103 protein-coding genes and 2 pseudogenes (1 of these 105 running past the window's edge) are annotated in these 115343 nt (G+C 63.0%); 34 read left to right on the forward strand and 71 right to left on the reverse strand.

Annotated elements, in window-relative coordinates:
- Positions 1–256: 256 nt before the first annotated feature.
- From NP503_RS25505 to NP503_RS25515, 3 genes are all read right to left on the reverse strand, one after another.
- Positions 257–1288, reverse strand: a complete 1032-nt coding sequence (locus NP503_RS25505; RefSeq protein ID WP_127267143.1) for an Hsp33 family molecular chaperone — start codon at positions 1286–1288, stop codon at positions 257–259.
- A gap of 110 nt (positions 1289–1398) precedes the next feature.
- A complete protein-coding gene (gene argF / locus NP503_RS25510) occupies positions 1399–2310 on the reverse strand; it encodes an ornithine carbamoyltransferase (RefSeq protein ID WP_127267144.1) in 912 nt (303 codons plus the stop codon).
- 17 nt (positions 2311–2327) lie between these two features.
- The gene (locus NP503_RS25515; protein ID WP_127267145.1) at positions 2328–3527 is read right to left on the reverse strand and encodes an aspartate aminotransferase family protein; all 1200 of its coding nucleotides are present in this window, start codon (positions 3525–3527) and stop codon (positions 2328–2330) included.
- Between the two features lie 358 nt (positions 3528–3885).
- Between NP503_RS25515 and NP503_RS25520 the strand changes: the two genes are divergently transcribed.
- The gene (locus NP503_RS25520) at positions 3886–4404 is read left to right on the forward strand and encodes a GcrA family cell cycle regulator (protein WP_127267146.1); all 519 of its coding nucleotides are present in this window, start codon (positions 3886–3888) and stop codon (positions 4402–4404) included.
- A gap of 166 nt (positions 4405–4570) precedes the next feature.
- On the opposite strand, the gene NP503_RS25525 is transcribed toward NP503_RS25520, so the two are convergent.
- The 3 genes from NP503_RS25525 to NP503_RS25535 form a co-directional block, all read right to left on the reverse strand.
- Positions 4571–5581: a magnesium and cobalt transport protein CorA gene (locus NP503_RS25525; protein WP_127267147.1), complete on the reverse strand. Its 1011-nt coding sequence runs from the start codon at positions 5579–5581 to the stop codon at positions 4571–4573.
- 89 nt (positions 5582–5670) lie between these two features.
- A complete protein-coding gene (gene phoU, locus NP503_RS25530; protein ID WP_013533646.1) occupies positions 5671–6396 on the reverse strand; it encodes a phosphate signaling complex protein PhoU in 726 nt (241 codons plus the stop codon).
- A 113-nt stretch (positions 6397–6509) separates the two neighbouring features.
- Positions 6510–7775, reverse strand: coding sequence for an ATP-binding protein (locus NP503_RS25535; protein WP_127267148.1), 1266 nt, complete (start codon positions 7773–7775; stop codon positions 6510–6512).
- 221 nt (positions 7776–7996) lie between these two features.
- On the opposite strand from NP503_RS25535, the gene ppk2 reads away from it, so the two are divergent.
- A complete protein-coding gene (gene ppk2 / locus NP503_RS25540) occupies positions 7997–8905 on the forward strand; it encodes a polyphosphate kinase 2 (protein WP_127267149.1) in 909 nt (302 codons plus the stop codon).
- 53 nt (positions 8906–8958) lie between these two features.
- On the opposite strand, the gene NP503_RS25545 is transcribed toward ppk2, so the two are convergent.
- From NP503_RS25545 to NP503_RS25555, 3 genes are all read right to left on the reverse strand, one after another.
- Positions 8959–9708 (reverse strand): enoyl-CoA hydratase-related protein, encoded by a 750-nt coding sequence (locus NP503_RS25545; RefSeq protein ID WP_013533649.1) that lies wholly within the window; start codon positions 9706–9708, stop codon positions 8959–8961.
- A 14-nt stretch (positions 9709–9722) separates the two neighbouring features.
- Positions 9723–10361, reverse strand: a complete 639-nt coding sequence (locus NP503_RS25550) for an acyl-homoserine-lactone synthase (RefSeq protein ID WP_013533650.1) — start codon at positions 10359–10361, stop codon at positions 9723–9725.
- 96 nt (positions 10362–10457) lie between these two features.
- Entirely contained in the window at positions 10458–11189 is a 732-nt protein-coding gene (locus NP503_RS25555) for a LuxR family transcriptional regulator (protein ID WP_127267150.1), read from the reverse strand.
- A gap of 248 nt (positions 11190–11437) precedes the next feature.
- Here NP503_RS25555 and NP503_RS25560 point away from each other — a divergent pair, with 248 nt between their 5' ends.
- A complete protein-coding gene (locus NP503_RS25560; protein ID WP_127267151.1) occupies positions 11438–12286 on the forward strand; it encodes a transporter substrate-binding domain-containing protein in 849 nt (282 codons plus the stop codon).
- A 59-nt stretch (positions 12287–12345) separates the two neighbouring features.
- Here the strand turns inward: NP503_RS25560 and NP503_RS25565 are convergent, their stop codons facing one another.
- Entirely contained in the window at positions 12346–12753 is a 408-nt protein-coding gene (locus NP503_RS25565; RefSeq protein WP_256755010.1) for a tellurite resistance TerB family protein, read from the reverse strand.
- A 162-nt stretch (positions 12754–12915) separates the two neighbouring features.
- Between NP503_RS25565 and NP503_RS25570 the strand changes: the two genes are divergently transcribed.
- Positions 12916–14562, forward strand: coding sequence for a lysine--tRNA ligase (locus NP503_RS25570; protein WP_127270068.1), 1647 nt, complete (start codon positions 12916–12918; stop codon positions 14560–14562).
- Here the strand turns inward: NP503_RS25570 and NP503_RS25575 are convergent.
- From NP503_RS25575 to NP503_RS25610, 8 genes are all read right to left on the reverse strand, one after another.
- Positions 14528–15379 carry a thermonuclease family protein gene (locus tag NP503_RS25575; protein WP_348627432.1) on the reverse strand — a complete coding sequence of 284 codons (852 nt, stop codon included), beginning with the start codon at positions 15377–15379 and terminating at the stop codon, positions 14528–14530. The two genes, NP503_RS25570 and NP503_RS25575, sit on opposite strands and share 35 nt — an antisense overlap.
- Before the next feature lie 9 nt (positions 15380–15388).
- Positions 15389–16057: a helix-turn-helix transcriptional regulator gene (locus NP503_RS25580; RefSeq protein WP_127268614.1), complete on the reverse strand. Its 669-nt coding sequence runs from the start codon at positions 16055–16057 to the stop codon at positions 15389–15391.
- 114 nt (positions 16058–16171) lie between these two features.
- The gene (locus NP503_RS25585; RefSeq protein WP_127268615.1) at positions 16172–16726 is read right to left on the reverse strand and encodes a thioesterase family protein; all 555 of its coding nucleotides are present in this window, start codon (positions 16724–16726) and stop codon (positions 16172–16174) included.
- A gap of 65 nt (positions 16727–16791) precedes the next feature.
- A complete protein-coding gene (locus NP503_RS25590) occupies positions 16792–19011 on the reverse strand; it encodes a 3-hydroxyacyl-CoA dehydrogenase NAD-binding domain-containing protein (protein WP_127268616.1) in 2220 nt (739 codons plus the stop codon).
- A 14-nt stretch (positions 19012–19025) separates the two neighbouring features.
- A complete protein-coding gene (locus NP503_RS25595) occupies positions 19026–20234 on the reverse strand; it encodes an acetyl-CoA C-acetyltransferase (RefSeq protein ID WP_127268617.1) in 1209 nt (402 codons plus the stop codon).
- 33 nt (positions 20235–20267) lie between these two features.
- Complete coding sequence (locus NP503_RS25600) at positions 20268–21437, reverse strand: acyl-CoA dehydrogenase family protein (RefSeq protein WP_127270389.1); 1170 nt, start codon at positions 21435–21437, stop codon at positions 20268–20270.
- A gap of 121 nt (positions 21438–21558) precedes the next feature.
- Positions 21559–23349, reverse strand: coding sequence for an acyl-CoA dehydrogenase (locus tag NP503_RS25605; protein ID WP_127270390.1), 1791 nt, complete (start codon positions 23347–23349; stop codon positions 21559–21561).
- Between the two features lie 306 nt (positions 23350–23655).
- A complete protein-coding gene (locus NP503_RS25610; RefSeq protein ID WP_127270399.1) occupies positions 23656–24114 on the reverse strand; it encodes a MerR family DNA-binding transcriptional regulator in 459 nt (152 codons plus the stop codon).
- 455 nt (positions 24115–24569) lie between these two features.
- Between NP503_RS25610 and NP503_RS25615 the strand changes: the two genes are divergently transcribed.
- The 4 genes from NP503_RS25615 (at position 24570) to NP503_RS25630 (ending at position 32010) form a co-directional block, all read left to right on the forward strand.
- Entirely contained in the window at positions 24570–28577 is a 4008-nt protein-coding gene (locus NP503_RS25615) for a peptidoglycan-binding protein (RefSeq protein ID WP_127270391.1), read from the forward strand.
- Positions 28578–28769: 192 nt separating this feature from the next.
- Positions 28770–29693, forward strand: a complete 924-nt coding sequence (locus tag NP503_RS25620; protein ID WP_027039532.1) for a sulfite exporter TauE/SafE family protein — start codon at positions 28770–28772, stop codon at positions 29691–29693.
- A complete protein-coding gene (locus NP503_RS25625) occupies positions 29693–30484 on the forward strand; it encodes a TIGR02186 family protein (RefSeq protein WP_127270392.1) in 792 nt (263 codons plus the stop codon). The genes NP503_RS25620 and NP503_RS25625 overlap by 1 nt, the downstream gene beginning before the upstream one ends.
- A 269-nt stretch (positions 30485–30753) precedes the next feature.
- Complete coding sequence (locus tag NP503_RS25630) at positions 30754–32010, forward strand: Hsp70 family protein (protein ID WP_127267782.1); 1257 nt, start codon at positions 30754–30756, stop codon at positions 32008–32010.
- Between the two features lie 72 nt (positions 32011–32082).
- Here NP503_RS25630 and NP503_RS25635 read toward each other — a convergent pair whose 3' ends face one another.
- Entirely contained in the window at positions 32083–33045 is a 963-nt protein-coding gene (locus NP503_RS25635) for a LysR family transcriptional regulator (RefSeq protein WP_236383353.1), read from the reverse strand.
- A gap of 278 nt (positions 33046–33323) precedes the next feature.
- Here NP503_RS25635 and NP503_RS25640 point away from each other — a divergent pair, with 278 nt between their 5' ends.
- The 3 genes from NP503_RS25640 to NP503_RS25650 are packed head-to-tail and all read left to right on the forward strand — an operon-like array spanning position 33324 to position 37924.
- Complete coding sequence (locus tag NP503_RS25640) at positions 33324–36254, forward strand: molybdopterin oxidoreductase family protein (RefSeq protein ID WP_164749455.1); 2931 nt, start codon at positions 33324–33326, stop codon at positions 36252–36254.
- Positions 36251–36985 (forward strand): 4Fe-4S dicluster domain-containing protein, encoded by a 735-nt coding sequence (locus NP503_RS25645; RefSeq protein WP_127267783.1) that lies wholly within the window; start codon positions 36251–36253, stop codon positions 36983–36985. The genes NP503_RS25640 and NP503_RS25645 overlap by 4 nt, the downstream gene beginning before the upstream one ends.
- A 3-nt stretch (positions 36986–36988) precedes the next feature.
- Positions 36989–37924 (forward strand): dimethyl sulfoxide reductase anchor subunit family protein, encoded by a 936-nt coding sequence (locus NP503_RS25650; RefSeq protein WP_127267784.1) that lies wholly within the window; start codon positions 36989–36991, stop codon positions 37922–37924.
- Positions 37925–37930: 6 nt separating this feature from the next.
- Here the strand turns inward: NP503_RS25650 and pdeM are convergent, their stop codons facing one another.
- From pdeM to NP503_RS25675, 5 genes are all read right to left on the reverse strand, one after another.
- Positions 37931–38647 carry a ligase-associated DNA damage response endonuclease PdeM gene (gene pdeM / locus NP503_RS25655; protein ID WP_127267785.1) on the reverse strand — a complete coding sequence of 239 codons (717 nt, stop codon included), beginning with the start codon at positions 38645–38647 and terminating at the stop codon, positions 37931–37933.
- A complete protein-coding gene (locus NP503_RS25660; protein WP_127270393.1) occupies positions 38644–41193 on the reverse strand; it encodes a ligase-associated DNA damage response DEXH box helicase in 2550 nt (849 codons plus the stop codon). The genes pdeM and NP503_RS25660 overlap by 4 nt, the downstream gene beginning before the upstream one ends.
- A 201-nt stretch (positions 41194–41394) precedes the next feature.
- Entirely contained in the window at positions 41395–42255 is an 861-nt protein-coding gene (locus NP503_RS25665; RefSeq protein ID WP_164748718.1) for a C40 family peptidase, read from the reverse strand.
- 29 nt (positions 42256–42284) lie between these two features.
- On the reverse strand, positions 42285–42635 hold the full coding sequence (locus tag NP503_RS25670) for a MarR family winged helix-turn-helix transcriptional regulator (protein ID WP_013533675.1): 351 nt from the start codon (positions 42633–42635) through the stop codon (positions 42285–42287).
- A gap of 73 nt (positions 42636–42708) precedes the next feature.
- Complete coding sequence (locus NP503_RS25675; protein ID WP_127269471.1) at positions 42709–44073, reverse strand: M17 family metallopeptidase; 1365 nt, start codon at positions 44071–44073, stop codon at positions 42709–42711.
- Between the two features lie 116 nt (positions 44074–44189).
- On the opposite strand from NP503_RS25675, the gene NP503_RS25680 reads away from it, so the two are divergent.
- Positions 44190–45011, forward strand: a complete 822-nt coding sequence (locus NP503_RS25680) for a tetratricopeptide repeat protein (RefSeq protein WP_127269472.1) — start codon at positions 44190–44192, stop codon at positions 45009–45011.
- 84 nt (positions 45012–45095) lie between these two features.
- Here the strand turns inward: NP503_RS25680 and NP503_RS25685 are convergent, their stop codons facing one another.
- From NP503_RS25685 to NP503_RS25725, 9 genes are all read right to left on the reverse strand, one after another.
- A complete protein-coding gene (locus tag NP503_RS25685) occupies positions 45096–46118 on the reverse strand; it encodes a type II secretion system F family protein (protein ID WP_127270238.1) in 1023 nt (340 codons plus the stop codon).
- A 9-nt stretch (positions 46119–46127) separates the two neighbouring features.
- Positions 46128–47141, reverse strand: coding sequence for a type II secretion system F family protein (locus NP503_RS25690; protein WP_127270235.1), 1014 nt, complete (start codon positions 47139–47141; stop codon positions 46128–46130).
- A gap of 29 nt (positions 47142–47170) precedes the next feature.
- Entirely contained in the window at positions 47171–48673 is a 1503-nt protein-coding gene (locus tag NP503_RS25695; protein WP_127270234.1) for a CpaF family protein, read from the reverse strand.
- Between the two features lie 29 nt (positions 48674–48702).
- Positions 48703–49986 (reverse strand): CpaE family protein, encoded by a 1284-nt coding sequence (locus NP503_RS25700; RefSeq protein ID WP_127270395.1) that lies wholly within the window; start codon positions 49984–49986, stop codon positions 48703–48705.
- Positions 49987–50011: 25 nt separating this feature from the next.
- A complete protein-coding gene (locus NP503_RS25705) occupies positions 50012–50746 on the reverse strand; it encodes a CpaD family pilus assembly protein (RefSeq protein ID WP_127271264.1) in 735 nt (244 codons plus the stop codon).
- Between the two features lie 14 nt (positions 50747–50760).
- On the reverse strand, positions 50761–52281 hold the full coding sequence (locus NP503_RS25710) for a type II and III secretion system protein family protein (RefSeq protein WP_127270396.1): 1521 nt from the start codon (positions 52279–52281) through the stop codon (positions 50761–50763).
- Positions 52278–53090, reverse strand: coding sequence for a Flp pilus assembly protein CpaB (gene cpaB, locus NP503_RS25715; RefSeq protein ID WP_127268813.1), 813 nt, complete (start codon positions 53088–53090; stop codon positions 52278–52280). Before cpaB ends, NP503_RS25710 begins: the two co-directional genes overlap by 4 nt.
- 214 nt (positions 53091–53304) lie before the next feature.
- On the reverse strand, positions 53305–53823 hold the full coding sequence (locus NP503_RS25720; RefSeq protein WP_127268812.1) for a prepilin peptidase: 519 nt from the start codon (positions 53821–53823) through the stop codon (positions 53305–53307).
- 170 nt (positions 53824–53993) lie between these two features.
- A complete protein-coding gene (locus NP503_RS25725) occupies positions 53994–54176 on the reverse strand; it encodes a Flp family type IVb pilin (RefSeq protein WP_127268811.1) in 183 nt (60 codons plus the stop codon).
- Positions 54177–54508: 332 nt separating this feature from the next.
- On the opposite strand from NP503_RS25725, the gene NP503_RS25730 reads away from it, so the two are divergent.
- The 3 genes from NP503_RS25730 (at position 54509) to NP503_RS25740 (ending at position 56306) form a co-directional block, all read left to right on the forward strand.
- Entirely contained in the window at positions 54509–54931 is a 423-nt protein-coding gene (locus NP503_RS25730) for a pilus assembly protein N-terminal domain-containing protein (protein WP_013533687.1), read from the forward strand.
- 137 nt (positions 54932–55068) lie between these two features.
- Positions 55069–55650 (forward strand): TadE/TadG family type IV pilus assembly protein, encoded by a 582-nt coding sequence (locus NP503_RS25735; RefSeq protein WP_127268810.1) that lies wholly within the window; start codon positions 55069–55071, stop codon positions 55648–55650.
- Between the two features lie 38 nt (positions 55651–55688).
- Complete coding sequence (locus NP503_RS25740; protein ID WP_127268815.1) at positions 55689–56306, forward strand: TadE/TadG family type IV pilus assembly protein; 618 nt, start codon at positions 55689–55691, stop codon at positions 56304–56306.
- 36 nt (positions 56307–56342) lie between these two features.
- On the opposite strand, the gene NP503_RS25745 is transcribed toward NP503_RS25740, so the two are convergent.
- Positions 56343–57263, reverse strand: coding sequence for a phosphate/phosphite/phosphonate ABC transporter substrate-binding protein (locus NP503_RS25745; protein ID WP_164748717.1), 921 nt, complete (start codon positions 57261–57263; stop codon positions 56343–56345).
- A 143-nt stretch (positions 57264–57406) separates the two neighbouring features.
- Here NP503_RS25745 and NP503_RS25750 point away from each other — a divergent pair, with 143 nt between their 5' ends.
- From NP503_RS25750 to NP503_RS25790, 9 genes are all read left to right on the forward strand, one after another.
- Positions 57407–58648, forward strand: coding sequence for a phosphopentomutase (locus NP503_RS25750; RefSeq protein WP_127270398.1), 1242 nt, complete (start codon positions 57407–57409; stop codon positions 58646–58648).
- Complete coding sequence (gene mutM / locus NP503_RS25755) at positions 58641–59531, forward strand: bifunctional DNA-formamidopyrimidine glycosylase/DNA-(apurinic or apyrimidinic site) lyase (RefSeq protein WP_127268053.1); 891 nt, start codon at positions 58641–58643, stop codon at positions 59529–59531. Before NP503_RS25750 ends, mutM begins: the two co-directional genes overlap by 8 nt.
- A gap of 132 nt (positions 59532–59663) precedes the next feature.
- Positions 59664–60437, forward strand: a complete 774-nt coding sequence (locus NP503_RS25760) for an enoyl-CoA hydratase (protein WP_127268054.1) — start codon at positions 59664–59666, stop codon at positions 60435–60437.
- 182 nt (positions 60438–60619) lie between these two features.
- Complete coding sequence (rpsT, locus tag NP503_RS25765; RefSeq protein WP_013533694.1) at positions 60620–60886, forward strand: 30S ribosomal protein S20; 267 nt, start codon at positions 60620–60622, stop codon at positions 60884–60886.
- 925 nt (positions 60887–61811) lie between these two features.
- A complete protein-coding gene (gene dnaA / locus NP503_RS25770) occupies positions 61812–63287 on the forward strand; it encodes a chromosomal replication initiator protein DnaA (protein ID WP_236383352.1) in 1476 nt (491 codons plus the stop codon).
- Between the two features lie 304 nt (positions 63288–63591).
- Positions 63592–64710 (forward strand): DNA polymerase III subunit beta, encoded by a 1119-nt coding sequence (gene dnaN / locus NP503_RS25775; protein ID WP_127268056.1) that lies wholly within the window; start codon positions 63592–63594, stop codon positions 64708–64710.
- Positions 64711–64915: 205 nt separating this feature from the next.
- On the forward strand, positions 64916–66055 hold the full coding sequence (gene recF / locus NP503_RS25780; protein WP_127268057.1) for a DNA replication/repair protein RecF: 1140 nt from the start codon (positions 64916–64918) through the stop codon (positions 66053–66055).
- 83 nt (positions 66056–66138) lie between these two features.
- On the forward strand, positions 66139–66894 hold the full coding sequence (locus tag NP503_RS25785; RefSeq protein ID WP_127268058.1) for a molybdopterin-synthase adenylyltransferase MoeB: 756 nt from the start codon (positions 66139–66141) through the stop codon (positions 66892–66894).
- Positions 66895–66898: 4 nt separating this feature from the next.
- A complete protein-coding gene (locus NP503_RS25790; RefSeq protein WP_127273412.1) occupies positions 66899–67387 on the forward strand; it encodes a GNAT family N-acetyltransferase in 489 nt (162 codons plus the stop codon).
- A 33-nt stretch (positions 67388–67420) separates the two neighbouring features.
- Here NP503_RS25790 and NP503_RS25795 read toward each other — a convergent pair whose 3' ends face one another.
- On the reverse strand, positions 67421–68422 hold the full coding sequence (locus NP503_RS25795) for a D-glycerate dehydrogenase (RefSeq protein WP_023811391.1): 1002 nt from the start codon (positions 68420–68422) through the stop codon (positions 67421–67423).
- A 219-nt stretch (positions 68423–68641) separates the two neighbouring features.
- Between NP503_RS25795 and NP503_RS25800 the strand changes: the two genes are divergently transcribed.
- Complete coding sequence (locus NP503_RS25800) at positions 68642–69202, forward strand: SH3 domain-containing protein (RefSeq protein WP_127267923.1); 561 nt, start codon at positions 68642–68644, stop codon at positions 69200–69202.
- Positions 69203–69270: 68 nt separating this feature from the next.
- On the opposite strand, the gene NP503_RS25805 is transcribed toward NP503_RS25800, so the two are convergent.
- Together NP503_RS25805 and irrA are read right to left on the reverse strand one after the other, a co-directional pair.
- Positions 69271–69435 carry a DUF4260 family protein gene (locus NP503_RS25805; RefSeq protein WP_372337958.1) on the reverse strand — a complete coding sequence of 55 codons (165 nt, stop codon included), beginning with the start codon at positions 69433–69435 and terminating at the stop codon, positions 69271–69273.
- Positions 69436–69454: 19 nt separating this feature from the next.
- Complete coding sequence (gene irrA, locus NP503_RS25810) at positions 69455–69886, reverse strand: iron response transcriptional regulator IrrA (RefSeq protein WP_024503471.1); 432 nt, start codon at positions 69884–69886, stop codon at positions 69455–69457.
- A gap of 243 nt (positions 69887–70129) precedes the next feature.
- On the opposite strand from irrA, the gene fabA reads away from it, so the two are divergent.
- The 4 genes from fabA (at position 70130) to NP503_RS25830 (ending at position 74492) form a co-directional block, all read left to right on the forward strand.
- Positions 70130–70645: a 3-hydroxyacyl-[acyl-carrier-protein] dehydratase FabA gene (gene fabA / locus NP503_RS25815; RefSeq protein WP_013527885.1), complete on the forward strand. Its 516-nt coding sequence runs from the start codon at positions 70130–70132 to the stop codon at positions 70643–70645.
- 50 nt (positions 70646–70695) lie between these two features.
- On the forward strand, positions 70696–71916 hold the full coding sequence (fabB, locus tag NP503_RS25820; RefSeq protein WP_127267922.1) for a beta-ketoacyl-ACP synthase I: 1221 nt from the start codon (positions 70696–70698) through the stop codon (positions 71914–71916).
- Positions 71917–71929: 13 nt separating this feature from the next.
- Positions 71930–72742, forward strand: coding sequence for an enoyl-ACP reductase FabI (gene fabI / locus NP503_RS25825; RefSeq protein WP_127267921.1), 813 nt, complete (start codon positions 71930–71932; stop codon positions 72740–72742).
- 205 nt (positions 72743–72947) lie between these two features.
- A complete protein-coding gene (locus tag NP503_RS25830) occupies positions 72948–74492 on the forward strand; it encodes a bifunctional diguanylate cyclase/phosphodiesterase (protein ID WP_127267920.1) in 1545 nt (514 codons plus the stop codon).
- 15 nt (positions 74493–74507) lie between these two features.
- Here NP503_RS25830 and NP503_RS25835 read toward each other — a convergent pair whose 3' ends face one another.
- The 11 genes and pseudogenes from NP503_RS25835 to rimP all read right to left on the reverse strand — a co-directional run bounded on the left by NP503_RS25835 (position 74508) and on the right by rimP (position 86775).
- Positions 74508–75527, reverse strand: a complete 1020-nt coding sequence (locus tag NP503_RS25835) for a class I SAM-dependent methyltransferase (protein WP_127267919.1) — start codon at positions 75525–75527, stop codon at positions 74508–74510.
- A 106-nt stretch (positions 75528–75633) separates the two neighbouring features.
- Positions 75634–77781, reverse strand: a complete 2148-nt coding sequence (pnp, locus tag NP503_RS25840) for a polyribonucleotide nucleotidyltransferase (protein WP_127270698.1) — start codon at positions 77779–77781, stop codon at positions 75634–75636.
- A gap of 278 nt (positions 77782–78059) precedes the next feature.
- On the reverse strand, positions 78060–78371 hold the full coding sequence (gene rpsO / locus NP503_RS25845) for a 30S ribosomal protein S15 (RefSeq protein ID WP_269470859.1): 312 nt from the start codon (positions 78369–78371) through the stop codon (positions 78060–78062).
- A 140-nt stretch (positions 78372–78511) separates the two neighbouring features.
- On the reverse strand, positions 78512–79606 hold the full coding sequence (gene corA, locus NP503_RS25850) for a magnesium/cobalt transporter CorA (RefSeq protein ID WP_127270701.1): 1095 nt from the start codon (positions 79604–79606) through the stop codon (positions 78512–78514).
- 44 nt (positions 79607–79650) lie between these two features.
- Positions 79651–79890: pseudogene (gene truB / locus NP503_RS33430) on the reverse strand (tRNA pseudouridine(55) synthase TruB); the annotation flags it as partial.
- 101 nt (positions 79891–79991) lie between these two features.
- Positions 79992–80661, reverse strand: a pseudogene (gene truB / locus NP503_RS33435) (tRNA pseudouridine(55) synthase TruB); the annotation flags it as partial.
- Positions 80661–81101 (reverse strand): 30S ribosome-binding factor RbfA, encoded by a 441-nt coding sequence (rbfA, locus tag NP503_RS25860; RefSeq protein WP_127270705.1) that lies wholly within the window; start codon positions 81099–81101, stop codon positions 80661–80663. The gene rbfA and the pseudogene truB (NP503_RS33435), both read right to left, overlap by 1 nt.
- Positions 81102–81226: 125 nt before the next feature.
- Positions 81227–83800, reverse strand: coding sequence for a translation initiation factor IF-2 (infB, locus tag NP503_RS25865; RefSeq protein ID WP_127270707.1), 2574 nt, complete (start codon positions 83798–83800; stop codon positions 81227–81229).
- Complete coding sequence (locus NP503_RS25870; RefSeq protein WP_127270709.1) at positions 83797–84447, reverse strand: RNA-binding protein; 651 nt, start codon at positions 84445–84447, stop codon at positions 83797–83799. The genes infB and NP503_RS25870 overlap by 4 nt, the downstream gene beginning before the upstream one ends.
- A 38-nt stretch (positions 84448–84485) precedes the next feature.
- Positions 84486–86081 carry a transcription termination factor NusA gene (nusA, locus tag NP503_RS25875; RefSeq protein WP_013527896.1) on the reverse strand — a complete coding sequence of 532 codons (1596 nt, stop codon included), beginning with the start codon at positions 86079–86081 and terminating at the stop codon, positions 84486–84488.
- A 49-nt stretch (positions 86082–86130) separates the two neighbouring features.
- A complete protein-coding gene (gene rimP, locus NP503_RS25880; RefSeq protein WP_127270712.1) occupies positions 86131–86775 on the reverse strand; it encodes a ribosome maturation factor RimP in 645 nt (214 codons plus the stop codon).
- Between the two features lie 299 nt (positions 86776–87074).
- Here rimP and NP503_RS25885 point away from each other — a divergent pair, with 299 nt between their 5' ends.
- On the forward strand, positions 87075–87242 hold the full coding sequence (locus NP503_RS25885; protein WP_013527898.1) for a hypothetical protein: 168 nt from the start codon (positions 87075–87077) through the stop codon (positions 87240–87242).
- 66 nt (positions 87243–87308) lie between these two features.
- On the opposite strand, the gene NP503_RS25890 is transcribed toward NP503_RS25885, so the two are convergent.
- From NP503_RS25890 to NP503_RS25975, 18 genes are all read right to left on the reverse strand, one after another.
- A complete protein-coding gene (locus NP503_RS25890) occupies positions 87309–88010 on the reverse strand; it encodes a tRNA (guanosine(46)-N(7))-methyltransferase TrmB (RefSeq protein WP_127266943.1) in 702 nt (233 codons plus the stop codon).
- A 23-nt stretch (positions 88011–88033) separates the two neighbouring features.
- Positions 88034–89299, reverse strand: a complete 1266-nt coding sequence (gene metK / locus NP503_RS25895) for a methionine adenosyltransferase (RefSeq protein ID WP_127266944.1) — start codon at positions 89297–89299, stop codon at positions 88034–88036.
- A gap of 169 nt (positions 89300–89468) precedes the next feature.
- Positions 89469–89888 carry a helix-turn-helix domain-containing protein gene (locus NP503_RS25900; RefSeq protein ID WP_013527901.1) on the reverse strand — a complete coding sequence of 140 codons (420 nt, stop codon included), beginning with the start codon at positions 89886–89888 and terminating at the stop codon, positions 89469–89471.
- 140 nt (positions 89889–90028) lie between these two features.
- Complete coding sequence (lnt, locus tag NP503_RS25905) at positions 90029–91621, reverse strand: apolipoprotein N-acyltransferase (protein WP_127266945.1); 1593 nt, start codon at positions 91619–91621, stop codon at positions 90029–90031.
- Between the two features lie 102 nt (positions 91622–91723).
- Complete coding sequence (locus tag NP503_RS25910; RefSeq protein ID WP_245456875.1) at positions 91724–92152, reverse strand: VOC family protein; 429 nt, start codon at positions 92150–92152, stop codon at positions 91724–91726.
- A gap of 80 nt (positions 92153–92232) precedes the next feature.
- Positions 92233–93372: a hemolysin family protein gene (locus NP503_RS25915; RefSeq protein ID WP_127266946.1), complete on the reverse strand. Its 1140-nt coding sequence runs from the start codon at positions 93370–93372 to the stop codon at positions 92233–92235.
- Between the two features lie 28 nt (positions 93373–93400).
- Positions 93401–93901, reverse strand: a complete 501-nt coding sequence (gene ybeY / locus NP503_RS25920) for an rRNA maturation RNase YbeY (protein WP_127266947.1) — start codon at positions 93899–93901, stop codon at positions 93401–93403.
- An 18-nt stretch (positions 93902–93919) separates the two neighbouring features.
- A complete protein-coding gene (locus NP503_RS25925) occupies positions 93920–94912 on the reverse strand; it encodes a PhoH family protein (RefSeq protein WP_023758127.1) in 993 nt (330 codons plus the stop codon).
- A gap of 83 nt (positions 94913–94995) precedes the next feature.
- On the reverse strand, positions 94996–96405 hold the full coding sequence (gene miaB / locus NP503_RS25930; RefSeq protein ID WP_127266948.1) for a tRNA (N6-isopentenyl adenosine(37)-C2)-methylthiotransferase MiaB: 1410 nt from the start codon (positions 96403–96405) through the stop codon (positions 94996–94998).
- 74 nt (positions 96406–96479) lie between these two features.
- Positions 96480–97280 carry a 1-acyl-sn-glycerol-3-phosphate acyltransferase gene (locus NP503_RS25935; protein ID WP_127266949.1) on the reverse strand — a complete coding sequence of 267 codons (801 nt, stop codon included), beginning with the start codon at positions 97278–97280 and terminating at the stop codon, positions 96480–96482.
- Between the two features lie 21 nt (positions 97281–97301).
- Positions 97302–97796: a ribosomal protein S18-alanine N-acetyltransferase gene (gene rimI / locus NP503_RS25940; protein WP_127266950.1), complete on the reverse strand. Its 495-nt coding sequence runs from the start codon at positions 97794–97796 to the stop codon at positions 97302–97304.
- Entirely contained in the window at positions 97797–98474 is a 678-nt protein-coding gene (tsaB, locus tag NP503_RS25945) for a tRNA (adenosine(37)-N6)-threonylcarbamoyltransferase complex dimerization subunit type 1 TsaB (RefSeq protein WP_127266951.1), read from the reverse strand.
- A 95-nt stretch (positions 98475–98569) separates the two neighbouring features.
- Positions 98570–99676, reverse strand: a complete 1107-nt coding sequence (locus NP503_RS25950; protein ID WP_127266952.1) for a DUF1513 domain-containing protein — start codon at positions 99674–99676, stop codon at positions 98570–98572.
- A 65-nt stretch (positions 99677–99741) separates the two neighbouring features.
- The gene (locus NP503_RS25955; RefSeq protein ID WP_127266953.1) at positions 99742–100821 is read right to left on the reverse strand and encodes an imelysin family protein; all 1080 of its coding nucleotides are present in this window, start codon (positions 100819–100821) and stop codon (positions 99742–99744) included.
- Positions 100821–102422, reverse strand: coding sequence for a di-heme oxidoredictase family protein (locus NP503_RS25960; protein ID WP_127266954.1), 1602 nt, complete (start codon positions 102420–102422; stop codon positions 100821–100823). Before NP503_RS25960 ends, NP503_RS25955 begins: the two co-directional genes overlap by 1 nt.
- Positions 102423–102434: 12 nt before the next feature.
- Positions 102435–102920 carry a bacterioferritin gene (bfr, locus tag NP503_RS25965; protein WP_013527914.1) on the reverse strand — a complete coding sequence of 162 codons (486 nt, stop codon included), beginning with the start codon at positions 102918–102920 and terminating at the stop codon, positions 102435–102437.
- A complete protein-coding gene (locus NP503_RS25970) occupies positions 102886–103197 on the reverse strand; it encodes a (2Fe-2S)-binding protein (protein ID WP_023811421.1) in 312 nt (103 codons plus the stop codon). Before NP503_RS25970 ends, bfr begins: the two co-directional genes overlap by 35 nt.
- A gap of 110 nt (positions 103198–103307) precedes the next feature.
- Positions 103308–104597, reverse strand: a complete 1290-nt coding sequence (locus NP503_RS25975; RefSeq protein ID WP_127270714.1) for an imelysin family protein — start codon at positions 104595–104597, stop codon at positions 103308–103310.
- Positions 104598–105030: 433 nt separating this feature from the next.
- Here NP503_RS25975 and NP503_RS25980 point away from each other — a divergent pair, with 433 nt between their 5' ends.
- Complete coding sequence (locus NP503_RS25980; protein WP_127270716.1) at positions 105031–106284, forward strand: NAD(P)/FAD-dependent oxidoreductase; 1254 nt, start codon at positions 105031–105033, stop codon at positions 106282–106284.
- Positions 106285–106402: 118 nt separating this feature from the next.
- Here NP503_RS25980 and NP503_RS25985 read toward each other — a convergent pair whose 3' ends face one another.
- Complete coding sequence (locus NP503_RS25985) at positions 106403–107680, reverse strand: 4-aminobutyrate--2-oxoglutarate transaminase (protein WP_023811424.1); 1278 nt, start codon at positions 107678–107680, stop codon at positions 106403–106405.
- A 247-nt stretch (positions 107681–107927) separates the two neighbouring features.
- Here NP503_RS25985 and NP503_RS25990 point away from each other — a divergent pair, with 247 nt between their 5' ends.
- The 3 genes from NP503_RS25990 to NP503_RS26000 are packed head-to-tail and all read left to right on the forward strand — an operon-like array spanning position 107928 to position 113235.
- On the forward strand, positions 107928–109067 hold the full coding sequence (locus NP503_RS25990) for an efflux RND transporter periplasmic adaptor subunit (protein WP_127272390.1): 1140 nt from the start codon (positions 107928–107930) through the stop codon (positions 109065–109067).
- On the forward strand, positions 109064–110143 hold the full coding sequence (locus NP503_RS25995) for an efflux RND transporter periplasmic adaptor subunit (RefSeq protein ID WP_127270819.1): 1080 nt from the start codon (positions 109064–109066) through the stop codon (positions 110141–110143). Before NP503_RS25990 ends, NP503_RS25995 begins: the two co-directional genes overlap by 4 nt.
- Positions 110140–113235: an efflux RND transporter permease subunit gene (locus NP503_RS26000; RefSeq protein WP_127272389.1), complete on the forward strand. Its 3096-nt coding sequence runs from the start codon at positions 110140–110142 to the stop codon at positions 113233–113235. The genes NP503_RS25995 and NP503_RS26000 overlap by 4 nt, the downstream gene beginning before the upstream one ends.
- A 12-nt stretch (positions 113236–113247) precedes the next feature.
- Here the strand turns inward: NP503_RS26000 and NP503_RS26005 are convergent, their stop codons facing one another.
- The 4 genes in view from NP503_RS26005 to nikC are tightly spaced (at most 46 nt apart) and all read right to left on the reverse strand, a layout consistent with a single transcriptional unit that may run on beyond the window.
- Positions 113248–113586, reverse strand: a complete 339-nt coding sequence (locus NP503_RS26005) for a hypothetical protein (protein ID WP_127267901.1) — start codon at positions 113584–113586, stop codon at positions 113248–113250.
- 46 nt (positions 113587–113632) lie between these two features.
- The gene (locus NP503_RS26010; RefSeq protein WP_127267902.1) at positions 113633–114382 is read right to left on the reverse strand and encodes an ABC transporter ATP-binding protein; all 750 of its coding nucleotides are present in this window, start codon (positions 114380–114382) and stop codon (positions 113633–113635) included.
- Complete coding sequence (locus tag NP503_RS26015; RefSeq protein ID WP_127267903.1) at positions 114379–115224, reverse strand: ABC transporter ATP-binding protein; 846 nt, start codon at positions 115222–115224, stop codon at positions 114379–114381. Before NP503_RS26015 ends, NP503_RS26010 begins: the two co-directional genes overlap by 4 nt.
- Positions 115221–115343, reverse strand: the 3' end of a protein-coding gene (gene nikC / locus NP503_RS26020) for a nickel transporter permease (RefSeq protein ID WP_127267904.1). Its footprint extends 798 nt past the window's final position; the window shows 123 of its 921 coding nt (coding positions 799–921); the start codon falls outside the window, past its right edge — the gene reads right to left on this strand; the stop codon is at positions 115221–115223. Before nikC ends, NP503_RS26015 begins: the two co-directional genes overlap by 4 nt.

Here is a 115343-nt window from a genome sequence, read left to right on the forward strand (position 1 = left end):
TGACGGTTGTAGCCGGAGGGGCAGCGGGCGACTTCGCCAAGCCTCGGGCCGGATGGCCATCCGGCCCGAGGCTCAATCGCTTCCATCGCACATAATCATCTCGTGCAGATACAAGGGGCGGCGCCGGACTCTCGGATATATTGCGTGCACAACGGCGTACGATTGAGTACGTGCGGCCAGTCGCCGCCGTCTGCGCTGCCCCTCATCCGCCCTTCGGGCACCTTCTCCCCGTAAACGGGGAGAAGGAAAAACCCTGCTACTGCGCCGCGAATTCCGCCGGGTCGAAGTCATATTGCTTCGAGCAGAATTCGCAGGCGACGTGGATGCCACCATCCTCGGTGCTGTCCTTGATCTCCTGCGCGGAAAAACCCTCGAGGATGCCGCGGATCTTGTCCTTGGAGCACGAGCACTGGTCGGCGACCGGGACGCCGCCGAAGACGCGCACGCCATGCTCGTGGAACAGCCTGTAAAGCAGCCGCTCGGCACCGATTGTCGGGTCGATCAGTTCGGTCGGCTCGATCGTGCCGAGCAGCGCCAGCAACTCCTGCCAGGAATTGTCGACCGGGTCGTGGATCTCCTCGCGCGGATCGCCATCGCCACCCGGCAGATCCGGCACGCGCATGCGCTCGGGCGACTGCGGCAGGAACTGCGCCAGGATACCACCGGCGCGCCACTGCTCGCGGGCACCGCCAGGACCGGGCGTCAAAAGCTTGGCCACCGACAGCCTGAGATCGGTCGGGATCTGTTCCGACTGGCGAAAATAGGTGCGTGCCGCATCTTCCAGCGTCTCGCCGTCGAGCTGGACGATACCCTGATAGCGCTGCGTGTGAGCACCCTGGTCGATGGTCAGCGCCAGCACGCCGCTGCCGAGCAGGGTCTGCTGCGAGGTTTCGCCGGCCGCGACCAGCGCTTCCAGCCGGTCGGCGTCAAAACGCGCATAGGCGCGCAATGCCGAGGGCGTGGAAAAATCCGCGACCAGCATGTCGACAGGCCCGTCGGTGCGGGTCTGCAGGATGAACTTGCCCTCGAACTTCAGCGAGGTGCCGAGCAGCACGGTCAGCACACAGGCCTCCGCCAGCAGGCGGGCGACCGGCTCGGGATAATCGTGGCGGCTGAGGATGGCGTCGAGCATCGGCCCGAGTTGGACGGTGCGGCCCCGCACATCGAGCGGGCCGACCTCGAACGGCACGACATGATCGTCGCCGGCATAGCCAAATTCGCCGAGTTTGGGGTGATGTTCAGTCACTTGATAGGTTTCCAACATGACAAAGCTCCAGGGCGCGGCCATGCCGCCCTCCGGGGCGCATGCGTCGAAACGCGCTTGATTTGCGTGATGCGGCGCAAATAGGCATCACACCCCCGCAGATCAAGCTCCCGGGGATCAAGCGCCGAGACACTTCAAGCGCCGAGACACCAGGCAAGCACGGCCTTCTGGGCATGGAGCCGGTTCTCGGCCTCGTCGAAGACCACCGAATGCGGCCCGTCGATGACCTCGTCCGTCACTTCCTCGCCACGATGCGCCGGCAGGCAATGCATGAACAGCGCGTCCGGCTTGGCCTTGGCCATCAGCTTGGCGTTGACCTGATAGGGCGAGAACACGTTGTGGCCGCGGGCGCGATGCTCCTGACCCATCGAGACCCAACAATCCGTGACGATGCAGTCGGCCTGATCGACGGCTTCCTCGGGCGAGCGGGTGAAGTGCAGCTTGCCGCCATGTGCCCGCGACCAGTCGATATGCTTCTGCGCCGGTTCGCTGCCCTCAGGCACGGCGACGTTGAGGTTGAAGCGGAACCGGGCCGAGGCCTCAAGCAAGGAATGCAGCACATTGTTGCCGTCGCCGGTCCAGGCGATGGTCTTGCCGGCGACCGGACCGCGATGTTCCTCGAAGGTCATGATATCGGCCATCAGCTGGCAGGGATGGGTGTCGTCGGTCAATCCGTTGATCACCGGCACGGTGGCGTTCTCGGTCAATTCCAGCAGGCGCTCATGCGAGGTGGTGCGGATCATGATCGCATCGACATAGCGCGACAGCACCTTGGCCGTGTCGGCAATGGTCTCGGAGCGGCCGAGTTGCATCTCGGTGCCGGTCAGCATGATGGTCTCGCCGCCGAGCTGCCGCATGCCGACGTCGAAGGAGACGCGCGTGCGCGTCGACGGCTTGTCGAAGATCATTGCCAGCACCTTGCCTTCAAGCGGTTTGGTGCGCTCGCCGGCCTTGAGGCGCGCCTTTCGCACCACCGCATCGTCCAGCATCAAGCGCAGATCGCCTTCGGAAACGGTGGAAAGATCGGTGAAATGGCGAACTGACATCAGCAATGGTTCCGGGATTACTTCGCCGCGGCGGAAGCGATCGCCTCCGCCAGGCCCTTGGCGCCGGCGCGGATGCGGTTGAGCGCCTCATGGATCTCGGCGTCGGTGACGGTGAGCGGCGGCAACAGGCGAATGACGTTGTCGCCGGCCGGAACCGCCAGCAGGTTCTGGTCGCGCAAGGCCATGTTCACCTTGGTGTTGGGCATGGCGCATTTGAGGCCGAGCATCAGCCCGGCACCCCTGATGTCCTCGATGATTTCGGGAAACTCGTCGGCGACCGACGCCAGCCCCTGCTTCATCAGCAGCGCCTTGCGTTGGACATCTTCGAGGAAGCCGTCTTCCAGCACGACATCGAGCACGGCGTTGCCGACCGCCATGGCCAGCGGGTTGCCGCCGAACGTGGTGCCATGCACGCCAGCGGTCATGCCCACGGCCGCTTCATCCGTGGCGAGGCAGGCGCCCATCGGGAAACCGCCGCCAATACCCTTGGCGATCGCCATGATGTCTGGCGTAACCCCTGACCATTCATGCGCGAACAGCTTGCCGGTACGGCCGATGCCGCACTGGACCTCGTCGAAGATCAACAGCAGGCCGTGCTGTTCGCACAATTGCCTGAGCCGCTTCAGCGATTGCGTCGGCACCGGGCGGATACCGCCCTCGCCCTGCACCGGCTCGATCAGGATGGCGGCCGTCTCCGGCGTGATCGCCTTTTCGGCGGCGTCGATGTCGTCGAAACCGACCTGATCGAAACCTTCGACCTTGGGGCCGAAGCCCTCGAGATATTTGTACTGGCCGCCGGCCGCGATGGTCGCCAGCGTGCGGCCATGGAAGGCGCCTTCGAAGGTGATGACGCGGAAGCGCTCGGGGTGTCCGTTGACGAACTGGTAGCGGCGCGCCGTCTTGATCGCGCATTCCAGCGCCTCGGCGCCGGAATTGGTGAAGAACACCTTGTCGGCGAAGGTGGCGTCGGCCAGCCGCTCGCCAAGCCGGTTCTGCCCGGGGATCTCGTATAGGTTGGAGACATGCCACAGCTTGGCGGCCTGCTCGGTGAGTGCGGCGACCAGATGCGGATGACTGTGGCCCAGCGAATTGACGGCGATGCCGCCGGCAAAGTCGAGATATCGCTCGCCCTTGTCGGTAATCAGCCATGTGCCTTCCCCGTGGTCGAAGGCCAAGGGTGCGCGAGCAAAGGTCTCGTAAAGCGCCGAACCGCTCATTATATGCGTCTCCGGTACCGGAAAATCAAAAAAGCCGCCAAAGCGGCGGCCTGTGCGGCTTATCCTGTTTTTCGGCCATGAAGTCAACGAAAACGTCGCGTAGTGGCGCGCGGCAAGCCTCCCGACGGGACGCCGGCTCATCAGCGACCGGGCAAGTTGGGGAAAACCGAAAAAACCGATTCGTGTTGCACTTGGGACTCTTGTCACCGAGTCAGCGCATAGAGTAGTTGTAGTCGAGAAATAACTAGATTTCGTGCGGCGGACCTAATCACCAGATATATGTGGTGTCTGCCCCGGCAAATGTTGCCGGGTCGGGAGAAGGATTCCGATTGCCGCACGCTTAGAGGAGCGCGGTCTCATGAACTGGACTGACGAGCGGGTAGAACTCTTGAGAAAACTGTGGTCGGAGGGTCTGAGCGCAAGCCAGATTGCTGCGCAGCTTGGAGGGGTCAGCCGCAACGCGGTCATCGGGAAGGTGCATCGGCTGAAACTGTCGGGCCGCGGACGCTCGACCGCCACACCGGCACGCCAGAAGAAGGCAGCGCAAGGATCGACCGTCCAGAAATCGGTATCACGCGCTGCAACCACGGCACGCCATGTCACGACATCGATCGGCGCGACCGCCTTGCAGACGCAGTTCGACGCCGAACCCGTGGCACGCCATTACATCCGTCCGGTTGAGAATGTCGTGCTGCCGATCTCGCGGCATCTGCAGCTGGTCGAACTGACCGAGCGCACCTGCAAATGGCCGAACGGTGACCCGCTTTCAGAGGACTTCCATTTCTGCGGCAACGAAGCCGCCGAAACCGGACCCTACTGCAAATACCACGCCCGCGTGGCGTTCCAGCCGGCATCGGAGCGGCGGCGGAGTCGCTGAGCGAATAGCGAATAGCGAATAGCGAATAGCGAATAGCGAATAGCGAATAGCGAATAGCGAATAGCGAATAGCGAATAGCGAATAGAAACGGCTTGCCTTCCGTCACAGGAAGCAAGCCGTTTTTGTGTTCGCTATTCGCTACTCCCTATTCGCTATTCGCTCTCTTTCACAGCCAACCGTTCTTCCTGAACCGCCAGTAGAGGAACGTGCAGATCACCGCGATCGCGGTCAGCACCACCGGGTAGCCGTACTCCATCTTCAGTTCCGGCATACTGTCGAAGTTCATGCCGTAGATGCCTGCGAGCGCCGTCGGCACCGCCAGGATGGCGGCCCATGAGGCGAGTTTCTTGGTGTTCGCCGTTTCCTGACTCTGGCCGACTAGGAGGCTGGCCTCGAAAGCGAACGCCAGCACTTCGCGCAGGCTGTCGATCTTCTCCTGGACGGTGCGGATGTGGTCGGTCACGTCGCGGAACAGCGGGTGCATGGCGGTATGTATCTGCGGCAGCTCGGCGCTGGTCAGCCGTCGGCAGACTTCGACCAGCGGAAGCGCGGCATTGCGCAGGCGCAGGAGATCGCGGCGCAGCATATAGAGCCGTTCGATGTCGGGAGCGGTCATCGGCTTCAGCAGAACCTTGTCCTCGATCGCCTCGACTTCGTCCTCGATCTGCTCGAGCACCGGCATGTAATTGTCGACGATGAAATCGAGAATGGCATAGAGGACGAAATCCTCACCCTTGGCCAGCGAGTGCGGGCAGCTTTCCCAGTGCTGACGAACGGCGGCATAGGACGTCGAGGGACCGTGCCTGACGCTGACGATGTAGCCTGAGCCGACGAACAAATGGGTCTCGCCGAAAGTGACCCGACCGTCGATCAACTGCGCCGTGCGGGCGACGATGAACAAGGCGTCGCCATATTGCTCGATCTTCGGCCGCTGGTGCGGGTGCTCGGCATCCTCGATCGCCAACTCATGCAGGTGAAACTGCGCCTGGACGCGCAGCAACAGGTTACGGTCGGGCTCCAAAAGGCCGATCCAGACGACATGACCGGATTTCTTTGCCCATTCGCCGGCTTCCTCGATGGGAATGTCGGCGATGCGGCGCCCCGCCGTGTAGACGCCGCAAGCGATAATGCCGGATATCGGCCCAGGCGCCGGGGTCAGGTTCCGAGCATTTTCCATCACGACCTCCCGGAGCAAATCCACGGGCGAGGATAGAGGCAAAGCCCAGAAAGCTTAGCGTAAATCGGGTGACGGTTCGAGAGGCGCGTTCACTTCACCGGCTGCGTCTCGGAAAGACTGATTTTGTCGGTCTTGTCACCCTTGGGCCGCTCAGCCGGCAACTGATCGCCGGTGACGATGTAATAGATGGTCTCAGCGATGTTGGTGGCGTGATCACCGATACGCTCGATGTTCTTGGCGCAAAACAGCAGATGCGTACAGGGCGTGATGTTGCGCGGATCTTCCATCATGTAGGTCAGCAATTCGCGAAACAGCGATGTGTACATGGCGTCGATCTGGTCGTCACGATCGCGCACGAAGCCGATTTTCTCCACCGAGCGAGACGCGTAGACGTCGAGCACTTCCTTGAGCTGGGTCAACGCCAGGTTGGACAGGGCCTCGAGGCCGCGGAACAGGCTGGTCGGCTGGCGTCCGTCGGTGACGGCGACCACCCGCTTGGCAACGTTCTTGGCGAGATCGCCAACCCGTTCGAGGTCGGCGGAGATGCGAATGGTCCCGACGATCTCGCGCAAATCCGCCGCCATCGGCTGACGCTTGGCAATGATGATGATGGCCTTGTCGTCGATTTCGCGCTGGCCCTCGTCCAGTACGGTATCGTCGCGGATGACCTTCTGGGCAAGGCCTGGGTCGGCATTGACGAGAGCGGTGACCGCCTGTTCGACCATGCGCTCGGCATGACCTCCCATCGCGGCGATGCGCTTCGACAGATATTTCAACTCCTCGTCATAAGCGCTGACGATGTGCACGGACTGCATGGCAAAATGCCTTCCCACGGGGTGTTTTGATTTTGAGTCGTTTCCTCGAATCCCCGCTGATACGCTAGCCGGATGACAGAAAAAAGAAACAGTCCCTTTGAATTAGGGCGATATCAGTGAGTCGGCAAATGAACCGAGAATGCCGCGCCGTTGCCGACTTCGGACTTGATCGAAAGCCGGGCGTTGTGGCGCGTCAGTATATGCTTGACGATCGACAGGCCGAGGCCGGTACCCTTCTGGGTCCGGCTGGTCTCGACGTCGACGCGGTAGAAGCGCTCGGTAATGCGCGGAATGTGCTCCTCGGGAATGCCAGGGCCAAAGTCCCTGATCGTCACGTCGATGCCCGGCTCTGATCCGGCATCGCTATGGGCTATGGATACAACCACCCGCCCACCCGACTGCCCGTATTTGCAGGCGTTTTCCAGGAGGTTCTCGAAAACCTGGAAAAGCTCATCGCGATCGCCAGGCACATGAAGCGGCCCATCGGCGTAGTGCCGCTCGATGGCGACGGCGTTTTCGCTGGCCAGCGGTCCGAGCGAGTCGATAACGCTGTCGACTGTCTGCCGCAGATCCACCTCGGTTCCCGGCTTCAGATAGGGTTTCATCTCGAGCCGCGACAGCGACAACAAATCGTCGATCAGACGCGCCATGCGACCGGTCTGGCTCTGCATGATCTGCAGAAACTGGTCGCGCGCCGCCGCGTCGTTGCGGGCTGGCCCGCGCAGCGTTTCGATAAAGCCGGCGATTGAGGCGAGCGGCGTGCGCAGTTCATGGCTGGCATTGGCAATGAAATCGGCGCGCATGCGGTCGATCCGGCGTGCTTCGCTCTGGTCCTTGAACACCAGCACATAGAGATCGGTGGCGTGACCGACCGAGGACACACTCACCCGGTAGGCCCGTTCGACCGGCAGTTTCTCCATGTAGTCGACGACATCGGAGGCGATATCACCAGATAGTACTCCATCCAGCAGGGTTTGCATCTCCGGCGCCCGGAATTTCAACGACAGCGACATGCCTGGCGCGATGCCGCCGAAGGCGGCGAAGGCGGCGGCGTTGGCATGGACGATGGTGGCGGTCCGGTCGAAGATGATCAGCGGATCGGCGACGGCGGCGGCCAGATATTCACCCGAGAGCCGCTGCAGGCCGATGGCCTCGATGGCAGCGCCGCTGCCGGTGGATTGGCGCGCGCCGGCGGTCGGCAGTATTGCCGCTGCAAGCAGCAACAGCAGCGCCGCGGGGACGACATAGGCTGAAATCCCGGCCAAGGCATAAACAGCGAGAACCGCAACGACGCCGGCCGCAAGCAGCCAGCGGCTATTCCACAGCCGTGCGGCCATGGTTTGCGTCATGCCTCTCTGCTCTGTGTCCAGGTCAGCCATTCGCTCGTGGACCTGCCCCCATGTCTTCGCACCCGGTCGCACGGTGGCGGAAAACTTCCACTAGACCGCTTGCCGCATGACCCGAAAATCGGGATCGATTTTCGGAAAGGATCATGCGCAAATTAAAAGTGCTACAGCGTCCTTTGCGCATCCAAACGGACGCGCGGCGCTATAGTGGCTCCCCATAGCATGAGTCCGGAAGCTGGAAAGGGTTCGTCTCGATGAAAAAAGCCAAAGAAAGTCCCGCCGCGCCAACTGCGGGGCCGCTGAAGATCAGGATCGGCGGCAAGGAGAGGGAGTTCGACATCGAAAATCCCGTGCTTCCCGACTGGGTCGAGGACAACAAGCTGACCGCTGGCGGCTATCCCTACGACAAGAAGATGAAAAGCGACGAGTATGACGAGATGCTCGAGAAGCTGCAGATCGAGCTGGTCAAGGCGCAGGCCTGGCTGCAGTCGACCGGCAAACGGGTGATGGCGCTGTTCGAAGGTCGCGATGCTGCAGGCAAGGGCGGCACGATCTTCGTGGTGCGCCAGTACCTCAATCCGCGCACGGCACGCAACGTGGCGCTGACCAAGCCGACCCCGACCGAGCTTGGGCAATGGTACTACCAGCGCTATGTCGACCACTTCCCGACTTCAGGCGAATTCGTCACCTTCGACCGTTCCTGGTACAACCGCGCCGGTGTCGAGCCGGTGATGGGTTTCTGCACCCCGCAGCAGCACGAGCAGTTTCTTGAGGAGACGCCGCATTTCGAGCGGATGATCTCCAACGAGGGCATCCACTTCTTCAAATTCTGGCTGAACATCGGCCGGGAAACGCAGCTCGAGCGCTTCCATGACCGTCGCTACAGCCCGCTGAAGAGCTGGAAATTTTCGCCCATCGACGTTGCAGGCATCACCAAGTGGGACGACTACACCAAGGTGCGCGACACCATGTTCGAGCGCACCCACAAGGAATTCGCGCCGTGGATCATCGTACGGGCCAATGACAAGCGGCGCGCGCGGCTGGCGATCATGCGGCGCATCCTGTCGTCTCTGCCCTATGAGGGGCGCGATCTCGAAATCATCGGCAAGGAAGACAAGAAGATCATCGGCGAAGGGCCGTCATTCCTCGGCAAGCAGGATTGACGCTTCCGCGCCGCGCGGCCTTGGCCGCGCGGCGCGTTCCTTGAGGCTTTCGCTCAGGCCGCGAGCCGGGCGATGCGTTGCAATCGCCGCAGCGTGGTGTCGTCCTGCAGCGCCTGCTGGAAAAGCGAAATCTCCTGATCGATGCGGTCGCAGAGGGCCTCGGTGTTCCCTTTCAGCAGGCCGCGCGTCTGCAGCAGGGCTGCGACCGGCTTCTTGACAAGCTGTCTCGCCCGGCCGAGCGCCGCTTCCTCGACGGTGCCGCCCGGCACGATCTCGGCGACGAGGCCGAGCGCCCTGGCGTCCTCGGCGCGAAGCGTGTCGCCGAGGCAGAAGAAGCGGAAGGCACCGGCATAGCCGAGCTTCTGCGGCGCCAGGATGCTGGTCGCCGCGTCCGGCACCAGGCCGAAATCGACGAACGGCACCCTGAACGTGCTCTCATCGGACGCGATCACCATGTCGCAATGGAACAGGATGGTGCAGCCGACACCGACGGCATCGCCGTCAACGCAGGCAAGGATGGGCTTGGGAAACGTCGCCAGCGTGCGGAACAGGTCGGTGACGGCGGCAATCAGTTTCTGGTGCTTGGTGGCGTCGAGGAATTCGGAGAAGTCGCCGCCCAGACAGAAACAGCCTGCCAGGCCGCGCAGCACGACGACGCGAACCTCCTCATTGTCGGCGGCTTCATGGAAGGTCCTTGCCAGGCTTTCATAGGCTCTCCTGTCCAGCACCGGCCGGCCGTCACTCGACGACACGGTGACGACCAGCGTGTGGTTGCGAAGTTCAGGTTGCGGGTGTGTGCTCATGGCTGTCTCCGATCTCATGACGCACGCCTTTGCCCGAGCATGTCGGGATATCCCCTGGCCAGCACGGGAGCAAAATGATTGCGGCGCGACCGCACCACATCGAGTGTGTGTTCGTTGAAGGTCAGCAAGGTGGCGACGACCTGCTGGTTGCCATAGGTGCGCTGATAGCCCAGCGGGGTCGCCAGGAAATGCAGCTGCAAGGCGCGCAGCACCCACATCGGCTCGAACTCGATGATCACCTTGTCGACGCCGCGCTTCAGCCCCCACTCGACGAAACCGGCAATCAGTTCGGTGCCGACGGTCGAAACGCCGCGACGGCCGTCACGAAAACCGGGAGCCACCGCGTAGCGGGTCAATTCCCAGATGTTTGGACCCGATGGCGGCGTTCCTTCGGAAAGATCGGTCAAGACCTCGGTCAGCAGATGTGGGCGCGTCGTCGGCAACATCCTCTGATAACCCGCCACTTCACCGCCTCTGATGACGATCTGATGGACCGCCTCGTCGTGATCGAACTGGTCGAGTTCGAGCCCGTCGGGCCGCCTGAGGTCATCCCACCCCATCTCTTCGACGAATATCTTGTAGCGCAAACGATGGACGGCCTCCCAAAGGTCGGGACGTTCCATCAATTCCTGGGTTGTAAGGGAAAAAAGCATTCCGCCGTCTCCTGCGTTCAGAGGAAGATACGGCCGTGCTTTGATGAGAAAATTGCGTGATCGCGTAGGCAAAAATTCCAGGTCGGCACGGCCGACCTAACTAATGTAGCCGCGCCGTATCGCTTCCGCGACGGCCTGCACCCTGTTGACGGCACCTAGTTTGCTTTTGGCGTTAAGAAGATGTTTCTCCGACGTGTGTTCGGAAATGCCGAGGATTTGCGAAATCTCCCATTCGGACTTGCCGACGGCGGCCCATTGCAGGCATTCGCGCTCGCGCGGCGTCAGCACGATATGATCGATGGTGTTGCTCGCCATGGTGTGGAGTTGCATGGCGCGGCCAACCGCATAGGTCGAGACCAGCGACACCTGGCCAAATTCGGCGGCGGACAATTCCACAGCCTCGCCGCCGAGCGACACCATGACGATCTGGCCGTCAAGCGTGATCAACGGAAAGGCCAATCCATCACGCAGTTTGAAGGCGCCGGCATCGCCCATCACCTCGCCGCTGCTCTTGTCTATGCGGATGCCCTGCGACGCCTCGTGCCACTGGAAGGGCGCCTGCAACTGTTTCATATGGCTGACGACCGGGTCATGATCGACATAGTTGCGCGCGACATAGCGCTCCAGCCATTCGCCCGGCCAATCGCAGAGAAGCACATGCTGCTTTTGCTGGCCGGCCGGCGTGCCTGGCTGCGGTACGGTTCCCGCCATCAGCGCGGTGAGGCCGAAATCCGATGTTATGCCCAGCAGCCTTTCACAGACCGCCGCCGCCGTTGCGGCGTGCTGCAGTTGGTCTATGTATTCCAGCGTGCGATCGAACTGACCCATCGCAACATCAACCCCATGTTGCCTCGTGCATTGCGGCCAATGATGCGTGCCTGATTTACACTTCGCCACCGACCACGGATTGCAAATCGCATACTTATTTTGTGGCTTCCCTCACCGAGGCGGCCGAAGCTGATTTGCAAACCGGCTAAATCATATCCTGAAATCGGCGGGTTGAAATCAAAAACCATTGTGCCTGTACCATTTTCGTACCAAAACCGGTGCGAGCACGACTGTGGCGGAGTTTTATCTTGGCGTTCCGGTGGAGGTCCTTCGCCCTTGCGATGCTGATCGGCTTGCTGTCGTTCGCCGACGGCGCGCGCGCCGCGGCGCCTCAGGTTCCGGTGCTGTGGGATGCCAAGGAGCGGCTGCCCAAGCCAGACCTTTCGACGCTGCCCCGGCTGAGGTTCCTGACCACCACGGACTTCCCGCCCTTCAACTTCCTTGACGGCGCGGGAAAGCTGTCCGGCTTCCATATCGATCTGGCACGCGCCATCTGCGCCGAGCTTGGCATTGTCGAAAAATGCCAGATCCAGGCCCTGCCCTGGGCCGAGCTGGAAGGCGCACTGCGGAAAGGCGAAGGCGAGGCGATCATCGCCGGCATCGCCGCAACACCGGAATCGCGCGCGACCTACGCCTTCTCACGCTCCTATCTGCAGTTTCCAGCGCGCTTCATCATGCCGAAAGGCAAGGCGCTGACCGAGCCCATCTTTGACAAATTGCACGGCAAGCGTGTCGGCGTAATATCAGGCTCGGCGCATGAACGCATGCTGCGCGACTATTTCAACACGGTTCAGGTCGTCCCTTTCGACAGGCCGGAGGACCTCTATGCCGATCTCAAGGCCGGCAAGGTCGACGCCGCCTTCGGCGACGGCATGCGCCTGGCCTTCTGGCTGGGCGGCTCGGACGCGGCGGGCTGCTGCCGCTTTGCCGGCGGGCCCTATCTGGCGCCTGAATATCTGGGCTCGGGCATGGCCATTGCCACCAAAGCGGACAATCCGGCGCTGGCCGCCGCGATCGATTACGCGCTGCAGGAGATTTCGATGAAAGGCACGTTCGCCGAATTTTATCTGCGCTATTTCCCGGTCAGCTTTTTCTGATCCGGTTCCGGTCGGCTTTGCCGGCCTGACCTGAACCTCAACAGCGCCCGGCCAAGAACTCAGGTCAGCGTGCGCAGCCGCGCCTTGGCCGCGCGGCCGATGGCAGCAACCGTCAGCGTGTCGAGATCGAGCTGACGCCGGATCAGCTGCAGCACCCGCACCTCTTCCATGCGCATTTCGAGGTCGACGGCGGCAACCTCGAAGGCGGCGGCATAGGCGGTGTCGCGCAGCCGCTCAGGCAAGACCTCGGCGACTTCAGCCAGCACACCCTCCAGCCCGTCCTTTTCGTGCAGGCGCTTCTGGCAGTCCTGGGCAACGCCGACCAGCCTGTCGCGGTTGAAGTCCTCGAACACCGGCCAGGAGCGGACGACCTCGCCGATCCGCGCCAGTTCGACATCGGTCATGTCGCGGTCCGAGGCCGAGGTGATGACCATCAGATAGATCAGGGCTTCATGAGGTGTCGGCAATTTTTTCTCCTTGAACCGGGCCTCGAAGTTAGGAACGCCCGTTCTGCACCGCAAGGAAAAAGCGCCGCACGCGTTGACGCTCCGGCGCTGCACGCCTAGAGACCGGTTGAAAACCTTGCCGCGGCCCGCCTTCGGGCCGGCAAATGATTTGGAAACTGTGACATGGCGGGATCAAACATCATCGATCTCAACCCCGAACTGTTGGCGGCCGCGACCGAAAGCAAGGCGTGGCCCTTCGAAGAGGCCAAAAAGATCATCGAGCGCTACAAAGGCGCCGACTTCCCGCAAACAATCCTGTTCGAGACCGGCTACGGGCCGTCCGGCCTGCCGCATATCGGCACGTTCGGCGAAGTGGCGCGGACGTCGATGGTGCGCCATGCTTTCCGCGTCCTGACGCAGGATAAGGTCGCGACCAAGCTGCTGTGCTTTTCCGACGATATGGACGGCATGCGCAAGATACCCGACAGCGTGCCGGACCGCGCCGCACTCGAGCCTCATCTGCACAAGCCGCTGTCGTCGGTCCCCAACCCCTTCGGCGGCGACTATGCGAGCTTCGCCGACCACAACAACGCGATGCTTTGCCGCTTCCTCGACACGTTCGGCTTCGACTACGAGTTCGCCAGCGCGACGCAATACTACAAGTCCGGCCGTTTCGATGCGATGCTCAAGCGCGCCGCCGAACGCTATGAGCAGATCATGGCGGTGATGCTGCCGACGCTCGGACCCGAGCGGCAGGCGACCTACAGCCCGTTCCTGCCGATCTCGCCGAAGAGCGGCCGGGTGCTTTACGTGCCGATGAAGCATGTCGACGCCGAGGCCGGCACCATCACCTTCGACGACGAGGGCACCGAGACCACGCTTTCGATCACCGGCGGCCGCGTGAAGCTGCAGTGGAAGCCGGATTTCGGCATGCGCTGGGCAGCGCTTGGCGTCGATTTCGAAATGTTCGGCAAGGACCACCAGACCAATGCGGTGGTCTATGACCGTATCTGCAACATTCTGGGCGGACGGGCGCCGGAGCATTTCGTCTACGAACTGTTCCTCGACGAGAACGGCCAGAAGATCTCGAAGTCGAAGGGCAACGGGCTGACCATCGACGATTGGCTGACCTATGCGCCGACCGAAAGCCTCGGGCTCTACATGTACCAGCGGCCGCGGCAGGCCAAGAAGCTGTATTTCGACGTCATCCCGCGGGCCGTGGACGAATACTATACGTTCCTTGCCGCTTATCCCCGGCAGGACTGGAAGGAACGGCTGGGCAATCCGGTCTGGCATATGCATGATGGCAACCCGCCCGCGATCGACATGCCGGTGCCGTTCTCGCTGCTGCTCAATCTGGTCAGCGCCTCCAACGCGCAGAACAAGGATGTGCTGTGGGGGTTCATTTCACGTCATACGCAAGGCGTGACGCCAACGACGCATCCCGAGCTCGACCGGCTGGTCGGCCATGCGATCCGCTATTTCGACGATTTCGTGAAGCCGACGAAAACCTTCCGGCCCGCCGACGAGGTCGAGCGCGAGGCGCTGGCAGCCCTCGACGAAGCGCTTGGGGCGCTGCCGGCGGACGCCAATGGCGAAGCGATCCAGAACGCCTCGCTCAACGTCGCGCGCAGGATCGAGCGCTACCAGGATCATTCCAAGCAGAGCCCGGAAGGCGGCCCCGGCGTATCGGGCGCCTTCTTCCAGATGATCTATCAGGTGCTGATCGGCCAGGAGCGCGGCCCGCGCTTCGGCTCGTTCGCAGCGCTCTACGGCGTGGCCGAGACACGTGCGCTCATTGAGCGGGCGCTGGCTGGTCAGCTGGCTTGAGCACGCCGTCGACCTCTTCCAGGATCGAACCCGGCGCCTGAGGGGCCGGGCGTGGCGCGGCCGGCATCGCCGGCATGCCGGACAGATCGGGCGCCGATCCGAAAATGCCCTTCTTCGCCGTGCGCGCCTTGTCGCCGGCTTCGACATAGGGTCCGCCCTTGGCGGCGCGCGCCCAGCCGTTGTCGACCAGCCATTGGCCGATATCCTGATTGCCGATCCGGCATTCGGCGGCGATCAGGTCGCGGCCGCCCTGCGGCGGCACCGTGCAGACCACCGCGCGGCCGCGCAGGAAGGCGCGGAACGCCGTCCGCGCCCGGACACCGCACGGCCAGGGCTTGCCGTCCTCGCTGCAGGTCTCATCCTGCCTGACGATATCGATGCCGGAAACCGCGACCGAGTAACCCTTCGCCTCGATCAGGCCGGCGGCCGGCGCAACCGGCTGGAACAGCTTGGTGCCGTTCCAATCGTCGGGCATTTTCGGCTTGGGCGGCACAGCCAGCGCGAGTTTGCTCAACGGCTCGCGCGGCTCGACCCGTTCAAGCCCCTCGGCGGGCAGTTCCGGTGGCGCGACAATTTGGGGATCGATCGCCCTCGAATGCAGCGCCGGCTTTGGCGGCTGCGGGGCTGCTATGGCCGATGTGGCCGGCTCCTGCGGCACCGTCCCGGCAGCCTGCTGCGCCATCGTATCGGCGCCCGGATCAAGCTGGTCCACCGTGATGACGCTTTCACTCCCTTTCAACGTGCGACCGCCGGCGACGACCATGGCCGCCATCACCGGGACCATCAGAACCGCCAGGGCATGACGAAGGAGCCGCACCAGCTTGACCTACTGGCTAGCCCAGACAATCCGCGCCACCCATTCGACATCGCGCATGGGAATATCGCGGTCGGGATGATCGGGATTGAGCGAGACCAGCGCAATCGACTTGACGGTCTGGCGCTCGAGCACCTTGGCCATCACCTCGCCTGATGTGGTCTTGACGACGACGCGATCGCCCTTGCGGGTGACGGCGCCCGGTTCGACGATGAGGACGTCGCCATTGCGGTAGAGCGGCAGCATGGAATCGCCTTGCACCTGCAGCGCGTAGGAGCTCTCGGTCGATTGCGCCGGCAGTTCGATCAGATCCCAACCCTGCCCGACTGGAAAGCCGGCATCGTCGAAGAAGCCGCCGGCGCCGGCTTGGGCAAAGCCGAGCAACGGCACGGAGCTTCTGCGGGCGACCGAAGCGGCATGGCTGGTCGAAGCACCATTGCTGATCCCAGGCCGGCCTTCGATCAGACCGGTGAATTCGTCGAGTGAGGCGCCCGTCGCCTCGATGATCTTGGCCAGCGATTCGGTCGAGGGCCAGCGTGGTCGGCCATCCGACGACAAACGCTTCGACTTGTTGAAGGCAGTGGAATCGAGCCCCGCACGCTTGGCCAAACCCGAGGCCGAAAGCGAATAACGCTTGGCAAGAGCATCGATGGCAGCCCAGACTCGGTCGTGCGAGAGCATGCTCGCTCTCCTTCGGTGCAGGAAAAAATACCTTTCCCTTCTAGTCTTGGAATGTCGTTTTGTCCACCGGTCGTGAGTGGTTGCAAACGTTTCCGTCGATCGCGGAAAGTCCGACTACCGGGATCGACCGACACCCTTGGCCAAGCTGCGCAGACCCTGGTGCGATGTCATGAAAATCCGCTCCGTTTGCGTCGGTGGCCGCGGGTTCACGGCACGACCAAGTGCCGCAACGACCTCGCCAATCTCAAGAAAGTTGCGAGCCTTGCGATCGTAGACGCCGGCTGTCGTCAGGATCAACGCGGCCGTCTCGCCATTGTCGAGGACGAAGCGGTGCTTGCCTACAACCTGGGTGCCTTCCCAGGTCTCGATCGAGGACACCACTTCGAAGCGGCGCCACAGCCTGATCTCGCGTGCATAGACCGCTTGCAGTCCGCCCATCATCGGCGCCCAGCCATTCTTCCTTGCCAGCGTGATGAGGCCTGCACGAACAAACAGGTCGATGCGGCCGAGATCGGCCAGCATCATGTAGCGCGCATTGTTGAGATGGATGTTGAAATCGATGTCGGTCGGCAGGCAGCGGAAAGCCAGCCGGCCTTCGCCGCCCATCACATAGGGGCCACGGCTGCGTGCCGTGGCCATCATGCGCACCATGCGCGCCCAGACATACATTACAGCGCCCCATGTCCTCTTGGACGCGCAAAGGTCGCTGCAAGACGCTTGATTTTGCCCATGCGTCAGGCTGCCTGCTTCACGTCGCCTTTCGCATAGGGATCGAAGCGCTGGTAGAAGGTCTCGCCTTTCTCGGCCATGTCGAGCAGCAGCTTGGGTGCCTTGAACTCGGCGCCGTATTTCTTCTGCAGGTTCTTGGCGATCTTCACGAACGCCTTGGCGCCGATGCCGTCGATGTAGGACAGCGCACCGCCGGTGTAGGGCGCGAAGCCGAAAGCGAGGATCGAGCCGACATCGGCCTCGCGCGGGTCGGTGACGATGCCTTCTTCCATCACCCGCGCCGCTTCCAGCGCGATGGTGACCAGCAGCCGCTGCTGCAGTTCCTCATAATCGACCTTCTCGGGTGCAAGCTGCGGATAGAGCTCCCTAAGGCCCGGCCATAACTTCTTCTTGGCGGGCTTTGCCGGGTAATCGTAAAAACCCTTGCCGTTCTTGCGGCCGAAGCGGCCGTGATCGTCGACCATGGCGTTGATCAGCGCCATCTGCTTGGGATCGACCGCCTTGTCGCCCAGATCCCTGATGGTCTGCTTCATGATCTTCTGGGCAAGGTCGATGGCCGTCTCGTCGGTCAGCGCCAGGGGGCCGACCGGCATGCCGGCCGCCTTCGCTGCATTCTCGATCATCGGCGCGGGAACGCCCTCGATCAGCATCTTGTAGGCTTCCGACATGTAGCGCAGCACGCAGCGATTGACGTAGAAGCCGCGCGTGTCGTTGACGACGATCGGCGTCTTCTTGATGGCGCGAACGAAGTCGATGGCGGTGGCCAGCGCCTTGTCTCCGGTCTTCTTGCCCAAAATGATCTCGACCAGCATCATCTTGTCGACCGGCGAGAAGAAATGGATGCCGATAAAGTTTTTCGGCCGCGCCGAATTCTTCGCCAGGCCGGTGATCGGGATGGTGGAGGTGTTCGACGCGAAGATCGCCGATGGCTTCAGCACGGCCTCGGCCTGTTCGGTGGCGCTCTTCTTCACGCTCGAATCCTCGAAAACGGCCTCGACCACCAGATCGCAGCCGGCAAGGTCGGCATAGTCCGCCGTCGGCGTGATCAGCGACAGCAGTTTGTCCTTGTCCTCCGGCTTGGCGCGGCCCTTCTTGACCTGATCCGAGATCAGGCCGTCGGAATGCGCCTTGCCCTTGGCAGCCGACTCCAGATCACGGTCGAGCAGCACCACCGGGATGCCGGCCTTGGCGGTGACATAGGCGATGCCCGCGCCCATGAAGCCGGCGCCGAGAATGCCGATCTTCTTGAATTTGGTTTCGGGCACGCCGGCCGGGCGGCGGGCGCCCTTGTTCAGTTCCTGCAGCGACACGAACAACGAGCGGATCATCGCCGCCGCCTCCCTCGTCTGCATGATCTCGGTGAAATAGCGCTGCTCGATGCGCAAACCGGTGTCGAACGGCACCAGCAGGCCTTCATAGACGCATTTGAGGATCGCGGCGGCGGCCGGATAGTTGCCGTAAGTCTCACGACGCAGGATGGCGATGGCCGGCGGCCACAGATTGAAGCCGGCGGGCGAATAGATCTGGCCGCCGGGCAGCTTGAAACCTTTCTCGTCCCATGGCGCCACCGGCTTCAGGCCATTCCTGATCATCGCCTTGGCGGTCTCGACGAGCCTGGCCGGCTCGGCGATCTCATGGATCAGGCCCATAGACTTGGCCTTCTGCGGCGACAGTGTCTGGCCCGAGGTCAGCATCTGCAGCGCCTGCTGCTGATCGGTCAGCCGCGGCACGCGCTGGGTGCCGCCGGCGCCCGGGAAGATGCCGATCTTCACCTCGGGAAGTGCCATCTTCACCTTGTCGCTATCGGCGGCGACACGGCCGTGGCAGGCGAGCGACAATTCGAAGGCGCCGCCCATGCAGGTGCCGTTGATCGCCGACACCCACGGCTTTCCGCAAGTTTCCAGCTTGCGGAACAGGCCGGTCATCATGCCGGCATTGTCGAACAGCGCCTTGGTCGCCCTTTCGGCGTCCTTGCCCTTTTCCGCGGCGAAGGTCGTCAGCATCTTCTGCAACAGGGTAATGTCGGCACCGCCGGAGAAGGTGTCCTTGCCGGAGGTGATCACGGCGCCCTTGATGGCGGCGTCACCAGCCACCTTGTCGACAATGGCGTTCAATTCTCGCATCGCCTCTTCGGTGAAAACGTTCATCGAGCGGCCAGGCATGTCCCAGGTGACCAGCGCAATGCCGTCGGCGTCGATGTCGAGGGTGAAATTGGTGTAGCTCATCGTTTCTCTCCCCGTCAGACGCGTTCGATGATGGTTGCGGTTCCCATGCCGGCGCCGATGCACAGCGTCACCAGAGCCGTGTTGAGATCGCGGCGCTCGAGTTCGTCCAGCACCGTGCCGAAGATCATCGCGCCGGTGGCGCCGAGCGGATGACCCATGGCGATAGCGCCGCCATTGACGTTGATCCTGTCGTGATCGATGTCGAACGCCTGCATGTAGCGCAGCACCACCGAAGCGAAGGCTTCGTTGAGCTCGAACAGGTCGATGTCCGAGAGCTTCATCTTGGCGCGCTTCAACAGCTTCTCGGTGACGTCGACCGGGCCGGTCAGCATCAGCACCGGCTCGGAGCCGATGTTGGCGAAGGTACGAATGCGCGCGCGCGGCTTCAGCCCCATCGCCTTGCCGGCTTTCTTCGAACCGAGCAGCACGGCGGCGGCGCCGTCGACGATGCCGGACGAATTGCCGGCATGATGGACGTGATTGACCTCTTCCACCTCGGGATGCTTCTGCACGGCGACGGCATCGAAGCCGCCCATTTCGCCTGGCATGACGAAGGACGGGTTGAGCGAGGCCAGCGACTGCATGTCGGTCGACGGGCGCATATGTTCGTCATGGTCGAGGATGGTCAGGCCGTTCTGGTCCTTGATCGGGACGACGGAATTCTTGAAGCGGCCATCGGCCCAGGATTTGGCGGCGCGCTTCTGGCTCTCGACCGCATAGGCGTCGACGTCGTCTCTGCTGAAGCCGTATTTGGTGGCGATCAGGTCGGCCGAGATGCCTTGCGGCACGAACCAGCCGGGCAGGCCGACCGAAGGATCCATGAACCAGGCGCCGCCCGAGGCGCCCATGCCGACACGCGACATCGATTCGACGCCGCCGGCAATGACGATCTCATCGGCGCCCTGGGCGATCTTGGCGGCGCCGAAATTGATGGCGTCGAGCCCGGAAGCGCAGAAGCGTGAGATCTGCATGCCGGGCGCCTTGGTGTCGTAGCCGGCCTCGAAGGCGGCGGCGCGCGGAATGACCGAACCGGCTTCGCCGACCGGATCGACGCAGCCGAAGATGATGTCATCGACAGTGCCGGTGTCGAGCCCATTGCGATCGCGCAGCGCCTCAAGCGTCTTGGCGGCAAGCCGCACCGCCGGCACCTCGTGCAGCGATCCGTCCTTCTTGCCCTTGCCGCGCGGTGTGCGCACGGCGTCATAGACATAAGCTTCAGCCATTTGCTTGCTCCTTAGGTTTGCCTGATGTCGCTCTCAGAGAGAGCGGCCGATCAGCAATTTCATGATCTCGTTGGTGCCGCCGTAGATGCGCTGGACGCGGGCGTCGCGGAACATGCGGGCGATCGGGTATTCATTCATGTAGCCATAGCCGCCATGCAGTTGAAGGCATTCGTCGACGACTTTTCCCTGCAGGTCGCTGAGCCAGTACTTGGCCATCGACGCGGTCACAGGATCGAGGCCGCCGGCGATGTGGCGGGTGACGCAATCATTGTAGAAGACGCGGCCGACGGTGGCCTCGGTCTTGAGTTCGGCCAGCTTGAACTGGGTGTTCTGGAAATCGATGATCGCCTTGCCGAACGCCTTGCGTTCCTTGACATAATCAATGGTCAGCGCCAGCGCCCGCTCGATCATGGCAATGGCGCCGGTGCCGATCTGCAGCCGCTCCTGCGGCAATTGCTGCATCAGCTGGACGAAGCCCTGCCCTTCCTCATGGCCGAGCAGGTTGGAGGTCGGCACGCGCATGTCGTTGAAGAACAGCTCCGACGTGTCGTTGGCCTTGAGCCCGATCTTGTCGAGGTTACGGCCGCGCTGAAAACCTTCGACCTCGTCGGTCTCGACGACGATCAGCGAGGTGCCCTTGGCACCCTTCTCCGGATCGGTCTTGGTGACGACGATGATGAAGTTCGCAAGCTGGCCGTTGGTGATGAAGGTCTTGGAGCCGTTGATCTTGTACTGATTGCCATCCTTCTGCGCCCGCGTCTTGACGCCCTGCAGGTCGGAGCCGGCGCCCGGCTCGGTCATGGCGATGGCGCCGATCAGCTCGCCGGTCGCCAGTTTCGGCAGCCATTTCTTCTTCTGCTCCTCGGAGCCATAGTGGAGGATGTAAGGGGCGACGATCGAATTGTGCAGGCCGATGCCGAAACCGTCGACGCCGACATGGCCGATGGCCTCGATGATGGCGCTCTCATGCGCGAAGGTGCCGCCGGAGCCGCCATATTCCTCCGGCATAGAGGCGCAGAGCAGGCCGGCGGAACCTGCCTTCAGCCAGCTCTCACGATCGACCATCTCGTTCTTCTCGAACTCGTCGTAGCGCGGCGCGATCTCCTCCGACATGAAGCGATGCGCCATGTCGTAGAGCATGCCGACCTCGTCCGCCGCCCAAGCGGGCTTCGGAAGGCCAAGGATTTCAGCTGGGTTGGTCATGCTGGTATGATACTCCTCCCGACATGCATCATCGAAACTGAGGCCGGCGCACTGCCGCAGCGACCCCTCCCGACCCTTCGGGCCACCCTCCCCTCAAGGGGGAGGAGGACGCCGATCATCTTTAGAACGCTTCCGCCGGCAGTGCCATCAATGTGTCGGCGCCGCTCGAAATGCGGGCGAGATGCGCCGACGTCTCCGGCATGATCCGCTCCATGAAGAAGCGCCCCGTCACGACCTTGTTGTCGTAAAAAGATTGCGCGCCATTGGCGTCCGTCTTGCCAAGTGCCACCTTGGCCATCTGCGCCCACATATAGCCCAGAGCGACCAAGCCGAAGAGATGCATGTAGTCGGTCGAGGCGGCACCGGCATTGTCGGGCTTGGCCATGCCGTTCTGCACCAGCCACATGGTGGCGGCCTGCAAATCGTTGAGACCTTTCTTCAGCGCCTTGGTGAATGGCGCCATCTTCTCGTCGGAGCGGTTCTCCTCGCAGAACTCACCGACCTCCTTGAAGAAGGCCTGCACGGCGCGGCCGCCATTCAGGCCGAGTTTACGGCCGACGAGGTCGAGCGCCTGGATGCCGTTGGCGCCTTCATAGATCATGGCGATGCGGGCATCGCGCACGAACTGGCTCATGCCGTGCTCTTCGATATAACCGTGACCGCCGAACACCTGCTGCGCCATGACGGCGTGGTCGAAGCCCTTGTCCGTGAGCACGCCCTTGACCACCGGTGTCATCAGGCCGGTGTAATCGTCGGCGGCCTGGCGGTCCTTGTCGTCGCCGGAGCGGTGGGCAATGTCGGACTTGATCGCCGTCCACAGCGCCAGCGCGCGGCCGGCCTCGTTGAAGGCCTTCATGGTCATCAGGCTGCGGCGGATATCGGGATGGACGATGATCGGGTCGGCCTTCTTGTCCGGCGCCTTCGGCCCCGACAATGAGCGGCCCTGCAAACGGTCCTTGGCGTAGCCGACAGCGTTCTGATAGGCGATCTCCGACAGCGACAGCCCCTGCAGGCCCACACCAAGGCGCGCCTCGTTCATCATCGTGAACATCGCCTTCAGGCCGCCATTGGCCTCGCCGAGCAGCGTGCCCTCAGCCTCGTCATAGTTCATGACGCAGGTCGAATTGCCATGGATGCCCATCTTCTCCTCGATCGAGCCGCAGGAGACGGTGTTCCTGGTGCCCGGATTGCCCGATGCGTCGAGCTTGAGCTTCGGCACGATGAACAGAGAGATGCCCTTGACGCCTTCCGGCGCACCCTCGATGCGGGCCAGTACCAGATGGACGATGTTGTCCGACATGTCGTGTTCGCCGGCCGAGATGAAGATCTTCTGGCCTGAAATTTTATAGGTGCCATCGCCGTTCGGCACCGCCTTGGTCCGCAACAGGCCCAGATCCGTGCCGCAATGCGGCTCGGTCAGGTTCATGGTGCCGGTCCAGGCACCCTCGATCATCCTCGGCAACCATGTTGACTTCTGCTCGTCGGTGCCGTGGGTGATGATCGCGGCGATCGCGCCTTGCGTCAGGCCCGGATACATCATCAAGGACATATTGGCCGAGACCATATATTCGGCGACGGCGGTATGCACGGCATAGGGCAGGCCCTGGCCGCCGAACTCGACTGGTGCGGCCAACCCCATCCAGCCGCCTTCGCGATACTGGTCGAACGCCTCCTTGAAGCCTTTCGGCGTGGTCACCGAGCCATCGTCGTGACGCACACAGCCTTCCATGTCGCCGACACGGTTCAGCGGATGCATGACGTTTTCGGCGAGCTTGGCGCCTTCGGCCAGGATCGCCTCGAGCACATCGGGCGTGGCGTCGGCAAATCCGGGAAGGTTCGAATAACGCTGATAACCCAGAACCTCGTTGAGCACGAACAGCGTATCCTGGACCGGAGCCCTGTATGTCGGCATGCTTTTTCTCCACCCTGCAAACCCGGTCCGAATGCCCCGAAGACAAGCCAGGGGCGGCATGCGGACCCATATTGGGAGCGGGATAGCAAAAATTGACGTTTGCGTAAACGTCAATTTTTTCGATGCGACAAGATTCCCCGCCCACTGGAGCAATGAGCGTAGCGGCGCGACGATGCGCAAGCCAGCGCCGAAAGGCCATGAGAGTGGGCCAGGACAACGAAAAGCCGCGTGGCAGGCCACGCGGCTCGACAGAACTCAGACAATCAGCAGACGACTTGGTCTGCCGCAAATCCGAACGGATTTGTTTTAGCTGGCGGCGCTCGCCTGCGGCGCCGAACGCTCGCTCAGCATCTGGCGCACCGCCGACATCGAGCCGCTCAGCTCGTTGATGGCGTCGTCGATCAGCGCCCTTTGCTTCTGCAGGCGGGCAAGCTGCTTTTCCGACTTGTCCAGCGCGAGCTTGAGCTGCTTGGTGTTTGAACCGGTCGGATCGTAGAGATCCATCATCTGCTTGACGTCACGCAGCGAGAACCCGACCTTGCGGCCAAGCAGGATCAGCTTGAGGCGGGCCTTGTCGCGGCGCGTGTAGAGACGGGTCGACCCGTCACGCTGCGGGTTGAGCAGGCCTTTGTCTTCGTAGAAACGCAGCGTGCGCAGCGTCACTCCATATTTTTTCGCCATCTCGCCGATGCGGACGAGGTCCTCGCCGGTTTCGGCAGATATATTGGTATTGGCCGCGGTCTCGCCGGCCGAGATAAGCTTCATGGTCACTGGCTTTCCCCGTCTGGTGGCGTCGCGGTCTCGGACCATGCGTCGCCTGACTGGAAGCGGGGGCCTGCTTCCAGTCGTGGTTTCAACAAACAAATCGCAAACATGCGCTCAATGCGCCTTTTACGTTTACGTCAATTCTATACCGATTGCCGCATGATGACGCAAGGGCGTTCTGCGCGCCGCCCTTTATGCCGCACCGTCAGGCCGGCAGCCGGCATCCTTTCAATTTCTTAAGTTTGGTTAACGCGTTGTTTACCACGTTGGGGGAAATGTGGGCGCGTCGGCTACCCGTGTTTATCCTGTATCGAATTTTTCACGGTTTTTCGGAGCGCGGGCGAGAGCCCGGGAAGCTCGTCTTCCGCCGCGGCATCGCCGCCGGTCGCCTTCGTTCCGATAGGGACCTGGGGGAACTGGCCGCGAGCCAGCCATTCTGAAAGACGGACGCACCGATGAACAGCAAGCGGTCCTATCTCGACACACTCAATGCCGGCAGGCAGCGCAGGCCGCAGACCACGCTCGAGCAGTTGAACCAGTCGCTGGAGACACTGGAGCAGCGGCTGGAGCGGACGCGCGAGGATCCGGTGGCACGTCCCGAACTCCGCCAACCCGATCCACGCCAATATGGTGCCGATGCGCGCTATCCCGCGGCCCGGCCCGCTGGCCAGCAGCGCTGGTACGAGGACCCGCAGCCCGCGTCGCGACCGAAGAGCCCGATTCAGGGAGCCGCCGCTTTCGAGCAGAACTATCAGGCCATTGCCCGCGACATTGATCGCGTGCGCGGCCAGGAGGACGGCGTTGCCATGGTCGGCAAGATCGCCGGCGAATTGCGCGGCATGCGCGAGGAATTGCGCCACCAGATGACCGCAGGCCTGCAGCGGGAATTCGAAGCGCTGCGCAAGGACATCGAGCGGGCTTTCCAGTCAGGGGCAAGGCCCGGTGCTTCGGCCAAGGGCAGTGCTGAACTCGGCCTTGAGTTCGAGCGGCTTTCGGGCGCCATCCAGACACTGGCCGAGAAGAGCGACGACAGAAGCGTCAACATGCTGCGGCTCGAACTCGAACAGGTCAAAGCCGCACTCGAAACGCTGGCACGCGAAGAGAGCGTGCAGAAGGTCGACCGCCGCTGGGACGATTTCGATCGCCGGTGGACGGCGTTCGAAGACCGCGTCGACGCCGACCAGCGCAAGCGCTCGGACGACCCGGGCCTGTCTGCTCTGACCGCCCGGCTGGAGCAGATCAGCAATGCCGTCAACAATTTGCCGGAATCGTTGTCGCTGCGCTCGTTGGAGGAGAAGGTGCGCACGCTTGCCGGTGCCGTCGACCATTTGGCCAGCCAGCAGGACAATCGCGGCAGCGACACGCTTGGCATGATCGACGAGCGGCTGGACGAGATTTCCCGCGCCATCGTCGCATCCACGGTCGCCGCGCAAGCCAATTCATTCGACCACGAGGCTTTCGAGCGCATCGAGAGGCGGATCGACTCACTTGCCAGCCAGATCGAGGAAGTGGCGCAGGATCGTCCAGGCAACGCGGTCATGGACCGGTTAAGCACGCTGTCGGGCCGGGTTGACGAACTCGCCGGCCGCGCCAATCTGCCGGAGCAGGCGATGGAGCGCCTGGCCAAGCAGATTGCACTCATCGCTGACAAGATCGACCAGGCACCAGCCATGCCTGACGCCGACTACATCTTCCATGGGCTGGAGCAGCGCTTCGACGTGCTGTCGAGCATGATGGAACGCCGCCAGGGTGACGCCATCGAACAGGGCAACATGCTGTTCCGCGATCTCGAACGCAGGCTGGATGAGGTTGCCGACAGGCTGGACCAGCGCATGCCGCAGATCGACAGCGCCGGCATCATGGACGCCATCGATGCCCGCTTTACGGCGCTCGCCAAGCGTATGGAAACGCGTGTACCCGATCCCGCGGGCGAAGCCGCAATCCGCGGCCTGGAGAGCCGGCTCGAAGACATTTCAAGCCGGCTGGATGCGTCGGCCGCGCAGGTGGCCGGCATCGATCCGGCGCTGATCCGCAGCCTGGAAGCACAGGTTGCCGGCCTGTCCGCCCATCTTTCCAGGCCCAGCACCCCGCTGCCGGAATTCGAGGACATCAGCCCGCGTCTCAACGAAATTGAAAAGTCGCTCGCAGGAACCCGCGATTCCATCCTTGGCGCAGCGCGCGAAGCCGCCGAGAACGCGGTGCAATCACTTGCCGGTTCGAGCGCCAATACGACCGCTGTTTCCGGCCTCGCCCAGGATTTGAAGACGCTTGAAACGCTGACGCGGCGCTCCGACGAGCGCAATTCGAGAACGTTCGAGGCCATCCACGACACGTTGCTCAAGATCGTCGACCGGCTGGGTTCGCTCGAACCCGGCGAGCCGGTCGAGGCGATGAGCGAATTGCTGGATGCGGCACCGGTCGAGCCGAGCAACTGGCGCGGCGTGCGGCGACCCAAGATGGCCGTGGACGCGCCATCGATGGATATCGATCAGCCCCTGCCATTGACTGGGGACTTGGCCGATCTCGATGGCCGTGCCGCCGCCATCCTGCGCAACGAGCCGGGTGCTCGTAGCGATCTGGGCGGCCTGGGTATGGGAACGCGCACGCCGGCCGAAGCCGCAGCGGCTGCGGCCATGGCTGCTCTCGGCTCCGACACAATTGTCGAGAAGAACGAACAGGCGGGCGGCCGTAGGTCGATGTTCGGCGGACTGGCCCGCGCCTTTAAGGGCAAGAAGGAGGCGGACATCCCGCCACTGGCCGGCTCTGCGCCGACTGCCCCGATCCCGAGCGTCGATCTCGACGAACCGCTCGATCCGAAAATGGCCAACCGGCCGCTGGAGCCCGGTTCCGGCGCACCTGACCTCAACGCCATCATGAAGCGCGTGCGCGACGAGCGCGGCCAGCCTGCCAAGCCCAGCGACACCGACGCCGCGAAGTCGGATTTCATCGCCGCTGCCCGGCGCGCGGCCCAGGCCGCGGCCGCCGAGGCCGATGCGCTGAAGCGCCAGTCGACGGTGACCGGACCGGTGAAGGCACTGCGGATCGGCGACCTGCTCAAGGCACGGCGCAAACCGATCCTGATGGGGACAACCGCGATCCTGCTGGCACTGGGCGCCCTGCAACTGGGCAAGGCCTTCTTCGCCGATCCGGCCCAGGTGGCGAGCAACGATGTTGCGCCGATCGTCGCCTCGCAGCCGGTGCAGACCGCCTCGCTCGATGCCGCCGGCCAACCTAAGATGGACGCGCAGCCCGCGGCAGTGGAAAGTGCGCCTGACCACACCGTCAGGCAGGCCGAGCCGTCCGCACCGGCAACCAAGGACGACATGGCCGCGCAAAGCATGATTGCCACGCCGCCAGGCGCCGAGCCGCCGATGGATGCCGCGCCGACCGCAGAGCCGGTTCCCGCGCCCGTCGCCTCGATTACATCGGCCGATGCGAACCCGGCGATGTCCGGGACGACAGCCTCGGCTGCGCCGGCCTCGACCGTTCCGGTCGCCGCGGAAGCCGCCGACACCGACGCGCAGCCTATGGCGACTGAGCCGACCGCCGCTAAGGACACCACGGGCGCGGTTCCGCCAGCGGACGCTTCGCCGGCGACGACGGCAAAGTTCGACATTCCCGCTGACGCCGGCCCTGCCGCCTTGCGTGATGCCGCCGCCAGCGGCGACGCCAAGGCGCTGTTCGAGATCGGCTCGCGCTATGCCGAGTCGCGCGGCGTCAAGGAAGACATGGCGGCAGCGGCCAAATGGTACGAGAAATCGGCGGAACTCGGCTTCGCGCCGGCCGAATACCGCATCGGAAACTTCTACGAAAAGGGCATCGGCGTCGCGCGCGACATCAAGAAGGCGAAGACCTGGTACCAGCTTTCCGCAGCACAGGGCAACGCCAGCGGCATGCACAATCTGGCCGTCTTGTTCGCCATGGCGGCAGACGGCGTGACCGACAATGAATCGGCCGCGCACTGGTTCCAGGCGGCCGCCGACGTCGGCGTCAAGGACAGCCAGTTCAATCTCGGCATCCTCGCCGCCAAGGGCGTCGGCATGAAGCAGAACCTCGAGGAATCCTACAAATGGTTCGCGCTCGTCGCCAAGACCGGCGACAAGGATGCCGCTGCCAAGCGTGACGAGATCGCCAATGCGCTGCGGCCAGAGCAGCTCGAACGCGCCCGCGCCGCGACCGAACTGTGGAAGGCCAAGCCGCTGGATGCGGCGGCCAATTCGGCCGACATTCCCGAATCCTGGCAGGACGGCGCGCCGCAGACGACAGCCAGCATCGACATGAAGAAGGCCGTCCAGAACATCCAGCGCATTCTCAACAAGAACGGCTACGACGCCGGCGGCGCCGACGGCAAGATGGGCCAGAAGACGAAGACCGCGATCATGGCTTTCCAGACCGACAACAAGATGCCGGCGACCGGCGAAGTCGATGAAAAACTGGTCAAGGCGCTGCTGGCGCGCAAATAACGGCAGAGGCGTCGTTTCCACGACGCCCTTGCCACACATTCGCCTGTTAACTGATTGAGATGTTTTTTGTTTCGGCGGCGTAGCGCGGTTTGACTTCGCAGCACCTCCGGGGCAAGAACGAATTGGCTTGTCGGGTCAAGATGCCCGCAACGGTTGCATTCGCCGACAGGCAGAACTGATCGAGACTGACGGGTGGGCATCTATCTCCCGATCGCGGAAATTTCCGTCAATATCTTCGTCCTGCTGGCCATGGGCGCGGCGGTGGGTTTCCTGTCGGGCATGTTCGGCGTCGGCGGCGGCTTCCTCATCACGCCGCTGCTGATCTTCTACAACATCCCCCCGGCGATCGCGGTCGCCACGGGCGCCAACCAGGTCATCGCCTCCTCCGTCTCCGGCGTCCTTTCGCACATGAAGCGAGGGACGCTCGACTTCAAGCTCGGCGGGGTATTGCTGGCCGGCGGCATTGTCGGTTCCACCGGCGGCATCTTCGTCTTCGCCTTCCTGCGCCGCCTCGGCCAGCTCGACCTGTTCATCTCGCTGCTCTACGTCGTGCTGCTCGGCACCGTCGGCGGACTGATGCTGGTCGAAAGCGTCAATGCGCTGCGCGCCACGCGCAGCGGTGCGGCGCCGGTGCTGAAGAAATCCGGTCAGCACAACTGGATCCACCGCTTGCCGCTGAAGATGCGCTTCAGGGCCTCAAAACTGTTCGTCAGCGTCATCCCCGTCCTTGGACTTGGCGCCGGCATCGGCTTCCTGTCGTCGATCATGGGCGTCGGCGGCGGCTTCATCATGGTGCCGGCACTGATCTATCTGCTGAAAGTGCCGACCAACGTCGTCATCGGCACCTCGCTGTTCCAGATCATCTTCACCTCCGCCTATACGACGCTGGTCCACGCCACCACCAACCAGACGGTCGACGTCGTGCTGGCCTTCCTGCTGATGGCGGGCGGCGTCGCCGGTGCGCAGTACGGCGCCAAGGCAGGCCAGCGGCTGCGCGGCGAGCAACTCAGGGCCTTGCTGGCGCTGCTGGTGCTGGCGGTGGCGATACGATTGGCGATCGATCTTTTCGTCACCCCGCCCAACCTCTATTCGCTGTCTGCCGCGGGCCTCAACTGATGAAGGCTCGCAACACATTCGCAACCGCCATTCTCCTGACGCTGCTTGCGGCCGCCGTGCCGGCGAAGGCACAGGTTCCGCTGACCGAAGGCATCCAGATCGGTCTCTCCACCGATAATGTCTCGATCACCGCCGGCTTTTCCGGGGCCGACCTGACCATTTTCGGTTCGCTGGAAAACCCGGATCCACTTGTCGCGCGCCAAGGCCGCTACGACGTCATCGTCGTGCTCGAAGGTCCGCCCAAACCGGTGGTGGTGCGCCGCAAGGACAGGGTGCTAGGCGTCTGGGTCAATCTGGATTCCGAGACCTTCGAGAACGTGCCGGTCTCCTATTCGGTGGCGACGACGCGGCCGCTGCAGGACATCACCGAACCCAACAGCTACAAGCAGCTGTCGCTCGGCGCCTCCAACCTCTACATGCAGCCCGCCGATGCCGGCGACAGCCCGGCGACGATCGAGGAATTCACGGCCGCACTGCGGGAGCGCAAGTCGGCGACCGGCCTCTACAGCGAGAATGTCGGCGGCGTGCAATTCCTGTCGCAGAACCTGTTCCGCGCCACAGTGAGGCTGGCGCCAAATGTGCCAGTTGGAACCCATAAAGCCCGCGCGTTCCTGTTCAAGAGCGGCCTGTTCATCAAGGAAAGCTCGGCCCAGCTCGAAATCCGCAAATCCGGTTTTGAACAGTCGATCTTCCGTATCGCCCACAATTATTCGTTCCTCTATGGCGTCTTCGCGATATCGCTGGCCATGCTGACCGGCTGGCTTGGAAGGCTGATCTTCCGGCGGGATTAATGCATGTCGCCCAAAGGTGGCCCCGCTTTTGGGCGAGCGACATGCATCGAATCAAGACCTGAAGTGCGTCGCGTGAATCCACTCAAACGCGACGCACTTCAGAACTTTTCCCGAAAAGTGGTTTCCCTTTACCGGGGCATGCGGTAGACCGCGCTCCCCAGCCAAATGGCAGACACAAACAATTCGGTTCGGCAGCGCAGCCCGTCCCCGGGCAGCGCGCGATTTCTCGGCGCCTGTCGGCTCGCCGACGACAAATACAGGAACTTGTCATGCGACCAGCCTTCGGCGGCATCGACTTCGGCACTTCGAACTCCACCGTTGGCGTGGTCCGCAACGGGCAGCCGCGCCTCGTCGCCCTGGAGGACGGCCAGGTGACACTGCCCAGTGCCGTGTTCTTCAACTTCGAGGACAACCGCACCTGCTTTGGCCGTCACGCCATCGCCAACTACACCGACAGCATCGAAGGCCGGCTGATGCGTTCGCTGAAGAGCGTGCTCGGCAGTTCGCTGGCCCATGAAAAGACCCGCATCAAATCGCGGTCGATCGGCTTCATGGACATCGTCGGCATGTTCCTCGGACATCTCAAGATGAGGCTGGAAGCAGATGCCGGCGATACGGTCGAGACCGTCGTTCTTGGCCGGCCGGTGCAATTCGTCGACGACGATGCCGAGGCCGACGCGAAGGCGCAAAGCGAACTCGAGAACGCCGCCCGTGGCCAGGGCTTCAAGCACATCGCTTTCCAGTTCGAGCCGATCGCGGCGGCGCTCGACTACGAACAAAAGGTGACATGCGAGGAACTGGCGCTGATCATCGATATGGGCGGCGGCACGTCGGACTTCTCGATCGTGCGCGTCTCGCCGCAGCGCTCCCGGTCGCTCGACCGCAAGGACGACATCCTGGCCAGCCGGGGCGTCCATATCGGCGGTACGGATTTCGACCGGCTGCTGAGCATCGCCCATGTCATGCCGCAACTCGGCTATTTGACGCCGACCAAGGACGGCAAGCGCAATCTGCCGGCAAGCTACTTCATCGACCTCGCGACATGGCAGCGCATCAACCTGGTCTACACCGCCAAGGCGATGACGCATCTGCGCCAGATCCGCTACGAGGCCGAGCGCGCCGACCTGGTCGACCGTTTCATCCACATCGTCGAACACCGCTATGGACACGCGCTGGCCGCACTTGTCGAAAAAGCCAAGATAGAGCTGACCGACAGGTCATCCGCGGAGGTCGTGGTGAAGCTGCCGGGTGCGGAGTTCGCGGCCGAAATCACGCGCAACGGGCTGGATGCCACGATCGCCAGGGACATCGAGCGGGTCACGGCGACGGTAGCGCAGACCATCCGGGACGCTGAGGTGAAGCCATCCGACATCACCGCGGTGTTCCTGACCGGCGGATCGACCGCGATCCCGCTGGCAAGGCGAGAAATCCTGTCGCTGGTGCCGCAGGCATCCGTCATCGAAGGCGACATGTTCGGCTCGGTCGGACTTGGCCTGGCGCTGGATGCGCAGCGAAAGTTCGGTTGACCGGGTCCATTGATATTCAGGTGATGCCGGCCTGCAAATGGCTGATACCTGCGCTTCCGGTGCTCACGTACTTTAAGTACGCTCCGCTCCGGTTCTCGGCATCAGCCATTTTCGACTCGGCCTGACCTGAATCTCAGCGAACCCTCGCCGTTGATCCGACGTACCCAGATGCGCCTTGAGCGCAATCTGGGCCAGGCTTGCCTGGCGATCGCGATGGGTGATCATGGCGAAGTCGCGTTTCGGCAGTTGGAGCGGCACCGACCTCAGACTGCCTTCGGCCACGGCGCGTGCCACGACAAGTTCGGAAATGATGGTGGCGCCGGCCCCCGCCTCGACGGCCTGGCGAATAGCTTCATTGCTCGGCAGCACCAGGAATATCTGGAGGTCGGCGAGCGAAATCCCTTCGTGGCGCGCCAGATCCTCCAGCACCTCGCGCGTGCCGGAACCGCCCTCACGGATGATCCAGCGCAGGCCCTTGATGTCAGGGCGGCCGGGCGCGACTTCGGGGATCTCCGGATGCGCGCTGGCAACCACCAGGATCAGCCTGTCGACGTCGACCTTGGTGCGGCGCAATATGTCGGACTCGGTGCGCCCCTCCACCAGGCCGAGATCCGCCGCGCCATCGAGGACATTGGCCTCGACCTGCCTGGTGTTGCCGATGGAGACGCTCAGCCTGACGGCCGGATAGGCTTCGTGGAAGGAAGCCAGCCGGCGCGGCAGCCAGTAGCTGGCGATAGTCTGGCTGGCGGCGATCGAGAGGCTGCCGGTGACGGTCTGCGAGACATGCTCCAGCACATTGCGCGCGGCGGCGGCCCGCTCGAGCACGGCCTTGGCCTCGGGCAGGAACCGGTGGCCGGTCTGGGCAAGCTCGATGTTGCGGCCGACGCGGTTGAACAGATGGACGCCGTGCTGTTCTTCAAGCGCCCGGATGGCGGCCGATGCGGCCGACTGCGAAATGCCCAGCAATTCCGCCGCCTTGGTCATATGGCCGCGCTCGGCGACGGCGACGAAAATGCGCAACTGGTCCAGGGTCATGCCTGTATTAAGAACCAATATCGATCGAATTTACAAGAACAACTGATTAGACGGATCGGTAGCTTTATTCTAAGTTTCCTCGTGAAGTTAGAAAAAATTCGCCGAGAGATCGCAGAGAGCAGAATGATCGGGCGGTTCAGATCCCTGCTTGCGCATTGGACCCGCGGCATAAGACGGCGGCTGGCCGGCGATCGCTACCACCCGGAAGAGCATTACATGCGCGGCCCCGGACCGAAGACGCGGGCCAAATCCATGGGCCGTACAGGCGCCACCGGATCATGATGCAGGGACCGCCGCGCGGCGCGAATTCGGCACCATCGCAACGCCCGCTTGCCGACACGCGGGCGCCTGACGAAGGCGACGGCGTCGACACCTCGCCTGATGTTTCCGACAGCATCGCCAAGACGACCTGCTACATGTGCGCCTGCCGCTGCGGCATCGACGTGCACATCAAGGATGGCAAGGTCCGCTACATCAACGGCAACAAGGACCATCCGGTCAATCGCGGCGTGATCTGCGGCAAGGGCAGCTCCGGCATCATGCAGCACTACGGTCCGGCAAGGCTGAAGAAGCCCTTGCTGCGCAGCGGGCCGCGCGGCTCCGGCGAGTTCCGCGAGATCGAGTGGGAAGAGGCGTTTTCGATCGCGACGGAACGGCTCTCGGCCATCCGCCGGACCGACCCCAGGAAGCTGGCCTTCTTCACCGGCCGCGATCAATCCCAATCCTTGACCGGCTGGTGGGCGAGCCAGTTCGGCACGCCGAACTTTGCCGCCCATGGCGGCTTCTGTTCGGTCAACATGGCGGCCGGTGGTCTCTATACGATCGGCGGTTCGTTCTGGGAGTTCGGTGAGCCCGACTGGGACAACACCCGGTATTTCATGCTGTTCGGGGTCGCCGAGGATCACGATTCCAACCCGATCAAGATCGGCCTCGGCAAACTCAAGGCGCGCGGCGCCAAGGTCGTCTCGATCAACCCGTGCCGCACCGGCTACAATGCCATTGCAGACGACTGGATCGGCATTCGGCCCGGCACCGATGGGCTGTTCGTGTTCGCGCTCATCCACGAATTGCTCAAGGCGGGCCGCGTCGATCTCGATTATCTGCTGCGCTACACCAATGCCCATGTTCTCGTCGTGCAGGAGCCGGGTGCCGCCGATGACGGGCTGTTCGTGCGCGACGCCGACGGAAATCCGCTGGCGTGGGACAGGGTTGCGAAGACGCCTGTCGGCGCCACCGATGCCAGTGCGAAGCCGGCACTGACGGGCAGCTTCACGATCGGCGGGCGCCGCTGCGTCCCGGTGTTCCAGCTCATCGCCGACCGCTACCTCGATGCAAGCTATGCGCCGGACGCGGTCGCCGAGCGCTGCGGCATTGCCGCCGATACGATCCGCAGGATCGCCGCCGAACTTGCGCATGTCGCCTTCGAACAGACGATCGAGTTGCCGATCGCGTGGACCGATTGGGCCGGGCGCCGGCACGAGACGATCAAGGGGCGGCCTGTCTCGATGCACGCCATGCGCGGCATCTCGGCCCATTCGAACGGCTTCCACACCTGCCGCGCCATCCATCTCCTCCAGGTGTTGCTGGGCACTGTGGATGTCCCTGGCGGCTTCCGTTTCAAGCCGCCCTACCCCCGCTCCGCGCCGCCAGGACCGAAGCCGGCCGGCAAGACCGTCAAGCCGATGACGCCGCTTGACGGCATGCCACTCGGTTTCGTCTGTGGGCCGGACGATTTGCTGGTCGATGAGGCCGGCACGCCGCTTCGCCTCGACAAGGCCTATTCCTGGGACGCACCGCTGGCGGCACACGGCCTGATGCACACCGTCATCCGCAATGCCTGGGACGGCGACCCGTACCCGATCGATACACTGATGATGTACATGTCGAACATGGCGTGGAATTCCTCGATGAACACCGTCGAGACCATCGCCATGCTGACCGACAGCGACGAAGCGGGCAACTACAAGATCCCCTTCATCATCTATTCCGATGCCTATTATTCCGAGACCGTGCCGTTCGCCGACCTCGTGCTGCCCGACACCACCTATCTTGAGCGGCATGACTGCATCAGCCTGCTCGACCGGCCGATCAGCCATGCCGACGGACCGGGCGACGCCATCCGCCATCCCGTCGTCGAACCTGACCGCGACGTCCGGCCGTTCCAATCGGTGCTGATCGAACTCGGCGCGCGGCTCGGCCTGCCCGGTTTCGTCAACGACGATGGCTCGGCCAGATATGCCGACTACGCCGACTACATCGTCAACCATGAGCGCACATCAGGCATCGGCCCGCTCGCCGGCTGGCGCGGCAAGGACGGGACGTCGACTGGCAGGGGCGAGGCCAACCCGGACCAGATGCAGCGCTACATCGACAATGGCGGCTTCTGGCACCACGATTTCGCCGACGACCAGCGCTATTACAAGATGGCCAACCGCTCCTATCTCGATTTCGCGGAGCAGATGGGCTTCATCCCCAAGGCGGAACCGATCGTCTTCCAGCTCTATTCCGAGCCGCTGCAGCGTTTTCGCCTGGCCGCACGTGGGCACGGTCACGTCTTGCCGCCAGAGGCCGATCGCCAACGCATCGAGACCTACATGGACCCGCTTCCGTTCTGGTACATGCCCTTCGAGGAAGCGGTCGTCGACCTCGAAAAATTTCCCCTGCATGCGCTGACGCAGCGGCCGATGCACATGTACCATTCCTGGGGATCGCAGAATGCGTGGCTGCGGCAGATCACCAGCCAGAACCGGCTGTTCGTGCATCACCGTACGGCAGCTGGCCTCGGCCTTGTCGACGACGACTGGGTGTGGATCGAAAGCATCAACGGCAGGGTGAAGGGGCAGATCAAGCTGATCGACGGGGTCAACGAAAGCACGGTCTGGACCTGGAACGCCATCGGCAAAAGGCGCGGCAGCTGGGGGCTGAAGGACGACGCGGCCGAGAGCAACCGCGGCTTCCTGCTCAACCATATCATCGGCGACCAGACCTCGGCTGACGCTCAGGGCAAACGCTATTCGAACTCCGATCCTGTGACCGGCCAGGCGGCATGGTTCGATTTACGCGTGCGCATCGTCAAATGCGCGGCCGAAGAAGCCGGCTTCACCGAGCCGCAATTCGAACGTTTCCAGCAGCCACCGCATTTCGAACCCTCGCCCGACAGGCTGACTTTCGGCGCCGAATTCCGCCGGGCAAGAGAGACGACTGAATGACCTGTCTGCCAAGCCAAAGCGACAAGAAACTCGGCCTCGTCATCGACCTCGATACGTGCGTCGGCTGCCAGGCCTGTGTCACCGCCTGCAAGGAATGGAACACCGGCGGCCACATGGCGCCGCTGACCGACATCGACCCCTATGGCGGCCATGTCGACGGCGTTTGGTTCAACCGCGTGCACGCTTACGAGCACACGACCGAGATGGGCGGGCGCACCGTCAACTTCCCGCGCTCCTGCCTGCATTGCGAGACACCGGCCTGCGTTACCGTCTGCCCGACCGGCGCGTCCTACAAGCGGGCCTCGGACGGCATCGTGCTGATCGACGAGGACAAGTGCATCGGCTGCAAATTGTGCAGCTGGGCCTGTCCCTATGGCGCACGCGAATTCGACACCGATGTCGGGGTGATGAAGAAGTGCACGCTGTGCGTCGACCGCATCTACAATGACAATCTGGCCGAAGAGGACCGCGTACCGGCCTGCGTCGCCGCTTGCCCGACCAGCGCCCGCCATTTCGGCGACCTCGGCGATCCCCTGTCGGCTGTGTCGCAACTGGTGGCGGAGCGCGGCGGTGTCGACCTGATGCCCGAGCTCGGCTATCGCCCGACCAACAAATATTTGCCGCCGCGCGCCCACACCGCGCGCGCCGCATCGGTGGCCGCGCCGGCATTGGAACCGGTGCGGGCCGAAGGCGGTTTCCTCGGCTGGGTCGACCGCATGCTTTCGAACTGACCCATGCATCCAGCCTTCTCCGTCGTCTTCTTCACCACCGCCACCGGCGCCGGCTACGGCCTGCTGGCGCTGCTGGGCATGTTCGGAGGCTTCCAGATCATCCCGCCTGATTTCTGGCTGGGCCTTGTCGGCATGGGCCTGGCACTCGGTCTCATCGTGGCCGGGTTGTTGTCTTCAACGGGTCACCTCGGCCGTCCCGAACGCGCCTGGCGGGCGTTCTCGCAATGGCGCAGTTCATGGCTGTCGCGCGAAGGCGTCGCCTCGGTCATCACCTTCATTCCGGCGGGGCTGTTCGGCATCGGCTGGGTGTTTCTCGGCCGCATCGATGGCTGGGTCGGCATCGCCGGATTTCTGGCTGCCATCGGCGCGGTCGTCACCGTCTGCACCACCGGCATGATCTATGCGTCGCTGAAGCCGATCGCCCAGTGGCACAGCCGCTTCACCCTGCCCGGCTACCTCATCTTTTCGGCGATGACCGGCAGCGTGCTGCTGAACGCGCTGCTGCAGGGCTTTGCGCTTGGTTCGAAGGTACAGCTGGCGGCTTGCCTGCTGCTGACCTTGTTCGGCTGGGGCTGGAAAGTGGCGACCTGGCGCTACAACGACCGATTGGAGATCGCGACCACCGCCAACACCGCAACCGGGTTGGCCGGCGGTACAGTGCGGTCGCTGGAATGGCCGCATACCGAGGAGAATTACCTGCTCAAGGAGATGGGGTTCCGCATCGCACGCAAGCATGGCGCGCGGCTGCGCCAGATCACGCAGGTTCTGGCCTTCGCGTTGCCCTTGGGGCTGCTCGCCATTGTGTTCGCCCTGCCAGGGCCGCTGGCAGCGTTGCTGTCGATACTTGCTGCTGCAATCCAGTTCGCTGGCATGCTGGTCGAGCGCTGGCTGTTCTTCGCCGAGGCGAAGCACACGGTTACGCTCTACTATGGCAGGTAAGGCTGTTTAGCCCGGCCGCAGCATCGAGCCGGAAATGGCAAAGATGCGTTGGGCGCCCAGCATATAAGCCATCAGCGTGTCCAGCCGGAACAGCCCGGCATAGGCGTGGTCGAGGACGTTGAGCGAACCGGTATAGGCGCCGAAGGCCGGCATGATCATGCGGCCGCCGTCGCCGGCAAAGCAGCGCCGCCTCACCGAGCGTCCCTGCTGGACTATGCGGGCGCAGGGATGCAGATGGCCCGCTATTTCGCCTTCGACACGCTGCTTCGACGGCTCATGCCGGAACAGCAGCGAGCCTATAGCAAGTTCACGCACCGTTTCGCCGGGCAGATCGGCTGGCGCTTCCGGGTCATGGTTGCCGGCGACCCAGAACCAGTCTCGGCCTGCCATCAGCGCTTCCAGCCGCTCGCGGAAGCTTGCATGCATACGCTGGGCGCCGCCGCCATCGTGAAAGCTGTCGCCCAGGCTGATGACGATCGACGGCTGGTAATCTGATATCACGGCCTGAAGCCGCAACAAGGTCGCGCCGGTGTCGTAGGGCGGGATCAGCGTGCCGCGGCGTGCCAGCGACGAACCCTTTTCCAGATGCAGATCGGACACGGCCAGAAGCCGCAGATCCGGAAAATAAAGCACGCCGCGTGGGTCGCAGACGGCGCGCTCGCCTGATATGCCGACAAGGTCGGCCTCGGCAATCAGCGATGTGCGCGCCAGCGAAAAATTCATTCCTCAGCCATTTCCGGCCCCATGGCCTCCTCGACCAAAGTCGCCGCATCCATCAAAAGCGTTTCATCGGCTTCGCCATGGACCGGCATCTTGCCGATCTCGAGCATGATCGGCACGGCGAGCGGCGATATCTGTTCGAGTGCCTTATGCACGATTCGACCCTGGATGCGCGAGAGCATGTCGGCAAGTCTACTGACATCGAGCAGGCCGGTGGCCGCATCGGCACGTGTCGCCTGAAGCAGGATGTGGTCCGGTTCATGGCTGCGCAGCACGTCATAGATCAGGTCGGTCGAGACCGTGACCTGGCGACCACTCTTTTCCTGGCCCGGATGGCGTTTCTCGATCAACCCCGAAATCAGCGCGCAATTGCGGAAGGTGCGTTTGAGAAGCCAGCTGTCGGCCAGCCAGGCTTCGAGGTCATCGCCCAGCATATCCTGGTCGAAAAGGGCGCCAAGCGAAGGCTTCCTTGCTTTGAACATCGCGCCCATGTCGCCCAATGACCATATCGCCAGCGCATAGTCGGTGGCGACAAAGCCGAGCGGCCTGGCTCCCGCCCTGTCGAGACGGCGGGTGAGCAGCATGCCGAGCGTCTGGTGCGCCAGCCTGCCCTCGAACGGATAAGCCACCAGGTAATGGCGGTTGCCTCGTGGAAAGGTCTCGATCAGCAGGTCATCGCGTTTGGGCAGCACCGATTTGTCGGCCTGGAATCGCAGCCAGTCGGCGACCTGCTCGGGCAGCTTCTTCCATCGCTGCGGGTCGTCCAGCATGATGCGGACCTGTTCGGCGAGATAGGTCGAAAGCGGGAACTTGCCGCCGCCATAGTAAGGCACCTTGGCATCGCTGCCGGGCGCGTTCGACACGAAGCATTCATTCTCGCGGATGCCTTCGAAGCGCAGCACCTTGCCGGCGAACATGAAGGTGTCGCCATGCGTCAACGTTTCGAGGAAGGCCTCCTCGATCTTGCCGAGAACCCGGCCGCCGCGCGAAGCCGCGCCTTTGCCGCCGGCCTTGATATAGCGCACATTCAGCGCCGGCACCTCGATGATGGTGCCGACATTCAACCTGTATTGTTGGGCGACGCGCGGATTGGACACCCGCCAGAACCCATCCTTGTTCAGGCGTATGCGGGCGTAGCGCTCGTAATTCTTGAGCGCGTAGCCGCCGGTGGCGACGAAATCGATGACGCGGTCGAATGTCGTCCGGTCGAGGCTGACATAGGGCGCAGCCGTTCGCACTTCCTCGAACAGGTCATCGGCACGGAATGGCGCGCCGCAGGCGCAGCCGAGCACATGCTGGGCCAGCACATCGAGCCCGCCATCGATCAAGGGAGGCGTGTCCTGCGCGCCGAGATAGTTGGCGTCGAGGGCGGCCCGGCATTCCAGCACCTCGAAGCGATTGGCGGGAATGAGGATCGCCTTGGACGGCTCGTCCATGCGGTGGTTGGCGCGGCCGATGCGCTGCGCCAGCCGGCTCGCCCCCTTCGGCGCACCGACATGCACAACCAGATCGACATCGCCCCAGTCGATGCCGAGGTCGAGCGTCGAGGTGGCGACGATGGCGCGCAGTGCGTTTTCCCCCATCGCCTTTTCGACGCGCCGGCGCTGGGCGACGTCGAGCGAACCGTGATGCAGCGCGATCGGCAAAGTGTCCTCGTTGACCCGCCACAATTCCTGGAACAGCAACTCCGCCTGGCTGCGCGTGTTGACGAACAGCAGGGTCGTCTTGTGGCGCTTGATCTCGCGATAGATTTCCGGCGTGGCGTAGCGCGCCGAATGTCCCGCCCAAGGCACGCGCTCTTCGGAATCGAGGATAGAAATCTCCGGTTTCGCACCCCCGGTGACGACGATCAGTTCGGCCATGCTATGGCCGGTCGAACCCTTGGGCGGATTCTGGCTGACCAGCCAGCGCCGCAACTCGTCCGGTTCGGCCACCGTCGCTGACAGGCCGATCGTCTGCAAGCCGGGGACAAAGCTGCGCAGCCGCGCCAGGCCGAGCGCCAGCAGATGCCCGCGTTTCGACGTCACCAGCGAGTGCAACTCGTCGAGCACGACGTAGCGCAGATCCTCGAAGAAGCGTCTTGCATCGCCTGCCGCAATCAGCAGCGCCAGTTGCTCGGGCGTGGTCAGCAGGATGTCGGGCGGCACCAGCTTCTGGCGCTGACGCTTGTGGGCGGGGGTGTCGCCGGTGCGCGTCTCGATGGTGACGGGCAGGCCGATTTCCTCCACCGGCTTGCCGAGATTGCGCTCGATATCGACGGCCAGCGCCTTCAGCGGCGAGATGTAGAGCGTGTGGATACCGCGACGCGCCTGGCCCGGCTTTCTCTTGGGCCGGTTGGCCAGTTCAGTGAGCGAAGGCAGGAACCCGGCCAGCGTCTTGCCGGCACCGGTCGGCGCAATCAGCAGGACTGATTGCCCGGCCTGGGCTTTCGCCAGAAGTCCAATCTGATGGGCGCGCGGCGACCAGCCTTTCTCGCCGAACCATCTGAGGAATGGTTCGGGCAGGGCCACGGCGGCATTCTGTTCGGCAAGGCGCGGCTGCTCTGTCACCCGCCAGAGGTAGCGCGACGGCGCGCGAACGCCAAGGAAAATCGGAACAAAAGGTGATCGAGGTGAGCTTTCCTCGCCCCGTTTACGGGGAGAGGATGCCGGCAGGCAGGTGAGGGGCAGCGCGAACCTTCAAATGCTGGCACTGCCTCTCATCCGCCCTTCGGGCACCTTCTCCCCGTGAACGGGGCGAAGGAAGAAAGGCTACGGCCTCCTGAACCCGGTCGGACCGCCGTAAAGATATCCGATGCGGGCGACGGCGTCCTTCAGCCCTTCGCGCGACACCAGCATGGTGTGGCCGTTGGCGTGGATCATCGTGTCGGCGTCGGTCATGACGGCGACATGGCCCTTCCAGAACACCAGATCGCCGCGTCGCAACCCGGAGAAATCAGGTCCCGGTTCGAGCGGCTCGCCAAGTGTCGCCGCCTGCATGTCGGAATCGCGCAGCACGTCTTTGCCGGCCATGCGCATCGCCAATTGCACAAGGCCCGAACAGTCGATGCCGAAACCGGAAGTGCCGCCCCAGAGATAGGGCGTGCCGAGAAACGCCTCGGCAACCGCGACATAGTCGGAGGCAGCTTCACTCAGCGGCCGCAGGTGGCTTGCGATCAACGCCTCGCCGGAAGGCAGGACCGCATAGTGCGTACCGCGCGTCTCGGCGGCCTCCGTCACCGTCACCGTCGATCCCATCGACAATTGTCCGGCGATCGGAAAGCGCAGATCCGGCCCGGGGTAGAGGAAGGTGCGCGGCACGCAGACGATGTGCGTCGGCGCATGGTCCCGTTTGCCCAGCATCGTGTCGGCGACGTAGCCGACATAGCCGTCGCGTTCGGCCTGGACCCAGGCCCAGCCCTCAGCGACATCGAAGACCAGGACATCGTCGCCGAACAGCGCTTGCGTGTTGACGCCGGCGTCCGGCCGCGGCGCCTTGCGCATATCGGCCACTGACGCGGTGACCCGCGCCGGCCGGCCGGCGACGAAGCGCTCGGCGGTGACCTCGCCCTTCAGCCTTGCATCGGCGAGATCGGAGCGAAAAGCGTGAAGGCGGGCATCCCTGGCAGTCAAATCGAACACTCTGTTGAAAGGTAATGCGCTCACATCGGCAGTTCGAGCGCCTTGGCGATGATACCATCGCCGAAGCGCTCGACAAAGAGCGCGCCCTCGACCGTGCGCCTGATCAGCACATTGCGCTTGTCGAGTTCATCGCGGTGACGCGAAACGAGTTTCAAAGCGCCCATCGTGTCGAGCGCGCGGGTGATCACCGGCTTGGTGACATTGAGGCGCGCGGCGAGCCCGCGCACGGTGTGCGGTGGCGGGTCGAGATAGATGGTGAACAGGATCGCCGTCTGGCGCATGGTCAGATCGGGCGCGTCGTCGCGCACCTGTGACAGCATCACTTGCTGCCACAGTCGCAAGGCCTGGCTCGGGCGCATAGCAATCGACATCGCGCCAGCATGACGGCAAATTGTTTCGGTTCCGTTTCAGTCGAGGCAATTTTGCCGGCTCCGCCTGCAACCGTCAGCCGTAGCGTTTCGCGATGATCCGCTCTAGGGCGCGGATGCCTTGTGCCTCGCCGCCGGCGGGGCCATGCGGACGATCGGCCGGGTTCCAGGCGAAGATGTCGAAATGCGCCCAGCCCTCGGTCTTTTCGACGAAGCGTTTCAGGAACAGCGCCGCCGTGATCGAGCCGGCGAAACCGTCTGATGTGACATTGTTGATGTCGGCGATTTTCGACGACAGTTTTGCATCGTAGGGCCGCCACAGCGGCATGCGCCACAGAGGGTCCTCGGCCGCGACGGAAGCCGCCGCAAGATCGGATGCCAGCGCTTCGTCACTTGTGTAGAACGGCGGCAGATCGGGGCCGAGCGCGACGCGGGCAGCCCCGGTCAGCGTCGCCATGTCGACCAGAAGCTGCGGCTCCTCCTCGTCGGCCAGCGCCAGCGCATCGGCCAGCACCAGCCGCCCCTCGGCATCCGTATTGCCGATCTCGACAGTGATGCCCTTGCGGCTCGCAAGCACATCTCCGGGCCGGAAGGCGTTGCCGGCAATCGAATTCTCAACCGCGGGAATGAGCACGCGCAGCCGCACATTCAGCCCGGCAGCCATGATCATCGAGGCGAGGCCAAGGACATTGGCAGCACCGCCCATGTCCTTTTTCATCAGCAGCATGCCGGACGATGGCTTGATGTCGAGACCGCCCGTGTCGAAGCAGACGCCCTTGCCGACCAGGGTCACCTTCGGCGCCCCTTGCTGCCCCCATCGCATATCGATCAGGCGCGGCGCGCCGGCCGACGCACGGCCGACAGCATGGATCATCGGGAAATTCCGGTCGAGGAGATCGTCACCCTTGACCACCGAGACTTCGGCCTTGTGCCTGGCGGCCAGGGTCCGCACCGCCTGCTCCAAATCTTCTGGACCCATATCGCTGGTCGGCGTGTTGACCAGATCGCGTGTCAGGAAGACGCCATCGGCGATGCGGCCTACGCGCCCGCCATCGACGCCTGCCGGCAGGCCGAAGCGCAGCGCCTTGCCTGGCTTCTTGCCGTAACGGGTGAAGACATAGCCGCCGAGCAGCAGCGCGGTCGCCGCGAGGTCCGGCTCGGCCGGCGCCGAGGCGAAATGCCAGTCGCCTTCCGGCAAGGCTTTCGACAGCGCGCCAAAGGCGAGCGCGCCTTCGCCATCGCCGATACCAAACAAGGCGCCGCCGAGCGCCCCGTTTTCGCCGGGCACGACCAGCGTCCTGCCTGCCTCGCCGGAAAAGCCGTTGGCCCTGGCCCAGGCGACAGCGGCCGGCGCAAGGCCGGCCGCGTCCAGACCGTCCCTGGCGATCAGATGGACCGGCAGCGCGCCCGGCAATGTCTTCCCGACGAGTTCGACAGGCATGCGATGTTCTCCGTGTGAGTCGCCGTTCTTAACCGTCCGTTAGGGTTAACAGAATATTTCTGCGGGAGGGAAGACGGCCACGCAATGGCCGCGCACGAATGGAGGCTTAGGTGGCCATGCCGACCAACCGCAGGATCAATGCCAGGGGAAAACGGCTCATCACCACGGCCCTTGTGCTGGCGCTGGCGGCCGGCGTCGCCGGCTGCGGAACCGACAAGCTCTCCACCGGCTCTATCGCACGCACCAGCGGCAAACCGCTTGAAAGCATGTCGGCCGGCGAACTGCACAATGCCACCGGTGCACTTGGCCAATCCTACGCGAAGAACCCCAACGACAAGCGGATGGCGACGAACTATGCGGCGGCGTTGCAGATGGATGGCGACGCCGACCAGTCGCTGGCTGTGATGCGCAAACTCGCCATCGCTTTGCCCAAGGATCGTGACGTGCTTGCCTCCTATGGCAAGGCGCTGGCCGCCAATGGCCAGTTCGAGGCGGCGCTCGACGCCGTGCGCCGCGCTCAAACACCGGAATATCCCGACTGGAAGCTGGTGTCGGCCGAAGCGGCCATCCTCGACCAGACCGGCCAGAAGGACGATGCGCGCCAGCTTTACCGCAAGGCGCTCGACCTTAAGCCGAACGAGCCTTCCGTGCTCTCCAATCTTGGCATGTCGTATGTGCTGGAAGGTGACCTGCGCACCGCCGAAACCTATATGCGCTCGGCCGCGCAGCAGCCGAATGCGGACAGCCGCGTCCGCCAGAACCTGGCACTGGTCGTCGGCCTGCAAGGCCGGTTCGACGAGGCCGAGAAGATCGCCTCGCAGGAGCTCTCGCCCGAACAGGCGCAGGCAAACGTCGCCTATCTCAGGCAGATGCTGGCCCAGCAGAATGCCTGGAGCCAGCTCAAGGACCAGGACAAGCCGAAATCCGCGACCAACTGAGACCACAATCCCGATGCCCAACGAAGAAGCCGCGCTGCATGCGCGGCTTCTTCGTTTGAGGGAATGCAGGAATTTGCCTTGCCGCTACTGGGCGTTTGTTGCCGGCGCCGGATGATCGCCGAAGATACCGCGCTGGCTGACCTGAATGCCGGCGGGACCCAGGATGATGGCGAAGAGCACCGGCAGGAAAAACAGGATCATCGGCACTGTGAGCTTTGGCGGCAGGGCGGCGGCCTTCTTCTCGGCAGCATTCATGCGCATGTCGCGGCTTTCGGCGGCAAGCACGCGCAGTGCATGCGCCACCGGCGTGCCGTAACGCTCGGCCTGGACGAGCGCCTGCGACACCGACTTGACCGAATCCAGGCCGGTGCGGCTTGCCAGGTTCTCGTAGGCCTGCTTGCGCTCCGGCAGGTAGGAAAGCTCGGCGTTGGTGAGGATGAACTCTTCCGCCAGCGCCACCGATTGCGCACCGATCTCGTCGGCGACCTTGCGCAGTGCCGCTTCCACCGACATGCCCGATTCGACGCAGATAAGCATCAGATCGAGCCCATCCGGCCATGCCATCTGGATCGACTGCTTGCGCTTGGTGGCGCGGTTGTTGACGTAGATGACTGGCGCGTAGAAGCCGCCGTAAGCAACGAGGACGCAGACGAACAGCCTGATGACCAATGGCTTGTCGGGCAGTCCTCCGAGCGCGAAGATGTAGATTGCGGCCAGCGCGAAACCGACGAAAGGAAGTACGAGACGGAAGAAAAGAAACCGCGTCAGCGGATTCTGTCCACGAAAGCCGGCCACCTTGAGTTTCTGCAAGGTGCCTTCATCGGCGAGCGCGCGTCTCAGATCCAGCCGGTCGACAATGTTGCGCATGCCGACCGACTGTTCCTCGCGCAAGCCCTTGCGACGGCGGTCGGCCTCGACCGCAAGCCGGGCGCGCTGTTGCGCACGCAGTTCGTCGCGTTCCAGCGCAACGGATTTCATGCGTGACTTGAGCTGGTTTCCGCCAAACGCCGGCAGCAAGGTGAAGACGGTCGCAAACACCGCTATCGCGACCAGCATCGCGATCAGGAAGCTCGGATCCGTCAGGGTCTTGATGACTTGCTCGGTCATGCCAGCATCCTAGACTTCGAAGTTCATCATCTTGCGCATCACCAGGATGCCGATCAACATCCAGACCGCAGAGCAACCAAGGATCAGGTTTCCGACGCTGGTGTTGAAGAGCGGCATCAGGTAGGCCGGGCTCGACAGGTAGACGAGAAAGGCGACGATGAAGGGCAGCGCACCGATGATCGCGGCGGACGCCTTCGCTTCCATCGACAGCGCCGCGACCTTGGCTTTCATCTTCTTGCGATCGCGAAGCACGCGCGAAAGATTGCCCAGCGCCTCGGAGAGATTGCCGCCGGCCTGCGACTGTATCTGGATAACGATGCCGAAGAAGCTTGCCTCGGTGCAAGGCATGGTTTCAGGCATGCGCAAGGTCGCGTCGGGGATAGAGAGGCCCATCTGCTGTGAATCGACGATACGGCGAAACTCGGTCTTCACGGGTTCGGGCGATTCGTTGGCGATCAGGCGCACGGCGTCGTTCAGCGGCAGGCCGGATTTGACCGCGCGCACGATGATGTCGAGCGCGTTTGGAAATTCGTTGAGAAATGCCTTGACCCGGCGGGCGCGACGAAACGTGACGAACCAGCGCGGCAGGCCCAGCCCCCCGGCCAACAGCACGCCCGGCAAGGCGATCAGCGGGGCTCCGGCCACAAAGGCGACAATCATCAAAACGATGCCGCATACGGCGGAGTATATATAGAAACGCTCGATGGTGGTCTTGAGGCCGGCCTGACGAAGCTGGGCTTTCAGCGGCGGTTTCTTGACGCGGCTGTCCTTGGTTTTCTGCTTGGCGTCGAGTTCGTTAAGAGAATCCTGAACCGATTTGCGCCGCTTGACGGCTTCCGCCACGCGGTCGCGCGAGGCTTTGACGACGGAGCGATCCGTCTCGGCGGTCCTGATCGTTTCGAGCCGCTTGCCAACCTGTTTCTCGTTGCTGATGCGGGTGAACAGAAATGCATAAGCGACGGCGCCGGCGCTGAAGCCGGCGAGCACGACAAACGCCAGTACTGTGCCGTCAATTCCAAACATTGGCCCGAACCCTTACACCCCAGCATGCGTCAGTCAGCGCGTTTCTCCATCGCCTCGAGCGCAATGGCGAGACGCTGCTCCTCGCCGTAATAGCGTGCGCGCTCCCAGAAATGCGGACGGCCGATGCCGGTCGATACGTGCTCACCCAACAGCCGGCCGTTGGCGTCCTCGCCCTTGATGTTGTAAAGGACGATATCCTGCGTGATGATGACGTCGCCTTCCATCCCGATCACCTCGGTGATGTGGGTGATGCGGCGCGATCCGTCGCGCAGGCGCGCCGCCTGGATGATCACGTCGATGGAACCGACGACGATTTCGCGCACTGTCTTCTGCGGCAGCGAATAGCCGCCCATGGCAATCATGGATTCGATACGGTTGAGGCATTCGCGCGGGCTGTTCGAGTGGATCGTGCCCATCGAGCCGTCATGGCCGGTGTTCATCGCCTGCAGAAGATCGAACACCTCGGGTCCGCGCACTTCGCCGACGATGATGCGCTCTGGCCGCATGCGCAGACAGTTCTTGACCAAGTCGCGCATCGTCACCTCACCCTCGCCCTCCAGATTGGGCGGGCGGGTTTCGAGGCGCACCACATGCGGCTGCTGCAATTGCAGCTCGGCCGAGTCTTCGCAGGTGATGACGCGCTCCTCGCGGTCGATATAGTTGGTCAGGCAATTGAGCAGCGTCGTCTTGCCCGAACCGGTGCCGCCCGAGATCACGATGTTGCAGCGAACACGACTGATGATCTTGAGAACTTCGGCGCCCTGCGGCGAGATGGCGCCGAACTTGACCAGCTGATCGAGCGTCAGCTTGTCCTTCTTGAATTTGCGGATGGTGAGCGTGGCGCCATCGATGGAGAGTGGCGGCGCGATGACGTTGACGCGGGAGCCGTCGGGAAGGCGCGCGTCGCAGATCGGGCTGGATTCGTCGACGCGGCGGCCAACCTGGCTGACGATACGCTGGCAGATGTTGAGGAGCTGCTGATTGTCACGAAAGCGGATACCGGTCTGTTCGACCTTGCCGTTGACTTCGATGTAGACGTTCCTGGAGCCGTTGACCATGATGTCGGCGATGTCGTCGCGGGCGAGCAGCGGCTCGAGCGGCCCATAGCCGAGCACGTCGTTGCAGATGTCCTCGAGCAGCTCTTCCTGCTCGGCGATCGTCATTGCGAAGTTCTTGATCGCGATGATGTCGTTGACGATGTCGCGGATTTCCTCGCGCGCGCTTTCAGGGTCAAGCTTGGAAAGCTGCGACAGATCGATGGTGTCGATGAGCGCGGAGAAGACCTGGCTCTTGGTATCGTAATAAGTTTCGCTCTTTTCGCGCTGTGCCCGCTTCGGCTCAGGCGCCAATGGCGGTGCCTCGACCGCACGGCGCGCCGGCGGCGCGACAGGCGCGCTTGGCGCCGCCGTGGGCCGGGTCAGAACCGCTGTGTCCATGGAACTTGCAGCCGGCGGCGCAACAGGCGCCGGTGCTGGCTGGCGAAATTCCGGCGTGAACCGGTTGCCGTCGTCGCTGCCTCTTTTACCAAACATGATCGACTACCGATTCCACTGCTGAAGCGTCACTTCTTGTTGCGCGAGAGCTTGCCGAGCAGGCTGCCGAGCCCGGCCTTCTTCTTGATCTTGATTTCGCTGCGCCCGGTCAGCACATGCGCCATTTCGTTGATCATCGCGACGACCGGGTTCTTGGCATCCATTTCGCCAAGCATGCGTCCGTTGTTGGCGGCATTGCCGAACAGCAACGGATCAAACGCAATGACCGACATCGGCGACAGGCCGAGCGGCTCGGCGAAATCGGACGGCGAAATCTCCGGGCGCTTCGGCACGCCGGCCTGGTTGATGATCAGCTTGGGCGGCGGATCATTGGGACGAAGCCGCTTGAGCATATCGACGAGATTCTTGGTGTTGCGCAGATTGGCGAGTTCCGGTGTCGCGGTGATGACGATCTCGTCGGCCTTGACCAGGGTGTTCTTGGTCCAGCCCGTCCAGGCATGCGGGACGTCGAGCACCAGAAGCGGCACGCTGCGCTGGGCGGTGTCGATAAGCTGCGCGAAGGCCTCGGGATCGAAATCATAGACCCGTTCGAGCGTCGAAGGCGCTGCCAGCAGCGACAGATGCTCGGCGCACTGGGTCAGCAGCCGGTCGAGATAGACTTCATCGATGCGTTCGGGTGAAAACACCGCCTCGGCGATGCCTTGCGCCGGATCCTGGTCGAAATTGATGTTGGCGGTGCCGAAAGCCAGATCGAGATCGGCGACGACCACTTCGGATTTGAACAGGGAGGACATCGCCCAAGCCACATTGTGGGCGATCGTCGAGGAGCCGACACCGCCCTTGGCGCCGACGAAGGCGATCGAGCGGCCGAGCGGCTCGGCTTCCGGATCGATGAAAATCGACGACACCACGCTGACGATGTCGGCCATCGAGACCGGAGCGATCACATATTCGGAAATGCCGTTGCGGATGAGCTCGCGGTAGAGGCCGACATCATTGTAGTGGCCGATCACCACCACCTTCGACGTCGGATCGCAATATTCCGAGAGCTGGGCGAGTTGCTCCAGCAATTGCTTGGGCTCGCTGCGCGATTCCAGCAGGATCAGGTTGGGCGTCGGCGCCGATTGGTAGAATTCGATGGCAGTGGGGACGCCGCCCATATGGACCTTGAGATGCGCCTTCGTCATGCGGCGGTCCTCGCCGGCGCGCTCGACCGGGTTGGCAACACCCTCGGTCTCGCAGAATGCCTGGATCGAGATGCGCGGGATCGGCCGCAACGCCTGCATCGCGGCGATGTCCTGCTGCGAGGTATCGCTGCCGTCTACAGGAGTGTCATAGGCCAGATTGTTCATGTTCGTGTACTCCGAACTGCGATCGTTAGTAGCTAACTTCGCCTTCTGCTTCCCAATCAAAGAAGGGTTGATTTCGGTACCCATCGATGACTTTCCCACGCTGCTCGGCGTCGATAGGTGCCTGCTTGCGCGGTCCGAGCAGGTCGGCCGGATTGGCCATCTGGGCGGCGAGGTTGTTCTGATACGAGCAGCCGAAATCGGCGTAGTGCTTGTTTTCCGAGGTCTCCACCAGATCTTCGGGCCAACGCCCGCATTTGTCGGTCTGAGCTTTCACCGAGATATAGGCGACGCGAATCGGGGCCGAGGCTTCGGCGGAAGCGGACTGATAAGAGGTCATGACAATCCGGTTGCGCTTGATGCCGCTGGCAACCACCAGCCTGACAAAATCGCGGCTGGCAGCGGCCGCCGCGATCTCGTTGGCCGAGCCGACAGGGATAGCGATCGTCACCGCCGGAGCGGCGCTCCTGTCGTAGCCGTCGAGAAAGCCCGAAAGCGTGTCACGCTGAGAGCCCGTCATACCACGGTCACCGGCGCCCACCGGCAGGTCTATCTTCTGGTTCTTCTCCGCGATCACGATCGGATGGTTGGTGCGATAATCGTCCGGGATGGCGCCGACCGTGATGCTGTCGCGCTGGGCGCAGCCGGTGAGCAGCGCCGCCACCGCAACCGCCAGGACAGGAACGAACCGCCGGCAGACCTGCGAGCGGCCAAAGCGCATCGGTGCGGCGATGGTGCTTGCCTTCAATGCTGACTGAGACATGTCCGCTTCCCCGCTCACTTGTAGATGAAGCCGACGACGCCGTGGTAGCGGCCGTTGGGCTTGTCGGTCTGCATGGTGCCGTAGACGCGATTGACTCGGCCAAGGAACATGGCAGCGCCATCGCTGGCGGCGTTGAAATTGTCGTCCGGCTTGGCAAGGTCGTTGCGCGCCACCGGCTTCACCAGATAGGGCGTGATGATGATGACGAGTTCGGTCTCGTTGCGCACGAAATCTCTGCTGCGGAAGAGCGCGCCGAGCACCGGGATCTTTGTCAGCCCGGGCAACCCGTTGACGGCTTGCCTGACATCGTCGCGAACCAGGCCGGCGATCATCATGGAGCCGCCCGAGGGGAGTTCAACGGTCGTATCGGCAAGACGTTTGCGCAGCGACAGTGCATTCATGCCGGGGCTCGTCACGCCTGAGGAGAGCGATACGGACCCCTCGGTTGTCGGCTCGGAAACCGACGTCCTAACTTTCAGGCTTATGCGACCGGGAGACAACACCACCGGCTGGAATTCCAGGCCGATGCCGTACTCGATCTTTTCGATGGTGTAGGTCTTCAGGCCGGTCTGGTTGTCCTGCGATACGTTTGCTGAGACACCTGAAACCATATTGTATTCACCGCCGACCTTGAAGGTCGCCTTCTCCCCGGATACGGCGGTCAAGGTCGGCTCGGCCAGGGTTTTCATGACCCCGGACTGCTCCATGGCGTTGACATAGGCCTGCAGCGCCGACGAGCCGATCTGAAAGCCTGAATTCGACAGCTGCTTGCCGAGACCGGTGAAATTGTCGCTGAGCGCACCGTAGCTGATGCCGTTGCTGCCGCCGCTGCCGACCATGTTGACGCCGAGCTGCTTCATCACGGAGCGGCTGACTTCGGCGACCGTGACCTTCAGCGTGACCTGGTCGTCGCCAATGATCTGCAGCAGGTTGACGATCTTGCTGGTGCGGCGCTCCTGGTCCGGGTTGTCGATGTCGACACCGCTCTGGGCCGAACCGCCGGCTGCGGTCTGCGAATATTGTCCTGTCGTCGCTTCACCACCCGAAACGAAGATCGTCGCCAGGTCGACCGCGCGTTTTGCGTCCAGCGGCGTGTCGACCGTTCCAGTCAGGACGACGTTGTCATTCAGAAGTTCCACCTTGATGGCCGACGTCGGCAGGAAGCGTCTGATATAATCCTCAAGACCGGCAACGTCGCGTTCGACCGCCAGGTCCAGGCTGACGATCTGCTCGCCATTCGGGCCGAAGACAAAGATGTTCGTCTCGCCGACCGACTTGCCGAACAGATAGATGCGCCTTGCAGTGCGGGTCACCGCGTCGGCAACCGCCGGGTTGGCCACGAGAATGTCGTAGGCATCGCTCGGCAGGTCGATGACCACCGACTTGTTGAGGCCGAGTTTGACGCGCTGGGTGGCCGTCGATGCCGTGACCTGCGCGTTCTTTGCCTCGACAACGCTGCCTTGCACATTCGTTCCGACGAGCAGCAGGCCGAATGCCGCGGCTACGATTGCCGGCAGTTTGCCACCTAGCCTCATTTCCTTGCCCCCACTTCGGAAACTTCGCCCGACTTGATCAGCCTCACCGTTCCTCTGCGGCCATTGCCGGAAACGAGATAGTCCGCCTCACCCAGATTTTTTTCCTGCGTGTCCGCGACCGCCCGCAACGCCAGGGTCAGGCGATCCGCCATCTGCTGGGCGACGGTGATGATCTCCGCCTGCTTGGGCGTCAGTTCCAGCGTGGCGGTCTGGCCTACCCTGGTCTTCTTGCCTTCCTCGTCCTCCTGAATGGTCTGGTCGATGGCCAGGACACGGATGTTCTTGAGGATGGTCTCGGTGTTGAAGCCGGCGGCGCCGCCGGCGGCATCGGCCCTGCGGGTCATGATGACGTCGACGAAATCGTTGGGAAGAATGAAGCCCCCGGCCGACGTATCGGCCGAGATGGCCGTGGCGACCGCCCGCATGCCGGAAGGCAGGATCGACGACATGAAGCTCTGGCCCTCGCCGATCAGCTTGGACCGCCGCAGCGGTTCTCCGGCATACATCGCCACACGGGCAACGGAACTCTTCAGCTTGTCCAGTGCCTCGGGCTCGGCGGTGCGGGTGATGAAATTCGCGTTGACGCCGTCGGCGGGCCAGGATTGCCAGGCGATGTTGTTTTGGATCGGGTTGCCCATCGGAACGTCGCCTGAAAGCACAAGCACATCCTGGAGTGCCACCGCCGGGGCCTGGGGACCGGAATCGACGACGACCTGGGGCGGCGGTGCCACCATGTTCTTCGCGACATAGCCAGCGCCACCCGCCGCGGCCACCGCCACGCTCAGAATTATCAATCGCGATGCTGGCATTTGTCCGAACCCTTGCCCTGGCAAACCACGTAGCCAAGCCGGACTTTGCAGCGGCAATCGTCAAAACAAGGTTAATGTAATGCTTACGATCGTGATTAATTTAAGGTTTACATAAATTAGCCGGAATGTGGTCTGAACGGCCAAAATGGCCGGGCCGGCCCTGTTGAGAACGGGGTTTCGGCAATGCTGACAGACAATAAAAATAAGATAGTGCTCAAGTCGCCAGCCTGGCAAGCGCCCATACCATCAAAGGCGAATCCGGATAGGTCAGCAACCCGCCAAGGCCGAGGGCGACGCCATAGGGGACTCCTTTTGCCTCGTCGGCGAAATGGCGCAGAAACGGATTTTGGCCGGTAACGGCCGCAAGCAGCGACTTCCGGTAGAGGATGATCGCGAGCGTCAGCAGGCCGCCGATGATTGTCGAGGCGACCAGATACTCCACGAGATTGATATTGAGGCCCATCCACATTGCGGTGGCGGCCAGAAGCTTGGCGTCGCCGCCGCCCATGCCGCCCATTGCAAACAGGCCGAACGTCACGGCCAGGACCAGGGCGCCGGCGGCGAAATGTCCGCCATAGGCCGCCCAGTCCATGCCTGTCAGGGGCGCGACCAGCGCGAAGACGACGACGAGCAGCACCGGCACGCGGTTGGCGATCGTCATCGACAGCATGTCGGAGATCGCGGCAAACAGCATGCAGAATGGAAAAACGACGAAGATCAGGGCTTCAAGCATCGGCGCCACGCCTATTGTCCGATTTCATGGGGCTCAATCTAAGCATGTTCGATTAACGATTGATGAGGCTAGGAACGAAAGACGACCTATATCGCCAGCGGCATAGAAAAAGGGCCGCCACGCGGCGGCCCTTTTCCAGAACGCAATCTAAATGCTCGGCGATAAGCCGATCAGCTGCCGCTCGGCGTGCCGTTCAGGGTGCTGCCGATGTTGGTGAACTTGGCGTTCAGCGCATTGCCGAGCGTGCCGGCGCCAGTGATGATGGCGAGCGCGATGAGAACGGCGATCAGACCATATTCGATCGCGGTCGCGCCGGATTCGTCCTTCACAAAACGTGCGATGAGATTAGACATTCGAGAGCTCCTACTCCACGTGTTACAGCACTTCCGTCAACTTCTGTGATGGTTGATCGGATGCTGCCAATCTAGGGAGAAGCTCTTTCGATCGGCTTAAGAAACAGCCTTACCGATTCCTTTCCCGGTTCGAACATATTGCGTGGTTAACCTCGGGCTAATGTATCGCTGAGCCTTCCAGACCGGATTTGGTAGGCTTGCGACCCGACCGGACCGCGCGTCGCGGGCGCCCTTGGCGGCCATTGCACGATTGGCAACATCGCATGCTTAACCGTTGGTTCACCAATCTCGTTCATGTTCCGTTGATCAGTCCGCCTGCGTGGAGCGCCTCAATGGCCCAGCCGAGATCGTCAATCCTGATTGCCGCGCTTCTTGCCGTCTCGAGCTTCGTCGCGCCCGCCATGGCCGGCGCCGGCATCGAGGTCACGATGAACCAGGCCAAGATCGTCAAACTTTCGCGTCCCGCAGACACCATCGTGGTCGGCAACCCGGCAATCGCAGACGCTTCGGTGCAGGACGCTTCGACGATCGTGCTCACCGGCAAAGGCTTCGGCGTCACCAATCTGGTCGTGCTCGATACCGACGGCAGTCCCATCGTCGACGAGCAGGTTACCGTCGTGCGGCAGGCCGCTTCGTCGGTGCGCATCTATCGGCGTGCCGAAATCCAGACGATGTCCTGCACGCCCTATTGCGAAAGCTCCTACAAGAGCGAAGCGGAGAAGTCTTCCGAAGCGGAGATGAGCGTCAGCCGATAGGTGGCGTTGCCGACTGCCGTTCCGGTTATTGTCTGGTTAAGAGGCCTGCGCCGACTTTAACGATCATCCAAACCGGACCTCAATCGGTTTGCGCTAATGCTCCTTCCGAGACCACATAGAGATCGGCAGGATCGAACATGAGCAAGGAATTCGGTCGCGCAGGCGACCACAGAGTGAGACGCCCAAGGTTTTTCGCCCGCTTCCTTCGTGACCGGCGCGGCGCCACGGCAATCGAATTCGCGATCCTTTCAGTCCCCTTCGCGCTGCTTGTCTTTGCCATTCTGGAAAGCTGCATCTCGTTTGCCGGCCAGGAGGTGATGGCCAACGTCACCGACGATGTAGCGCGCAAACTGCGCACCGGCCAGTTGAGGGCGGCTGACGTTGCCGGAACCAATTTGCGGGACATGATCTGCACGAAACTGCAGATCATCGTCTCCCAGGATTGTCCCAATCAACTGCTGGTGGATCTTCGCCAATATACATCGTTCGCCGATGCGGCCACGGCAGGCTTCAAGATCCAGAACGGCGATGTCGTACTGACGAAAGGCACCGCAACCCAATCGTTCTCAGTGACAGCGGGTGCGGCGGAGTCGAGGAACATGCTTCGGGTCTTCTACAAGTGGCCGATCATGACCGACCTCATGGCGCAGTCGATGGGCGGCAACAAGACCCTGCATTTCGCATCGGTGACCTGGCAGAACGAGCCGTTCGACAACTGAGCGGAATGCACGAGCGGTATAAGAAAAGGGCAATGGGCATGATGCGTGCGGGGGCACATCTTATGATTACGGGAGTTTGGCGGAAAGCAAGTCGATTCTGGTCCGATCGCCGTGGCATCGCGGCGGTTGAATTCGCGTTGATCATGCCAATTCTGCTGATCATGTACTTCCTCACAATGGAAGCGTCGCAAGCCATCGAGACCAGCAAGAAGGTCAGTCGTATCGGCAGCATGGTGGCCGATCTCGTTACCCAGCAGACAAGCGTCCTCAAAGCGGATGTCGACGCCATCATGCAGATCGGCAGCGTCACCCTTCAGCCCTACAACCGCTCGCCCCCTAGCATCACCATCACGGCGATACAGGTTACGTCCGATGCGACGAAGGCACAGGTGGTTTGGTCACGCAAATTGGTCGCCAGTGTCGCCAGCGCCGGCGCCGCCGCGACCACCGAGACAACGGTCCCAGCGTCGCTCAAGGTCGCCAACACTTTTCTCATCCGCGTCGAAAGCAACCTCGGCTATACGCCGGTCATCGCGTGGAGCGCGAGCAGTCAACAGAAGCTTGGACTGACCTCGGCTTTCAGCAACATAACCATGGGCGAAACCTATTATCTGCGCCCCCGCAGAAGCGTGACGATCCCTTGCAGCGACTGTTGAACAGAACCAGCCAGGCCCTGCGCAGGGCCGCTCCAGCTATTGCTGCGGCTCACGGTCCGAAACGAAGCGCACGATAGCAGCGGCCATCTCGTAATCTTTTGGCGACACGCGAGCGAAGCCGCCGGAATGTCTCGATTCCAGGAGATCGTAGATATCGGGCGTCGTCGACTTGAGGTTGGTGAGGAACACGGCAAGCCTGCGCTTGGCTTCCGGGTCGAGATCGCTGCGGACCGCATGGGGGCCGTATCTCAACAGGCCCGACGTCCATACGATCCGAAGCGCCGTCACCGAGAGCCCTGCCGCCTCCAGCCTGGCCTGCGTGCCCGACGGTTCTCGCGGGCCGTCGGCAGCGGCCCTCACCCAGCCGAACAGGCCATCGGCCTTGCCGTCGACCAGCATCGTCTCGGCCGCCGCGGCCGAATCGGTGCGGGCCAAAAACTGTGCATCTTCCGCGATCTTGCGGCCCTCCGCCGCCAACGCCGCCAATGGCAGGAGAGAACCGCCGACGCTGTCCGAAGGCGCCATGGCGATACGATGGCGGTCCATCGCCGCCAGGGCAGGCAGCTTGCCGTCTCGCGTCAGCAGAACGGAGCGGATGCCGATCGCGCCGTCTGAATCGACCGGAGCGACAAGCGGCTCGATACATAAGCAGCGCTGCGAAGCCGTCGCATAGGCGGTGGCCGAATAGATCGCATATTCGATGCGGGCATCGGCCTGCGCCTCGATCAGCGCGGCATAGTTGCGGGCAACGACAAACTCGACCTTCATGCCCAAGGCCTTGGTGTAGGCGTCGGTCAACAGTGCCAGCCCCGGAACGGCATTGCCGGCGCCTGGCTCGGCAACGATGCCGATACGAAACGTGCCGATATCATCGCGCCAGTCGGCATGCGCCGGGTTGGACCAGAGCCCGACGAGCGTCAGCATGAGAGCGGCATAAGTCTTCAGCGCAACCCTCATGACAGGAACCACAGTCTGTTGTCCTCGATCCATGCCCATCCCAGTGCACTGGACTATCACGCCAAGCCGTTGCCGTTTGGTTTCCGAATTGCCAATGAAGTCGCGGAACCCTATGTCTGGTCGGTCAAACTGGCAACAACTCGATGGCGCGCGCTTTCCTCTTCGTTCTGGATTCCTTCGGCATCGGCGGCGCGGCCGACGCCGACCGCTACGGTGACGCCGGCGCCAACACATTCGCGCACATCGCAGAGGCCTGTGCGGAGGGCCGTGCGGATCGCGAAGGGCTTCGCAGTGGACCGCTGTTTGTCCCTCACATGGCGTCGCTCGGGCTTGGCAAGGCCGCCGAAACCGCGACGGGACTGGGGTTTGCCAACAGCGGGGCGGATCTGCTCCCAACTGCCTTTCACGGCGCCGCACAGGAGGTTTCGAGCGGCAAGGATACACCATCCGGTCATTGGGAAATCGCCGGCCTGCCGGTGCGCCTCGACTGGGGCTATTTCCCGGATACGGTTCCGGCCTTTCCGGCCGAACTGACCGAGGCTATCATTCGCGAAGGCAAGGTGCCGGGCATTCTCGGCAATTGCCATGCGCCGGGCACCGAGATCATCGAGCGCTTCGGCGAGGAGCACATCCGGACCGGCAAGCCGATCTGCTACACGTCGGTCGACTCGGTCCTGCAAATCGCCGCGCATGAAGTCCATTTCGGCCTCGACCGGCTTTATGAATTCTGCCAGGTGGTGCGCAGGCTGGTTGACCCTCTGAGGATCGGACGGGTGATCGCGCGGCCATTCGTCGGCGAAACCACCGCCACTTTCGAGCGGACATACAACCGTCATGACTACGCCGTGCCCCCGCCGGAACCGACCCTGCTCGACCGGCTGACGGCGCGTGGCAGCCGTGTCATCGCCGTCGGCAAGATCGGCGACATCTTCGCCCATCGCGGAATTTCGCAAGTGCGCAAGGCGGCAGGCAACATGGCGATGTTCGACGAGGCTCTGGGTGCGATGGATAATGCCGGCGACGGTGACCTCGTCTTCGCCAATTTCGTCGACTTCGACACCGAATTCGGTCACCGCCGCGATGTCGCGGGCTATGCTGCCGCGCTCGAGGCCTTCGACCTGCGGCTGCCGGAGGCATTTGCGAGGCTGCGGCAGGGCGATCTTCTCATCCTGACGGCCGACCACGGCAACGACCCGACCTGGGGCGGGACCGATCACACGCGCGAGCGCATTCCGGTGATCGGCACTGGACCGGGTCTCAAGGGCGGCGACATCGGACTGAGAACGACATTCGCCGACATTGGCGAGACCGTGGCCGAGCATCTCGGGCTGGCGCCCGGACGCTACGGCACGTCTTTCTATACGGCGATCGGCGGTCATGCCTGAATTGCCGGAGGTCGAAACCGTCCGGCGCGGGCTGCAGCCGGTTCTGGAAGGCGCTACCATCGCCCGCGTCGAGGCGCGCCGACCGGATCTGCGCTTTCCATTTCCCGAGAAATTCGCGCAGCGGCTGACCGGCAAGACGATCACGGCACTCGGCCGCCGGGCCAAGTATCTGACGATGGACCTGGAAGGCGGCCCCATGCTGATCTGCCATCTCGGCATGTCGGGCTCATTCCGCATAGAGACGGCCGATGGCAGCGACATGCCCGGCATCTTCCGGCACGACCGCTCGAAGAGCTCCAATCACGACCACGTCGTCTTCCATGTCGTGTCTCCGGCCGGTGCCCGGTCCCGCGTGATCTTCAATGATCCGCGCCGCTTCGGCTTCATGCTGTTTGCGGAAGGGCTGCCGGACGTTCATCCGATGCTGGCTGGACTTGGCGTCGAGCCAACCGGCAACACATTGGACGGTGCGCTGCTTGCCTCATTGATGAAGGGGCGGCGATCACCGCTGAAGGCAGCGCTTCTCGACCAGAGGCTGATCGCCGGGCTCGGCAACATCTATGTGTCGGAGGCGTTGTGGCGTGCCGGCCTGTCGCCGCTGCGCGAGGCGGGCACGATCGCCAGGCCCGGAAAGAAAGCCCAGGCCCAAAGCGAACACCTCGCGCAAGCCATTCGTTCGGTGATATCGGATGCGATCGCAGCCGGCGGCTCCTCACTGCGGGACTATATGCAGACCGATGGGGCGCTGGGCTATTTCCAGCACGCCTTCGCCGTCTACGACCGCGAAGGCAAGGCCTGCTCCAAGCCCGGCTGCGGCGGCCACATCGAACGTGTCGTGCAGAGCGGCCGATCGACCTTTTATTGCCGGACATGTCAGCGATGAGTCAGAGTAATTCCAGGAAAAGTGGGAACGGTTTCCCGTTCGGAATTGCGTCAAGACAGAGAGATGGAGCGGTTCTGCGTTTCCGTGAAACGATGAACCGCTCTAGACGAGCGTGAGCAAGGAGAAGCAGCCATGGCCTATGAGACGATCATCACCGAGACGCACGGCAAGGTCGGGCTGATCACGCTGAACAGGCCGCAGGCGCTCAACGCGCTGAATTCGCAGATTCTGACCGAGGTGGTGGCGGCCGTGAACGGGTTCAGCGCCGATCCCGGTGTCGGCGCCATGGTCATCACCGGTTCCGAAAAGGCTTTCGCCGCCGGCGCCGATATCAAGGAGATGCAGTCCATCTCCTACGCGGACGCCTACGCCCAAGACTTCTTCGTCGGCTGGGAGGAACTGACGCGGGCGCGAAAGCCTATTATCGCGGCAGTGGCGGGCTATGCACTCGGCGGCGGCTGCGAGCTGGCGATGATGTGCGATTTCATTATCGCCGCCGACACGGCCAAATTCGGCCAGCCCGAGATCACCCTCGGCGTCATTCCAGGCATGGGCGGGTCACAAAGGCTGACCCGCTTCGTCGGCAAGTCGAAAGCGATGGACATGTGCCTGACCGGGCGGATGATGGATGCCGCCGAGGCCGAGCGTTCTGGCCTGGTGTCGCGGGTGGTGCCTGCCGGCGAGCTTGTCGAGGAGGCGCTGAAGGCCGCGGCCAAGATTGCCGCTTTCTCGCTACCATCCGTGATGATGGCGAAGGAGGCTGTCAACCGCGCCTTCGAGACGACGCTTGCCGAGGGATTGCGGTTCGAGCGCCGGCTGTTTCACTCGCTGTTTGCACTGGACGATCAGAAGGAAGGCATGGCGGCCTTTGCCGAGAAGCGGAAGCCGAATTTCACCAACCGCTGACGCCAATCCCTTGGCTGCGAAGAAGATGGCTGCTGGCCGCCAAAAAGAAGGCCGGGCAGCGTTGACGCGCCGGAAAAGCTGAACTATAAGCCGCACCAACCGAGGCGGCCCCGTGGCTGCCCGTTTGTTTTTTGCGCCCTGCGGCATCCCGCATGCGCCGACCAGATCAGAAGAGAGGCATCATGGCCAATACATCCTCGGCCAAAAAGGCAACGCGCAAGATCGTCCGCCGCGCAGCGATCAACAAGAACCGCCGCTCGCGCGTCCGCACCTATATCCGCCAGGTCGAAGAGGCCCTTGCCTCCGGTGACAAGGCTGCCGCACAGGCTGCCTTCAAGATCGCGGAGCCGGAATTGATGCGTGCCGCGACCAAGGGCGTGATCCACAAGAACACGGCGTCCCGCAAGGTGTCGCGACTGGCTCAGCGGGTCAAGGTACTGTCGGCCTGACATTACTTGCCTAGACTGACGTTCTTCGAACCCGGCCGTTTGTGCCGGGTTTTTTCGTTTGCCGGCAAGCACTTAAAAAGAATGTCCGGAAACGGCGTCTTATGCGGCATTTCACAATTAGGAATAGTTTGCCGGCATATGCATGCCTGCTGGTGATCGGCATGCTTGAAACGGCCGACCTAAAGATTCTTAACTGTCAGAAATACCTTATATCTTTCAGTGACTTACAGATGGTGATCCACAGCTTGTCCACACCGGACCGGCCCGATCGGGGAGAAGTCGCTGTCAAGCGAATTATTTCAGAATATTTCTGTCAGCGCCCGGTTTTTCATATTCGCCGGAAAAGGGTTTGAATCACAATGGCTTTGTTAAAATGTGCCGTCGCGGCACGCCACTCGAACCCGCCTCCACTAACCAGATTCCTTAAAAATCCGTTAGACGTGGCCTTGCCCTATCCACAGCGATTTCGGTAGTGTCGATCTATCGAAAGGGACGGGCTCTGGCTCTTAACCCAAGCCTGAATCGGCCAGCTTAAATTGGCGGGATTTGCAACGCGGATCAAGTCCGCGGACGGTTTTGGTTTGTCTTTTTCGATACGGTAGGGGACTGGCGTAACTAGACATGGCAGGTAGACGGCGCGCCGGCGCTCTTTTCGCCGGGCGGTGTTGTATTGCCCTGACATACCCAACGCGGACTGGCTTCCATGGGCCGGCACCGGTTCCCGCGGATAATGGGCGACGTTCATCTGCCGGCGGCGGCAGCGGACATCGTAGCAAAGACTTAGGTCGCCGGAACCGGATGCAGGAGGCGCATCCCCGGTGGAAAACAGGTACGGAAGGACAAGGAAAAGATCATGCAGAGCGGCATTGAAAGGGAACTTACGGGCGACCTCCCATTTCCTGGAACTTTGATCGGAGCAAACGACATGGCGGTGTCCAGCGACGCGGAACAGAAATTCGACCGGGTCAAGACCCAGTTGAAGGCGCGCCTGGGAACCGAAGTCTATTCGAGCTGGTTTGGCCGCATGAAGGTCGCCGAGGCTTCCAAGGGCATCGTCCGCATCTCCGTGCCTACCGCCTTCCTGCGTTCATGGATCAACGGCCACTATCTCGACCTCATTTCAGAGCTGTGGAAGCAGGAGGATGCCGATCTCCTCAAGATCGACATCGTCGTGCGCACGGCAACCCGTCAGGGACGCAGCCAGGCCGAGCCAGAGGTGACGCCAGCACGCAGCAAGATGACACGGCAGACGCAGACGGCACTTGCCGCCGGCACAGTCAGCCCCAGCCGGGTGGAGCGCGCACCGGCTCCGCGTCCGGGCACACCGATCGAGAGCGAATTTCGCCACAACGTGCTGGGGTCGCCGCTCGATCCGCGCTACACGTTCGGGTCCTTCATCGAGGGACCGTCGAACCGGGTGGCCTTCGCCGCCGCCAAGGCGGTAGCGGAATCGCAATCGAGCGCAGTGCGCTTCAATCCGCTTTTCCTTCACGCAACCGTCGGGCTCGGCAAGACACATTTGCTGCAGGCCATCGCTGCGGAATCGCTGAAGCAGAACCCCAAGTCGCGCGTCGTCTATCTCACGGCCGAGTATTTCATGTGGCGCTTTGCCACCGCGATCCGCGACAACAACGCGCTGACGCTCAAGGAACAGCTGCGCGACATCGACCTGCTCATCATCGACGACATGCAGTTTCTGCAGGGCAAGTCGATCCAGCATGAATTCTGCCACCTCATCAACATGCTGCTCGACAGCGCCAAGCAGGTCGTCGTCGCCGCCGACCGGCCGCCGTCGGAACTGGAATCGCTCGAACCGCGGGTCCGTTCGCGCCTCAATGGCGGTGTCGCGCTTGAAATGTCGGCGCCCGATTTCGCCATGCGCCTCGGCATGCTCAAATTGCGCCTTGCCACGGCCAGGAGCGACGACGCATCGCTCGACATTTCGGAGGAGATCCTCAATCACGTCGCCCGCACCGTGACCGGCAGCGGACGCGAGCTGGAAGGCGCCTTCAATCAGCTTTTGTTCCGTCAATCCTTCGAGCCGCAGATCACCATCGACCGGATCGACGAAATTCTCGGCCACATCTATCGCACCGGCGAGCCGAAGCGTGTCCGTATCGAGGACATCCAGCGCATCGTGGCGCGTCACTACAATGTGTCGAAGACCGAATTGCTGTCCAACCGGCGCACGCGCACCATCGTCAAGCCGCGGCAGGTCGCCATGTACCTGTCGAAGGTGATGACGCCGCGCTCACTACCCGAGATCGGACGGCGTTTCGGCGGCCGCGATCACACCACGGTGCTGCATGCCGTGCGCAAGATCGAGGACCTTTCCGGCAACGACAACACGCTGGCGCAGGAACTTGAGCTTCTGAGGCGGTTGATCAACGACCAGGCCTGATCCTCCGGGGATGGCTGAGCCGGAACAATACCGGAATTCAATGGCTTGCCAGTGCGGCGCTGGGCCTGGATCGGGCTCGTGGCGCCGCCTGGAAGCGATCTGGATTTCGGTTTTACGACACTGGCTCGCGGACTTCGGGCGCGTTATCCCCAGAAAGCCCGCGTAGCCGGCCTGAACCGGTGGCGCGGGCTTGCGTTTGCTGGTTTTTTCCTGTCAGTTTACGCAGATTCTGAGCCTGTTCAGACCTTTCGCGGGACGCCGCTCACTGGTGACCCGTCATTCATTCAAGCGAGCCTGTTTCGTCATGCGTGTTATCCTGGAACGGTCCAATCTCCTGAAGTCGCTCAACCACGTCCATCGCGTGGTCGAGCGGCGAAACACCATACCGATCCTGTCCAACGTGCTGCTCAGCGCCGAAGGCGCCAGCCTTGAAATGAAGGCGACCGATCTCGACCTCGAGGTGACCGAAGCGACACCCGCCAAGGTGGAGCGCGGCGGGGCGACGACAGTCCCGGCACATCTGCTCTACGACATCGTGCGCAAGCTTGCCGATGGCGCCGAGGTGATGCTGAAGACGGACGAGGACGGCAACGCCATGTCAGTGACGTCTGGCCGCTCGAGCTTCCGCCTTCAGTGCCTGCCGCAATCCGACTTCCCGGAGCTCTCGGCCGGATCGTTCTCGCATATCTTCCGTCTCGACTCGGTTGCCCTGAAAGGCCTGATCGAGAAGACCCAATTCGCCATCTCCACCGAGGAGACGCGTTATTACCTGAACGGCATCTATCTGCACACGCATGAGGTCGGCGGCAAGTTGAAGCTGCGCTCGGTAGCGACCGACGGCCACCGCCTGGCGCGCGCCGAGATCGATGCGCCAGCGGGTTCCGAAGGCATGCCGGGCATCATCATTCCGCGCAAGACGGTGAGCGAGCTGCAGAAGCTCGTCGACGATCCGGATGTCGCGGTCACCACCGAACTGTCGGACACCAAGATCCGCTTCACGATCGGCAGCGTGGTTTTGACCTCGAAGCTGATCGACGGCACCTTCCCCGACTATCAGCGGGTCATTCCGACCGGCAACGACAAGAAGCTGATCATCGACCGCCAGAGTTTTGCCGCCGCTGTCGATCGCGTCTCGACCATCTCTTCCGAACGCGGCCGCGCGGTGAAGCTGTCGATCAGCGAGGGTCAGGTGACACTTGCGGTCAACAATCCCGATTCAGGCAGCGCCACCGAAGAGCTGTCCGCCGACTATTCATCCGATCCGATCGAGATCGGCTTCAACGCCAAGTACCTGCTCGACGTTGCCGCGCAACTGACCGGCACGGAAGCCAAGTTCATGCTGGCCGACGCCGGCTCGCCGACGCTGATCCACGACATGGCCGACGAGACCGCACTCTATGTGCTGATGCCGATGCGGGTGTAGCGGCACGGTGTCAGCACTTCGGTCCTGTTGTGGACCGGCAAGCGCGATATTTACGGCAACTTCTAGAGCAATTCCAGGAAAAGTGTGAAGCGGTTTTCCCGGGAAAAGCGCATAGCGCTTTCCCTTGGGAATTGCGTTAAAACAAAGAGATAGATTGGTTTTGCGTTTCCGTGAAACGATGGAACGCTCTATAGGCGGATAGCGGTTGCCGGCACAGAACCACATAAGTAAGCTTACACTTACCAATTTCCGAAACTACGCGGCGCTGACGATCGATCTGGCGCCAGGTGCCGTGGTTTTTTCCGGCGACAACGGCGCCGGCAAAACCAATCTCCTCGAAGCAATCTCCCTTTTGACACCGGGGCGTGGTTTGCGCCGCGCCCCTTACGTGGATGTCGCACGCGAGGGCGGCGACGGCGGCTTTGCATTGCATGCCCGGCTCGACGGACCTGACGGCCAGGTCGAGATCGGAACAGGCATTTCCGGCGGCGACACCGCCGGCGAAGGCGGCAGGCGGGTGCGCATCAACGGAGCGTCGGCGCGCTCGGCCGAGGACATGCTGGAATGGCTGCGCGTGGTGTGGCTGACGCCAGCCATGGACGCGTTGTTCACCGGACCGGCCGCGGATCGCCGGCGATTTCTCGATCGGCTCGTGCTGGCGATCGATCCCGGGCACGGGCAACGTGCGATCGACTACGAGAAGGCTATGCGCGGTCGTAACCGGCTGCTTACCGAAAACTCCCGGGACGACCGCTGGTTCGACGCTATCGAGACGCAGATGGCCGAAACCGGTGTGGCGATAGCCGCGGCGCGGGCCGAAATGGTGCGGCTGCTCGCCACCATGATCGACAGGCTGCCCGACACGGGACCATTTCCGCGGGCCGATATCGGCCTTTCGGGCGATCTGGAAGCCGAAATCGCCGCCGCGCCGGCGGTCGATGTCGAGGAGCGCTTCCGTCGGACGCTTGCCGGGGGCCGTGAGCGCGATCGCGCCGCCGGGCGCACCCTCGACGGCCCGCACCGTTCGGATCTGGTGGTTCGACACCGCCCCAAGGCGATGCCGGCCGAACTCTGCTCGACCGGCGAGCAGAAGGCACTGCTGGTCGGCATCGTGCTGTCGCACGCAAGGCTGACCGGCGAAATGTCGGGCATGACGCCGATCCTGTTGCTCGACGAGATCGCCGCGCATCTCGACAGCCGGCGGCGCGCGGCGCTGTTCTCCATCCTGGAGGAACTGAACTGCCAGGCGTTCATGACAGGAACCGATGCTGCGCTGTTTTCCAGTCTCCAGGGGCGCGCGCAATTCCTGACTGTCGACCATGGGACAGTTGGGCCAACGATCTAGACCATTGTGCCTCGTGTTCCTGGGCGACATCAACAGGTGCGTTGGCCCCTGACAAGGTTTTTCAGTCCCTGTATGATCAGGCAATGACCACTGCCGCCCTGACCGCAGACGAGATCGAACGCTATGCCCGCCACATCGTGCTGCCGGAGATCGGCGGCGCCGGCCAGCAAAGGCTGAAACAGGCCCGGGTGCTGGTCATCGGCGCTGGCGGACTGGGCGCGCCGGTGCTTGAATATCTTGCCGCCGCCGGCGTCGGCACACTCGGCGTGATCGATGACGACACCGTTTCGCTGTCCAACCTGCAGCGCCAGGTCATTCACGGTACCGACACTGTCGGCCTGCTGAAGACCGATAGCGCCAAGGCGGCAATCGCTCGCATCAATCCCAACACCACAGTCGAACCGCATACGTTCCGGCTGACCACGGACAATGCGCCCGCCCTCGTCGCCCGCTATGACATCGTCGTCGACGGTTCCGACAATTTCGAAACGCGCTATGCCGTGGCCGATGCCTGCGCGAGCGAAGGCAAGCCGCTGGTGCATGCCGCCGTCGGACGCTTCGATGGTTCGGTAACGGTGCTGAAGCCATTCGAAGACGGCAGGGACGGCAAGCCCAACCCAAGCTATCGCGATCTGTTTCCCGAGGCGCCGCCGCCGGGCCTGGTGCCGTCCTGTGCCGAAGCCGGCGTGCTTGGCGCGCTGACCGGCGTCGTCGGTACGCTGCAGGCGATGGAGGCGATCAAGCTGATCACCGGCATTGGCGAGCCGCTGGTCGGCCGGCTGCTGCTCTATGATGCGCTGGCGGCGCGCTTCGACACCATCCGCTACAAGAGAAGCTGAATTCTTGGACCGGAACGAAGCTGTCTCCATCACGCGGATCCCGACCGATTTCGACCGTTGGGACGATGTGCTCGCATTGATCATGCGCGCTTTCGCTTCGATGGACGGCGTTGTCGACCCGCCCTCCTCGGCCCACCATCTGACCGCCGACACCCTGAGCGACAAGGCGCGGCTGGAGACCGGCTTCGTGGCGGTGCAGGGCGACAGGATCGTCGGCTGCGTCTTTGCCCTTGAGAGGGCGGCGGACCTTTATGTCGGCAAGTTCGCGGTCGCGCCGGACCGCCAGGGACAAGGCATTGGCCGGCGGCTGATGCAGGCAGTCGAAGACCTTGCCCGTAGCCGCGGCAAGGCCGCCGTCGCGCTTCAGACGCGGATCGAGCTGACCGGGAATCATGAAGCCTTTGCTCGCCTCGGCTTTCGCGAAACTGAACGGACGGCGCATGAGGGCTATGCCAGGCCGACCTCGATCACCATGCGCAAAGCTATCTCGTAAGGTTTATCTTACGGTTTGTGGGCCGCGACAGCGTCAGGTCCTGAGCGGCAGCACCCGATCCGGCGGGCGGTGGCCGTCGACGAAGGCACGGATATTGATGATGACCTTCTCGCCCATATCGATGCGGCCCTCGAGCGTCGCCGAGCCCATATGCGGCAAAAGCACGACCTTGTTCTTGGCGGCGAGCTTCAGCAGCTTGCTGTTCAAAGCCGGCTCATGCTCGTAGACGTCGAGGCCGGCCCCGGCGATCTTGCCGTCCTGAATCAGCTTGACCAGCGCTTCCTCGTCGATGATGTCGCCGCGCGCGGTGTTGACGACATATGCGGTGGGCTGCAGCAGCGCCAGCCGCCGCGCTGAAAGCAGATGGAAGGTTGCCGGCGTCGAGGGACAGTTGACCGAGATGATATCCATGCGGGCCAGCATCTGGTCGAGGCTTTCCCAATACGTCGCCTCCAGCCCGTCCTCCACGGCCGGCAGCACGCGGTGGCGGTTGTGGTAGTGGATCGACAGGCCGAAGGCCTTGGCCCGTCTGGCGACGGCGGTGCCGATTCGCCCCATGCCGACAATGCCGAGCCGCTTGCCCCAGATGCGCCGGCCCAGCATCCAGGTCGGAGACCAGCCGGCCCATTTCTTGTCACCGGTGAGCACATTGGCGCCTTCCGCCAGCCGCCGCGGCACCGCCAGCATCAGCGCCATGGTCATGTCGGCGGTGTCCTCGGTCAGGACATTCGGCGTGTTGGTGACGGTGATGCCCCTCTTGGCCGCGGCCGCGACATCGATCTTGTCGACGCCATTGCCGAAGTTGGCGATCAGCTTGAGGTTGTCGCCGGCCTGGGCGATCAGTGCGGCGTCGATCTGGTCGGTTACCGTCGGCACCAGCACGTCGGCCTCCTTGACTGCCGCGACCAGTTCCGGCTGCGTCATCGGCCGGTCCTCGACATTCAGCCTTGCGTCGAACAACTCGCGCATGCGGGTCTCGACCGGGTCGGGCAGCTTTCGCGTGATGACGACGAGAGGCTTCTTTTTGCCTGCCATTGTTTCCCTCCCGAGTACTTGCCGCAATTCCGAACGCAAAACCGCATCACACTTTTGCTGGAATTGCTTCTAACCCGATCTCGTTGAGACCTCTTTAACCAAGACCGGCGAAACTGAAAGCCGGTCGCGGTGCCGATTACTCCCTGTAACAAGCGGTGCCGCCGAAGACAAAGAAAAAGGGGCGCCGAGGCCGATGGGCAAGCGCCGAAAGGAATGAAAGTGTCTGGTTTCGCGTCGCTTCGCCTGACCCTCAGCGCAGCATTTCTCGGCGCTCTGCTTTATTCTCCGCTTGCCGTGGCGCAGAGTGCCGCTGCACCTGCCCAGGGCGTCGTCACGCTTGGTCCGAGTGGCCTGCCGCTGCCGCGCTTCGTCAGCCTGAAATCCGGCCGCGTCAACTCGCGCGTCGGTCCCGGGGCCAACTACTCGGTCGACTGGATGTATATGAAGGCCGGCCTGCCGATGGAGATCATCCAGGAATTCGACACATGGCGCCGCGTGCGCGATGCCGATGGTTCGGAAGGCTGGATCAACCAGTCGCTGCTGTCCGGCCGGCGCACGGCAATCGTTGCTCCGTGGCAGCGCGGCAAGGGTGCCCAGATCAACCTTCTCAACAGCCCCAACAAGGACGCAAGGGTGGTCGCGATGGTCGAGCCGGGCGTCATGGGCACGATCAAATCCTGCGACGGCCAGTGGTGCGAAATGACATTCGATGGCCACACAGGCTGGCTTGCCCAGTCGATCGTCTGGGGCGCCTATCCCGGCGAACGGGTCAAGGACTGATTCTTGACCCAGAATCTTAACCCCGATCCTTCACGGCCCGGTTTGGGTGTGTTGAAATTCAGGTCAGCCTAGCGCCCGATACGGCCGAGATGGGTGTCCTGAAAGCCGGTTGGCAGCTTCAGGCCATAGGCCAGCGCACGGTCGATGGCGATGTGCGCGATCCAGATCAGCGCAACCGCCATCGCGGCCGCATTGCCCCACATGTGCCCGCCGAGCAACAACAGCACGGGCACGGTAAGGGGGCCTCGCCGGTCATTCGCGGCGTTTGGGGCGCAGCCTCACCACGATATCGACATTGGCGATCTCCATCCCTTCCGGCGGCTCCGGCAGGTTGGCGACCGTCACCGGACCACTGTCGATGTCGAATATGCGGTTTTCGCCTTCGATGTAGAAATGGTGGTGGTCGGAGGTGTTGGTGTCGAAATAGGTTTTCGCGCCCTCCACGGCGAGGATGCGCAAAAGTCCCGCCTGGGTAAACTGGTGAAGGGCATTGTAGACGGTGGCCAGCGACACCGGCACGCCGGCGGCAACCGCCTCCTCGTGCAGTTCCTCGGCCGACAGATGCCGGTCGCCCTTGGCGAAAAGCAGATCGGCCAGCGCAATGCGCTGACGCGTCGGCCTCAGGCCAGCTTCACGGACCCGCTTGTCCACAGCGACATTTTCCTTCCGGCCGTCCAGGTCCATCTTCTCGTCGAACCCCACAGTTCCGCCCCAAGACACGCCCAGAATGGCAAAAAAATGAACGTCTGCCGAAACCGGACCTCTCAGGACATATATTCTGTCGTCCGAATGCGATCAATAGCGCGCATTGACCCAGGCAGACGAGCAGGCTAAGCGCAAACGCCGGTTTCCGGCCTGAAACAGATTGTGTTAGGAAACCAACGACAAGGGCACCCGATAGCCCGGAACGATATGGGGATGAGATTGATGGCGGGTAAATCCAGCTACGAGTACGACGAATTGCTGGCCTGCGCCCGCGGCGAACTGTTCGGACCGGGCAACGCCCAGCTTCCCTATCCGCCGATGCTGATGTTCGACCGCATCACCGAGATCAGCGAGACGGGCGGCGCCTTCGAGAAGGGTTTCATCCGCGCGGAGTTCGACATCAAGCCGGACCTGTGGTTCTTTGCCTGCCATTTCATCGGCAATCCGATCATGCCGGGGTGCCTCGGCCTCGACGCCATGTGGCAATTGACGGGCTTCTATCTTGGCTGGCTGGGCGAACCCGGCAAGGGGATGGCGCTGTCGACCGGTGAAGTGAAATTCAAGGGCATGGTCACGCCCTCGGTGAAGAAGGTCGAATATGGCATCGACTTCAAGCGCGTGATGCGGGGCCGGCTGGTGCTCGGCATCGCCGATGGCTGGCTGAAGGCGGATGGCGAACCCATATACGCGGCAACGGATTTGAAAGTCGGTCTGTCCAAGCAGTCGGCGGTTGGCTGACCGGCATCCCTGGCCAGCCCTCTGGCCAGCACCCCTGGAAGGAGTTGCGAATGAGACGTGTCGTAGTCACAGGCATCGGCATTGTGTCGTCGATCGGCAACAATGCCAACGAGGTGCAGACCTCTCTGCATGACGCCAGATCCGGCATCAGCTTCTCCGATTCCTTCGCCGAACACGGCTTCCGCTGCCAGGTCTGGGGAGCGCCGACGCTCGATCCATCGGCCATGATCGACCGCCGTGCGATGCGCTTCCTGAGCCAGGGGGCTGCCTGGAACCATGTCGCCATGGATCAGGCGATCGCGGATGCGGGCCTCGGCGAGAGCGACATCACCAATGAGCGCACCGGCATCGTCATGGGATCGGGCGGACCATCCACCCGCACCATCGTCGAAGCTGCCGAAACGACGCTGAAGAACGGCAGTCCCAAGCGCATCGGTCCGTTCGCGGTGCCGAAGGCAATGTCGTCGACCGCATCGGCGACGCTTGCCACCTGGTTCAAGATCCACGGCGTCAACTACTCGATCTCGTCGGCCTGTTCGACCTCGGCGCATTGCATCGGCAATGGCTATGAATTGATCCAGTGGGGCAAGCAGGACATCATCTTTGCCGGCGGCCACGAGGATCTCGACTGGACGATGTCGGACCTGTTCGACGCCATGGGCGCCATGTCGTCGAAATTCAACGACAACGCATCGACCGCTTCCCGCGCCTATGACGCCAATCGCGACGGCTTCGTCATCGCCGGCGGCGCCGGGGTGCTGGTGCTGGAAGAGCTTGAGCATGCCAAAGCGCGCGGCGCGAAAATCTATGCCGAGATCGTTGGCTATGGCGCGACGTCGGATGGTCACGACATGGTTGCCCCTTCAGGCGAGGGCGCAGTCCGCTGCATGCGCCAGGCGCTGGCCACGGTTTCCACACCGGTCGACTACATCAACACCCATGGTACCTCGACGCCGGTGGGAGATTCCAAGGAAATGGGAGCGATCCGCGAGGTGTTCGGCCCAGAGATGCCGTATATCACCTCGACGAAGTCGCTGACCGGCCATTCGCTGGGCGCGGCCGGCGTGCAGGAATCCATCTATTCGATCCTGATGATGCAGGGCGGCTTCATCGGCGAAAGCGCCCATATCGAGACCCTCGACCCCGAATTCGAGGGCATGCCGATCGTGCGAAAGCGCATCGACGACGCCAGGATCGACACTGTCTTGTCCAATTCGTTCGGCTTCGGCGGCACCAACGCCACGCTCGTTTTCCAGCGCTATTCCGCATAAGGATTTGCCGGCCATGGACGGATTGATGAAGGGCAAGCGCGGGCTTGTCATGGGTGTCGCCAACGATCATTCGATCGCCTGGGGCATCGCCCGGAAATTATCCGAACATGGCGCGGAACTCGCCTTCACCTATCAGGGTGATGCCTTCGGACGCCGGGTCAGGCCGCTGGCCGACAAGCTCGGCGCCTCGCTGGTCGTGCCGTGCGACGTCGAGGACAGCGCCTCTGTCGCGGCCACGTTCGAGACTCTGGGCAAGGAATGGGGCGGGCTGGATTTCGTCGTCCACGCCATTGGCTTTTCCGACAAGAACGAGCTGAAAGGCCTCTACGCCGACACCAGCCGGGACAATTTCGTCCGCACCATGGTGATCTCCTGCTACTCCTTCACTGAGGTCGCCCGCCATGCGGCCACCTTGATGAAGGACGGCGGATCGATGATCACGCTGACCTATGCGGGGTCGGTCCGCGTCATGCCGAACTACAATGTCATGGGCGTCGCCAAGGCAGGGCTGGAGGCGAGTGTCCGGTATCTTGCGAACGACTACGGTCCGCGCGCCATCAGGGTGAACGCCATTTCGGCTGGACCGGTGCGCACGCTCGCCGGCGCCGGCATTTCCGATGCGCGCCACATGTTCTCCTACCAGCAGCGAAACTCGCCGCTGCGCCGCACGGTGACCATCGACGAGGTCGGTGGCTCGGCACTTTATCTGTTGTCGGATCTGTCTTCCGGGGTTACCGGCGAAATCCACTATGTCGATTCCGGCTATCACATCGTTTCCATGCCGACGCTCGACGAATTGAAGCAGACCGACGGCGCACGAGACTAACGCCTGCCGCCCAAAGATGCGCGGCGGTTTTAAAATGGCGACATTTGAAGACACGAAGCTTAGGCGCGCCAGTTGAATCCGTTTCAGCGCCAGGCGCGTTGATCCGCTCAAGAAATACTTTCGGTCCAATAAAATTGGATTCATTCGCGGAAACTCATTTTAAGGAGATATCCGCTAGAAAGCCCCGTACTCAGGGGAACTTTCAATGCTCGCCGTCAGCCACCCGAAGCGAACACCGGTGTTCCGACTGCTCACCATAGCGAGTTCGGGTCTCGGCAGTTTCGTCCTCGGGCTCTGGGGCCTGAAGCTCGGTCTCGGCGATGGTTTTGCCGGCATCTCCGCGGACATGATGGTCTCGGTGATGGCCGCTCTTTGCGCACTGGCGGCGTCGGTCGCCGCGATGTCCTTCTTCGCCGGCGTCGATGAATCAGCGGATTTCGTCTTCACGGAAACCCATTTCGACAAGCTGACCGGCCTGGTGGCACGCCCGGCGATGGTCGGCAAGATTGCCGAGGCGGCATGCGCGACCAGCCGGACCGGCGAGCCGATGTTCCTCATCGATATCGACATCGACCGCTTCAAGCAGATCAATGACGCCATCGGCTACAGCCAGGGCGACGAGTTGATCCGCGCCTTCACCAAGCGCTTGAAGACGTGCGTGCCACCGCGCGCGCTGATCGGACGCATCGGCGCCGGTGAATTCGCGATCCTGCTGCCCGACAATCAAGTCTCGGGGTCCTTGGAAAGCACCATAGAGAGGCTCATCGACGAGATGATGGAGCCCTATGATCTCGGTACGCACCTGCAATCGGTCAGCCTGTCGGTCGGCATCGTGGCGATGCCAAAGGACGGCGTCGATCCGGTCCTCATCCTGCGCCGCTCTAATCTGGCGCTGCAGAACGCGCGCGCCAGCGGCGTCGGCAACTGGTCGGTCTTCCATGCCGAAATGGGCAGGGTCGCCGACCATCGCCAATGGATCGAATCCGAACTGCACATAGCCTTCGAACGTGGTGACTTCGACCTTCATTACCAGCCGCAGCTCGATCTCCCGACCGGCCGCATCGTCGGGTATGAAGCGCTTATCCGCTGGCGGCATCCGGAACGCGGCATGATCCCGCCTATGGAGTTCATTCCGATCGCCGAGGAAACCGGCATGATCGGCCCGATCGGCGAATGGGTGCTGCGCAAAGCCTGCAGCGACGCCCGGCATCTGCCCGACGATTGCTTCGTCGCCGTCAACATCTCGCCCGTCCAGTTCATGACCAAGGACTTCGTCGGCATCGTGCACGACGCCATGACGAGCACCGGCATCAAGCCGTCGCGGCTGGAGCTGGAAGTGACCGAGACGGCGATGATGCAGGACCGCGACCGCGCCGCCGCCATCCTGAAGGAGCTTGCGGATATGGGCATCTCGGTCGCCGTCGACGATTTCGGTACCGGCTATTCCAATTTGAGCTATTTGATCGATTTCTCATTCGGCAAGCTGAAGATCGACCGGTCCTTCGTCAGCCGCCTCGACACCGACTCCAGCTCCGGCGCGGTCGTCTCGACGATCGTCGGGCTTTCGCGCGCGCTCGGCGTCAGCATCATTGCCGAAGGCGTCGAGACCGAAAGCCAGGCGACGCTGCTCAGGGCAGCCGGCTGCGAGGTGGTGCAAGGCTACCTGTACGGCAGGCCGGCCCCCCTCAAGATCAGGGTCGGCGACGTGCATGTCACCGATGAGGTCCGACGCGTCGCCAATCTGCATTGAACGCGGTGCATTGTATCAACGACGAGCGACAAGCACCTTGAACATGCCGTCGCGGGCGAGTTCGGCATGGCTCGAAAAAGCGGCCGCCAGGATCGGCTCATAGGGAAGCTGGCGGTTGGCGACCATGAACAGCCGACCACCTGGTTTCAAGGCCTTGGCCGCCGCGCGGATCATGCCGGCGCCGATCTCCGGCTCGGCCGCCCGGCTGCGGTGAAAGGGCGGGTTCATGGCGATCGCGTCGTAGCGCTTCTCGACCGGTTCCTTCAGCAGATCGATCCAGAAGAAATTCCTGGCGATCGACTGGCCGACCCCTGCCAGATGGAGCTTTGCGGCTTCGAGCGAGGCGAAATCGGCCTCATAGAGGTCGAGCGCTGAAATGCCCGGTGAGCGGACGGCGATCTCGGCAGCCAGATACCCCCAGCCGGCGCAGAAATCGGCAATGTTGCCACGCAGATCATTGGGCAGGTTCTCGACCAGCAATTTCGAGCCGGTATCGATCCGGTCGAAGGAAAACATGCCGGGCGCGGTGCGGAACCGGTTTTCAACCAGCAGAGCGGGATTGGCGGCGCGCAGTTCCTCCGCGGCGGCGAGGTCGGCGGGACGGCGTAACCAGAAGGCGATGCCGTGATATTTCGGCAGATGGCCCTCGAGGGGGACAAGTTCGCCGACCCGCTTGCGCAGGCTGGCAATGCCATCGTCCTTGCCGCCGCCAACGACGACCAAGCCGCCCGGCGCCACACGCTCAAGCGCCTCCGCGAGGCGCACTTCGTTCAGACCCCGATGCCGGCCGGCAAGCACAAGTGCCATATCGAAGCCATCGCCTTCCACTTGCGCGGTGACGGCGCAGCCAGACGCCTGCAGCGCGCTAAAATGCGGCCGGAAGCCCTGCACGAGGTGAAGCGTCGCCTCGAAGCCTTCAGGCAGGCGAAAACCCGGCTCAGCGCCGAGAAACAGCACGCGCTCGCCCTTTCCCGGCAAAGCAACAGCCTCGGCCTCGAAGGGATGGAAAAGCGTCTTCAACGGCTCGGCGGACATCGTTCGATCTCGACTTGTCTGGGCTATTTGAAAGTGAAAACCGGGGCTGAAATGAAAACGGGCGCGACATAAGCCGCGCCCGCTTCAATTCATGAACTCAAGACGTTCAGGCGGCGTTTTCTTCGCCTTCGCTCTTCTTGTCGCGGGCGAGTTCCTTGCCGGTGGCCTGGTCAACGACCTTCATCGACAGGCGGACCTTGCCGCGCTCGTCGAAGCCCATCAGCTTGACCCAGACCTTGTCGCCTTCCTTGACCACGTCCGAGGTCTTGGCGACCCGGTCGTTGGCAAGCTGCGAGATGTGGACGAGGCCGTCACGCGGACCGAAGAAGTTGACGAAAGCGCCGAAATCCGCGGTCTTGACGACCGTACCTTCGTAGATCTCGCCGACTTCCGGCTCGGCGACGATGGTGTGGATCCACTTCTTCGCCGCCTCGATCTCCTTGGCGTTGGACGAAGCGATCTTGACCGTGCCGTCGTCCTCGATGTTGATCTTGGCGCCGGTCTTTTCGACGATCTCGCGGATCACCTTGCCGCCCGAGCCGATCACGTCACGGATCTTGTCGGTCGGGATGTGCATCACTTCGATGCGCGGTGCGAACTCACCGAGTTCCGAACGCGCGCCGGTCAGAGCATGCGCCATCTCGCCGAGGATGTGCTGGCGGCCATCCTTGGCCTGGTCCAGCGCGATCTTCATGATCTCCTCGGTGATGCCTTCGATCTTGATATCCATCTGCAACGAGGTGATGCCGTTGGCGGTGCCGGCGACCTTGAAGTCCATATCGCCGAGGTGATCCTCATCACCAAGGATGTCGGACAGAACGGCGAAACGCTCGCCCTCCTTGATCAGGCCCATGGCAATACCGGCGACGGGCTTGGCCAGCGGCACGCCGGCATCCATCAGCGCCAGAGAGGTGCCGCAGACGGTGGCCATCGACGACGAACCGTTGGACTCGGTGATCTCCGAGACGACGCGCAGCGTGTAGGGGAACTGGTCGGCACTCGGCAGCATCGGGCGAATGGCGCGCCAGGCAAGCTTGCCGTGGCCGATTTCGCGGCGACCCGGCGAACCCATGCGGCCGGTCTCGCCGACCGAGTAGGGAGGGAAGTTGTAGTGAAGGAGGAACTTCTCCTTGTACATGCCGGTCAGGGAATCGACATACTGCTCGTCCTCGCCGGTGCCGAGCGTTGCAACGACCAGCGCCTGGGTCTCGCCGCGGGTGAACAGCGCCGAACCGTGGGTGCGTGGCAGGACGCCGACTTCAGAGACGATCTTGCGGACTGTCTTCAGGTCACGGCCATCGATGCGCGAGCCGGTGTCGAGAATGTTCCAGCGCACGACCTTGGCCTGGAGTTCCTTGAAAACCGAACCGATCTGCTCGGAGGTGTACTTGGCATCTTCGCCTTCGACCGGGGCGAACGCTGCCTTGACCTTCGCCTTGACGGCGTCGACGGCGGCGTAGCGCTTCTGCTTGTCGACGTTCTTGTAGGCATTGCTGAGTTCGTCGCCGACGATCTTCAGCATCTCGGCTTCAAGCGCGGAATAGTCCGGCGCGGTGAAGTCGCGCGGCTCCTTGGCGGCGACTTCGGCCAGCTTGATGATGGCGTCGATGACCGGCTGGAAACCCTTGTGGCCGAACATGACGGCGCCGAGCATCAGCTCTTCGCCCAATTCCTTGGCCTCGGACTCAACCATCAGCACGGCGTCGGTGGTGCCGGCGACGATCAGGTCGAGCTTCGATTCCTGCATCTCGTCGACATGCGGGTTGAGCACGTATTCGCCGTTGATATAGCCAACGCGGGCGCCGCCGATCGGGCCCATGAAGGGCACGCCCGAGAGCGTCAGGGCAGCCGAGGTGGCCACGATCGACAGGATGTCGGGATCGTTCTCGAGGTCATGTTGGACGACGGTGACGACGATCTGCGTGTCGTTCTTGTAGCCGGAGGCGAAGAGCGGGCGGATCGGGCGGTCGATGAGGCGGGAAACCAGCGTTTCCTTCTCGCTCGGACGGCCTTCACGCTTGAAATAGCCACCCGGGATCTTGCCGGCGGCGTAAGTCTTTTCCTGGTAGTTGACGGTCAGCGGGAAGAAATCGAGGCCGGGCTTCGGCTCCTTCATCGAAACAACGGTGGCGAGAACCTTGGTCTCGCCGTAGGTGGCGAGCACCGCGCCGTCAGCCTGGCGTGCGATCTTGCCGGTTTCGAGGATGAGCGGACGGCCGCCCCATTCGATTTCCACTTTGTGGTGATTGAACATGTCTTGTCCTTAATATGAGGAAAGGGCCGCGCCGTTTCACGGTGCGCGGATGCCCTTTCCCTGGCTTCCTTTCTCGGGCAGCCACGGGCAAGACAACGGGAAGCTCGGGTAATTTCGGCGCGGCGAGCGCGCGCGAGCGTCCTGCAATCCTGCCCCATGACCGTCCATGGGCGGTTTCGAGTGCCCTCTGCACGATCGAAACCGGGTCTGGCCAGTCGATACGACTGGCAGAATGCGCGACCGGCGGGCTCTCCTTCGAAAGCCCGCCGGTCAATTCGTCAACGACGCAGACCGAGCTTCTCGATCAGCGTCTGGTAGCGCGCGTCGTCCTTGCGCTTGAGATAATCAAGCAGGCTGCGGCGCTGGGAGACGAGAGCAAGCAGACCACGGCGGGAATGGTTATCCTTCTTGTGGTCCTTGAAATGGTCGGTCAGGTTCTTGATGCGCTCGGAAAGGATGGCCACCTGGACTTCCGGAGACCCGGTATCGCCCTTGGCGGTTGCGAATTCACCCATCAATTCCTGTTTGCGCTCGGCAGTAATCGACATCGTGTTTTTCCTTATCTGTTTGAGGAAACGGGTCGCCCTCAGCCGGGATGTCGTCCAGCAGGGGCCGGTGCAAGCAAAGCGTCACAGCGCTATGCTGCGGCGCATATAGTGCAATTCCCCGGAAAACACCAGCCCAATTCACCAGCCGGCTTTTCAGGCCCAAAATGGCAGGTTTATCCTTGTCAAAGCCATTTCTTCCATTTGAAGAAGGCGATCAGCCCGAACGCGACAAGCGCCATGAACAGCAGCGACAAGGGATAGCCATAATAGGCCTTCAGTTCCGGCATGTTCCAGGGCGAAGACTCCGGGTCGAAATTCATGCCCCAGATGCCGACCAGGAAGGTGAGCGGCATGAAGATGACCGATACGATGGTGAGATAGCTGATGACGTCGTTGGTGCGCGCCTGGCTCAGCGACAGGTGCATTTCGATCAGGCCGGTCAGCATGTCGCGCTGGGTTTCGACCAGTTCGATCAGCCGCAGCGCATGGTCGAGCGTGTCGTTGAGGAAGATCTTGGTCTCGGCCTTCACATAGGGCACATCGTTGCGGATCAGCGTCGCCAGCGCATCGCGCATTGGCCAAAGCACGCCTTTCAGCACGTTGGCGTCGCGCCGCAATTCATGCAGTTGCCGCATCTGATGCTTGTGCGGCGAATGCAGCATCTCGTCCTCGATGCTGTCGACCGTGTCGCCGGCGGCCTCGATCGGCGGAAAATAGCTGTCGACGATGGCATCGATCAGCGCATAGGCGAGGTAATCGGCGCCGCGGGCGCGCAGCCGGTTGGGCGCCGAACTTTCGATGCGCTTGCGCACCGGATCGAACGGATCGCCTTCCCGCTCCTGGAAGGTAACGACGAAGTTGCTGCCGAAGAAGACGGCGATCTGCTCATAGCGATGCGAGGTGACGTCGTCGATCATCCTGACGACGACGAAGGCATGGTCCTCGAAGAAGTCGACCTTCGGCCGCTGGCCGGTGTTGACGACGTCCTCCAGCGCCAGCGGATGCAGGCTGAAAATGCGGCCGATCTCCTCGATCAGCGGGATGTTGGCGAGGCCGGTGCAGTCGAGCCAGAGGACCGGCCATTTGTCGCAATGGGTGTTGAGGTCGTCGATGCTGGCATTTTCGATGGTCTTGAATTTTTCGGGCGAGATCAGCGTCAGCCTGAGTTCGCTGCGACGCGCCGAGGGGTCGGCGATCAGCGTGCCAGGCGACGCACCGACCGGCGGCCGGCGCGTTTTCACCGGCGCCCGTTTGTTCACCGCTTCGGCCTTTGCCATGTGCCCCTCGAACGTAGAGTCGAACTGAAGTTAGACGAGAGCCGTCACCCGGCAAAGACCCGCTTGGGCTTGAACATGCCTTGCTCGATGGCACCGATGGCGACCAGCTTGCCGCGCGCCGTGGCGCAGGCTTCCTCGGCTTCCACCGGTGCATCGCGGCCGCGGATGATGACTGGGTTGCCAAGGCGGATCTTGGTCGCCGCATCGTCGCTGATGGCGATCTGCGGCAGGCAATCGAGGGCAGCCGATGTGTCGACCAGGAGCGCATCGATGGCATCGAAGTCGATTGGCACTTCCACCTTGTCGGCAGCCTCTGCCGTGTCGGCGGCTACCGTAGCGTCGGCGATATCAGTCGCGTCCGCGTTTCCCTCCACCACGCCGAAACGGGCAGCTTCCAACTCGGCGATGGTAACGAAGTCCTCCGAGGTGAACGGTTCGACCTCGACCCGGCGCAATTCGCTGATATGGCCGAAACAGCCCATGTCGCGGCCCATGTCGCGGGCCAGCGAACGCACATAGGTGCCCTTGCCGCACTCGACCTCGAAAACAGTATGGTCGGCGCCATGCTCGACAACGTCCAGACGGCCGATCTCGATCTCTCGCGCGGGTATGTCGACCGTCGCACCGTCGCGGGCCAGATCATAGGCGCGCTCGCCGGCGATCTTGATGGCCGAGAATTGCGGCGGCGTCTGCATGATGACGCCGGTGTATTTCGGCAGCAGGGCGAGCACCTCGGCTTCCGACGGACGCAGATCGGACTCCTTCGACACCGGACCTTCGAGGTCATCGGTGGAGCGCTCCTGCCCCCATGCGACGGTGAAGCGATAGATCTTGGCGCCGTCCTGCACGTAGGGAACGGTCTTGGTGGCCTCGCCAAGCGCGATCGGCAGCATGCCGGACGCCAGCGGATCGAGCGTGCCGGCATGGCCGGCTTTTTCCGCCTGGAACAGCCATTTGATCTTGGAGACGGCTTCGGTCGAGCCCATGCCGACCGGCTTGTCCAGGATCAGCCAGCCCGAGATCGGCCGGCCCTTCTTCTTGCCGCGGCGCGCCACTATTCGGTGTCCTTGTTGTCGTCTTTGTCCTGGTCCGCGTTTTGCTGGTCCTCAGGACCCAGATCGCGCGCCACTTCCGGCGATTTCAAGAGGTCGTTGATCCTGGCGAAATTGTCGAAGGAGGTGTCGAGCTTGAAGCGAAACTCCGGCATGAATTTCATCTGCCGCAGCGCGCCGGAGACACGGCCACGGATGAATTTCGCATGCTTGTTCAGCGCCTCGACCACCGCATCGGTATCCTTGGCGCCGAGTGGCGAAACGAAAGCGGTAGCGACCTTCAAATCGGGCGACATGCGCACTTCCGAGACCGACACCACGGTGTTCTCGATCAGCGGATCGATGATCTCGCCGCGCTGCAGGGTTTCGGACAGCGCATGGCGCACCTGTTCGGCGACGCGCAGCATGCGCTGGGATGGGCTGGATGTGGTTGGACGGGGCATTTTTCTCTATCCTGAAGCGTGAGGCGCGGGATGGGACCGTGCCGCATGTCTCATATGGGTCGTTCTCAATAGACCTCGGGCGGCGGCCTTTCGGCCACCGCCCGGTATGGACAAGTCACTCGAACTCAGAGTGTCCGGGTCACCATCTCGACGCGGAAGCACTCGATGACGTCGCCGACGCGCATGTCTTCGTAATTCTGGAAGGCCATGCCGCACTCCTGGCCGCCGGGGACTTCCGAAACTTCGTCCTTGAAGCGCTTCAGGGTCTTCAGCGTCCCTTCGTGGATGACGACGTTGTCACGGATCAGGCGCACACCCGCGCCACGCTCGACCTTGCCTTCGGTGACACGGCAGCCGGCGATCTTGCCGACCTTGGTGATGTCGAAGATCTCGAGGATCTGCGCGTTGCCGATGAAGGTCTCGCGACGCTCCGGCGACAGCAGGCCCGACAGAGCCGCCTTCACGTCATCCACGAGGTTGTAGATGATCGAGTAGTAGCGGATCTCGATGCCAGCCGCCGCTGCGGCGGCACGCGCCTGGACGTTGGCGCGGACGTTGAAGCCGATGATCGCGGCACCCGAAGTCTCCGCCAGCGACACGTCGCTTTCGGTGATGGCGCCGGCGCCGGCATGGACGATGCGCGCACGCACTTCGTCGGTGCCGAGTTTGTCGAGTGCGGCGTTGATCGCCTCGATCGAGCCCTGCACGTCGCCCTTGATGACCAGCGGGAATTCCTTCAGCCCGCTTGTCTGCAATTGCGACATCATCTGCTCAAGCGAACCGCGCTGGCCGGCATGCTTGGCAACCGCCTTCTCGCGCGCCAGCCGCTGGCGGTATTCGGTGATCTCGCGGGCACGGGCCTCGTTGTTGACCACGGCGAAGCGATCGCCGGCCTGCGGTGTGCCCTGCAAGCCAAGCACTTCCACCGGCATCGCCGGCGGCGCTTCCTTGATCTGCACGCCACGATCGTTGACCAGCGCACGCACCCGGCCCCATTCGTTGCCGGCAACAAGGATGTCGCCCGGCATCAGCGTGCCGGTCTGCACCAGCACGGTCGCGACGGGGCCACGGCCCTTGTCGAGCTGGGCTTCGATGACGACACCCTCGGCGGTACGATCCGGATTGGCCTTCAGGTCGAGAATTTCGGCCTGCAGCAGGATCGCCTCGAGCAGCTTGTCGAGATTGGTGCCCTTGGTCGCCGACACTTCGACGTCCAGAACTTCACCGCCCATGGATTCGACGAAAACCTCGTGGCGCAGCAGTTCGGAGCGCACTTTCTGCGGATCGGCATCATGCTTGTCGATCTTGTTGATCGCCACGATGATCGGAACGCCGGCCGCCTTGGCATGGCTGATCGATTCGATCGTCTGCGGCATGACGCTGTCGTCGGCGGCAACCACCAGGATGGCAATGTCGGTCGCCTGGGCGCCACGAGCACGCATCGCCGTGAAGGCGGCGTGGCCGGGCGTGTCGATGAAGGTGATCTTGTGACCGTTCTTCTCGACCTGGTAGGCGCCGATATGCTGGGTGATGCCGCCGGCTTCGCCGGAGACGACATTGGCGTTGCGGATCGCGTCGAGCAGCGAGGTCTTGCCATGATCGACGTGACCCATGATCGTCACGACCGGCGGACGCGAAACCAGGTCCTCGGCATTGTCGGCGATGTTGAACAGGCCTTCCTCGATGTCGGACTCGGCGACGCGGCGGACCGTGTGGCCGAATTCGGTAGCAACCAGCTCGGCCGTGTCGGCATCGATGACGTCGCCCGGCTTCAGGATCTGGCCCTGCTTCATGAAGAACTTGACCAGGTCGACCGCGCGCTCGGACATGCGTTGCGCCAGTTCCTGGATCGTAATGGTCTCTGGCAGGATCACTTCGCGCATGACTTTCTCGCGCGGCTCATTGTGCATCGCGCGCTTGAATTTTTCCTGGCGGCGACGCATCGACGACAGCGAACGGGCTCGCGCGTCTTCGTCGGACAATGCTGAATTCAGCGTCAGCTTGCCGCGGCGGCGGTCTTCCTCGGCCTTGGTCGGCTTGGCCGGACGCGCCACTTCGGGCGTGACCGGACGGCGCACCGGTGCGCCGGCGCCAACCCGCTTCGGCTTGGCCACTTCCTCGTCATCGACTGTTGCCAGTTCGGCAGCCAATGGCGCGCGGCGACGCGCCTCTTCCTCAGCCCGACGGCGGGATTCGGCCTCGGTCTGCAACCGCGCCTCTTCCTCGGCCTGGCGGCGTGCGGATTCATCGCGTTCGCGCTTGCGGCGCTCTTCGTCCTCGGCGCGACGCTTGGCATCCTCGGCGGCGCGCTGGCGGTCCTCGACCTCGCGAACCTTCGAGCCCTCGAGCGCCCTGCGGCGTGCTTCCATTTCACTGCGCGACAGTTCGTTCAGCACCATGCCGCTGCGCTCGACCGGGGCCGGTGGCGGCGGGGGTGGCGGCGCCTTCGGTGCTTCCGGCACGACGGGTGCGGCCACGACCGCCGGCTTCGGTGTGAAGACGGGGGCGGCAACAGGCTCCGGCTTGTCGCCGGGCATCGAGAACTTGCGCTTCTTGGTTTCGACGACGACCTGCTTGGTGCGGCCGTGCGAGAAGTTCTGGCGCACAGTGCCCTGCTCCATACCGGGGCGCTTCAGCGTCAAGGTCTTCTTCGGCGTCACACTCAGCGTATTGTCGTCACCCGATTTCGTATCGCTCATTCCATATCCTCTGCGGCATCATCTTCGTCAGCAACAGCCGCAAGCATTGCCAGATCGTCCGGGGAACCGCCCCGATACCGGTCGAGCGCAACCATGCGCTTCTGGACCGCCCTGCCCGCGTCTCCCGCGAGAACGGCAGCATGTATCACATTTGTACCCCCCAATGCCAAGCTCAACTCGACCTCGGAGAAAAGTTTGTAGGCAAGGATGGCGGGCCCGCCGAGATGGACTGTCGCCCGTCGCGCCTGGCTGATCTTGCGCACGCCGTCATCGGACGCCTCGGTCGCGTGGAGCACGAAAAGCGCCAATCCGCCGCGAACAGCACTTTCGACCTTGGTAGCACCAAGCGAAATTGCGCCTGCCTTACGGGCAAGACCAAGCATGCCCAGAGCGTGCCTGGAAAGCAGCCCGTCGATCATGCCGCCAAGATCGGGCGGCACGACCACCTGTGCCTTGAAGGCGCGGGCAAAGAGGTTCTTCGCCGCAGCCTTGTCGATATGTAGGCGGTCGGCGCTCACCCAGCAACCGCGGCCGGGCAGATTTCTCTTGATGTCGGGAACGACGGCCGAATCCGGGCCGACGACGAACCGGATCAGATCATCCGGTTCGGCTTGTTTGCGCGTAACGATGCAGGTGCGATCGTTCATCTCGTCCAGGGGCGGGTTCGGTGCGATGCGGTTTCACCTCACGCACCAACGGCTTCGTCAGCCGAGACTTCTTCGGCTGCAAGCTCGTCTTCGGTGATCCAGCCGGCCTTGAGGCGGGCGGCCAGAACCATCTGTTCGGCGTCCGCGCGGGTCACGCCATGATTGGCCAGCACGCCCGGATAGACCTTTGTCTCGCCGTCCTTGCGTTCCTTCCAGCCGGTCAGGTCGTCGGCGGCATAGCCGGCGAAATCCTCGATCGTCTTCACGCCGTCCTCGCCAAGCGTCACCATCATGGCGGTGGTGACGCCGGGGATTTCGCGCAACTCGTCCGAAACACCGAGCGCCTTGCGCTTGTCATCGTGCTCGGCCTCGATCTTCTCCAGATATTCGCGGGCGCGGGTCTGGATTTCCGAAGCGGTGTCCTCGTCGAAACCGTCGATCGAGGCGATCTCGCCGGAATCGACATACGCGACTTCCTCGACGCTGGTGAAGCCTTCGGAGGCCAGCACCTGGCCGACCATCTCGTCGACGTCGAGGGCTTCCATGAACAGCGACGAACGCTCGACGAATTCCTTCTGGCGACGCTCGGATTCTTCGGCCTCGGTGAGGATGTCGATATCCCAACCGGTCAGCTGCGAAGCCAGACGCACGTTCTGGCCGCGGCGGCCGATGGCCAGCGACAGCTGGTCGTCGGGAACCACGACTTCGATGCGCTCGGCATCCTCGTCGAGCACGACCTTGGCGACTTCCGCCGGCTGCAGCGCGTTGACGATGAAGGACGCCGCAGAAGGCGACCACGGAATGATGTCGATCTTCTCGCCCTGCAATTCGCCGACGACGGCCTGGACGCGGCTGCCGCGCATGCCGACGCAGGCGCCGACCGGATCGATCGAGCTGTCGCGCGAAATAACGGCGATTTTGGCGCGCGAACCCGGGTCGCGGGCGACCGATTTGATCTCGATGATGCCGTCATAGATTTCCGGCACTTCCATGGTGAACAGCTTGGCCATGAACTGCGGATGGGTACGCGACAGGAAGATCTGCGGGCCGCGCTGCTCGCGGCGCACATCGTAGACATAGGCGCGGACGCGGTCGCCATATTTGTAGTTTTCACGCGGGATCAGCTCATCGCGACGGATGATCGCTTCGCCGCGGCCGAGATCGACGATGACGTTGCCGTATTCGACGCGCTTGACGGTACCGTTGACGATCTCGCCGATGCGGTCCTTGTACTCGTCATACTGGCGGTCGCGTTCGGCCTCGCGGACCTTCTGCACGATGACCTGCTTGGCCGACTGGGCAGCGATGCGGCCGAAATCCATGGGCGGCAGCTGTTCGGCGATGAAGTCGCCGAGCTGGGCGTCGGGATTGCGCTCGCGAGCCGAGGAAATGGCGATCTGCGTGGCGTAGTCATCGACCTTCTCGACCACTTCCATCAGCCGCTGCAGCTTCATCTCACCGGTGTTCGGGTTGATGTCGGCGCGGATGTTGGTCTCCTGACCGTAACGCGAGCGCGCCGCCTTCTGGATCGCATCGGCCATGGCGGCGATGACGATCGACTTGTCGATCGACTTTTCACGCGCGACCGCGTCGGCGATCTGCAGCAATTCAAGTCTGTTGGCGCTTACAACCATCGTTTTTCTCCGGAGCTTGTTTGCCGGGCCTTTGCGCCCGGCAGCTCAATCATAGTTCCTGTTCGTGGTCTTCCGTGGCGTCCGCTTCCGCACCCGACTCGTCATCGTCCGGTTCGCCGCGGCGCTTCTTGGCTTCCTTGCGCGCCCTGTTGTCCTTCGACAGGGCATCGCGGATGAGATCGTCGGTCAGGATCAGGCGCACGTCGGCAATCGCATCGTAGGGGACACGCACCGTCGGCTCCTCGCCATAGGCTGCCTTGTCGCGCTCGATCAGCACATCGTCTTCGCCGGCTTCGGCGATCTTGCCCTTGAAGCGCTTGCGGTCGGCGACGACCATCGATGTTTCCATCTTCACCAGATGACCCGTCCAGGTCGTGAAATCCGATTTACGGACCAGTGGCCGGTCGATGCCGGGCGACGAGACTTCGAGGTGATAGGCCTTTTCGATCGGATCATCGACGTCGAGCGCCGGCGACACAGCGCGGCTGACCTCTTCGCAATCTTCGACGGTCATGGTGCCGTCCTCGCGTTCGGCCATGATCTGCAGCGTCAGCCCGTTCTGGCCCGACAGATGCACCCGCACGAGGCGGAAGCCGATGCCGCGCAGAACCGGCTGGACGATCAGCGCGATGCGCGCATCGATGCCGCTTTCGCGGATGATGCGATCGTCGCCCTCGCTTGCCGTTGCAGTCATTGAAGCCCTGTCGTTCTCTACCAAGTTATCGGCAGGTAATAAAAAAGAGCGGGACCGGGTGGACCCACTCTTCGTCATACCGACCAAGAATTTGAGGCTGATATAGACGATGACGGCCTGTGTTTCAAGCCCGCTGTGCTGGTCGGGCAACGCCGCCATCGAGGCGGCCCGCGCCAGCGTTGCATGGGGCGCATGGCGCCTATGCGGCGACACCCATGGGATCGGCGCTGAAACGCGCCTATTTATGTTGCGCTGCACAAATGTGGCCGTGCGCCATACGTGCGCGAAAGGACATGATCATGAGCAATCGCAAGATATTTTCTGCAATAGGCGACTTCTTCACCGTATTCGGCAGCGCCGTGGCCGCTTCACGGGCCGTGGAAGCCGGTCGCAGGCCGCGCGCCGACGACCTGCGCAATCTCGGCGTCGAGCCTGCCGCCTTCGATCGCATCGGCCGCCGCTTCTAGCTTTGACGCAATTCCGGACGGAAAACCGTTTCACACTTTTCCTGGAATTTCTCTATGACCGCGAGCTTATTTCCGAATGAAGGTCAGATAGGCCGGCCGCCGGCCCTCACGAATGGCCTTGGCCTCGTAACGGGTGCCCGGCCAACCTTCATAGGAAAGGTGCCAGTCCGCCGCCTCGCAAGCCTGCCATGCGAACGCGCCATGCGCGCGGCAATGCAGCAGGGTCCAGTTGACATAGGTGTCGATGTCGGACGCGAAGCGGAATTTTGAACCAGGCTTCAGCACATGCGCGAACCGCTCGAGATTGACCGGGCTGACGAAGCGCCGCTTCCAGTGTTTCTTCTTCGGCCAAGGGTCGGGATAGAGCAGATCGATGCCGTCGAGCGAGGCTTGCGGCAGCCAGTCGAGCAGCCTTGTGGCGTCGTCGTCATAGACCCGCAGATTGGCGAGTGGTTTCTCGCGCACCGCCATCATCATCTTGGCCATGCCGTTGACGAAGGGCTCGACGCCGATAAAGCCGATCGAAGGCGCCTCGATCGCACGATGCAGGAGATGCTCGCCACCGCCGAAGCCAATCTCAAGGCGAACCGCGCTGACATCCGTCTCAAACAGACTGCTGAGATCGGTCGGCGGTTCAGCCGTCAGATCGAGCCGATATGTGCCAAAGCCGCTTTCCAATGCGGCCGCCTGCTGCGGACGCATGGTTTTGCCGCGCCGGCGACCGAAAAAGGCTTCGGTCGCGCGGCTTGGTCTGCCCTTCGGATCCATGGTGGGACTTTGCGGCGCCGCTGTCAGGCGGCGACCGCGTCCTTGAGCGCCTTGGCGAGATCGGTCTTTTCCCAGGAGAAAGACCCATCACGGCCGGCCTTGCGGCCGAAATGGCCGTAGGACGACGTCTTGGCGTAGATCGGTTTGTTGAGATCGAGGTGACGGCGGATACCCGACGGCGACAGATCCATCACCGTGCGCAGCGCGTCCTCGAGCTTTGCCTCGTCGACCTTGCCGGTACCGTGCAAGTCGACATAGACCGACAGCGGCTGAGCAACGCCGATGGCGTAGGAAAGCTGGATGGTGCAGCGGTCGGCGAGTTTCGCCGCCACGACGTTCTTGGCCAGGTAGCGCGCCGCATAGGCCGCCGAACGATCCACCTTGGTGGTGTCCTTGCCGGAGAAGGCACCGCCGCCATGGGGTGCGGCACCGCCATAGGTGTCGACGATGATCTTGCGGCCGGTCAGCCCGGCGTCGCCGTCCGGCCCGCCGATGACGAACTTGCCGGTCGGATTGATGTACCACATGCAGTTGTCGGCGATCTTCAGCTCGCCCAGCGCCTCCCGGATATAGGGTTCGACGACCTTGCGGACCTTCTTCGAATCCCAGCTCGCATCGAGATGCTGCGTGGACAGCACGATCTGCGTCGCCTCGGCGGCCTTGCCGTCGACATAGCGAACGGTGACCTGGCTCTTGGCATCCGGTCCGAGCCTGCCGGCTTCACCGCTGCCCTCGTGGCGGGCGGCCGCCAGCAATTCGAGTATCTTGTGGCTGTAGTAGATCGGCGCCGGCATCAGATCCGGCGTCTCGCGGCAGGCGTAGCCGAACATGATGCCCTGGTCGCCGGCACCCTCTTCGCCCTGACGGTCGGAGGCATTGTCGACGCCCTGGCCGATGTCAGGCGACTGGCCGTGCAGCAGAACCTCGATCTTCGCGGTTTTCCAGTGAAAGCCGGCCTGCTCGTAGCCGATTTCGCGGATCGCCTTGCGGGCGACCGACTTGAACTTGGCCGGATTGACGACCGAATGCCCAGCGGCATCCTTGAGAATATTGCCCGCCTTGTCCCTCTTGAGCAGCGTGTCGGGAACACGCACTTCGCCGGCGATGACGACACGGTTGGTGGTGGCCAGCGTCTCGCAGGCGACACGGACTTTCCACGGGTCCATGCCGGTCTTCTTGGCTTCGCGATACACCAGATCGACGATCTCGTCGGAAATCCGGTCACAGACTTTGTCGGGATGGCCCTCGGCAACGGATTCCGAGGTAAAGAAGTAGTTCTGCCGCGTCACGGGTGTCCCCTCTTGAAAAACGATCGGCAGGCTGCCGATTTTGGCGCGCCACGTGTTAGCGGGGCGAAGCGCCGCTCGTCAAGCGGTGCTTCGGCTCTGGCATGAATGTCGATGCAGTTATCTTGTGCCACCGGCGGCAAGACGCCGCCGGTGCTGGCGTGATTGAGGATCAGTCGGGATCGTCGGCGGAGAGGGACTTGACCAGGTCTATAATCCTGCGGCGCACCTTGGCATCAGCGATCTTGACAAAGGCCCGGTTGAGCTGAAGGCCTTCAGGGCTGCCGCAGAATTCGACAGCGAAAGCCATCGACGCGTCCTCGGCAAATCCACGGCCCGCCACGGGCTCCTGGCCGGGCGCATCCTCGAAAAAGAAGGCGACCGGCACGCCGAGTATGGACGCTATCGCCTGCAATCGGCTGGCGCCGACGCGGTTGGTGCCTTTTTCATATTTCTGAATCTGTTGAAATGTGATGCCGAGGTTTTCTCCCAGCTTTTCCTGGCTCATTCCCAGCATGTTGCGGCGAAGCCGGATGCGACTGCCAACATGGATGTCGATCGGATTCGGTTTCTTCTTGTTGTCTTCTGTCATTTTTTCCTCGCCGAATTTTTTCGGCTTTCTCTATTTTTTCTTGCCCAAACAAAGCCGGAGGCAACTGCCCCAACAGAACGATCCACCGGCTTCGAGAAATTTTCAGGCACTTACAGTATGAGTTTCTAATGTGTTGGCTGTCAATTCACCCGTAGCCTTTGCCTTACGTTCAACAGCGCTGCCCCAACGGCAAACAGCAACATGATCAGCATTCCGTTAATGCGCCGTTGGCCGGGAGATATGAGCGCCTGTCCGGAAATCGGTATGTGGGCATCGATGGCGCCGCGTGCGTCGATCGCAAGCGCATCGACGATGCGCCCGCGCGGATCGACGACGGCCGAGATGCCGTTGTTGGCAGCACGTACCAATGGCAATCCATTTTCCACCGCGCGGATCTGGGCCTGCCTGAAATGCTGATACGGACCCGGCGTGTCGCCGAACCACGCATCGTTGGTAACGTTCACAATAAGCTGCGCTGACGCAGCGTCAACTGCCACAAGATCGGGAAAGATCACCTCATAACAGATAAATGGCAGCGCACGGATGCCATCGGGCAGCGTGATGGCGTGCCGCTCATTGCCGGCCGCGAAACTCATCGGCCCGGCAACCAGTTGCTCGATGCCGAAACGCTGGAGCAGATCGGCGAAAGGCAGGTATTCGCCGAACGGCACCAGGTGAACCTTGTCGACTGCGTCGGAGATTTCACCCTTGTCGTCGATCGCCACCACGGAGTTGTAGTAACGGCTGTCGGCATTCGCGGCCGAACCGCCTTCCTCGCGAACGACGCCGGCAATCAGCATCTGGCCGGATCCGAGCATGTCTCCCAGCGCCGTCAATGCGTCCGGACGCTCGGTGAAGAGGAAAGGCACCGAGGTTTCGGGCCACAGGATCAGCTGCGGCTTTTGATGGCCTGGGTCCGGCGCCTTGGCCGAGAGCCCCATCAGGACCGCGAAGATGCGGTCGCGCACCGAGGCATCCCATTTTTCCGACAGGTCCACGGCCGGCTGAACGATGCGGACATCCAGGCTGCGTGAAGCTGGCGGTTCGGGAGCGCCAAGCCTGACATAGCCGAAGCCGACATGGGCGGCGGCGAGCATGACAAACAGTGCCGCGCCGAGGCGCAGGTGCCGACGTGCCGCCAGCAGTGCCGGCAGTGCGAAGACGAACACGGCGAGCGCGTTCATGCCGATCATGCCCGTCACCGAGACGCTCTGCATCAGCAGCGGCACGGGCATGGCCGCGTAGCCGACGGCATTCCAGGGAAAACCGGTGAACAGGAAATCGCGCAGCCATTCCGCCAACCCGAAGCCGAAGGCAAGGGCGGCGATGCGGCCAATGTCGTTGCTCCACAGCAGCCGGGCTACGATTGCAGCAAAGCCGTAGAAAAAGGCGAGCATGAAAGGAATGCCGACCACCGCGAAGGGGAGCGCCCAGGCAAAACTGTCGGCCTCGACCAGCAGCGCCGAGCCGATCCACCAGAGGCCGGCGAGGAAATAGCCGAAACCGAACCACCAACCGACGGCAAAAGCCGGCCGCAGACGCCGGAACAGGCTGCCGGAAGCTTCGCCGGTGGCGCCGTCGAGCAGCCAGACCAGCAGCGGAAACGAGACGAAACAGGCGGCGAAGAAATCGTAAGGCGCCTGCCCAAGCACGGCAAAAGCGCCCGCGAGAAACGCCACGAGCGCACGCCGCCAACCCCAAAGCAGAATTATCCGGCCGGTGAGGCGCTCCATGCATACTTCCGAGTCGCGAATCAGGACACAAGATTTAACAGGCTGCGCTCCGCGCTCCAAACGGGCGGATGGCTGGCTGAGATGCACAGCTCCGGCCCTGCCCTACCGGTGCCAACCCTCGATTTGAACGCCGCCCAGCCGCTCGGCCTCCTCGCGCGGAACCGAACGGATGGTCTGCGTGAAGGTCCAGACATGGCCCTCGGGGTCGCGGGCACGATACTGGCGCTCGCCGTAGAACTGATCCGCCGGCTCCTGGATTATCTCAGCGTCGGTCGCCCGCGCCTGCTCGCAATGCGCATCCAGGCCGCCCTTCAGCCTGACATAGATCGACTGCGTGTTCCTGCCCGAGACCGAAGCCGGGCTGGCAACATAATCGCTCCATTCGGAATCGACGATGATGTAGCTGTCGCCGAATCGCATCTCTGCATGGACGAGTTTTCTCTCGGCATCGCTGACTACCATGCTGCGCTCGAAGCCAAATGCTGCTTCAAGCCAGTCCAGCTGCTGCTTCAAGCCAGTCCAGCGCGGCACGAGGGTCCTTGTAGAAGACACCGGACCCCAGACTTGGATGCTTGAACGGGTCGTCGACAGTCATCGGGCGAGCGTGAGGCTCACGCCTGTTCGGTGCGCGCGGTGGCGCGCCGGCGGCGCTCACCCTTCTGGCTCTGCACGATGCGCACGCGCTTGACGCGGCGCGGATCAGCATCGAGGACGTGGAATTCGAAGCCGGGTATGGCCTGCACCACCTCGCCGCGGGCCGGAACACGGCCAAGCGTGTTGAAAATCATGCCGCCGATCGTGTCGACATATTCGCCATGTTCACCGGCGGCGAAATCCCCGCCGATCATCTTGGCCACGTCGTCGATCTCGGCCTTGCCGTCGACGATGAACACGCCGTCGCCGCTCTGGGTGATCATCGGCTCGTCGTCGTCATGCTCGTCCTCGATGTCGCCGACCACCATCTCGACGATGTCTTCCAGCGAGGCGAGGCCGTCGGTGCCGCCATATTCGTCGATGACCAGCGCCATCTGGGTGCGCGTCGTCTGCATGCGGCCCATCAGGTCGGAGGCAAGCATCGACGGCGGCACGAACAGCACCGGGCGGATCAGATTGAGGTCGCCAATGGTGCGTGCGAGGTCGACCTGGGCAAGATCGAGAACCGTGGCAGCGGGGGTTTTCCTGGTCGTGCGGCCCTTCTTGACGCGCGCGATCTTGGTGATGTGGGCCAGCACGTCACGGATATGGACCATGCCGCGCGGATCATCGAGCGTCTCGGAATAGACCGGCATGCGGGAATGGCCGGATTGTTCGAAAGTGCCCAGGAGATCGCCGAGCGTCGTCGTGATTTCGACCCCCTGAATGTCGGCGCGCGGTACCATGACGTCCTCGACGCGCACTTCGCGCAGCCGCAGGATGTTGTTGAGCATGGCGCGTTCGCCGGGCGAGAAGGCGCCGGCATCGCTCGTCGTCTCGGCAAGCGCGCCGGCAATTTCCTCACGCAGGCTGGTTCCGTTGCGTTGCCGAAACAAGCCCAGAACGCGGTCGAACAGGGAGGGACCGGCAGGCAACGTCTCGCTGGCAGCGCTGCCAGCAGCAGAGGTACTGCTAGCGCCAGAGGTACTGTTAGCACCAGAGGTACTGTTAGCACCAGAGGTAACGGTACTCGGACTTGATCCCTCTTCCGACGTATCGGAAGCCTTGGTCGCACTGCCGGCGTCGGGGCGGGCGGCAGTTTCTGGTTTGTCGTTCATCGTCGTCCGGTCAATTGATCAGATGTAGTTACGCGTAGGGGTCGGGAATGGCAAGCCTTGCAAGCGCCGTGCGTTCGACGGCTTCCATCGCCTCGGCTTCAGTGTCGGTCTCGTGATCGTAACCCAGCAAATGCAGCAGGCCGTGGATGACGAGATGGGTGATATGGTTCTCGACAGGCTTGTCTTCCAGTGCCGCTTCACGCGCGACCGTCTCGGCGGCGAGCACGATGTCGCCCAGCATCGGCGGCAACGGTCCGCCTTGCACAAACGGAAAAGCCGGGAAAGACAAGACATTGGTCGGCTTGTCCTTGCCGCGCCAGCCGGCGTTGAGAACCCGGACATGGGCGTCGTCGGTAAAAACGAGGCTGAGTTCGGAACGGCCCGCCACGCCGGTTTCGGCAAAAGCCGCCTTGACGGCGCGATCGACCAGCCGCGTCAGGCTTGCCTCGTCGGGCCAGTTGCCCGCCTCAACCGATATGTCGATGTCGACGGGAACATTCCCGTCGCCGGATGTTATGTCCTCAGGCATGAAGCCGCATCGTCAACATCAATTCTCGGCGCCGAGGCCGCGCGCCAGCTTGGCGTCCCGGTCGTAGGCCCTGACGATTTCCGCCACCAGCGGATGGCGGACCACATCGCCGTCGTTGAAGCGCACGGTGACCGCGCCCGCCACGCCGTCCAGCACCCGCAAGGCTTCGACCAGTCCCGATTTGGTGTTCGAGGGAAGGTCGATCTGGGTCGGATCGCCGGTGACGATCATGCGCGAATTTTCGCCCAGACGCGTCAGGAACATCTTCATCTGCATCGGCGTGGTGTTCTGCGCCTCGTCGAGGATGACGGCGGCATGCGCCAGCGTGCGGCCGCGCATGAAGGCGAGCGGCGCGATCTCGATCACTTCGGCGGCAATGGCGCGCTCGACTTTGTCGGCGGGCATCATGTCGTAGAGCGCGTCATAGAGCGGCCGCAGATAGGGATCGACCTTCTCCTTCATGTCGCCGGGCAGGAAGCCCAGCCGTTCGCCGGCCTCGACCGCAGGCCGAGAGAGAATGATGCGCTCGACCATGCCGCGCTCGAGCAGCATCGCCGCATGGGCCACCGCCAGATAGGTCTTGCCGGTGCCGGCCGGGCCGATGCCGAACACCAGTTCCGACCGTTCCAGCGCCCGCATATAGGCGTCCTGGTTGAGTGAACGGGCATAGATCGTCTTCTTGCGGGTGGCGATCTGGGCGGCGGAAACCTTGCCCTTGCGCTCCAGCGTCGGCAGGGTCAGCTGATCGTCGGCGGCGATCGCCATGCGCACGGCGCCGTCGACGTCGGACTGGCCGATATCGACGCCTTTCTGGAGAATGCCGTAGAGGTTGTCCAGGGCGCGGCGCGCCTGCTCGGCGGCCGACGCCGAACCCTTGATGGTCAGCTGGTTGCCGCGTGAGCGGATGTCGACGCCAAGCTTCTGCTCCAGCCTGGCGAGGTTTTCGTCGAACTGACCATAAAGGGCGCTGGCAAGCTTGTTGTTGTCGAAAGTCAGAACGATGTGCGCCATGTCAGAAGCCCCAGATGCCGGTACCGGGGGCAGGTTCTTCAGCTCTGCTGCGCTCAACCGTCTCTCCTCATCTGCCGAGACCCTCAGGCCAATTCGGCGAACAGGCTGTTGTAGCCCGTCTTCGTGATTCGCACCTGGATAATGTCACCGATTTCGCCGGCCTTTTCATCAACAATAACCGGCTGCAGCCAAGGCGAGCGGCCAACCTTCTGGCCGGCCTGACGGCCGGGCTTCTCGATCAGCGTGTCGATGGTGGTTCCGACGAGGCTCAAACCAAAATCCTGCTGCTGCTTCACAAGCAGAGCCTGTAGTCTCTGCAAGCGCTCGTCCTTGACCATTTCCGGCACATGGTCGGCCATTTCGGCGCCCGGCGTGCCCGGACGCGGCGAATATTTGAACGAAAAGGCCGAGGCGTAATTGACCTGGCGCACCAGCTCCATGGTCGCCTCGAAATCCGCCTCGGTCTCGCCGGGAAAGCCGACGATGAAGTCGCCGGAGAGCGCGATGTCAGGCCGCGCGGTACGGATGCGGTCGAGCAGCGCCAGATAATCCCTGGCCGTGTGCCGGCGATTCATCGCCTTGAGGATGCGGTCGGAGCCGGATTGCACCGGCAGATGCAGATAGGGCATCAACGCCGGCAGATCGCGATGGGCCGCTATCAGTTCGTCATCCATGTCGCGCGGGTGGCTGGTGGTGTAGCGCAACCGCGCCAGCCCGGGGATTTCGGCCAGCCTGAACAGCAGGCGGCCAAGGCCCCACTCCTGACCGCTCCCGCCCTGGCCATGCCAGGCATTGACGTTCTGGCCGAGCAGCGTCACTTCGCGCACGCCGGCTTCGGCCAGGCGCTCAGCCTCCGCGACAATCTGCGCCACCGGCCGGGAGACTTCGGAGCCCCTTGTGTAGGGCACAACGCAGAAGGTGCAGAACTTGTCGCAGCCTTCCTGCACGGTGAGGAAGGCGGTGACGCCGCGCTTGATGACCTCGGCGCGCCTGGGCTGCGGCAGGTGCTCGAACTTGTCTTCGATGGCGTAGTCGGTCTCGACGATCTTTTCGCCGCCGCGCACCCGCGCCAGCACGTCCGGGAGCCGGTGATAGGTCTGCGGACCGATGACCAGGTCGACGGCCGACGAACGGCGGATGATCTCGGCGCCTTCAGCCTGCGCCACGCAGCCGGCGACGCCGACCAGCATCTCACGGCCGGCCAGGGCACGCTCGGCTTTCATGGCGCGGATACGGCCGAGCTCGGAATAGACCTTTTCGGCCGCCTTCTCCCTGATATGACAGGTGTTCAGCAGCACCAGGTCGGCCTCGCCAATGGCATCGGTCGCGGAATAGCCGTCGGCAGCCAGCGCATCGGCCATACGCTGTGAATCATAGACATTCATCTGGCAGCCATAGGTCTTGATGAAGACTTTTCTCGCTGCCGCGGGAAGCACCGCCGGCTGTCCAGCCGTAGTGCCGATGTCGTCGCTTTCTATCGTGTTCAAGTCCATAAGGCGGCTTCTAACGCCTTTCCGTGACAAAAAACAGACGATTCTCGGCCCGCGCCAGCAAGAGCGTGCCGGAGCTACCGGCTCGGCCGCGGGTCGGCAAGCGCCGCCTGCATCATCTCACGCACCTGGCTTTCCATCAGTTTCGACGTCTCCTTGCGGTTCGAACCCTTGGAGAAGGCGATTGCCTCGCCGAAATGCACCTCGACGTCGAGCGCGCCCTCAGCGAGCAGAACCTTGAGATGCGGCATCAAATCCTCATCGCCGATCCAGGCGGCAAGCGGGCGATGCCGGCGGCCGAGCGGCACGCCGTGCAGACGCGTATAGGCGATCGCCACCGGCTGGATGAACACCTGTTCCGCCGCGCCTTCGGAAATCGCCATCGAGGCGGCGCCGAACAGCGTGCTCTTGAACGGCAGGACCATATTGCCGTCGCCGGTCGAGCCCTCGGCAAACAGCACCATCGCATCGCCCTTGGCCATGCGGCTGGCAATCTCGCTTGCCTGGTCGCCCGACGAACGCTTGCGCTCGCGCTCGATGAACACGGTGCGCTGCAGCTTCGACAGCATGCCGATCAGCGGCCAGCCTTCCATATCCGCCCTGGCGATGAACTTTACGTCGGCAAAAGAGCCGAGCACCATGATGTCGGTCCAGGAGATGTGATTGGACGCCACCAGCAGCGGGCGCTTGTCGGACAGCGCTCCCTTGACATGGATGCGCATGCCGAGCGCCCTGACGATCAGCCTGTGCCAGACCTTGAGGATGAAGGTTTCCGGCCACCAGCCGGTCTTCATCGACAGTATCTGTAGCGGCACGAGGACCAGCGAACCGGCGACAACGAGGCCCAGCGCCAGGAAAATCCTGATTTTCTTGATCATCGCCCCATCCCGGCCGTCTCGCTAGCGAAGATCGCGGCGCATGACAAGCGCGCCGGTCGGTCCGTGTTCGGCCGATCTGTAGTAATTCGGCCGCTTGCCGACCTCGCGGAAGCCCAGCCGACGATAAAGCGCGATCGCCGCGACATTGGTCTCGTCGACCTCGAGGAACAGCGCTTCGGCGCGCTGCGCGTGCAGTTCGCGCAACACCGCGTCCATCAATTGCCAGCCCAGCCCCTGGCGACGATGCGATCGCGCCACCGCGACGGTCAGGATCTCGCCCTCGCCTGCCGCAAGCCTCGCCAGCACGAAGCCGGCGGGCGGCTTGGAGCCCTGTCCGGTTTCGCGCGCGGCATAGCCGAACACGGTGTCCTGTTCGAGCAGGGCGGCGAATTCGCCATCGGTCCAGGGGCGGACAAAGTCCTCGCGATGCAGCAGCGAGACCGCCGGACTGTCGGCGATCCTCAGCGGCTCGAGCGCGTAGTCCCGGCGGCGTGGTTGGAGAAAAGGTATGCGCATTTATCTTTCTTGCCTTGATAGAATAAAGCCAGCCTGCGGCTTGGCGTCGGCGCCGCGTATATAGAGTGGTTTCGGCCGTTCGCCCGCGCCCTTGGCGGCAGCCAGGCGGGCGTAGGTGACAATGTCGGCGGTGGCTGTCCGAGGGCCGACATCAAATTCGCGCCCGGCCGATGCGCTGATGAGCGCTGCCGCGGTGCCGGCAAGCACCGGAGACGTTTCCTTCGCCATAGCCACCACGTCAGCCAGCGTGGCCGCGGCCGGACCGTAAGTCAAGACTAACCTTTCGTCGTAAAAGGCCGCGTGGATCTCTTCACGGCCGGCATCGAGCGCCGCCAGCACGGCGCGACCGGGAAATGCCGCTGCTGCTTCGACGGCCAGCGCCTCCAGTGTCGTCACCCCTATTGCCGGTATCTTCAGCGCCAGCGCCAGGCCACGCGCGGTCGAGACGCCGACGCGCAGACCGGTGAAAGAACCGGGGCCGACAGAGACGGCGATGGCGCCAAGACCTGCATAGTCGGTTGCGCTTGCCTCCAGCGCTTCGGCGATGACCGCCATCAGTTGCTCGGCATGGCCCTTGCCGAGATCGAGCACCTGACGGCCAAGCTCCTGCTTCGCCGTCGCGTCATAGACGCAAGCGGCGCAGAGATTGGCGGCACAGTCGATGGCAAGCAATTTCATGAGGCAACCGGTTCGAAAAACAATTCCCTGTGCCCGCCACGGCCCGCCACCGCAAGGGGATAGTGCATAATTCGTTAAGCGGCTTCGCTTGTAGCCTATGCGGCCTGTTCGATACGCAGCATGTGGTTGTCCCAGACATAGTCCGGTTCGGAGCGTGTCGCACCGCTGCCCTCGACGATCTCGCCGGCGCCGGTGGTGGCCATGAAGCCGGTTCCATCGGGCGCCACGCCGCAGACCTCGACCAATGCGCTGTTCGCAACGACCCGGCCGCTGGCCGCATCGATCACGACGAGCGAGTTGCCTTCCGGCGAGGAAACGGCGACGGTTCCGGCAGCCCAATTGGCGGCTACCGAGCCTATGTAGTTGCGGAAGCCGGACAAAACGTCCTGCGGCATGTCCAGCAACTGCAGCTCCTTGCCGCGCGCGGCGCGACCGACCAGCAACGGTCGATCGGTGCCCGGCCCCCTGTACTGGCAGCCGAACCAGACGCTTCCGGACCGATCGGTGTCCATGTGGCGGATCGACAGCTGATGCAGTGCGGCCGGCAATTCGTGCTTCTCGATAAGATCGCCGGTGACGCGGTCTATCAGCACATAGGACGGCTTCATGGTTGCAATGTTGAGCTCGGCGCGGCCGTAATCCGGATGGGTCTCGATGCCGCCATTGGCAACCGCGATCGTCCTGCCATCGCCCAGGAGCAGAAGCTCGTGCGGACCCATGCCATAGGTCGGGAATTCGCCGACACGGCTGAATTTGGCCCGCGCATCGTAGACGCCGACGACGCCGGCGGCGTTGTCGAAGTCGTTTTCGGTGGCATAGAGCAGCGCACCGTCGGCCGAGAACACGCCATGGCCGAAGAAATGCCGGCCGGCGATGCTGGCGATGGTCAGCGGCGCGTCACGGCCCGAGTGATCGAAAACCACGGCGAAGGTGCCGGGCTGACGCGCGAAGACCACCGAGCGTTTCGATATGGGATCGAAGGTGACATCGTGGCCGCGATCGGGCAGGTCGATCGCATGCAGGACCTTGCCGGCCTCGGACAGGACGGCAGCGCCAAAGCTGCCGTCGCGTTTGACGAAAGCCGTGGCGAAGACGGCGTCGGCCACAAGCGTGGTTGCCCAGGCCGAGGGCGTCATCGTCGCCATGAAGCCAACGCCTGCAGCTCTCAGGAAATCGCGGCGATCTATCAGAGGGGTTTTCAAGGATCAATCTCTCTTCTTGAGCATGATCTTTTCCGAAAACCGGCTTCCACTTTTCGGGATCATGCTCAGTCCCCATCCAGCGAGGAGAAGCCTGCGGTCAGTCCGAATTCGGCGGTCAACCTGGTGCCAATCAAGGCCGAGAGGCTGGAGGTGATCAGCGCGAAATGATCGAGCTTGTCACGCAGCGCCGGATCGGCAAGCGCCTTGTCGATTGGACCGCTGACCGCCTTGGCGGTGGCGACACCGTTGACCAGCTGGATGTGGATCGATTCGGCCATCCAGCGCGCATCGGTCTGCAGGGCATCGCCCAGCTTCGAGGCCTGGAACAGCGTATCGATGCCGGAGAGATTGCCGGCCAGTGACGCGGTGGTGTTTTGCGAGCGCCAGTAGATTGCCTGTTTCGGCTTGTCCGCATCCGGCTTGCCGCCGAAAAACCCTTTCAGGCGCACGTCGCGCACCATTTCGAGCTCATTGATGAAGACGCCGACCAGTTCCGTCACCGCTTCGTTGCCGTCGCGGTAAAGTGGGTTCTGCGGCCCCGGATTGGCCCAAAGCGCTGCAAAGCCGTCCGGCTTGTTCCAGGCGGCGCTGACCTCACCGGCCATGGCTTCGATGTTGCCGGCAACCGCCGCGCCATATGCGCAGCGGTAGGGATCATCCTTGCCGGCAAGTGCATCGGCGCCGTCGCCGTAAAGAACGAATTCGAGCGCGCCCAGCCCCTGCATGGCAACGCTCTTGCCGGCCAGTTGTGCCGGATCGGTCGCGGTCGGATCCTTGTCGGACAGCGCCGCCTGTACCTGTTTCAGGCCGATGCTCTTGCGATCCGGCCAGAACAGCATGCGCTCCAGCCGGTTGTTCTCCTTGATCGGTCCGAAGCCGATGATTTCGGCTGACGACCAGGCATAGACGGTGGCGGAGAATTCGGCGCGTGCGGCATCGAGTTCTCCTTGCGAGGGCGTGACGCACAGCTCGCGCATGGATCCGGTCAAGGCTTCCGCATGCTCGTGCAGGCCGGCATAGGCCGGGCGGACGAAGCCATCGATCGCGCGCTGGATGATATCGGAGGCTTTGACCGCCGCCGACGCAGGGACAACGCCCAGCAGGGCCAGCGGAAGAACGAGAAACAATGCAGAACGCTTGAACATCACAGTGACTCCAGGAATTTGAGCAGCGCGTCACGCTCAGTCGCACTGGCGGCGGCAAAGCGGTCGCGCGCTTTCTGCGCCTCGCCGCCATGCCACAGAATCGCCTCGGTCAGGCTGCGCGCGCGCCCGTCATGCAGGAAGAAGGAATTGCCGTTGACCGTCCCGGTCAGGCCGATGCCCCACAGTGGCGGCGTGCGCCATTCATTGCCCGTTGCATCTCCCACGGCTTGGCCATCGGCCAGATCAGGCCCCATGTCGTGCAGCAGGAAGTCGGAATAAGGCCAGATCAACTGGAAGGCCTGCGCCTTGTTGGGCGTATCGCGGCGCGTGACGAATTTCGGCGTGTGGCAGGCAATGCAGCCGATCTCGTAGAATGTTTTTTTGCCCGCGAGCACGTCGGGCCGGTCGAGGTCGCGGCGCGACGGCACGGCCAGGTTCTGCGAATAGAAGGTGACGAGATCCATCACCGGCGGCGGCGCTTCGACCGGGCCAAGACGCTGCTGCACGCCGTTCGGCATGTCGAGGCATTTTGCCTCCGCAGCAGTGCAATCGCCCCAATGCTTCGGCTCTTCGGGCGTCGAGATGCCGATGTCGCCGGCAAAAGCGTCCGCCGCCTGCTGGCGGATCGACGCGGTCTGTGCCTTCCAGCCGAAACGGCCAAGCGTCAGTTTTCCGTTCAGGCTATCGCGCACGATGTTCGGCCTGCCGGAAATGCCGTCGCGGTCCCTGTCGTCCGGATCGGCGTGGGCGAGAATATCAGCCGGCGCGATCTGTTCGATCAGGCCCAAGCCGATCATCGGCGGGGTCAGGCGCGGCGACAGCGTGGTGCGTGGGTCAAGCGGCCCGTAGCCAAGGCCGTCAACCGAATAGCTCGGCTTGCGCAAGGAGATCACAGTGCGGTCCGTCAGCTCTACCTTACGTTCTTGGTAGTCGATATGCATCCTGCCTTCACCGGGCAGGCCGGGTACGGCGAGCTCCTGCAATTGCCTGCCGTAGACCGGGTCGGGGAAGTTGAGCACCTCGTGGTCGGCAAGCGCCGCCTTCTCTTCCGCGCTGCTGGCGTCACGGGCCAGCCGCAGGAACATCGACGTGGTGCCGACGTCGCCTTGCGGCGGGCGGCCGCGGCCATCCTTCAGATGGCAGTTCTGGCAGGCACGTTCGTTGAACAGCGGGCCGAGCCCGTCCGACGCCTGCGTCGAGGATGGCGACGAGACCCAGTTCTTGCGGAAAAGGGCATTGCCGAGCTTGAAGTCGCCCTCTTCCTCGAAGGTGATGTTGGCCGAGGATTGCGAGAAGGAATCGCGGCTGACGTCCTTCCGGGACGTGCCGGCGCCACCTTGCATCAGTTCGAACTGCTCTGGCCTGGAAAAATCCGCGGTCGGCCTCGTGACGGCGATGACGCGCGCCTGGTCCTTCGCATTGAGGTCGGTGCGCGTGGTGGCGAGCCCGGCAGGCTGAAGATCACCGGCCATCGCCGAGGAGGCAAGCGCCAACACGAGCACGACATAGCGCCGACGCGCCAATCCGGCCGGCGTCTTGCGAAGGAGCGGCGAGCCATTGGCCCGCCGCGAGCGGCGCATGAATTCTAGCAGGCGCCGCATTCCCGCATGCCCTTACTCCGCCTCGTCCGCCGATGCGGCGTTGAGCTGGCCGTATTTTTCCTCGCCGATCGAGGCAAGCAGGTCGAGCTGCGTCTCGAGAAAGTCGATGTGACCCTCCTCGTCGGCGAGCAATTCCTCGAACAGCTTCATCGTCACGTAGTCGCCGGCGTCGTTGCAGATTTCGCGCGAGCGCTTGTAGGCGGTACGTGCGTCATATTCGCCGGCAAGATCGGATTCGAGCACTTCCTTGACGTTCTGCCCGATGCGCAACGGCGCCACGGACTGCAGGTTCGGATGGCCTTCGAGGAAGATGATACGGGCGACGAGCTTGTCGGCATGGTGCATCTCCTCGATCGATTCCGCCCGCTCCTTCTTTGCCAGCTTGGCGTATCCCCAGTCCTCAAGCAGACGGAAATGCACCCAGTACTGATTGACGGCCCCAAGCTCCAGAAAAAGAGCCTCGTTAAGCCGCTCGATGATCTGCGGATCGCCTTTCATGAATTCTGCTCCCGTATTGGACGCGCAGGCCTCTGACGCGATCCAGGTGTGAAACGACATCCACGCCGCTCGCCTCCGAGCGGGCGTGGTAATTTTCGGTGACCCGAATGATCGTTTCCACCACATTTGGGAAGCAGCCGCAACAGCGACCGCGCTTTTGCATGGCATGATAGATCTTCGCCGGCACGATCAGCTGCCAGGGATCCTGGTCCAGCAGCCCGACGATCGTCTGCTCGATCTCCTTCTCGGTGATGATATTGCAATGACAAATCAGCATTGGCTTGCTCGGCTGGCTGACGGCGTCTCCCGCGCCGTGTGGCTTGATTTTCTAGCGGAGGCCGTTCCAGAGCCGGTCCGGCTCCGGATCAGTCTCCTGTCTTTCGGCCCTTACTTGAACACCTTGTCCGGCGCGTCGAGGCTGTCGGACCCTTCGAAGGCGATGGTGCTGAGCTTCAGGGAGCCGACGGCGCGCTCAATCGACTTGGTCTGATCGATCAGCGCATCGATCGCCGCCTGCACGGTGGCGTTGCCCTCAACGTTGCCCTCGGCGATCTGCTGGTCATAGGCCTCGCCGGCCAGTGCACGCGCCTTGATCGCCTCCATCTTGGCGACGGTGACATCGAGCTTGTCAGACAGTTCCTTGTCGATCGCCGGATCGGCCGCCTTCACCATATCGGCCACCGAGGGACCCGAAACGACGGTGCCGTCGAGACGCGTGTAGCTCGCATGATAGGCCGCGCGAATGCCGATGGCGTCGTAGAGATGCGAATTGTAGGTGTTGTCGGAGAAGCAATCGTGCTCCTCTTCCGGATCATGCAGCAGCAGGCCGAGCTTCATGCGCTCGCCGGCCAGTTCGCCGTAGGACAGCGAGCCCATGCCGGTGAAGATGGTCGAGATCGCCGTGTTCGGCTCGCCATCGACGAGAGCCTTGCGGGCGGCGCCGTCTTCCTTCCAGTTGCCGACCATCTCCTGAATATCCGAAACCAGAAGGTCGCTGGCCGATTTCAGATACTCGGCGCGGCGATCGCAATTGCCGCCGGTGCAGTTCTTGAGGTCGTAGTCGGTATAGGGGCGCTCGCCGGCACCCGGGCCGGTGCCATGCAGGTCCTGGCCCCAGAGCAGGAATTCGATGGCGTGGTAGCCGGTGGCGACATTGGCCTCGATGCCGCCGGCTCCCTGCAGCGTGCCGGAGAGGAACTCCGGCGAAAGCTTCGATGCATCGACCTTCTTGCCGTTGATCTCGATCTCCTTGTTGGCGATCACATTGGCCGTGTAGAGCGCGTTCGCGTCCGATTCGGTGCCGTAGCTCTTGGCAACGTAGTCGATCAAGCCTTCATCCAGCGGCCAGGAGTTCACCTTGCCTTCCCAGTCGTCGACGATCTTGTTGCCGAAGCGGTAGACCTCGGTCTGCTGGTAGGGAACGCGCGATGCCTTCCAGGCGTCACGGGCAGCGTTGAGGGGTTCCACCGATGGCGCGGCGAGCAGCGCGTCGACCGCCTTGTCGAGCGCCTGCGCGGTGGTCAACGAATCCTCGTATTTGGCGAGTGCGATGTCGGAATAGGTCTTGATGACCGCCTTTGCATCGGTTTCCGCCTTTGCCGGCAACACGAATACCGCCGCCGTCAGCAGGGCAGTGGCGCCGATCGCCGCAAGCCTGCTGCCATATCGTGCTGTCATAATCACTCTCCAGTTTCTCGGAAATTCTGTAAACGGCGCGCGCAGCAACCGGCGCCAGGCCATCTGTGGGCCATTGGGCGCAAGAGATGCCGCGCCATCGCGCGGTTCGCGGAAGAAAGACACCAAAATGCCTCCAATCGAAAGGGTTCAAGGCCCAGACATTAAAGGGATGCGCTGACGCGCGAGCCTCCATAAAGCTGCGACATCGTCGGATGTCAATGACAATCCGCAAGAAAAGTCAATTGAAACAACAGTTTAGAATTATTCTAAACTACGACTCTCAACTTTATGCATTTTCCTGCACCGGTCTTGCCGCTGAACTGTGCGATTGACAGCCGCCATCCCGGATGCGACCCGCAAAAGCTCGCTTGCAGCGGTGCCAGACAATTGCCATCTGGCGAAACATCCTAGGGTAGAATCAGGATTGGATGCGATGAAGAACGGTGTGGTCATTGTCGGCGCGGGTCATGCGGGCGTGCAAGCGGCCGCCAGTCTGCGCGAAGACGGCTATGACGGGCCGGTGATCCTCGTTGGGGATGAGGACGAACTTCCCTATCACAAGCCGCCGCTGTCGAAGACTTTCATCAAGGATGCCGAGGCCAAGCCGCAACCCTTGCGCGGCGAGGCCTTTTACACCGGCAGCGCCATCGATTACCGGCCCGGCGTCAGGATCGATCGGATCGATGCCGGACGCCGCAGTTTGGATATTGCCGGCGGTGGTGCGCTGGCCTTTGACCACCTGATCCTGGCGACAGGCTCGCGCCCGCGCACGCTGCCGCTGCCCGGTGCCGACCTGTCCGGTGTGCTGTCGCTGCGCTCGCTGGCCGATGCGCGGCTGATCCGCGACCTCAGCACGCAAAGCGACGAAGTCGTCATCCTCGGCGGCGGTTTCATCGGGTTGGAGATCGCAGCCACGTTGAGGGCCGCCGGTCGCACGGTGACAGTGGTCGAGGCGGTGGACCGGCTGCTCGGCCGCGCCGTGGCGCCGATCGTGGCGAGCCACGTCCGGCAACGGCTGGAGGCGACAGGCGTGCGCATCCTCACCGGCACCTCCATCGCCAGGCTCGATGGCGAAAACGGTCATGTCACGGCCGCCATCACCTCATCAGGCGAAAGGCTGCCGGCGCGCATGCTCATCGTCGGCGTTGGTGCCGTGCCGAATTTAGAACTGGCGCAGGCGGCCGGCCTCAGCATCGCCAACGGCATTCGCGTCGATCATCAGATGCGCACGTCGATGCCGGAGATTCTCGCCATTGGCGATGCTGCCTCCTACCGGCACTGGTTCACCGGCGGCGACGTGCGGCTGGAATCGGTGCAGAATGCCACCGACCAGGCGCGGCTTGCCGCGCGCACGATATCGGGCCATGCCGACGCCTATTCGGCGGTGCCATGGTTCTGGTCCGACATCGGCGACATCAAATTGCAGATGGTCGGCCTGACCGCCGGCGGCGACAGCCATGTCGTGCTGGGCGACCTGCCCGACAACAAGTTCTCGATCTACCACTATGCCGGCGACCGGCTGCTCGGTATCGAATCGGTCAACCGTCCCGGCGACCACATGCTTGGCCGCAAGATGCTCGGCGCCGGCTTCTCGCCGACGCCGCAGCTGGTTGCTGAGGGACCTGACGGTCTGAAGGCGGCGCTGGCCGCATTCCAGCAGGATGAGCCTGCAAGGGCTGCGGGCTAGCCCCCCGCTTACCCTCCCCCTTGTGGGGAGGGTCGCTGCGAAGCAGCGGGGTGGGGGTGGGCGCCAAGCCCCCACCCGGACCTTCGGCCCGACCTCCCCACAAGGGGGAGGTAGAAGTTCAGGCGGCGCAGACTTCGCGGATCGAGCTTTCCAGGATGTCGAGTGCTTCGTTCATGACCTCGTCCTGGATGGTGATCGGCGCCAGGAAGCGGATGACGTTGCCGTAGACACCGCAGGTCAGCAGGATCAGGCCCTTGTCGAGCGCCTTCAACCGGATCGCATTGGCGATCTCGGCCGACGGCAGGCCCTTCTTGACGTCGTTGAACTCGACCGCATTCATGAAGCCGAGGCCTCTGATGTCGACGATCTCGGGCACGTCGTCACGGATCGACTGCAGCCGCTGCTTCAGCCTTGCGCCCAGCGTGTTGGCGCGGTCGCACAGGTTTTCGTCCTCGATCACGTCGAGCACGGCGTGCGCGGCGGCAACACCGATCGGGCTGCCGCCATAGGTGCCGCCGAGCCCGCCGGGGCCGGGCGCATCCATGATTTCGGCGCGGCCGGTGACCGCGGCCAAGGGAAAACCGCCGGCCAGGCTCTTGGCCATGGTGGTGATGTCGGCGGCCACCTCATGGTGATCCATCGCAAACATCTTGCCGGTGCGGGCAAAGCCGGTCTGCACTTCGTCGGCGATCAGCAGCATGCCGTGCTGGTCGCAAAGCTTGCGCAGCGCAACCAGGAAATCACGCGGCGCGTCGTAGAAACCGCCTTCGCCCTGAACCGGCTCGATGATGATGGCTGCGACGCGGGCCGGATCGACATCGGCCTTGAACAGCCGGTCGAGCGCGGCCAGCGAGTCGGCGACCGAGACACCGTGCAGCGGCACCGGGAACGGCGCATGATAGACGTCGCCCGGCATGGCGCCGAAGCCGACCTTGTAGGGCACGACCTTGCCGGTAAGCGCCATGCCCATGAAGGTGCGGCCATGGAAGCCGCCGGCGAAGGCGATGACCGCCTGACGGCCGGTGGCATTGCGGGCGATCTTGATGGCGTTCTCTACCGCCTCGGCCCCGGTGGTGACGAAGATCGTCTTCTTCTCGAACTTGCCAGGCAGCATGCCGTTCAGCCGTTCGGCCAGGCGCACATAGCTCTCATAGGGCACCACCTGGTGGCAGGTGTGGGTGAAGCGGTCGAGCTGTGCCTTGACCGCCTCGATCACCCTGGGATGGCGATGCCCGGTGTTGACCACGGCGATGCCCGACGAGAAATCGATATAGCGACGTCCCTCGACATCCCAGATTTCCGAATTTTCAGCCCGGTCGGCATAGATCTGCGTGGTCATGCCGACGCCGCGGGAAATCGATTGGTTCTTGCGTTCGGAAATGGCTGAATTCTTCATCGTATCCTCACCGGGCCGGCGCCCGTCCTGTTTGATGCCGTTGAGACGTCTTCTGACCTTATTTCACGTTTTCCTCAAGTCGGCACCACCGGCAGGCGATTGGGCCTGCGACAGGTGGATCCCGGCGCTTAACCAGTTGCCCGATACACGTACGACACCGGTTTCCTTTTCCCGGGGATCGACTATCCTCCAGATATCCGCGAGGTCTCGCGATCCGCGCTAGCCGCCCACGGGGCTGGGGGAGTCCATGAGCAGGAACGCGACATCGTCCGTCTCGCGGCCGTCGGTCAAAACCCCCTGCCTGTTTTCTTGTCCGATCGCCTCGGTGCTTTTCGCTTGCACGGCGGCTCTTCTGCTAACCGGCTGCCAGAAGCAGGAGGCGGCGGACAAGAAATTGCCGGTCATGGTGCGCACCGAAACGGTGGCGATGGCCGACTATGCGCCAAGGACCTCACTGACCGGGGTGATCGCGGCGCGTACGCTGAACAATCTGTCGTTCCGGGTCGGCGGTCGCGTCGCCGAACGGTTTGTCGATGTCGGCCAGCATGTCGATCAAGGCACGGTGCTCGCCCGGATCGATCCGCAGGAGCAGGAATCCGATTTGCGCTCGGCGCAGGCCGATCTCGACGCGGCGCAGGCGCAATTGACCCAGTCCGCCGCCGCCTTCGAACGGCAGAAGACGCTGCTCGCCCAGGGTTTTACCACCAGGCGCGATTATGACGCCGCGGACCAGGCCCTGAAGGTGGCACAAGGCAGCGTCGAAGCCGCGCAGAGCGCTTTCTCCAACGCCCAGCAAAACCTGTCCTTCACCGAGCTCAAGGCCGGTGCCGCCGGCGTGATCACCGCCCGCCAAGTCGAAACCGGCCAAGTGGTGCAAGCCGCGCAAACCGTCTTCACCGTCGCCGAGGACGGTGACCGCGACGCCGTGTTCAACGTGCAGGAGACGCTGATCGCCAAGGCACCGGCATCGCCTGCGGTGACGATCACGCTGTTGTCCGATCCGCAGGTCAGGGCGACGGGCAAGGTCCGCGAAATCTCGCCTGCGGTCGACCCGGCTTCGGGCTCGATCCGGGTCAAAATCGCCATTCCCGACACGCCCGCCGGCATGCCGCTTGGGGCAGCCGTCATCGGCACGGTAAGCGCCAAGCCGGCGAAGGCGATCCTGCTGCCTTGGCAGGCGCTGACGTCCAGCGGCGGCAAGCCGGCGGTCTGGATCGTCGATCCCTCGACCAAGGCAGTGACGATGGCGCCAGTCGAAGTGCTGGCGTTCAATTCGGGCACGGTCGTGATCGCCAAGGGGCTGGACGCGGGCCAGAGCGTCGTCACCGCTGGAGGACAGCTGCTCAGCCCTGGACAGACGATCGAGATATCGGGAGCGGGCCAATGAGCCGGACGCCACGCATCCTGCTCGGCGTGCTCATGCTCGGCGCGCTGGCATCCTGCTCCAAGTCGGAGGAAAAGCCGCCCGAGATCGTCCGACCGGTGCTGTCGATGGTGATCGAGCCGCGCACCACGCAAATCTTCGGTTTTGCCGGATCCGTCGAACCGCAGGTCAGCGCCGACCTGGCCTTCCGCCTGCTTGGCCGGGTCGTCTCGCGCGACGTCCAGGTCGGCGACATCGTCAGCAAGGGCACGACGATAGCGGCACTGGATCCGACCGCACTGGAGTTGGGCCTCCAGGCGGCCAAGGCGGAACTGTCCAATGCCGAGGCGCAGCTCGCCAACGCCGCCGCCAGCGAGGAACGGCAGCGCCAGTTGCTCGCCTCGGCCAACGCCACGCAAGCTGTCTTCGATGCCGCGCAGCAGGCGCGCAAAGCCGCGGAGGCAGGTGTCGAGCGGGCCAAGGCTTCGCTTGCCAAATCGCAGGAACAGCTCGGCTATGCCAGGCTGTTCTCTGATTTCGACGGTGTCGTCACCGCGGTCGGCGCCGAAGTTGGCCAGACGGTCTCGCCCGGCCAGACCGTCGTCACCGTGGCGCGTTCGGACCTGCGCGAGGCGGTGGTCGACATTCCCGATCAATTGACCGGTGATCTTGAGGCCGGCACGCCCTTCCAGGTGATCCTGCAGTCGCTGCCTACGATCCAGACCGGGGCCAAGCTGCGCGAGATCGCACCGCAATCCGAGGGCTCGACCCGCACGCGGCGCGTCAAGCTGACGCTCACGGATCCGCCACAGGCCTTCCGGCTCGGCTCGACGGTGACGGCGACCCGCGTGACCAAGGTGGCACCGACGATCGAATTGCCCATGTCGGCGCTGTTCGAAAAGAACGGTTCCGCGAAAGTATGGATCGTCGACCCGCAGACATCCAGCGTGAACGCACACGACATAAAGGTCGCGTCGAAGAATGGCGGCACCTTCACGGTGGCCGAGGGGCTGGAGGCCGGCATGCGTGTTGTCACGGCGGGCGTCCACAGCCTGAGCGAAGGCCAGAAGGTGACAGTGCCCGAGGGAGGGGCCTCATGAAAGGCTTCAATCTCTCCGACTGGGCGCTCAACCACCGCTCCATGGTCTGGTATTTCATGCTTGTCTTCGTCGTGGCTGGCGTGTTCTCCTACCTCAATCTCGGCCGTGAAGAAGACCCCAATTTCACCATCAAGACGATGATCATCCAGGCCAACTGGCCGGGCGCCTCGGTCAGGGAAACCGTGCAGCAGGTGACCGACCGTATCGAGAAGAAACTCGAGGAACTCGACAGCCTCGACTACACCAAGTCCGTCACCACGGCCGGCCAGACCGTCATCTTCGTCAACCTGAAGGACACCACCAAAGCACGCGATGTCGTGCCGAACTGGATTCAGGTGCGCAACATGGTCAACGACATCGCGGCGCAGTTTCCGCAGGGGGTGCAGGGACCCTTCTTCAACGACAGCTTCGGCGACGTCTATGGCAACATCTACGCCTTCACATCGGACGGGCTGACGCCGCGCCAGTTGCGCGACTATGTCGAGGACGCCAGAACAAAAATCCTGACCGTGCCCAACGCCGGCAAGGTCGACCTCGTCGGCGCCCAGGACGAGGCGATCTATCTCGAATTCTCGACCCGCCAGATCGCCGCCCTCGGCCTCAACCAGCAAGCGATCGTGGCGAGCCTGCAGGCGCAGAACGCGATCACGCCGTCCGGCGTCATCCAGTCCGGGCCGGAGCGCATCAGCGTGCGGGTCGGCGGGCAGTTCACCTCCGAGGACAGCCTGCGCGCCATCAATCTGCGGGTCGATGACCGTTTCTTCCGCCTCAGCGACGTGGCGACGATCACGCGCGGCTATGTCGATCCGCCTACGGCGCTATTCCGCTTCAACGGCCAGGACGCCATCGGGCTCGCCATCGGCATGAAACCCAACGCCAACCTGCTCGAGTTCGGCGAGGCGCTGCACAAGGAGATGGACAAGGTGCTGGCCGACCTGCCGGTCGGTGTCGGCGTGCATCTGGTGGCCGACCAGCCGGTCATCGTCGAGGAGGCCGTCTCGGGCTTTACGCGCGCGCTGTTCGAGGCGGTCGCCATCGTGCTCGCCGTGTCGTTCATCAGCCTCGGCATGCGCGCCGGCTTCGTCGTGGCGCTGTCGATCCCGCTGGTGCTGGCCATCACCTTCACGGTCATGGCCTATCTCGGCATTTCGCTGCAGCGTATTTCCCTGGGGGCGCTGATCATCTCGCTCGGGCTTCTGGTCGACGACGCGATGATCGCGGTCGAGATGATGGTGGCGCGGCTGGAGGTCGGCGACAATCTGCGCAAGGCGGCGACCTATGTCTACACATCGACCGCCTTTCCGATGCTGACCGGTACGCTGGTGACGGTCGCCGGCTTCATCCCGATCGGCCTCAACAACAGCGCCGCCGGCGAATATACCTTCACCCTGTTCGTGGTCATCGCCGTTTCGCTGCTGGTGTCATGGGTCGTGGCGGTGCTGTTTGCGCCACTGCTCGGCGTCACCATCCTGCCGGCGACGATGAAAACCAAGCATCACGACCAGCCTGGCCGCTTCACCTCGCTTTTCCGGCGCGTGCTTGTCGGCTCGGTGCGCCATCACTGGCTGACCATCATCGTCACAGTGCTTTTGTTTGCCGGCTCGATCGCCGGCTTCGGGCTGGTGCAGCAGCAGTTCTTTCCGCCATCGGACCGGCCGGAGCTGATCGTCGACTGGAACCTGCCGCAGAATGCCTCGATCGCCGATACGCGCGACCAGATGGAGCGGTTCGAGCAGCGGGCGCTGGTCGGCAATCCCGACATCGACCATTTTTCGTCCTATATCGGCCAGGGCGCGGTGCGTTTCGTGCTCGCCTATGACGTGCAGCCGGCCAACCCCTATTTCGGCCAGACCGTCATCGTCACCAAAAGCATCGCGGCCCGCAACCGGGTCAAGCCGGCGCTTGAAAAACTGCTGCGCGAGGAGTTCGTCGGCACCGACGCCTTCGTCAAGCCGCTCGAACTCGGACCGCCGGTCGGCCGCCCGGTGCAATATCGCGTCGGCGGTCCCGACATCCAGACGGTGCGCGAACTGGCGCAGCAATTCGCCGGTGTCATCTCCGCCAATCCAAAGCTAGCAGCGCCGACCTTCGACTGGAACGAGCCGCAGCGTGTGCTGAGGGTCGACGTGCTGCAGGACAAGGCACGCCAGCTCGGTATCACCTCCTCCGACATCGCCAGCGCGCTGAACAGTACGGTCGGCGGCGCCACCATCACGCAGGTGCGCGACGCCACCTATCTGATCAATGTCGTGGCGCGCTCGCGTGGGTCCGAACGCGGCTCGATCGAAACCTTGCAGAACATGCAGCTGCCGACCAGTACCGGCGAGGCGATCCCGCTCGCGGCCGTCGCCAACTTCCGCTACGATCTGGAGCAGCCAACGGTGTGGCGACGCGACCGCATCCCGACCATCACCGTGCGCGCCGGACTGGTCGGCGACGTGCTGCCGGCCACCGTCGTCAACGAGTTGAAGCCGTCGGTCGATGCCTTCACCGCCAAGCTGCCGCCGGGTTATTCGATCGCCACCGCCGGCTCGGTCGAGGAGAGTGCCAAAAGCCAGGGACCAATCGCCGCCGTCGTGCCGTTGATGCTGTTCGTCATGGCGACGATCCTGATGGTGCAGTTGCAGAGTTTCCAGCGCCTGTTCCTGGTGGTGGCCGTGGCGCCGCTCGGCCTGATCGGCGTGGTGGCGGCCCTGGTGCCGAGCGGAGCACCGCTCGGCTTCGTCGCCATCCTCGGCGTGCTGGCGCTGATCGGCATCCTGATCCGCAACTCGGTCATCCTGATCGTGCAGATCGAGGATCTCGTCCGGGACGGCAAGGACCGCTGGGCCGCTGTCATCGAAGCGACGGAACACAGGATGCGCCCGATCGCGCTGACGGCGGCCGCCGCCAGCCTGGCGCTGATCCCGATCGCACGTGAAGTGTTCTGGGGCCCGATGGCCTATGCCATGATGGGCGGCATCATTGCCGGCACGGCGATTACGTTGCTGTTCCTGCCGGCGCTTTATGTGACGTGGTTCAGGATCAAGGAGCCTGAAGCCCAGGAAGAGCCACCTGTGGAGAGCGGCGAACCGGTGCAAGCTCAGACTTAAGGCTTTGCCGGGTCATTCGTTGTCGTTAGAGGGTACGGGACGTGACTTTGCACGCCGCCATGGCGATGATTTCGAGGCGCGCCAAGCATGCCAACCTTTAGGCAAATCGGCCAACTCCAGGATAGTTTGATCCCACCTCACCACCTCTTGCAGGCCGACGAGCATTATGTCGCCGTCATCCACAGGTCCGGGTTCGCTGTTGTGGAATTGCCAAGTGCCACCTTCGTCGTTGTAGCTGTCGTCGTCGTCATCTTCATGCACAACGTATGCGATCCAGTCGCCACGTTTAAATATGCTCTTGTCCGAATACACTGCGAGATTGGGCGGATCCGCAAACTTCCATTCCTCCATAGGAATTCCCCGAGATGGTTGTTCGACGCAAAACGAGAAAACGAATTCAGGCGGTTCTCACAAACCCATCGCTGGCCCGCAACAGATTGCGCGTATAATCCTTGGTTACGCGGCGTTCGACAAGGTCTGCCGCCGCCAGATTCTCCACCGCCTCGCCGCTTTGCATCACCATCAGCCGCTCGCACATATGGGTGATGATGGCGAGGTCGTGGCTGACCATCAGGAAGGTCAGCTTGCGCCGCCTGCGTACCTCTTCCAACAGGTTGAGCACTTCCGCCTGCACCGAGGCATCGAGCGCCGAGGTCGGCTCGTCGAGCAGCAAGATCGACGGTTCGAGAATCAGCGCACGGGCGATCGCCACGCGCTGGCGCTGGCCGCCGGAGAGCTGGTGCGAATAGCGGAACCGAAAACCGTTGCCGAGGCCGACCTCGTCGAGCGCCCGCTGGATGCGCTTTTCGCCGTCGGCAAAGCCATGGATGGCAAGCGGTTCCTGCAGCAGCCGGTCGACGGTCTGGCGCGGGTGCAGCGAGCCGTACGGATCCTGGAAGACCATCTGGACTTCGCGGTAGAAGGCCTTGTCGCGGCGTGTCCCAAGCGTCTTGCCGTTGACGACGATGCTGCCCGATGCGACCGGCGCAAGGCCGGCGATGGCCCGCAGCAGCGTCGATTTGCCGGAGCCGGATTCACCGACCAGGCCGAAGGATTCGCCCGGCTGCACGTCGAGGCTGACACCCTTCAGCGCGCGAAAACGGTCGAAGATCACTTCCAGCCTGTCGACGGCAATCGCGGAAGTCATGCCGCCCACTCCGGCTTGCGGTCGAGCACCGGCAGCGGGTGGCGGTCGGCGCCGATCTTGGGCATGCAATTGAGCAAGCCGCGCGTGTAGGGATGCTGGGCATGGCCGAGTTCGGACGCCTTGAGCTGCTCGACCACCTTGCCGGCATACATGACGATGACGCGGTCGCAGAAGGATGAGACCAGGCGCAGATCGTGCGAGATGAAGATCAGCCCCATGCCGCGTTCGCTGACCAGCTTGTCGAGGATGCCTAGCACATCGAGCTGCACGGTTACGTCGAGCGCCGAAGTCGGTTCGTCGGCGATCATCATTTCCGGTCCTGCGATCAGCATCATGGCGATCATGGCGCGCTGGCCCATGCCGCCCGAAACTTCATGCGGATGCAGGTTGAAGACGCGAGAGGGATCACGGATCTGCACCGCCTCCAGCATGGCCAATGCGCGGTCGCGCGCCTCGGCCTTGCCGACCTTTTCATGGGTGCGCAGCGTCTCGACGATCTGGCGGCCGATGCTCATGACAGGGTCGAGCGAATATTTCGGGTCCTGCAGGATCATGGCGATGCGCTTGCCGCGCAGCTTCCGGCGTTCGCGTGGCGAGACGCTGAGCAGGTCGATGCCGTCGAAGGCGAGCTTGTTGGCCGATATCCGCGCCTGCGGCGGCGTCAGCCCCATAATGGCGCGGCCGGTCTGCGATTTGCCGGAGCCGGATTCGCCGACGATGCCGAGCCGTTCGCGACCGAGCGAAAAGGAGACGCCGCGCACCGCCTCGATCAGCCCGGTGCGGGTCGGGAAAGTGACGCGCAGGTCGTCGACGTCGAGAAGCGTCTTCGTTTCCCTGCTCATTGGTCACCACTGCGAGGGTCGAGCGCGTCGCGCAGGCCGTCGCCGAGCAGATTGAAGCCGAGGCTGACAATGAGGATGGCGAAGCCCGGCGCACCAGCCACCCACCATTGGTCGAGCAC

Source organism: Mesorhizobium sp. SEMIA396, assembly GCF_024518615.1.
Taxonomy (GTDB): domain Bacteria; phylum Pseudomonadota; class Alphaproteobacteria; order Rhizobiales; family Rhizobiaceae; genus Mesorhizobium.

Coding starts and splice junctions, on each gene's coding strand:
- NP503_RS25630 (WP_127267782.1), top strand. CDS start 30,754: ATGCGACCAGCCTTCGGCGGCATCGACTTCGGCACTTCGAACTCCACC.
- NP503_RS25670 (WP_013533675.1), bottom strand. CDS start 42,635: ATGTCGATTGCTATGCGCCCGAGCCAGGCCTTGCGACTGTGGCAGCAA.
- NP503_RS25680 (WP_127269472.1), top strand. CDS start 44,190: ATGCCGACCAACCGCAGGATCAATGCCAGGGGAAAACGGCTCATCACC.
- NP503_RS25590 (WP_127268616.1), bottom strand. CDS start 19,011: ATGAGCTACACCAATTTCACCCTCGACATCGACGCCGACGGCATTGCG.
- NP503_RS25570 (WP_127270068.1), top strand. CDS start 12,916: ATGGCGGGATCAAACATCATCGATCTCAACCCCGAACTGTTGGCGGCC.
- NP503_RS25960 (WP_127266954.1), bottom strand. CDS start 102,422: ATGCGGCGCCTGCTAGAATTCATGCGCCGCTCGCGGCGGGCCAATGGC.
- NP503_RS25970 (WP_023811421.1), bottom strand. CDS start 103,197: ATGCTGATTTGTCATTGCAATATCATCACCGAGAAGGAGATCGAGCAG.
- nusA (WP_013527896.1), bottom strand. CDS start 86,081: ATGGTTGTAAGCGCCAACAGACTTGAATTGCTGCAGATCGCCGACGCG.
- lnt (WP_127266945.1), bottom strand. CDS start 91,621: ATGGAGCGCCTCACCGGCCGGATAATTCTGCTTTGGGGTTGGCGGCGT.
- NP503_RS25545 (WP_013533649.1), bottom strand. CDS start 9,708: ATGAGCACACACCCGCAACCTGAACTTCGCAACCACACGCTGGTCGTC.
- NP503_RS25830 (WP_127267920.1), top strand. CDS start 72,948: ATGCTCGCCGTCAGCCACCCGAAGCGAACACCGGTGTTCCGACTGCTC.
- NP503_RS25835 (WP_127267919.1), bottom strand. CDS start 75,527: ATGTCCGCCGAGCCGTTGAAGACGCTTTTCCATCCCTTCGAGGCCGAG.
- NP503_RS25760 (WP_127268054.1), top strand. CDS start 59,664: ATGGCCTATGAGACGATCATCACCGAGACGCACGGCAAGGTCGGGCTG.
- NP503_RS25595 (WP_127268617.1), bottom strand. CDS start 20,234: ATGGCTGAAGCTTATGTCTATGACGCCGTGCGCACACCGCGCGGCAAG.
- NP503_RS25985 (WP_023811424.1), bottom strand. CDS start 107,680: ATGAAGAATTCAGCCATTTCCGAACGCAAGAACCAATCGATTTCCCGC.
- NP503_RS25975 (WP_127270714.1), bottom strand. CDS start 104,597: ATGACAGCACGATATGGCAGCAGGCTTGCGGCGATCGGCGCCACTGCC.
- phoU (WP_013533646.1), bottom strand. CDS start 6,396: ATGCAGTCCGTGCACATCGTCAGCGCTTATGACGAGGAGTTGAAATAT.
- NP503_RS25675 (WP_127269471.1), bottom strand. CDS start 44,073: ATGCCTGTCGAACTCGTCGGGAAGACATTGCCGGGCGCGCTGCCGGTC.
- NP503_RS26005 (WP_127267901.1), bottom strand. CDS start 113,586: ATGGAGGAATGGAAGTTTGCGGATCCGCCCAATCTCGCAGTGTATTCG.
- NP503_RS25725 (WP_127268811.1), bottom strand. CDS start 54,176: ATGTCTAATCTCATCGCACGTTTTGTGAAGGACGAATCCGGCGCGACC.
- NP503_RS25700 (WP_127270395.1), bottom strand. CDS start 49,986: ATGAACAATCTGGCCTATGACACTCCTGTAGACGGCAGCGATACCTCG.
- NP503_RS25720 (WP_127268812.1), bottom strand. CDS start 53,823: ATGCTTGAAGCCCTGATCTTCGTCGTTTTTCCATTCTGCATGCTGTTT.
- ybeY (WP_127266947.1), bottom strand. CDS start 93,901: ATGCCTGAGGACATAACATCCGGCGACGGGAATGTTCCCGTCGACATC.
- NP503_RS25900 (WP_013527901.1), bottom strand. CDS start 89,888: ATGACAGAAGACAACAAGAAGAAACCGAATCCGATCGACATCCATGTT.
- NP503_RS25645 (WP_127267783.1), top strand. CDS start 36,251: ATGACCTGTCTGCCAAGCCAAAGCGACAAGAAACTCGGCCTCGTCATC.
- NP503_RS25505 (WP_127267143.1), bottom strand. CDS start 1,288: ATGGCCGCGCCCTGGAGCTTTGTCATGTTGGAAACCTATCAAGTGACT.
- miaB (WP_127266948.1), bottom strand. CDS start 96,405: ATGGACTTGAACACGATAGAAAGCGACGACATCGGCACTACGGCTGGA.
- NP503_RS25685 (WP_127270238.1), bottom strand. CDS start 46,118: ATGACCGAGCAAGTCATCAAGACCCTGACGGATCCGAGCTTCCTGATC.
- fabI (WP_127267921.1), top strand. CDS start 71,930: ATGGACGGATTGATGAAGGGCAAGCGCGGGCTTGTCATGGGTGTCGCC.
- NP503_RS25935 (WP_127266949.1), bottom strand. CDS start 97,280: ATGATCAAGAAAATCAGGATTTTCCTGGCGCTGGGCCTCGTTGTCGCC.
- NP503_RS25695 (WP_127270234.1), bottom strand. CDS start 48,673: ATGTTTGGTAAAAGAGGCAGCGACGACGGCAACCGGTTCACGCCGGAA.
- NP503_RS25730 (WP_013533687.1), top strand. CDS start 54,509: ATGGCCCAGCCGAGATCGTCAATCCTGATTGCCGCGCTTCTTGCCGTC.
- NP503_RS25785 (WP_127268058.1), top strand. CDS start 66,139: ATGACCACTGCCGCCCTGACCGCAGACGAGATCGAACGCTATGCCCGC.
- NP503_RS25580 (WP_127268614.1), bottom strand. CDS start 16,057: ATGCTCTCGCACGACCGAGTCTGGGCTGCCATCGATGCTCTTGCCAAG.
- NP503_RS25995 (WP_127270819.1), top strand. CDS start 109,064: ATGAGCCGGACGCCACGCATCCTGCTCGGCGTGCTCATGCTCGGCGCG.
- NP503_RS25615 (WP_127270391.1), top strand. CDS start 24,570: ATGAACAGCAAGCGGTCCTATCTCGACACACTCAATGCCGGCAGGCAG.
- NP503_RS25610 (WP_127270399.1), bottom strand. CDS start 24,114: ATGAAGCTTATCTCGGCCGGCGAGACCGCGGCCAATACCAATATATCT.
- rpsT (WP_013533694.1), top strand. CDS start 60,620: ATGGCCAATACATCCTCGGCCAAAAAGGCAACGCGCAAGATCGTCCGC.
- corA (WP_127270701.1), bottom strand. CDS start 79,606: ATGGCAAAGGCCGAAGCGGTGAACAAACGGGCGCCGGTGAAAACGCGC.
- rimP (WP_127270712.1), bottom strand. CDS start 86,775: ATGACTGCAACGGCAAGCGAGGGCGACGATCGCATCATCCGCGAAAGC.
- NP503_RS26015 (WP_127267903.1), bottom strand. CDS start 115,224: ATGAGCAGGGAAACGAAGACGCTTCTCGACGTCGACGACCTGCGCGTC.
- NP503_RS25635 (WP_236383353.1), bottom strand. CDS start 33,045: ATGACCCTGGACCAGTTGCGCATTTTCGTCGCCGTCGCCGAGCGCGGC.
- NP503_RS26010 (WP_127267902.1), bottom strand. CDS start 114,382: ATGACTTCCGCGATTGCCGTCGACAGGCTGGAAGTGATCTTCGACCGT.
- NP503_RS25690 (WP_127270235.1), bottom strand. CDS start 47,141: ATGTTTGGAATTGACGGCACAGTACTGGCGTTTGTCGTGCTCGCCGGC.
- mutM (WP_127268053.1), top strand. CDS start 58,641: ATGCCTGAATTGCCGGAGGTCGAAACCGTCCGGCGCGGGCTGCAGCCG.
- NP503_RS25600 (WP_127270389.1), bottom strand. CDS start 21,437: ATGACCAACCCAGCTGAAATCCTTGGCCTTCCGAAGCCCGCTTGGGCG.
- NP503_RS25795 (WP_023811391.1), bottom strand. CDS start 68,422: ATGGCAGGCAAAAAGAAGCCTCTCGTCGTCATCACGCGAAAGCTGCCC.
- NP503_RS25710 (WP_127270396.1), bottom strand. CDS start 52,281: ATGAGGCTAGGTGGCAAACTGCCGGCAATCGTAGCCGCGGCATTCGGC.
- NP503_RS25535 (WP_127267148.1), bottom strand. CDS start 7,775: ATGGCTGACCTGGACACAGAGCAGAGAGGCATGACGCAAACCATGGCC.
- NP503_RS25515 (WP_127267145.1), bottom strand. CDS start 3,527: ATGAGCGGTTCGGCGCTTTACGAGACCTTTGCTCGCGCACCCTTGGCC.
- ppk2 (WP_127267149.1), top strand. CDS start 7,997: ATGAAAAAAGCCAAAGAAAGTCCCGCCGCGCCAACTGCGGGGCCGCTG.
- argF (WP_127267144.1), bottom strand. CDS start 2,310: ATGTCAGTTCGCCATTTCACCGATCTTTCCACCGTTTCCGAAGGCGAT.
- tsaB (WP_127266951.1), bottom strand. CDS start 98,474: ATGAAATTGCTTGCCATCGACTGTGCCGCCAATCTCTGCGCCGCTTGC.
- cpaB (WP_127268813.1), bottom strand. CDS start 53,090: ATGCCAGCATCGCGATTGATAATTCTGAGCGTGGCGGTGGCCGCGGCG.
- fabA (WP_013527885.1), top strand. CDS start 70,130: ATGGCGGGTAAATCCAGCTACGAGTACGACGAATTGCTGGCCTGCGCC.
- NP503_RS25925 (WP_023758127.1), bottom strand. CDS start 94,912: ATGGCGCACATCGTTCTGACTTTCGACAACAACAAGCTTGCCAGCGCC.
- NP503_RS25915 (WP_127266946.1), bottom strand. CDS start 93,372: ATGAACGACAAACCAGAAACTGCCGCCCGCCCCGACGCCGGCAGTGCG.
- NP503_RS25585 (WP_127268615.1), bottom strand. CDS start 16,726: ATGTATGTCTGGGCGCGCATGGTGCGCATGATGGCCACGGCACGCAGC.
- NP503_RS25640 (WP_164749455.1), top strand. CDS start 33,324: ATGATGCAGGGACCGCCGCGCGGCGCGAATTCGGCACCATCGCAACGC.
- dnaN (WP_127268056.1), top strand. CDS start 63,592: ATGCGTGTTATCCTGGAACGGTCCAATCTCCTGAAGTCGCTCAACCAC.
- NP503_RS25750 (WP_127270398.1), top strand. CDS start 57,407: ATGGCGCGCGCTTTCCTCTTCGTTCTGGATTCCTTCGGCATCGGCGGC.
- NP503_RS25990 (WP_127272390.1), top strand. CDS start 107,928: ATGAGCAGGAACGCGACATCGTCCGTCTCGCGGCCGTCGGTCAAAACC.
- NP503_RS25745 (WP_164748717.1), bottom strand. CDS start 57,263: ATGAGGGTTGCGCTGAAGACTTATGCCGCTCTCATGCTGACGCTCGTC.
- NP503_RS25885 (WP_013527898.1), top strand. CDS start 87,075: ATGAGCAATCGCAAGATATTTTCTGCAATAGGCGACTTCTTCACCGTA.
- infB (WP_127270707.1), bottom strand. CDS start 83,800: ATGAGCGATACGAAATCGGGTGACGACAATACGCTGAGTGTGACGCCG.
- irrA (WP_024503471.1), bottom strand. CDS start 69,886: ATGGACCTGGACGGCCGGAAGGAAAATGTCGCTGTGGACAAGCGGGTC.
- dnaA (WP_236383352.1), top strand. CDS start 61,812: ATGGCGGTGTCCAGCGACGCGGAACAGAAATTCGACCGGGTCAAGACC.
- pnp (WP_127270698.1), bottom strand. CDS start 77,781: ATGTTCAATCACCACAAAGTGGAAATCGAATGGGGCGGCCGTCCGCTC.
- NP503_RS25520 (WP_127267146.1), top strand. CDS start 3,886: ATGAACTGGACTGACGAGCGGGTAGAACTCTTGAGAAAACTGTGGTCG.
- NP503_RS25550 (WP_013533650.1), bottom strand. CDS start 10,361: ATGCTTTTTTCCCTTACAACCCAGGAATTGATGGAACGTCCCGACCTT.
- NP503_RS25555 (WP_127267150.1), bottom strand. CDS start 11,189: ATGGGTCAGTTCGATCGCACGCTGGAATACATAGACCAACTGCAGCAC.
- pdeM (WP_127267785.1), bottom strand. CDS start 38,647: ATGAATTTTTCGCTGGCGCGCACATCGCTGATTGCCGAGGCCGACCTT.
- fabB (WP_127267922.1), top strand. CDS start 70,696: ATGAGACGTGTCGTAGTCACAGGCATCGGCATTGTGTCGTCGATCGGC.
- rbfA (WP_127270705.1), bottom strand. CDS start 81,101: ATGCCCCGTCCAACCACATCCAGCCCATCCCAGCGCATGCTGCGCGTC.
- NP503_RS25525 (WP_127267147.1), bottom strand. CDS start 5,581: ATGGAAAATGCTCGGAACCTGACCCCGGCGCCTGGGCCGATATCCGGC.
- rimI (WP_127266950.1), bottom strand. CDS start 97,796: ATGCGCATACCTTTTCTCCAACCACGCCGCCGGGACTACGCGCTCGAG.
- NP503_RS25625 (WP_127270392.1), top strand. CDS start 29,693: ATGAAGGCTCGCAACACATTCGCAACCGCCATTCTCCTGACGCTGCTT.
- bfr (WP_013527914.1), bottom strand. CDS start 102,920: ATGAAAGGCGATCCGCAGATCATCGAGCGGCTTAACGAGGCTCTTTTT.
- NP503_RS25740 (WP_127268815.1), top strand. CDS start 55,689: ATGATGCGTGCGGGGGCACATCTTATGATTACGGGAGTTTGGCGGAAA.
- NP503_RS25705 (WP_127271264.1), bottom strand. CDS start 50,746: ATGTCTCAGTCAGCATTGAAGGCAAGCACCATCGCCGCACCGATGCGC.
- NP503_RS25890 (WP_127266943.1), bottom strand. CDS start 88,010: ATGGATCCGAAGGGCAGACCAAGCCGCGCGACCGAAGCCTTTTTCGGT.
- NP503_RS25980 (WP_127270716.1), top strand. CDS start 105,031: ATGAAGAACGGTGTGGTCATTGTCGGCGCGGGTCATGCGGGCGTGCAA.
- NP503_RS25955 (WP_127266953.1), bottom strand. CDS start 100,821: ATGTTCAAGCGTTCTGCATTGTTTCTCGTTCTTCCGCTGGCCCTGCTG.
- NP503_RS25605 (WP_127270390.1), bottom strand. CDS start 23,349: ATGCCGACATACAGGGCTCCGGTCCAGGATACGCTGTTCGTGCTCAAC.
- NP503_RS25735 (WP_127268810.1), top strand. CDS start 55,069: ATGAGCAAGGAATTCGGTCGCGCAGGCGACCACAGAGTGAGACGCCCA.
- NP503_RS26000 (WP_127272389.1), top strand. CDS start 110,140: ATGAAAGGCTTCAATCTCTCCGACTGGGCGCTCAACCACCGCTCCATG.
- NP503_RS25870 (WP_127270709.1), bottom strand. CDS start 84,447: ATGAACGATCGCACCTGCATCGTTACGCGCAAACAAGCCGAACCGGAT.
- NP503_RS25650 (WP_127267784.1), top strand. CDS start 36,989: ATGCATCCAGCCTTCTCCGTCGTCTTCTTCACCACCGCCACCGGCGCC.